We start from the raw sequence: 112,373 nt of genomic DNA on the forward strand, positions 1-112,373 counted from the left end.
GGTGCAAATGGAAACCTTAGAGAGATGACCGTGTTTCCGTTCGTGTGGTTCCCGGCCTTTGCACCCGCTACTATTTTATTTTTACATGCGGCAGTGTTCAGGAAATTAAGCCAGTTAAAAGATATCGAAAATGGTAATAAAAAGTGACGATCTGACCATTTCATCTGGACGGGGGTGAGACGTTTATTGCATATTTTTTACTCTGATAAATTTATCGGGATGTTCGCAAAACCAATTGATTTGCTTATATCAATATCTTCACTTTAAAAAATTTTGAAACATAAAAATTATGTCACATCTTTAGCTAACCCAATTTAAACGTATTTTGAAAAAGCTTATCGCCATTACACTTTTGGTGAGTCACCTGTTCAGCACAGGCGGGTATGTGGCTTTTTATAAATACCTGCAATACCGCTCGGAAGTTTTCTTTAACGAGCAGACCGCACAAAACAAATACAATAAAAACGACCTGGTTGAGGTAAAAATACCAGTAGATATTCCTGGTATAAACGACTGGACGGCCTATGAAAACGTAAGCGGCACGGTTCAGTTTGAGGAGGCCAGCTATAATTACGTTAAAATGAAAATGACGCGGCATGCCATTTACCTGATGTGTGTACCGAACTACGAAACCACTATTTACTCAACCAGTAACGTCATAGTAGCTAAAAATATCAAGGATATACCTGTGCCTAAAAAGAACCATGTGCCTTTTTTGAAACTGAACCTTAATGAAAAAGCGCAATTCTTTTTTCAGCAATTCTCATTCAATATTCCTGTACGGTACCTGAGTATAAATATTTTGCAACGCTCTGACGACCTTTTGTCGGTCCCTCTGCAGATACCCGAACAGCCGCCTAAATTCAGCTGCTAAACTCCCTGTTTTATTGTTAACCCGGAAGGTGCATCGCGTGGTGCTTCTTTCTGATCCATTAATTTGGTTTTTCTGTTATTTATGCGATAGCTTATAACCAAGCGGCAGTACCTCCCGGTTATTATTCCAACTTATTTATTTTAACAATGCCACACATAGCAGTTGAAGAACACCTGCCGGGTATTACCGGCTTATTAGAATACCGTAAGGATACCGCTCAGCCTATACGTGAACTTACACAGATTTTACTGCGCGGCCAGTCGACACTTACAGAAGGCGAACGCGAATTGATTGCCACTGTAACCTCAAACGGTAACCAATGCCGGTTCTGCACCGCTGCACATACTGCCGCTGCAGACATTTTTTTGGATGAAAACAAAACCAGTTCCTGCGTAAAAACCGACATTGAATCAGCGCCTGTCAGCGAAAAAATGAAAGCACTGCTGGTGATAGCCGACAAAGTGCGTGAAAGCGGAAAGTCGGTCAAGCCGGAGCATATTGCACGCGCTAAAGCGGCCGGCGCTACAGACCTGGAAATTCATGACACGGTGCTTATTTCGGCTCTCTTTTGCCTGTATAACCGCTACGTAGACGGACTGGCGACTGCTTTACCCGATAATCCAACCTTTTTCGGCTACCTGGCCGAGCGCTTGAAAAATCATGGTTATATGCGCCTTCCGCAAGGTTACGATCATTTAAAAAAATAACAATAATTGTTAACTCAGTCAAAAATTCACAATGAAAAAACTTCTCCTGATATTATTACTATTGAGCTGCATAAAACTTTACGCGCAGCAAGCCCGAATAACGGGCACCGTAACCGATTCGCTCAGCAATACGCCCGTAAATGGCGCGAGTATTACCGTAAAAGGTAAAATTGCAGGCACCATTACCGATTCGAAAGGCAACTTCAGTCTGAACGCCGGCCAGCTTAAGTTTCCATTGATTTTACAGGTAACCAATGTTGGTTATGCTGATAAATTAGTTACTGTAACCAGCGCCGGCCAAACGGTAAATATAAGCCTGAAGCAGGTAGCTGTAGCGTTGAACGAGGTGGTTACCGCTGCTACAAGGGTAAACCAAAGTATCCTGGCCTCGCCGGTGAGTATCGAAAAAATGAACCAGAAAGCTATTCGCGAAAATCCATCATTTAATTTTTACGATGGCCTGCAATCGCTTAAGGGCATGGAAGCCATTACCAGCAGTATTACCTACAAACAGGTAAATACCCGCGGCTTTAACAATACCGGCAATTCGCGCTTTTTGCAGCTGGTAGATGGCGTCGACAACCAAACTCCCGGCCTCAACTTCGCCGTTGGGAACCTGTTTGGCGCCTCTGATATAGATATAGAAAGTGTGGAAGTTGTCCCCGGTGCAGCATCTGCGCTTTACGGTCCGATGGCATTCAACGGGGCTTTGCTAATGCATACCAAAGATGCTTTTGACTACCAGGGCTTAACATTGGCAGCGAAGTCGGGTGTTAATCACATTGGCGAATCAGGCGTTGGTGCCAAGGGAATTTATGATTTTGCTCTACGTTATGCTAAGGCTTTCAATAATAAATTCGCCTTTAAAATGAATGCGTCGTACCTGCGCGGTACCGACTGGTATGCCAACAACTATACCGATATCAGTGCCTCTACGCCTCCCGCACAGCGCGGCCCTGATAACCCTGGCCGCGACGCTTTGAATATTTATGGCGACGAAGTAAACAAAACCTTGCCCGGCATTGGTTTGGTTTCAAGGACCGGCTACGAGGAAAAAGACCTGATGAACTATGGCGTTTACAGCCTGAAGCTGAACGGTGCTTTGGAGTATAAGTTTAATAATAGCCTGGAAGCCACTTATCAATATAACTACGGCCGCGGAACCGCCAGCTACACCGGTAGCAGCCGTTTTGATCTGAATAACTTTGTGCTGCAAACGCACCGAATTGAATTAAAAGGCAGCAATTTTTTTGTAAGAGGATATTCGGTAGCCGAGAACTCCCACGACTCCTATAACACCCGCTCATTGGCCCAATTCATCAACCGCGACTGGGTGCAGGATATGAACGGCAACGTGGTAAGCCCCGATCAGGCCGACAACATGTGGTTTACTCGTTATCAGAATGCTTACAATGGCACGGTAAACGGAGTAACCGGCCACGATAATGCAGCCGCCCGCGCATTTGCCGACCAGGGGCGTTTTTTGCCGGGAACAGCACAGTTTAACCAGGCCAAGGATGCTTCGGTACACAATTATGGCCTTAGCGGAGCAGGGGTGTTCAGTAATAGTAAGTTTTATCACGCTGAAGGTCAGTACGATTTCAGCAGCGCTATAAAAGTATTCGATTTGCAGGTTGGCGGCAGCTTCCGCGATTACGATATGTTTACGAACGGAAGCTTGTTTGATGATAAAAACAAAAAGATCACCATACAGGAATACGGTACTTATGCCCAGGCCGGAAAAAAACTGATTGATGATCAGCTGAGCCTCTTGGCATCCGTCCGTTATGATAAGAATGAGAACTTTGAGGGCAGCTTTACGCCACGTTTCTCTGCTGTTTACAGTGCCGACAAAAAGAATTACTTCCGTGCATCCTACCAGACAGGCTTCCGAAACCCAACCCCGGTTGACCAGTTTATCCATCTTAACGTAGGACCTATTACTATCCTGGGTGGCGCGCCTGCTAATAGCAAAGACCTGAATGTTTATTCAAATTCGTTTACTGCGGCCTCGGTAAGCAAGTTCGGCGCTGCATTTGGCGCAGCGGTACAGGGAGGTGCATCTTTTCCGCAGGCCGTTGCCCAAAACAAAGATCTGTTGCAAAAGGCAACTGTAGCCTACATCAAGCCTGAAAAACAAAAGGCATTCGAGTTAGGCTATAAAAGCTTTATTGAAGATAAATTGCTGATAGATGTAAACTATTATTACAGCAGCTATACTAACTTTATTCTGAATACGGTAGTCATCAATCCGCAGGATGCCATCTTTGGTGCTGATGGCAAGGTTAATCCGGATGCGGCTGCCGATATTCCGGGTGGCAAAATTCACGCCTATCAGTTGTATACCAACTCAACCGATAAGGTATCTGAACAGGGCGCCGGCGCAGGTTTAACCTACCTGTTCCAACGCGGGTACACGGCCGGCGCCAATGTAACATTATCGGTGTTCAATCTTGGCTCCGCCAACCAAAACAACGTGGCGGCCTTTAACACCCCTAAATGGAGCGGCAACTTCACCTTTGGCAACAGCAACTTTAGCAACGGGTATGGCTTTAACCTTAACTGGCACTGGCAAAGTGCGTTCGATTGGTACGGAACCTTCAATGCCAATAATCCGGGTCGTATAGCTGCTTACTCGATGGTTGATTTGCAGGTAAACAAAAAGCTGCCAAAAATCGGCGCTACAATTAAGCTCGGTGGCAGCAACATCTTTAACAACCGCGTTTACCAGGCTTATGGCTCGCCTGCTGTCGGCGCTATTTATTATTTAGGAATAACCTTCGATAACTTATTGAAATAACATGGAAACACTGACCTTAGAAACGGTACAGCCCAAACAGCTATCCCCGGCAAAGCTGGCCGCATTATTTGTTATTTGTTTTGTAAGCAGTGCATTAGGCGGGGCCATATCGACGCTGATGTCGGTGTATCTGCCTGTGGTTGTAAAAGAATTACAGGGAAACAACAGCCAGCAGGATATTAACTATCTAAGCGGGCTGATCAATTCGCTTTTTATCTTTGGCTGGGCCTTTGGAGGCTTTTTCTGGGGAATTATTAGCGATAAGATCGGCCGTAAAATGGCCCTGGTGTTCGCAGCGGCCAGTTACGGCATTTTTACCATCCTCACCGGTTATATGACCGGTTGGGGTGGTGTTATGGTTTGCCGTTTTATGAGCGGTTTCGGTGTGGGGGGAGATCTGGTAATTGCCTTTACCCTGGTAAGCGAAGTTTGGCCGCAAAAAACCAGGGCCGTTTATACAGGCATACTTTCCATTGCATTCCCGGTAGGCATATTTTCTGCAGGCGTTATCAATGTTATTATGCCATCATGGCGGTTGGGTTTCCTGGTGGGTGTTATACCTGTTGTACTGGCCTTGTTAGCATTAGGCGCCATAGCAGAATCCGATCTTTGGAAAAAGCACCATTCAGAAAAAAAGGCTTCACAGGCGTCCTCCGGCAGCTTGTTGTCACCAGGAAACCGGAAGGCAATGTTAACCGGATCATTGATTTTTGGAGCAATGCTGATAGGCCTGTGGGCCGTATTCTCCTGGCTGCCCACCTGGATACAAAGTATTAGTGTTGGCGATGCCAGTAAAGCCCGCGGCTTGAGTATGATGTGCATGGGTATGGGTGGCCTGGCCGGTGGTTTCTTTTCCGGCTGGCTGGTAAACCTGATGGGTTTAAAGCGCTCCATGATCACCTGCTTCATGGTTTGCACGGTTTTATCGTTTATATTATTTAAAACCAATAACACATTCTCGCCTATAATTTATGCCGAAATCGCATTAATGGCGCTATTTTTTGGTGCAAGCCAGGGGATACTGTCGGTTTATATACCGGCGCTGTTTCCAACAGGGGTGCGTTCGTCAGCTACAGGCATCTGCTTTAACGCAGGCAGATTGTTTACCGGAACGGCAGTGCTGTTTGTTGGCGTACTTGTGACTACATTGGGAGGATACGGCAATTCGCTGTTCATTTTCTCCCTGGTGTTTTTGATAGGCTTACTGATAACTTTGTTTACTAAGGACCTTAAAGTTGCGGCATAAAGTTCAACCTCAAACGGTTTCTGTGAGGAGCGAGACTTTAAAATAGCTTTTGAACCAATAAAAATCTAAATTATAAAAGATGGCACACATAGATTTAAATAACGACTTGCCGGGCATACGCGGGCCAATGGCTTATCGCCCCGAAACGGCAGAGCCCCTCAATGCGTTAGCCGAGATTTTGCTGCGCGATGATAACAATACGCTTACCCGCGGCGAAAGGGAGTTGATAGGCACTTATGTATCTTATCTGAACGATTGCTTTTTTTGCCAGAACGTACACGGGGCATTGGCCGGACATTACCTGCAATGTGATATTTCGCAAATTGATGCAATTAAAGATGATTTCCGTTCAGCAGAGTTATCGCCTAAAATGAAGGCCTTACTATCCATAGCCGCAAGCGTTCAAAAAGGCGGCAAGCACGTTACCGCTGAACAGATTGAAGCAGCAAGGGCGCAGGGCGCGACTGATGTTGAAATCCATGACACTGTTTTGATAGCTGCGTCCTTCTGCATGTTCAATCGGTATGTCGACGGTTTGGGTACCTGGGCGCCGCCGGACAGGCAGTTTTATGTTGACCGGGCGCCCCGCCGTGCAGAAGAGGGCTACCAATCGAGCGTTTAGAATTGAATATATAAAGAAATAAAAACATGCCACACATTAATTTATCAAACGATTATCCGGGCATCCGCAGCCTTTTCGTATACCGGCCCGAAACCGCAAAGCCGTTAAATGATCTGGTACAGGTACTGCTTCACGACCCGCATCCAACGCTGCCGGCCGGTGAGCGTGAACTGATAGCCACCTATGTATCCAACCTGAATACCTGCTACTATTGCACTAATATCCATGGCGCCATAGCCAAACATCAACTCGGCAACGATGCAGAAACTGTGAAAGCTGTTTTGACTGACGCAGATACAGCACCGGTGAGCGATAAGCTGAAAGCGCTGTTGAGGATAGCGGCTAAAGTGCAGTCGGGCGGTAAAAACGTAACAGAACAGGATGTTTCCGCAGCACGTGAGCAGGGCGCTACCGATATAGAGATACATGACACCGTGCTGATTGCTGCCGCGTTTTGCATGTACAACCGCTATGTAGACGGGCTTGCTACCTGGCAGCCACATAACGACGAACTGTATGACAAAATGGGAGAGCAGCGCGCACGTGAGGGCTACGGCACGCCGCCCATTAAAGTAAGCGAGATGAAACTGACATAAACGACTAAAATAACATGGCACACATTAAACTAAATAACGAAGAATTACCAGGCATACGGGGATTGTTAGACTTTCGCCCGGAAACGGCTAAGCCGCTATTGGCGCTTGCCGAAACACTGCTGCGCGGAGAGTCGGGGCTAAGCAGCGGTGAGCGCGAAATTATTGCAGCATCAGTGTCTTTTAAAAACGACTGTCACTTTTGCCATACCTCGCATGCAGCCGCGGCGGCAGCACATTTGCAAACAGGCCTCGGTTTAATTGACGAAATTAAAGCTGGCCTACCGGATACTCCGGTGTCCGATAAACTGCGGGCCTTGCTGAACGTGGCTCACCAGGTACAAAAAGGAGGCAAACATGTAACCGATGACGACGTAGCTGCTGCACGCACGGCAGGAGCAACTGACCAGGAAATACACGATACCGTGCTGATTGCAGCCGCCTTCTGCATGTTTAACCGCTATGTGGATGGGTTGGCTACGTGGGCTCCTCAGCCCAACGAAGCCTATAAGGAAATGGGCGAGCGGATGGCGTTTGTGGGGTATGGTAAATCATGATGAACTGATGTGATAACCTTATCTTCACATCCTTGCCCCAAGAAGAGGAATTGTGTTGCAAAAAAGGTTTAAGCACGCTCTCCTTCGGAGTAGTAGCCTGTTAAACGGCAGGTATGCAATTTTATCGGGCGTTTGAACGAACTGTAAAGAACATACTCTTTTGATGGGCTATTGCTCCTGGAGAGGCCGGAGCGCGGTCATAAAGTTTGTGGAAAACATCGCACATATGTGCCTGTTTGCCCCTATTCCGGTCGCGTTAATTTTGCCGGGATACTTGATAGTCCTCCTCCTTTAAATGCAAGAAAATGAGTATCAGTACCAGGAAGCTAACTATTCTTTCGGCTGCAGCCAGACCGTTCCATATTTTGCTTTGCCACATGGCAAACCACTCGCCGCCGACCACTTCAAAACCTAAAAACCATATTACTATCCCAACTATCAGCCCCGCTACGGCCCAGTTTTTCTTTGAATGGAATACGCTTGCATTGCTTTTCAGGTTTCTGGCAAGCAGCCAGCTTCCTTTCAGACAGCAGAATGCCATGGCGGCTTCCATTAGTATAATTAGTATATAGGCAGCATGGAAAATATAAATGCTGTCGATATTTCTATACCGCAATGCACTGCCGGGAAAAATGGTATCCATTTTCAATACATGCTCAACAAATAAATAGTTGGTAAAGTAATCGGTGGTGTTTCCGATAACAATAAGCAGGGCCATCAGTCCGATAGCAGCTACCGAAATTACTTTGGCAAGCCGGAATAAAAATTGAACAGGGTACATGTGGCGTTGTCTGTTATCAAATATAAAATTTCTCTTTTTATTCCCGCTAAGTAATTCCAATGTCCATCAGAGGTGCAAACGCCTGTGCTGCTAAGCGGGCATATTGTCGGCAATGGGAGATCTGAAAAATTCTAAAAATAAATTTGCGTAGCTAAATAACTACATATATATTTGTAGTCAAATAGCTACATAATGAATTTACGACGAGACGTATTCCAGGCCATTGCCGACCCAACCCGCCGGGCCATACTGTTGCTGCTGGCTTCGCAAACTTTAACTGCCGGGGCTGTAGCCGCCAACTTCAATACTGCCCGGCCGACAGTATCAAAACACCTGGCCATACTTACAGAGTGCGAGTTGCTTAAACAGGAGCAAAGCGGAAGAGAAATTTACTATCACATCAACGCAAAAAAAATGAAGGAAGTAGCAGACTTTATCGAGCCGTTCCGCCAGATGTGGGACGACCGCTTTAACAAGCTGGAGAGCGTTATGAAGGCCTATCAACAAAAAAATAAAGACGATGGAACTAAAAACGAAAATTAAAGCCGAAGACGGCAGGCAGGATCTGCTTATTACCCGTGAGTTTGATCTGCCGGTTGAATTACTTTTTAAAGCCTATGCCGAACCGGAGTTTGTGGAACAGTGGATGGGCACTAAAGTACTGAAACTGGAAAGTAAGAGCCATGGCAGCTACCGGTTTGAAACAAGCGATGCAAAAGGTAATGTTGTGTTTAAGGCTAACGGCGTGATTCATGAATTTAGCCCCGGCAAAAAAATCATCCGCACCTTTGAAATGGAGAATGCACCGTTTGGCATTCAACTGGAGATATATGAGTTTGAAGCGCTGACCGATGATACGAGTAAGCTTACCATGCACGTGATATATGAATCGGCGGACAAACGCGACCAACTGATGCAACTGCCGTTTAAACAAGGCCTTAACATGGCCCATAACCGTTTACAGGATGTGATGGGTAAGCTGAAATAATATGACTAACCGATAAAGCAATTATAACATGGTACAGGAATCAAAGGCAAAAAAAATAACTTATTGGGTGCTCACGCTCTGGCTTGCGCTGGGAATGATCTCAACCGGGGTGGTTCAGTTGATGAAAGCTAAAACCGGCGCCGGTGGCGCGGATAATGTAGCCCGCCTGGGTTACCCCCTGTATATTTTAACCATTATTGGCGTTTGGAAGATATTAGGAGTAATAGCTGTGCTTACACCTAAGTTTCCTTTGCTGAAAGAATGGGCATACGCCGGATTTTTCTTCCTGATGTCGGGGGCGGTAATTTCGCATCTTATGGCCGGCAGCCCGCCGGGGGAGACACTCCCCGCAGTGTTATTGTTAGTCTTGACTGTAATATCATGGTATTTCCGTCCTGCTGACAGAAAAATTATTTCGGTTGGTGCATAGCATTTATAACTTTAAATTAGCATCTATCATGAGTAACGAAACAAATCCCAAAGTTGATTTCTTCTTTAATAAAGCCGGAAAGTGGCAGGATAGCCTGGAGTATCTGCGCAAAATTGCGGTTGACTGCGGACTGGAAGAAGAATTAAAATGGGGCTGTCCATGCTATTCCTGGCAAAAAAATAATATCGTTCTGATACATGTGTTTAAAGAATACTACGCGATGCTATTTTTTAAAGGCGCACTGATGAATGACGTTGAAGGCCTGTTGATACAGCAAACAGAGAATGTGCAGTCGGCGCGCCAAATGCGGTTTACTGAAGATGGGCAGCCAAAAGAGATGGTTGAAACCATAAAGGCTTACATTCATGAAGCTATTGAAATAGAGAAAGCGGGTTTAAAAGTTGAATTTAAAAAAACGGACGAATTTAAAATGGCCGATGAGTTTAAGTATAAGCTCGATCGTATTCCCGCACTTAAAGAAGCTTTTGACGCTTTAACACCCGGGCGCCAGCGAAACTACCTGCTTTATTTTTCATCCGCCAAACAAGCCAAAACCCGGGAAGAGCGGGTAGAAAAATGTATACCGCAGATTTTGGCTGGAAAGGGAATGAATGATTGATAAAAAAACAAATAAATTGAATCGTTGCTGCTTCGTTTTTAGCAATGACGGCGCCTTTTAAACTGATATGTATACTTATGCGACAAAAACTAAACCTGATTACCCTGGGCGTGGACGATTTTGAAAAATCATTAGCCTTTTATGAGCAGGGCCTCGGCTGGAAAAAATCAGACAAGAGCATGCAAAACCTGGCGCTGTTTAATCTGGGCGGATTAGTATTGGCCTTGCACCCCCGCGATGAGCTGGCTGATGACGCCACGTTAACCTATCAGCCAACAGAATTTTCCGGGATGACCATCTCCCATAATACCCGTTCGGAACAAGAAGTGGACGAAGTTATGAAACAGGTTGCCAGTCTTGGCGCTACTATAGTAAAGCCGGCGCAGAAAGTTTATTGGGGCGGTTACAGCGGCTATTTTAAGGACTTAGATGGCTACCTGTTCGAAGTGGCTTATAATCCTTTCTGGGAACTGGATGAGAACGGCGATTTTAAACTCTGACGGTTGTTATGAATGCACTTACGCAGCAGCAACAACAGGAGTTGTTCGATATATTGAAAGCCCGCTTCGAAAAAAACCTGGCCCGTCACGCAGGGCTGGAGTGGCAAGACGTAAGAGCCAGGCTGGAAGAGAATCCCGGCAAATTATCGTCGCTTAATGAAATGGAGCAAACTGGTGGTGAGCCTGATGTTGTTGGTTATGATAAAAGCACCGGCGAATACATCTTTTATGATTGTTCGGCTGAAAGCCCAAAAGGCCGCCGGAGCCTTTGCTATGACAGGGAAGCACTGGACGCGAGAAAAGAATTTAAGCCTGCGGATAGTGCAATTAATATGGCAGCAGCAATGGGTATCGAAATTTTAACAGAAGAACAGTATAGATCGCTCCAGCAATTCGGGAAGTTCGATACCAAAACGTCCAGCTGGGTATTAACTCCGCAGGCTATACGGCAACTTGGCGGCGCGGTCTTTTGCGACCGGCGGTACGACCATGTGTTTACCTACCATAATGGCGCAGAATCCTATTATGCCGCGCGGGGCTTTCGCGGCTCGTTAAGAGTATAATGATATTGCTGTTCGGCGCAGCAAAATTCAAACTAACTAACCTTTGCCGCGTTGAATATAGATATGAAAACGCAATTAGGCCCTGGCATCTTAAAGATCCTCAAACAAACTTATCCTGCAAATGAACTCGTCTCCAGGCAATTCAATGGCCTTGATCTGTCATTCAAAACAGATGCCGGTGGCCGGCCTGTATTGCTATTCCTGGGCAAAGAACAGGAAGATGGCCATATTAAAGGTGAAAGATATGTGCGTGTGATAAATGCCGGAACTGATCACTGGGAATTAAAAGGCAAAGCTCGTTGAATTAGCCAACTTATTAACTGATACATAAATTTTTAAACAAAGTCATTCTGCAAGGGGTTAAATAAATATACCCGGGATGAAATTTGCCCTACCGGCACTCCGGGCGTTATAATAACACGCAGCTATGAATGATATTGCGCGCCGCTTCCCGCAGAACCCGTTATTAATGCCTAAAGACCTGCAGCCAACCGGCGCAGGTTTACAGATCATCAGCCTGCTTAATCCGGGCGCGTTTCGTTTCAATGGAAAAACATGGCTGCTGGTGCGGGTTGCTGAAGGCGCCGCGCAGAAGGAAGGCGTAATTTTTTTTCCGGCTTTAAACGCCACCGGCAATACGGAAATAATAGAGGTGCCCTTAAACGATCCGGAACTGATTGCCGCTGATGCCAGGGTTATCAACTACAAAGGGCTTGATTATCTGACAACGATCTCGCACCTGCGTTTACTGGCAAGCGAAGACGGGATACATTTTACAGAACAGGAGGGTTATCCCCCGATATTCGGCAAAGGGGAACTTGAACGTTTCGGAGCCGAGGATTGCCGTGTAACCCAGATAGACGACACGTACTATCTTACCTATACAGCAGTGTCAGACAGTGGAGTGGGAGTCGGGTTGCAGACCACAAAAGACTGGCAACATTTTGAATATGGCGGCATGATATTCCCCCCGCACAATAAAGACTGCGCAATATTTGAAGAAAGAATAAACGGACGCTATTACTGTTTGCATCGCCCCAGCAGCAAAGAAATTGGCGGAAGCTACATCTGGCTGGCAGAATCAGCCGATGGCCTGCATTGGGGCAATCACCAATGTTTGATTAAGACACGGCCCGGATTGTGGGACAGTGCCCGGGTTGGAGCCGGCGCGGCGCCCATACGCACTGAAAGGGGCTGGCTGGAAATTTATCACGGGGCCAACAGCAAGCATCAATATTGCCTGGGTGCATTTCTGATGGACCTGGATAACCCTGCCCGCGTGATCTCGCGCGCCGTAGAGCCCATTATGGCGCCGCTGGAAACCTATGAGCTTAGCGGATTTTTCGGCTATGTGGTATTTACCAACGGCCACATAGTAGATGGCGACAAACTAACCATATACTACGGGGCCGCTGATGAATTTGTATGTGGTGCGGAGTTTTCAATCAAGGAGATATTGGCTGCGTTACCATAATTTAAAAGTCACCCAACGGTTGGAGATTTAGGTGCTTTACCAACTCAACCTGTATTATTATCATCCTGCAAGTCATCCGAAGGAAAAGTTTCCGTAAAACCACTATCCTGCTTCACAGCAATCCTGACACCAGTGGCGTCTGCCACTTCTCCTTTTCCTTCGGGTGTTATTACGCGCTGTTCCGTTAAATCAGGTGCTCGTCCATGTGCTTTATTTTTCCTCAGCATAGGTGCTCCATTGGGCAACGCCCTCCGGCTCACTGCTGATAACTTCATCGCTTTTTATTTTGCTCATTTCTTTATCCAGCTTGCCGGTTTGCTTTAATTCTTTCGCATAGGCATCTGTTGTTGTGGTAATACCCTGTGTTTCTTTTACGTAAGCAATAGGATCAGCCACATATTCCCATTCTTTGCCCATATTTGGCATTTCACCCTCGTTCCACGGGCCACGGACGGTGGTACCATTAGACATATTGAAGGCCTGCTGCGTAAATCTTGGGTCGGCGGCCAGAACTCCCGGCGGAAAATTTGGCTGAATATCAATCAACGCGGCTTCAAACATCTTGTAGTGCGCTACCTCGCGTGTCATCAGGAAAGACAACGTGTCGTGAACATACGGGTCATCGGTAAACTTCATCAGGTGCTCATAAACCAGCTTAGCCCGTGATTCCGATGCAAGATTACTGCGCAGGTCAACTGTAAGGTCGCCGTTTGAGTGAATGTAGGAAGCACACCATGGAATGCCCTGGCTGTTACGCGGTGTAACTCCGCCGCCGGTAATAATGCCGAATTGAGGATTAGCGGTTAAAGCCTGGTGAATGATGCTTTCTTTTGCAGCTTTGCCATTCATTACCTGCATGATCTCCGATTGGTCCGCAGCGTCTTTCAACTCGCCGTTTACACCTTTTAATAACATTTGGATTGTGGCGCCTACGATCTCCAGGTGGCTAAATTCCTCGGTAGCGATATCCATCAGCATATCGTACTTATCCGGATGCGGCATTTTTGCGCCGAAGGCCTGTGTAAAATATTGCATGGCAGCAGCGAGCTCGCCGTTTTCTCCCCCGAATTGTTCCAATAAAAGATTGGCAAAACGTGGGTCGGGGCGGGATACCCTGGCATTAAATTGTAAGTCTTTAACGTGATGAAACATAGTTGTAGTTTTTAAGTTAGTGATTATATATCTCTACAACTACAGGTGATATAATTATGTTTTTAATTAAAAATATTATTTAATATGAAAATTTAAAACAATGTTTTTTACACGCTGTTAATGTGATACTATTTCTAGCGGCGCCGTCTGCCCGGCGTTCAACTTTAACCGGAGACTATTTACAAAAGGGGACTTTACATGAAAGCGATATCATCGTGGCTATTGAATAGCAATGCGGTGCTTAACCGGGATAACCGTCAGCCGCTGCAAAAAATGCAGGCCGGCGGGTACAGCTTTGAAATCATTCATGCTAACGATTCCCTTTGGACTGTAGTAGATTGGCCAAAAGGCAGCCGGGTAGCTTTCCGCCTGGCTTATTCGCCCGATGATACCCTGGACGTTAAAAAAACTACGGAGAGGCAAGGCCTTATAATCATGAGCGTCGTGTCGCGCATGGGTGACTATGAAATAGCGATAAAATTACCCAATGAGCAACGGCCTGTGCTACGATTGACTACTACGTTAACACCATCTATTCCGTTATTATTCCCGTTCTGGCCCCGCGATATTGTGCCGTTGGGTGCGGATAGCAGCGATGTACTTGCCGAAGGCGAAGTGATTGCCAGTCAGGTTGGGACACGGTCAGGTCAGCTATATTTCAAGATGACAAGGCCGCACGCGGGTTCGGTCTTCTATCTCCAAAACCTTACCGCGCTGGCAGATTATAACCAGGACACAGAAACTTCTGTCGGCGACACGGTAGGCGGTGAATGGCCCGAAATTGGATTTGCGCTGCCGCCAACGCTCAAAAATAAACCCTTGCAGGCCGGAAAAGCTTATGTGCTGAACGATGCATTTATCGTGTTTTCAGAAGAATTACCGGCAGATGAGCAGGCCATGGTGCGGCAATACCTGGATATGCTTGCCCTGATATACCTGGAGTTGCCCAAACCAAAAACCACTTATAAAAACTGGGCGGATATATTGCAACGCGGATTGCATGACCTTATTGACAGCCCCGGCTGCTGGTCGCAGGTTGCCGGAGACCATTATTTTAATGCTTATGTTTCCGACTATGCCACCCCGCCCGAAATAATGGTGCAATTGGCTGTGTTGTTGCCTCTGCTTGACTATGTTGAATGGAATGGCGCAAAGCTGGAGGTAATGAAAGACATTAAAAAAGGTTTACCAGCCTTCTTCGCAGAAAAATACGACACTGTTATGCGCTGGCATCCTAAAATGGCCGATAAGCTGGAGGGTGAGGAAGAACAAAAACAGCCCCTGGTAATGGATTCCTGGTATTTACACCATCCCCTGTTAAACTTATCGCGGCTGGCGCTGAAAGGTGATGATGCGGCAAAAAAATTATTCCTTGATTCACTGGAATTTTCTATCAAAGTAGCCCGGCGTTTCGATTATACATGGCCGGTGTTCTATAAAATTGATACTCTGGAAATTGTTAAGGCCGAAACGCAGCCGGGAAAAGGCGGGGAAAAGGATGTGCCTGGCTTGTATGCCCACGTTATGCTGCAGGCCTGGGAGCTAACAGGGGAAAAGCGTTACCTGGCCGAAGCCGAAAAAGCCGCGCATAGATTGAGCGGGCTCGGATTCGGGCTGTTTTACCAGGCAAACAACACGGCATTCTCGGCTGGCGCGATGTTGCGCCTGTATAAAATTACCCGGAAGGAAATTTATAAAGACCTGAGTTACCTATGCCTGGCTAACATTTTTAAAAACATGCGGCTTTGGGATTGCAATTATGGCTACGGCAGGAATTTCCCGTCTTTCTTTGCTTTATTTCCGTTGGCCGATGCACCGTATACCGCAGTTTATGAGGAGCAGGAGGTGTTTTGCGCATTTCACGATTATCTCCGGCACGCCGAAGGCGAGGATATTTTACCGTCCATTCGCCTGCTGATGGCAGAATATATCCGCTTTTTAGTAGAGCGGGCATCATATTATTATCCAACTATGCTGCCTCAAGAGATGCTGTCGGAAAAAACGAAGATCGGCGAGTTGGACCCCAACCTGTGGATAGCGTTGGAAGACCTGCACGACGGCTGGGAAAAGTCGGGCTCGGTTGGCCAGGAAGTTTATGGTGCAGGTAATGCATTTGGGATTTTGCCCCGGCACTATATGCAGGTTAAAGAAGCAGGCTTGATGGTTTATACGGATTATCCCACTTATGGCTTTTCGCCTGAGAAACATTGCCCGGTAAAATTTAAACTGGGCGGCGACAGCCGCCTAAGCTGCAGGCTGATGCTGGTTAAAACAGGGAAAGCCAAATTACCGGATGTAACAGTAAAGGCTGATAACGAAGAAATAAAAGGAAAAAAAGTAACAGGCGGCAACCTGGAGTTTGAAGTGCCCGGCGACGCCCGGATACATATTGATTGGAAATAATGATCATGAAAAAGAAAAATTTTTTTGAGCGGTTTTCTAACTGGGCGACAGCAGCAACCGGCAGTTCGGCGGCGTTTTTAACAGCGCTTACTATAATTATTATCTGGCTGGTTACGGGCCCGGTGTTTAAATATTCTGACACCTGGCAGCTTATTATCAATACTGGTACTACCATTGTTACTTTCCTGATGGTATTTCTGATCCAGAAGGCGCAGAACAAGGATTCCAAAGCAATACACCTAAAATTAAATGAGTTGGTAGCATCGCATGAGGGCAGCAGCAACCGGATGGTTAACATCGAGGACCTGACTGAGGAAGAACTGGACCATTTGTATAAGTTTTACATCAGCTTGTCTAAACTGGCACAAAAAGAAGACGATCTGACACGTACACACTCTATCGATGCGGCGCAGGAAAATCATCAGCGTAAATCAAGTCGTTATAAAAAGAGAAATGAGCGTTAAATTACAAGATAGGCTACAGCAATTTAGTAATGGACTGCTGCCTGAGATGGTGCAACTGAAATACGATGCCATGGCTGAAAATGCATTTCGTTTTTTTCGCGGCACATGCCATTTGTTTTACGAGGATTTGGCAGCTGCTCAGCCGCTGCCTCTGTCGCCGCTGGCCTGGATCTGCGGCGATTTGCACATTGAAAATTTTGGCAGCTATAAAGGTGATAATAAACTGGTTTATTTTGATTTGAATGACTTTGACGAAGCGGTACTGGCCCCCGCGAGTTACGAGGTTGTCCGTATGGCAACGAGCATATTTATTGCTTTCGACACGTTGAATATCGACCCGGAAAGAGCCTTAAAAATGGCGCAATTGTACCTGAGGACCTATTCCGCTACGCTGGCTAAAGGCAAAGCAATAAGTATTGAACCCAGAACTGCCAAAGGAATAGTATGCGATTTTTTGAATGCCGCAATGAAAGGCAGTTATAAAAAGCTGCTAAAAAAACGCACCGTCAGTAAAAAGAGGAGCATTATGCTCTCGCTTGAGGACGAACGGCACTTTAAGCTGGATAAAAAGCTCCGCGCCGAATTGAAGGCGCACATTAATGAGTGGATAAAAACCAGCAGCGACGGGCCGTATAATTACAAAGTTATCGGGGCCGTCTTCCGCCTGGCCGGTACAGGAAGTATTGGCGTTAAACGCTATTTATTTCTGCTGAAAAGCACGAACACACGGAACAAATACCTGCTGCTTGACATGAAGCAGGCGCGCCCGTCATCTGTGTTGCCTTACATTACGGTACAACAGCTGCAATGGGAGAGTGAGGCCGCCCGCGTGATAGGGGTGCAGCAACGTATGCAAAATGTGCCGGCTGCTTTGCTGAGCAACACAGCTTTTCGTGGTGAAAGCTTTATTATACAGGAGCTGCAGCCAGTAAAGGATACCATTAAATTTAAATTGCTGAAAGATTACCGCGATATGTACCAGGTAATTGATGATATGGCGGCTCTTACGGCATCGGCACAGTTACGAAGCGGCGGGATGCAGGGATCAGGGACGATTGATGAACTGATGGCTTTTGGCGCGAACCAGGGATGGCAGGAAACAGTTATTGCTTATGCGCAGAATTATGCACAAACAACCAAAAAATATTACCAGGAGTTTTTAAACGGATACCAAAGGGCAGGTTATGAAGCAGCCTGAAAAGATAAATGTGATGATTGAATGCCCCAGAGGCAGCCATTATAAGCTTGACTATGATGAAAGGTCAAAAGGCTTTATGCTAAGTAAAGTATTGCCTGCAGGGCTGGTGTTCCCTTTTGATTTTGGTATAATCCCGGGCACTAAAGGGGAGGATGGAGACCCGCTCGACATTATCGTAATATCCGAGTTGAGTACTTTCCCCGGCTGCCTGATGGAGGTACGGATTATAGGAGCGTTACAGGCCGAACAAACTGAACGCGATGGAAGCGTAGTACGTAATGACCGTTTCATCGGGATACCTGAAGTATCGCAGCTATTTCCGGACGTGACGGATATCGATGGCCTGCCGCAAAACATACTTAACCAGTTGGAGTCCTTTTTTAAAAATTATAACGAACAAGCCGGCAAAATATTTAAGGTTGTGAAACGGCTTTCAGCGAAAAAGGCTGCAAAAGTTTTGAGTGATGGGAAATAAAACAGAAAATATCAACCGTATAGCTGACGGAATAGCTGCGTTTAATTTAATCTTCGGTTATGGAACTCATGTTGACCATATTTGGCGAAGGCAAGGACCTTAACGCCTTACAAATGAGCAGCCGCGGTATTGTGATGTTCATTATTGCTTTAATTCTGCTGCGCATATCAGGCCGCCGCTCATTTGGACTTCGGACACCGCTCGACAATATCATTGTAATATTATTGGGCGCGGTAATGAGCCGTGCGGTGGTTGGCGCATCACCGTTTTTCCCGGTTGTAATCAGCTGTCTCGCTATTACGCTGCTGCATCGCTTATTCGGCGCTCTTATCGCTAACAGCAAATGGTTCGGGCGTTTTGTTGAGGGCGAAAAGATCCCGCTTTTTGAGGATGGGCAGTTTCGGCGAGACAAGATGAAAAGGGTTCAGTTGTGTAAAGAAGACATTATGCAGGGAGTGCGAAAATCAGCTTTAACGGAGGATATGGATGATATAGATAAAATCTATATAGAACGTAACGGTGAAATAAGTTCAATAAAAAAGAAACGATAATTGGAATAACAATTGCATTAATACAAATACATTATAAATAACAATTAAAATCTACCATCATGCCTACAAAAACAAACAAAAGTGCGGGAGCAGCAGCTGCCAGCCGCACAAAAGAAACGGAAAGCGCATTAAAAGAATTGCTTGTGGACGAGATTAAAGACATGTACTGGGCAGAAAAGCATTTGGCCCAGTCGCTTCCGAAAATGATTAAAGGTGCGACTTCAGAGGACTTGAAGCAAACCATCACTAATCACCTGGAGGAAACCAAAAACCATGTAACCAGGCTCGAAAGTGTGTTTGAAGCCTTGGGTGAAAAAGCTTCAGCCAAAAAATGCCTGGCAATGGAAGGCCTGCTGAAGGAGGCCGAGGAATTACTGTCGGATACGGACAAAGGCACCGAGGTTCGGGACGTGGCTATCATATCTGCAGCCCAAAAAGTGGAACATTATGAAATTGCGTCCTACGGTACGATGCGAACACTGGCAGGCACCCTTGGCCTGAGCGAAGTACAAAGCTTGCTCGACGAGACTTTGGCAGAAGAAAAGAATGCCGATGTGCTGTTAACAGAAGTAGCTGAAAACTATGTTAACGAGGCGGCCGCCGCTGAGACAGAATAATCCATGATGAGGCCGCCGCGAGCGGCCTCATCATTTTTCATTATAAAGGGGTTATGGAATGGCATATCGGATGTTCAGGCTTCCACTATAAGCATTGGAAAGGCAGCTTTTACCCGGACGGGCTGCCGCAGCGCCGCTGGTTTGAATTTTATGCGGAGCATTTTAGCACCCTGGAACTCAATGTAACATTTTATCGCTTCCCAAGGTTAAGCTTCCTGCAGAACTGGCACAGGATATCGCCGCCGGGGTTTCGCTTTTCGGTAAAGGCCCCGCGGGCAATTACGCACTTCAAGCAGTTTCATAATGTGGCTGACATGATGACGAGTTTTTATGCGACGATAAGCGATGGCCTCGGTGATAAATTAGGGCCGGTATTGTTCCAGTTGCCGCCGCGTCTTAAATATGACGAGACCCGCCTGCAGCGGATTTTGGAAACACTCGACCCCGGCTTCAACAATGTTCTTGAATTCCGGCACCCCAGCTGGTGGCAGGATACAGTCTATAAAAGCCTGGCCAAACGCGGCGTAACCTTTTGTGGCATGAGCCACCCTGAATTGCCCGATTTGGCAGTAAGAAATACACCGGTTGTTTATTACCGCTTTCATGGTGTGCCGGACTTGTACAGTTCGTCTTACTCTGATGAGACTTTGCGCAACGTGGCCTCGCAACTTAAGCAAGACCGCAATTTGCAATCTGCCTGGTTATATTTTAATAATGATGCTGCTATGGCTGCCATTCCCAATGCGAAGACACTTATCCGGCTTGCGGGCAACGACTAATATTATTTTACCTGGTACTTATTAATTTAACATGGTACAAGCATTTAGTATTGAAGATAACGGCATATTTCCAGGCAACAGGCTACCGGCGCTGCTTTATAAAAATGCCATCCATATCCCATTATTGTTTCCTGCAACACATGTTAAGAATATCTTCAGGGAAAACGGGTGGACAAACAGCTGGGACGCGGGCATTTTTACGTATCACCATTACCATAGCATCACCCATGAGGTGCTGGGTATTTACTCAGGAAAAACATCTGTACAATTAGGCGGCGATAATGGCCAGCAATTGGTTTTAGAAAAAGGAGATGTACTAATAATTCCCGCAGGTGTAGCACATAAAAACCTGGGTGACGAAGGCGATGTTGGTGTAATAGGCGCTTATCCTGATGGCCGTGATTACGATATGAACTACGGCAAACCGGGCGAAAGGCCGGCAACTGATATGAATATCGCCCGGATACAACTACCGGCTAAAGACCCGGTTAAAGGCATTTTTGGGGCATTGCTTAAATATTGGCATTAGCACGATTCGCCATTAATTCATCCGTCAGCATCTCCGCAGTCGCTTCTATCGTCTGGTGGATCACTTCTTCGCATGAGCCTTTAAATACTTTTCGAAAACTGGCGGGCCGTCCCTGGATCAATGCATAAACAAACATCGTTCCTACCGGCTTTTCCGGGGTTTCGCTGCCGCCAGGTGTGGTTAGCCCTGTTACAGCCACCTGGATGTCTGAAGGGATCAGTTTAGATAATTGACGGGCCATTTCGCCTGTTACTTCCATTGACTCTGGCGTATATTCATCTATCAACCGTTGCTGTACCCCGAGCAGCGAGATTTTCAAATCTGCATCATAGCAGGTAATACCACCTTTTAAAACTGTACCTGACTCTTCGGTCAGCGCAAATTCAGAGCACAGCCATCCGGCGGTCGCGCTTTCGGCAAAGGCAATGGTGAGCCCCTGTCCGGCCATCAGTTTACTGCATTTACTGATCTTGCTTTCTGCCATCTTCAGTCTCCTTTTTTATCATATTCAGCAACTGGAAACCTATCCCTGCAAACACTGCAAAAACAACATGGGCCGGTACCAATTGCACATAATATTTATTAAAGCTTAAACGCGGCGGCAGCGGATGTAAGCTAAACGTAGTTTTCCAGATAGCTACTGCTATCAGCCCGCTGATGCCACCCACAACTAAATTATTTTTGATAGATGATTTTGGCCGCCTGCGCCTCCAAAGCTCAACATACACCATAGCAAACAGCAGTCCTACACCATAATGGCCCAGCCACCCCAGCGCCTGGCTTTGTTTTTTATCAATTTTGGGAATCAGACGGTGGGCCAGTTGTCCCAGGCGTTCCGGCTCACTGAAATTCTCACCGTCGGCTGCCGAAACCAGGTGGCTGAACAGCGTCATAAATGTTGTTCCGGCTATGCCGGATATTGCTATTTCCTCAGCCTTATTCATTTTTTATTTTTTTTAAATTATGGGTAGCTGGTCCTGTAAGGACATTGCCATCAATGTCATACCGGGCGCCGTGACAGGGGCAGTCCCAGCTTTTTTCTGTTCCATTCCAGTTTACAATACAACCGGCGTGTGTACATACCGGGTTAAGCGCATGAATATTACCCTCATCATCTCGGTAGGCTGCAATCTTTCGGCCGTCCACCTCCACCAGCTTCCCTGTACCGGGCTGCAGGCGGTTCAATGAATCTGTCTCCCTAAAATTAAACCGGTCAGAAACAAAATGATAGGCAGCGTCGGCATTTTCTTTTGCAAACTCAGTAAAACCGTCAATTGGCTTAACGCGGGACGGACTGAAGACGTCTGCATACTTGTTTTCTTTCCCGCATACAAGGTCACTCAATATTTTTCCTGCAATGCTGCCCAGCATCATCCCATTGCCGTTATAGCCGGTAGCGCAATAAATCCCATCGGCAGTAAACGGCATTTGCCCAATATAAGGGAACCCGTCCACCGGTACGTAATACTGGCTCGACCAGCGATATTTTATTGATGAAATATTATAATACTTTCTGGCATACTTTTCCAGCTCAGCAAAAGCCTTTTCAGGATCTTCGTGGCCGGTTTTATGATCGAGGCCACCGATCAGTAACAATGTCTGTCCCTCAACGTTGTGGCTGCGCACATAGTGATAGGGTTCCTGGCAATCGTATATTAAAGCTTCAGGATACTTGCCGCTATGTAGCTTTGCAGCTATCACATAGCTGCGGTAAGGCGCACATTCAAAATTGAACACGTTGATATTAGGCGGCATGTGTGTGGCATAAACAACCGACTTCGCACGGATGTCTCCGGCCAGGTGAACCCCATTTTCCTGCACAATACTTTCGATGAGTTTGTTCTCCAGTACGATCCCGCCCGCTTCAACATAAGCTTGGTGTAATGCCTTAAGATATTTTAAAGGATGAAATTGCGCCTGACCTTCAAAAACCAGTGCCTGCCGGTAAGGCACTGGCGTAGGTACATCCCGGGCATATTGAACCGTTACTCCAACCTTTACCGCGCCCTCATAAATATCGGCCAGTTCTTTTGCTTCATCGTCATTCTCTGCGTACAGGTAACCCGGCTTACTTTCGTAATCGCAGTCAATCTTATAGTTTTCGATATTGGATTTAATAAGCCCCATGCCTTCTTTGATGGCATCCGCAAACAGTTGTGCTCCTTCGGCGCCAAATGCGGCTTCGGCTTCCGCATAAGTTGTATCTGCGAATGTATTAATGTGGGCGCTGGTTCCGCCGGTTGTACCAAAGCCTGGGGTATGTGCGTCAGCAATTACGGTTTGTTTACCCTCCTTTTGTAATAAAAGGGCAGCAGTTAGCCCGGTTATACCACCGCCCACTATCAGGCAATCGTAAACGGTTGCCGGACTATGGCTGTTACTAACTGATTTTACAGATCCTGGTTCTTCTTGCCAGGGACTTTCATTGGCGCCGTCTCTTGAAATTTTATTTGTTATCATAAATCTTACCTAAGCAGGTTTATACTTGATCAGGGCTATTGCTTAAACGTATAGCCATAAGCCGCTCTTCTAAAAACCGCATATCACCAGCAGTTGTTTTATTTATAATGATATTTTATTAATCAATAATTATTAAAATTCGTCCATCCGAAAACATCTTTCCCCTGAAAGCAGTTGTATCTACAGCGATTAATCCACCTACTGTGCCCCTGGGAAATCTGAAAAAAGGAAAACCTGTTCACGGCGGCAGTATCAATATGGATGAGTTTATGGAGATTGCCGACCTGCCCTACTGGGCAGATATCGAAAAAAAGTTTGAAGGTAAATTGATATAAAATGTTTAAACAAAATGGAAACAGGTACTGATAAAAAACCAAAAAAACAAGACAGGCAGCCCGGTATTGAGGCGGAGATGCACCCGGCGCCCGAATATATAAAAGACAGCTATAAACCATCCGGAAAGCTGAATGGTAAGGTTGCGCTCATTACCGGGGGCGACAGCGGCATAGGCCGTTCGGTCAGCGTTCATTTTGCAGCGGAGGGTGCAGATATAGCCATTGTTTACCTGGAGGAGGATGTGGACGCAGAAGAAACGAAAGTGCAGGTAGAAGCGGCAGGCCGCCGTTGTTTGTTAATAAAAGGCGACGTAAAAGACGCAGATTTTTGTAAAGATGCCGTTGAAAAGACAGTAAACGAATATGGTAGACTCAATATCCTGGTGAATAATGCAGGCATGCAATTCCCGCAAAAGGATGTGCAGGATATAACCGAAGAACAACTGAACATAACCTTTAAGACAAACATATTCGCCTATTTTTATTTTGCAGAAGCAGCGGTAAAACATATGCAAAAGGGCGACTGCATTATCAATACCACTTCGGTAACGGCTTACCGCTCGTCGCCTGCGCTGATAGACTATTCATCTACCAAAGGAGCAATAACCACCTTCACGCGGTCGTTGGCAACCAATCTCGCTGAAAAAAACATAAGGGTGAACGGCGTTGCACCCGGCCCTGTCTGGACACCGCTGATCGTATCCACTTTCGACGAAGAAAAAATAGAAAAATTCGGCAGTGAAACGGCCATGAAGCGTGCGGGCCAACCGTCGGAGCTGGGGCCAGCCTATGTGTTCCTGGCGTCTGATGATGCCTCGTTTATAACTGGACAGGTGATACATGTAAATGGCGGCGAAGTAGTAAACGGCTAATAAAATCATCATGGAAACGAAGACAAGTGAGAAAAAGCAGGGCAAGAACTTATCCGCCAGCTATAACCGTTATAAGAAGTTTGGTGACACGCAATACACCGGCATGCAGATTGGCCGCGGGCATCACTGGCATTACGACCAGGGAGACTGGAAAGAGACCAAGATAACACCTGATTTATGGGAAATATCTTACGCCGTAACCAAGCGGCGCGCCGGTCATGCCCCTGAAAATTCAGGCGTGCCTGTAGGTACGGAATACCAATGGTATATTCTATCTCACCAGCATGTAAAAAAACTGAATGCCAACGATTACTCAACCGAGATGAATGGATTGAAATTTAAGCTGGCGCACAAAAGGGCTGATAAAGATAAATGGAGCGCGAAAGCGCCGACGCAGCGCAAGCATCTCATCAGGTTTTTACGTGATATGGCCGATCAGCTGGAGAAAGATCCCATCCACCTGGAATTTGAGTACGATGGAAAAACCTACACCGGCGAGGCCATACCCATATCTGAAACCTGTGGTGACGATATTTGTTATGAAGCGGAGGTGTCATTAAACGACGAGGAGGTTGGCATTATCCGTTGTGCCAAGAGCGGCTGGAAAATGGACCGCATGGAGCAGGGCCTGGTAGACGCCATCGGCAACGAGATATTTTTATATTACGAATAATGGACCGCTATGCCCTCCGCTGTTATTGCTTCATACATTTATGATGCTGCCGCCCAAACGTTAACGGTTAGGTATCAAACCGGCAAAGTCTATCGATATACCGGTGTGCCCGAAAAGGTGTACCGAGCCATGCGCTCGACGATGTACAAGGGTCATTTTCTGAACCGGGAAATCAAGGGGCATTATAGCTATACCGAGCTTCCCGGATAAGTACTTTGTACATTAACCTTCACCTTCTATCTAAATGTCTTATATTGAACCGCTGTTAGCTGTAGTTTCCTTTCTTAAAATAAACCGGTAATTAATTATGAAAAGAATCTGTCTTTACTTGTTAGGAGGCTTGTTATTTACGCTGCCGGCATTTGCTCAAAAAAAGGCGGTTGGTCATAAGCCGGTCCCCGGAAATTCAATTGAGCCGGTCGGAATTGTAAAAAACGTCAGCGATTCGGCTTTGCTGGATATTGTACAGCGGCAAACGTTCAGGTATTTCTGGCATTTTGCACATCCGGTAAGCGGCCTGGCCCGTGAGCGGGATAATACCGTTAAAGCTGAATATTACTGGGATTATATAAACGAGGCTGATGATGAGCCCAACCTTAGCAAACACACATTTGGTCCCGAAGCATGCGCCATTGGCGGCACAGGCATGGGTATTTTGTCGACGGTAGTTGCTGTTAACCGCGGTTGGATCGGTCGCGATACCGCATTAAACCGCCTTATAAAAATTGTCGATTTTTTAATCAAGGCGGATTGTTATCACGGAATTTACCCGCATTTTATGAATGGCACTACCGGCAAAACCATACCGTTCGGCCGCTTGGATGATGGTGCTGATATTGTGGAAACATCATATTTGATGATGGGGCTGCTTACAGCCAAAGCTTATTTTAATGGCAAAACCCTGCCCGAAAGATATTTTCAAAAACGTGTGCAGCAAATGTGGGATGCAGCCGACTGGAACTGGCACAGCGCCGGCGGTAATAAAACACTTTACTGGCACTGGAGCCCGCGCAATGATTTTGATATGAACTTCCCGGTTTTTGGGTATGATGAGGCGCTAATTACCTATATCATTTCTGCATCGTCGCCTGTGCATCCCATATCGAAAGAATTGTATGAAAACAGCTGGGTGAAAAGCACATCATGGAAAAACGGGAAGTCTTATTTCGGCTACAAATTACCTTTGGGTAATTTTGATATGGGCGGCCCACTGTTTTTTGAACAATATACCTATATGGGTATCGATCCTTCGGAATTAAGAGATGACCATGGCATCGATTATGCCGAACAAACTAAAAACCATACGCTTATCAACCGGGCTTATTGTATTGAAAACCCTAAACACTATAAAGGTTACGGCGAGAACTGCTGGGGCCTTACAGCGGGTGATAGCTGGAAAGGGTATGTTGCCCATTGTCCGCAGGATGACCGCGGCGTAATACAACCCACAGCTGCATTATCGTCATTTCCGTACACCCCTGAATATTCCATGAAAGCACTTAAGCATTTTTACTATGATTTGGGTGATAAGATATGGGGGCCGTATGGTTTTGCCGATGGCTTTAGCGAAACGCATAACTGGTACGCCAAAACCCATTTGGCCATAGACCAGGGACCTATTGTAGTAATGATTGAAAACTATCGCAGCGGGCTGATCTGGAAGTTGTTTATGAGCAACCCCGATATCCAAAATGGCTTAAAACGGCTGGGATTTAAAAGTAAATGGATGAAGGATTAGGATTTGAAGCGTGTGAATGTGCAAATAGTAGTACCATGCTTACCCTGTCAGCTTTTATTTGCACATCCGCACATCAGAAATTCGCGTGCTGATTACCCGCGCGCCTACTCCAGCACTTCATAAATAGTAAAAGGCTTCGATTTATTTTTCAATGTTACCTCGCCGATTTTTTCGCACTTAAAGGATTCTTTTACTTTATTGTAAATTTCTTCCGTAATTACAATCTGACCGGCTTTAGCGGCCGATTGCAGCCGTTGGGAAAGGTTAACCGTATCACCGATAACTGTGTAATCCAATCTTTTTAAAGATACAGAGCCGATGTTGCCCGATACCATCTCGCCCGAATTAATACCGATGGAGATGGCAGGCTTATAAGACACCTCGCCCATTTTTATTTCTTGCGCGTCTTTCAGCCGCTCCTTAACCAGCAGTGCCGTATCAATCGCCCGGTCGAGGTGATATTCGCCTTTATAAACGGCCATCACTGCGTCGCCCATAAATTTATCTACGTGCCCGCCCTGGTTAATAATTTCTTTCACAATATCATCAAACAAACCGTTCAGTAAATTAACCACGGTGTTCGCCGGAACTTGTTCTGTAATTGCCGTAAACCCGCACACATCAATAAACATAACGGTAGCGTCAATCAACTCGTTTTTCAGCAGGCTGTTTTCAAATTCCTTATGCGTCATGAAGTTTAGTACGTTTTCATCTACGTACATTTTAAGGATGTTATTTTCCTTAATGGCCTTCATGGTTTCGTGCAGCTGGTTAACATGGGTGATAGTTTTCTCCATCGTCATCTCCAGGTCTTCAAAGTCTACCGGTTTGCACACAAAGTCAAAGGCGCCGCGGTTCATGGCCATGCGTATATTCTGCATATCGCCATAGGCTGAAACAACAACAGCTTTTATTACCGGGTTAGCTTCGGGCAAACGGCTCAACAAAGTAAGCCCGTCCATCACCGGCATATTAATATCGCTTAAAACTATATCCAGGTCAGGGTGTTCTTTTACGCGTTGCAGCGCTTCCTCGCCGTTTTGGGCAAATACAAATTCATAAACGTTTTCACGTATCTTCCGGCGGAACTTTTGTTTAACCAGCAGTTCCAGGTCGGCTTCATCATCAACTACCAATATCTTGGCCATTATTCATTAAACGTTTTAAGTTTTTCTTTTAGTAAATTAAAATCCAATGGTTTTGTTAAAAAATCATCGGCGCCGCGCTCCATAGCCTGCCTGTGGTTTTCCTCATCGCCATACGCAGTTATCATCATTACTACCGGCGGTGGCGGCGTTGGAAAATCCTCACGTATATGCGAAAGTAATTCAAGCCCGCTCATGCCTGGCATATTGATGTCTGATAGTATCAGCACAACTTCGGAAGGCGAGCTGTGCAGGTAATTTAAGGCATCTTCGCCCGATTGAGCAAACGAGAAGTCAAACTCGTTATTTCTTATTTCCTTGCGAAAGCGTTGCAGAAAAAGGGGCTGTACATCTGCTTCATCGTCAACTACGAGTATTTTCATATTTGCGGTTAAAAATAACGATAAGTTTAAATTTTAACAGTAATCAAATGGTAAATTCGGTATTTCCGGGCATTTAACCTGTTTATTTCAGTGGTAGTTTTATTGTGAATTCGGTGTATTCGCCTTCCTTACTGTCTATATCTATTTTACCGCCGTGCGCCTTTACCACAATATCGTAGCTGAGTGACAGGCCGAGGCCTGTGCCTTCACCGGTTGGTTTGGTGGTGAAAAACGGCTGCATTATTTTCTCTTTAATAGCATCAGGTATACCGGTGCCATTGTCACGCACGGTTATCACCATCCAGGTTCCCTGGGCTGTGGTAGTAACTGCAACCGTAGGCTTAAATTCAGCGCCATGTGTTTTTGATTTTTGCTGAACGGCATAAAACGCATTGTTAAACATGTTGAGCAATACACGGCCGATGTCCTGCGGCACGACATCTATCAAGGGCAGGTTTTCGGCTAGGTTCATTTCCAGGTTGGCATTAAACGATTTGTCTTTAGCGCGCAGACCGTGATAGGAAAGGCGCATATATTCATCAGCCAGCTTGTTAATGTCGGTAGGCTCTTTGGTAGTACTGCTGGCGCGGCTGTGTTGCAGCATCCCTTTCACAATACCATCTGCCCGCTGACCATGGTGACGTATCTTTTCCAGGTTTTGTTTGATGTCCGATGCGATGGCAATGGCTTCTTCCTTGTCCCCCTTTTCAAGCTCTTCCGTCATTTCCTCGATCAGTTCCATACTTACCTCACTAAAATTATTCACAAAATTTAGCGGATTTTGTATCTCGTGGGCAATGCCTGCGGTAAGCTCGCCAAGTGATGCCATTTTTTCTGACTGGATCAGCTGGTCTTGTGTCGCTTTAAGTTCCTCTACAATTTCCTGTAGGTTTTCTTTTTGCTTAACCAGCTCTGCGGTCCGGGCGCTAACCAGGGCTTCTAATTCAGCCTTTCGTTCAGCGGCTAACCGCAAGGCTTCTTCCTGTTTATTGGAATTTGCAAACTTGCTGAATATCCACACAAATGCAGCCAGCGTTGCCAGCTGGAAATAGTTACTATATTTTTCGTAAAAGTTTTCAGCCATTAGCTGTGCCAGGCCATTTATAAAACCAATTGCCACTAAAGGATAATTGGCCTGCAGGTAGGGTTTTTGCAAGTCAAAGTCGGGCTCTCTATCTACGTATTGCAGCAGGCCAAGCAATATAGCCGCTCCCAGTATATCAGCAGCCCAATGATCAAGCGTGGTGGAAATCCCGATATAAATAACGATGATCACCCAGGTGGCGGTACTTAACATGCTGGCCCACTTAGGATAAATGAGCGATAGCTTATAGCGTTTTACCAGTCGCCTGATCAACAGAAAGGCCGCAAGAAAGTAAAAGACAGTCATACAAAAAGCAATACGATTAAAAAACTAAGGTAAAAATTAATTGCTGTGCTTGCTAATGTTGATATGCGTACAAAACATTTAAATATATTCGCGGCAAAAGCACTTAATATTAATATATGCGACTGGATGATGCCGGTGAATTTATTATCAATAAACTGAACCAGGAATTGCCGGAGTATCTAAACTATCATAATAGCATGCATACCCTGGATGTGGTGGAATCAGCCTATCGCCTGGGACAGGCCGAAGGCATATCATCCGCAGATATGGAACTGCTTCTTACCGCAGCTTATTACCACGATAGCGGCTTCCTGGTAAAAATGGCAGGGCATGAGGAAGAGTCGTGCCGGATTGCCCGCGAGACATTACCGGGTTTCAATTACAATGCGGGTGAAATTGAAAGGATATGCGGAATGATAATGGCCACGCGTTTACCTCAATCGCCTAAAAACTACCTGGAAGAAATTTTAGCCGATGCAGATTTAGATGATCTTGGCCGGGATGATTTTTTTATCATCGGGGATAAGCTCTTTCTGGAAAATACGATTTATGGAGACGATATTGATCCGCATGCATGGCGCCTGAAACAGCTGGAGTTTATGCAAAAACACCATTATTTCACCAAATCTGCCATTAATTTGCGGCAAGCTAAAAAGGATGCTAACTTAGAGCGCATTAAAGCACAGCTTGAATCTTAGATGAAAAACTTACAATTGCCTCACTGGTTGCAGGATACGCTTTACGTACTGGTTGGTGTTTTATTTTGCGGCTTTGCTTTAAAAAGTTTCCTGGTGCCCAATAGCTTTTTCGACGGAGGGGTAACAGGTATATCCCTGCTGGTACACGAGCTTTATCATCTGAACATAGCCTACGTTATTATTATCGCCAATATTCCGTTTATTATAATGGGTGCTTTCCAGGTTAACAAAACCTTCGCGGTACGCACTTTTGTAGCTATTATTATTTTAGGCCTTTGCCTGCTGTACTTTCCGTATCCCGACAAAATAACTGACGATAAACTTTTGGTTTCGATTTTCGGCGGAGCATTTATGGGCATTGGGGTGGGCTTAGCCATACGCGGCGGCTGTGCGCTGGATGGCATCGAAGTGCTGGCGCTTTATACAGGCAAGCGTATTGCCTTTACCATCAGCGAAATTATTTTAGGGATAAACATCGTTATTTTCCTGATCGCTGCTATTAAGCTGGGGCTGCCCACTTCCCTTTATTCAATATTGACCTACTACACCGCTTCACGAACCATTAGTTTTGTTATCGAAGGTTTGGAAGAGTACACGGGTGTAACTATCATCTCGAGCCAGAGCGAGACGATAAAAAGAGAGCTGGTGATGACGCTTGGCCGCGGTATAACCATATATAAAGGCGAACGCGGATTTTTAAAGGACAGCTTCGACGTTAGCTCCCCAACTGATATTATCTTTACCGTTGTTACACGCCTTGAAGTGCGCCGCTTACGTAACCTTGTTCATGAGATTGACCCCAAAGCATTTATTTTCACCAGCACTATTAAAGAAGCCGCAGGCGGGGTTCTTAAAAAAAGGGCCCGGCATTAAAGAAGCTTTAAATCTATTTTCGCAAGCCGCATCATTTCATCTGTGCTTTTATCTTTTTAATGGCGTCCAGATGTTTTTGAAGTACGGGAAGTGTCTTCTTGTCAAACGCATTTAGATCTTCGTAAGTCAAAATCTTTTGTGCATTCGCAAACTCCTTTACATCTTCGTCGTGGTCCTTTACCATAGCATCTACATAAGCTTTATCAAAATCGGCGCCCGATTTGGCCGATAATTCCGTAATAAGCCGCTTTGCATCTCCGCCTACACTGTCCGGTAATTGAACATAGTGATGGGCTGCTATTGTTTTTAATTCCGCATTAGCTTTCGAATGGTCATCAACCATCATTTTACCAAAATCTTTAACTTGTTGACTTACGCCCTTTTGTTGTGCAAGGCGGCCCAGTTCAACTTCCGCCATCCCGCCATTGGCTGCTGCCACGGCAAATTTAGCATCGGGACCGCTAACCGTACGCCCGTTTGTAGGATAAGCCTTTGCATGAAGCGAGTCGTAAGTTTTGTTATTGGCGTCAGCCGCCTCTTTTGGATCTGTCTTTGGTTTATTATTGTTGCCGCAACTCTGCACCAGCAAGCCCGCAGCAGCCAGTAAAATGATAGAATAGTTTTTCATAGTAACATAGATTGATATAAGCATAACAAGAAATTTTTCATTTTGTTAGAAAAAACGGGCCGTGTATGCGCTTATCAAACCAAACTATAATAGTATAACTTCCTCTTTCCGATATCAACATGCAAAAAGCTCCATTCGGGCCATAAGCAAGAGCTACATTTTTTAGTATTTTAGACCAACCAAATTATTCCTGATTTATGAACCCGGTTAAACCGTTTAAACATCGCGTAGCGTCAATCGACATCCTGCGCGGCCTTATCATGCTGATAATGACGCTGGACCATTGCCGCGACTTTTTGCATTTCCAGGGGCCGCTGCACAATCCTACTAATATGGCCACCACTACCGTGTTGTTGTTCTTTACCCGCTGGATAACCCATTACTGCGCGCCGGTATTTGTGTTTTTAAGTGGGGTCTCGGCCTTCCTGGCGGGACAGCGCCGTACCAAAAGGGAGTTGAGCGTCTTTTTAATCAAACGCGGATTATGGCTTATTTTGGTTGATGCAGTGATCATCACTTTCCTGTTCACATTTAATCCTGCCTTTAATGGAATTGTACTTGAAGTTTTATGGGCGATCGGGGGCAGCATGATTATACTCGGCTTACTGGTACGTGCGCCGCTGCCGGTTACCGGTATTATCGGGGCTGTTATCTTCTTCGGTCATAATATATTAGACGGGGTGCCGATGGCGCCAGCCGGTACGGGCAGTACGCTATTAAAGATATTTCTCACAGCGCCTGCTGTTTTTGTGTTATCGCCCAATCACATGATATTGGAGGCATACGCTTTGCTGCCGTGGACAGGCGTGATGCTGATGGGGTACGTTGTTGGCTCGTTTTATCAATCCGCATTCGATCCCGGCCGCAGAAGAAAGATATTACTGATAACCGGCTTGTCGCTGATTGCCCTTTTTATAGTCTTAAGGTACATCAATGCCTACGGCGACCCGGCCCCATGGTCAGTGCAGCGCAATTTTGCTCATACGCTGCTCTCGTTTTTAAATACAACCAAATACCCTGCATCACTAATATACCTGTGTATGACGCTGGGGCCGGCACTCATCCTGCTTTCAATTACTGAACATATCCAAAACAAGTTCGGCGCATTTTGCATGGTGTATGGCAATGTTCCGTTCTTTTATTTTATCATGCATATTACGCTTATCAGATTCATAAATATTATTTTAATCATGGCATCCGGCATAGACATCTGGCATGTTAAATCACCCGACTTTCCATTTATGTTCGAACCGGTACCATTCGGATATTCGTTATGGGTGGTTTACCTTATTTGGGCACTGGTAATTGCCTTACTGTATTTCCCCTGCCGGTGGTTCGCAAATTACAAGCGGACGCATCAGCAATGGTGGCTGTCGTATTTATAACGGGAGCGGATAGGTGTAAATAATCGCGCAGTTTCTGAGCGAGGCCATCGAGGGGTTATTGGCCGGATTAATTTATCTTTGCAAAAACAGATCCATTGCAGCCAGAAGTCAACACACCAGAAAAACAAAATCTTCATCCCCGCAACCTGCACCGGGAACGCTATAATTTCCGGCAGCTTATTAAGAGTAATCCGGCGTTAAATGCATTTGTATCGCTAAACCAATACGGCGACGAATCGATAGATTTTACCAGCCCGGCTGCAGTTAAAGAACTCAACCGCGCCCTTTTAAAACATTTTTATGGAATAGCGCATTGGGATATCCCCGAAGGTTATCTGTGTCCGCCCATACCCGGCCGCGCTGATTATATCCATTACCTGGCCGATTTACTGGCTGAGAGCAATAATGGCAGTATTCCGACAGGTCACAGCGTTAAGATCCTCGACATCGGCACAGGCGCCAACGCTGTTTACCCTTTGATTGGCAGCAGCGTATACAATTGGAAATTTGTAGGTGCTGAGGTTGACCTGGTAGCCCTGGCATCAGCAAAAAATATAGTGGCATTAAACAAGCCGTTGAAGAATAGGATAGAAATACGCAGGCAGGCGAGCAAAAGCAGCATTTTTGGCGGAATAATTGACAGAAACGAGATTTTTGACGCAAGTATGTGCAATCCGCCCTTTCACTCGTCGGCTTTGGAAGCTAAGGAGGCAACGGCCACCAAGTGGCGAAAGCTGGGCATCAGCCCCAATAAAACTTCTCAGAATTTTGGCGGGCAAAAAACCGAACTCTGGTACCCCGGCGGCGAGGCCGCTTTTATTACCCGCATGATTAATGAGAGTGCGGTTATCCCCGAAAACTGCAAGTGGTTTACAACGCTGGTATCAAAAAAAGAAACGTTACCCGTGGTACAGAAAGCTTTAAACAGCGTCAGGGCGACGGATGTGAGGGTGATAAACATGTCCCAGGGCCAAAAGGTGAGCAGGATTTTGGCTTGGAGATTTTAAAAGCGTTTATTAATCGCCAAAACCGAAACACGTGATAGCCTGTGACAATATTACTTTAATTTGTGAAACGAATACCCTAACTTGGTCTCCATAACCAGCCTGCTTGCAGTTAAAATACCAGACATGTTCGGAATTAAACACATCAAATTCGACTCAATGACTTATGTGCTCCATTTTAAAAATGGGAACATACAAAAAGAGGGCCGTGGCCTATCGTTTTTTTATTTTGCTCCTAATAGTTCAATAGTAGCCATCCCAATGGCCAGTAATGATTTGCCTTTTATCTTTAGCGAAACGACAAATGACTACCAAACTGTAAACATCCAGGGGCAAATCAGTTATAAGATAAGCAAGCCAAAAGAACTTTCTGACGTGCTTGATTTTACCGTGACCGACTATGGCCAATACAAGAAAAACGACATCGAGAAATTAAACCAGCGCATTATCAACGAGGCGCAAACGGCTACGTCTTCTTATATCCACGGTATTAAGCTCAAGGATGCTATACGTTCCGCTAAGGCGATCGAGGAAAGAATAATCAATGGACTAAAAGCTGCGCCGGCAATCGGAATGCTTGGAATCGAAATACTCGGCGCTAACGTGCTTGGCATTTCAGCTACACCCGAAATGGCACGTGCGTTGGAAACAGACACCCGAGAAAAATTACAACAGGAAGCGGATCAGGCCATTTATGAACGACGCAATTTTGCGGTTGAGCAGGAACGCCGGATCAAGGAGAGCGAATTAAATACGGAGATAGCCGTAGAAGAAAAGCAAAAGCAAATAGCGGAGAAGAAAATGGAGTCGGATGTTCAAAAAGCCGAAAACGACCGGAAACTTCGGGAGATGCAATTGGCAGCAGACATAGCTGTTGAGGACCAGCGCAAGCTACTAATAAAGCAAAAAACTGAGAATGACAGAAAAGAGGCCGAAACCCAAGGCTTTGTCATAGAAACCACTTTGAAACCCTATAAGGACATAGACTGGAAAACATTAACAGCCCTAAATAACAATCCCGATCCTAAATTCAGCATTGCGCTGGCATTCCGGCAACTGGCTGAAAACGCTGACAAAATAGGCAATCTGAATGTAAGTCCTGAATTGTTGGAGTCGCTTTTAAATGAAAAGAAATAGGGAATGGCGGTTGAATATGCAATCATAGTAAAAAATAAAACCCGGCTTGAATCTTTAATTGAACGTTTTAATACCAAAGCTCAAGCTAAATTTTATATAGAAAGGCTTGGCGGAGATTTTGATGACTACGAGGCTGAGCATGAAATATTTCATTCCTCACTGAGCACATTGCAGCGGCGTCTATCACGCACCATTAAATACAAGCTGCTTGAACGGAGCTTTATGCCTTCGTTTATTTTTTCAGAGAAAAATGTTATTATCGTTATCGGACAGGATGGCCTGGTGGCAAACACAGCCAAATATTCAAAAGGTATTCCTATTGTTGCTGTGAACCCGGACAAAACACGCAATGATGGCGTATTGTTACCATTTGAGGTTGGCGATTTTATGGCCGGAGTAGAAAGTGTCATCATAAACCGCTACAACGCAAAAACGGTGCGTTTTGCCGAAGCGAGATTAAATGATGGGCAGCGGCTGTTAGCTTTCAACGATTTATTCATAGGCGCATCATCCCATGTGTCGGCAAGATACAAAATAACTTTCGGACCCAAATCTGAAGAACATTCTTCGAGTGGATTGATCATTTCCACTCCGGCCGGTTCAACAGGCTGGCTAAGTTCCATTTTCAACATGGCTTATGGTGTAACGGGTATGTTTGAAAAAAAGCTGATGCCGAAACAGCCGAAGCTTAAAGACGATGAATTGCTATTCGTCGTTAGAGAACCTTTCAGAAGCATCAGGACACAGATAGATATTACTGCCGGGCTAATAAAAAATAAACACTATCTAAAGATAGAATCGCTAATGCCTGCCAATGGTGTGATATTTAGCGACGGCATTGAGGCCGACTTTTTGAAATTTAACAGCGGCTCAATTGCAACAATCGGGCTGGCCAGCGAGCAGGCCACGCTTGTGTTGCGATAATATTGGCTAAATGCCTCCCGCCTCATTTTTACGCTATTTTTTGTATAAAATCTGTCAATTAAGCACTTCACTACTCTTGCTGCATAGCCAAAATCATTAATTTTTCGTTTATTTGTGTCCGGCCAATTTTAAGCTGAGCCGGATTTTATTTCAATTGCTTTTATGGAAGAGATGCTATTACCGGCGGAGAAAATGACTCCCCTTTACAGGCTTCGGCACTCGCTTTCGCATATTTTAGCGCAGGCAGTGCTCACCATCCGGCCGGATGCCAAAATGGGTTTCGGCCCACCGGTGGACAATGGTTTTTATTATGATTTTGACTTCGGCGATAACCCTATATCCGAAAGCGATTTTAAGCAGTTGGAAGAGACGATGCAGCGCATCATTAAGGAAAAGCAACAGTTTGAGCACCTGGATAAACCGGTTGACGTTGCTGTAGCCGAACTGGCCGCCGCCGGGCAAAAATACAAGGCAGAATATGCACAATACCTGGCCGATAATGGTTACGCGCCAAATGGTACCTTAAGCTTTTACCGTAACGGTCCGTTTTTAGATATGTGCGAAGGCCCTCACCTTGGCGCAACCAACGAGGTGCCCAAAGCAACTTTTAAGCTGGATAAGCTTGCCGGCGCTTACTGGAGGGGCAGCGAGAAAAACCCGATGCTGACCCGAATATACGGATTGGCATTCCCAACTCCTGCCGAATTGAAGGATTACATAGAAAAGCGCGAACTTGCCCGCCAGCGCGACCACCGCAAGCTGGGTAAAGAACTCGATCTGTTCGAGTTTGACGAAGAGGTTGGCAGCGGTTTGCCGCTATGGCTGCCAAAGGGCACCGTAATTCGCGAAGAACTGGAAAAATGGGCTAAGGAAACCGAGTTTAAAGCCGGCTATCAAAGGGTATCAACGCCGGCGATAACCCGCGAGCAATTGTATTATACTTCGGGCCACCTGCCTTATTATAAGGAATCGATGTTCCCGCCAATGGAACTGGAGGATGAGGACAGGTATTACCTGCGGCCTATGAACTGCCCGCATCATCACAAAGTATTTGCAACCCGCATGCGCAGCTATCGCGACCTGCCGTTGCGCCTGGCCGAATATGGCAATACTTACAGGTACGAAAAACGCGGTTCCCTGTCGGGCCTGATGCGTGTGCGCGCCATGTGCATGAACGATGCGCATATTTACTGCTCGCCTGCTGACGTGAAACAGGAGCTGAAAAGCGTGATAGAAATGTACAAGGATTACTACAGCCACTTAAGGCTGGGAGATTTCCGGGTACGCCTTTCTCTGCACGCCAAAGACAACGATAAGTTTGTGGATCAGGAAGCAGAATGGCTGCGCAGCGAGGAAATTGTGCGCGAGGTATTGAACGAGATGAATATCGGCTTTGAGGAAGAGGCTGGTGAAGCCGCCTTTTACGGACCCAAAATCGATATTCAGCTGAAGAACGTAATGGGCAAAGAAGAAACCGTTTCTACCTGTCAGCTCGATTTTGTAATGGCCGATCGCTTTGGTTTGGAATTTAACAATGCTGAAGGCGGTACTACCGCGCCTTACATTATACACCGGGCGCCGTTAAGCACCCATGAAAGGATGGTTTCCTTCCTGATTGAGATTTACGGCGGTGCTTTCCCAACCTGGCTGTCGCCAAACCAGGTACAATTGATCCCGGTTAACGAAACCGTTATCGACTACACCAAAGGTATAGAGGAAAAGCTGCGTGCTAATTTAATCAGGGCAGAAGTTGATTTAAGCAGCGACAGCTTTAACAAAAAGGTGCGTAACGCTGTTACATCGAAAAATCCGAACATTTGGGTTATTGGCAGCCGTGAAGCTGAAGAGCAGACCATTACCTGGAGACGATATGCTTCTAAAGACCAGGTAACCCTGCCGCTTTCCACCGCGATTGAAACATTAATAAAAATGCGCGATAGCAGGCTGATGGACAACTTCGCCGACGTGGCGTTACCGGTTACAGCATAGTCTATGCAGATTTATAAATAAATGCCTTTGGTGAAAGCTAAAGGCATTTTTTTTGCTCATATTGATCTGAGCGTACCTTTCAGATTGGTGAATTCCCCATTGCCCGATGTCCAGTTTGAATAAATAGCATTATTCTCGTAATCGTGCACCTGTGTAACGGTGGTGCCGCTGGCTTCCTGCCAGGTAACTAAGAACAGTCTCGGCCTTAATTCCGTCATTTTTATGGCGACGGTTTCTGTGATTTCCTGCGGTTCACCATTCTTCTCGGTTATGGTAAACGTTAGCGATATATCGCTGTTAAAGTGCAGTACGGCCTTCGCCATCCCGAATTGCACCAGGAATTTATTACCGCTTATACTCATAATACTTGCTTTTAAGTCCTATGTCTAAAATACAGCTTTTTAATTATCATCCTTTGAGCCTCAATCCCGAGCGGCAAAACAAATTAATTTTTTTAATTCAAAGTTCTGGTTTTTTTATATTAAAAAAATCAACTAAATTTCCCATTGATTAAACCCTATTCCAATTACCAGATGAAATGTTTTAAATTCGTCCTGCTGGCGCTTACAGTAATCTCTACAGCGTTAAAAGCCCAGCAAATCAAGCTCATAAACTCTGGCGAGCTAATTAACAAAGCAGCAGCACTTTACGACTCAAGTAAATACAAAAATGCCATCGCGTTGCTTAACGAAGTCAACCGCAGCGATACCAATTATGTGTGGTCTGTTTATGAAAAGGCTCTCAGCTGTGAAGCCGACAGCCAATATGCAGAAGCAATTAAATTATGCAAAGAAGGGCTTTCACTAAAGGAACAAAGAGACTACGAACCCGATTTATATAATACTTACGGGAACACATTGAATGATATAGGGCAGCCTGAAAACGCTCTGAAAATTTTCGATGCGGCCATCGCCAAATATCCGGCTTATTCCTTGCTTTATTTCAATAAAGGTGTTTCGTATATGGTATTAAAGCGGTATAACGACGCCGAACAATGGTTTCAGAAGACTTTGCTGATTAACCCATATATGTACAGTGCCCATTATCAATTGGGCTTAGTCGCCCTGATGCAGGGAAAAATAGTACCGGCGATGTTAAGTTTTACCGGGTATTTGTTAGTTACCCCGTCAGGGCGCTATTGGTCAAAGGCTATCAAATTACTCGATGCAATTAGTAAAAGTACCGACGATGTCCTCGATCTGAAAAATAAGCGCAGCCTTAACCCCGACGAAAATTACCAGCAAGTAGAAGATATTGTGCTTTCGAAAATAGCGCTCGATCAATCATACAAGCCGCTGATTTCGCTTGACGATCCGATATCGCGGCAAATACAGGCGGTATTTGAAAAACTGGAGTATAAAGAAACAGATAACGATTTTTGGATACAGTATTACCTGCCCTATTTTAAAAAGGTATATGCCACCGGCAAGTTCGAAGCAATGATTTACCATTCGTTCTCGAACGTGAACATTCCGGTAATCCAGGAGTACAACAAAAAGAATAAAAAAGAACTGGAAACATTTGTGAATGATGCAGCAAGTTACTTCGACCCCATCCGCGAAAGCCGGGAACTGATGTATTCAAAAAGAGCCGGGGTTACCAACCGCTACTATTTTGAAGACGGAAAATTGGCTGGTAAAGGCGTTTTGGGTAACGGTGGTAAAATACTTACCGGACCGTGGGAGTTATATTATGCATCAGGAAACATTAAGGCTCGCGGAAACTATAATGCAGCAGGGCAGCGTGAAGGCGATTGGACTTTTTATTACTTTCCCGGCATAATTAAGGCCAAAGAGCATTTTAAAGCAGGCAAACTGGATGGCCCGCAGGAATTTTATTTTGATAATGGAAACCTGTCTTCGAAAGAGAATGACATAAATGATGAACTTGATGGCTTAAATATCGGGTACTACTATGGCGGTAACATCAAATCTGCAGCCTATTACAAGTTGGGGAAAAAGAACGGTGAAGAGAAAGATTATTACTCCAATGGTGCTCTAGAGTCGGTTGGTCATTACGCTGCCGGCGTTCAGACCGGCACGGCAACCGATTATTATAAAAGCGGGCAGGTTAAAGCCACGGCGCTATATGCCAACGGAAAAGAGGACGGCCCTTACAAGGCCTACTTCGAGAATGGAATTCCTTCAGTAGAAGGCCAGTACGTAAAGGACAATGCCGAGGGTGAGTTTAAATACTATTATGAAAGCGGAAAAATAAAGGAAATCAGGAATTATTTAAATAATACTGAAGACGGCCTTCACCAGGAATATTTTGAAAATGGACAAATCTCAAGCACCTACACGCTAAAGAAAGGCAAGATCGATGGTGAAATCAGCACCTTTTATAAAGATGGGAAACTGCTTTCAAAATATAATTATAACAATGGCATTGTTAAGTCTGCAAAATACTTCGATAAATCCGGCGCTCCACTGTCAAGTTCCGAATTAAAAGGAAATGCGATAGAAGTGATTAGTTTTAGTACGGATGGGCGTAAAAAATCGCGGGCCACATTTAATCAAAAAGGCGACTATATTGGGGCTGACACATTGTATTATCCATCAGGCAAAATAAGCCAGTTGGATATGTATAAGGATGGAGAATCCAACGGCCCCTCGATCAGCTGGTATTTGAATGGCAGGAAGAAATCGGAAACCAATATGGTAGCCGGTAAGGAAGACGGTTATTCTGCCTCGTACTTTAGCAATGGACAATTGCAAGTTGAGGGATGGGTAAAAGACGGCCAAACCCAGGGCGAATGGCGGTATTACGATGAGCAGGGGAAACTGACAGTCAAGTCATATTTTTCAAACGGTGATCTTGACGGATATAAGGAAATATATAATCCGGCCGGAAAAAAAACTGTTGAGGAAAAATACCATAATGGATGGCTGGAAAAGGTAACGCAATTTGACGATGCCGGGAATGTGCTGGCGTTAGACAGCTTTCCGAAGGCCAGTGGCCAATACACCTTATATTATCCTGGTAAGCAAATAATGACGCAGGCCAATTATGTTAATGGCGATTTTGACGGCCCTTACAAAACGTTTTACTTCGACGGGAGCATAGAAACCGAAATGAGTTATAAGGAAGGTGTACTGGATGGTGGTTATGTGAGCTATTACTATGGCGGCAAAAAAGAAACCGAAGGCAAATTTGTAAACGGGGTAAAGACAGGTGAGTGGAAATCGTACGATGAAGACGGCAGGCTATATAGTACCATGACCTATGTAAATGACCAGCTTAACGGAACCAAAACCTATTACTTTGCAGAGACAGGAAAACCTGACTATGCGGCTGAATACAAGGACGGTGTACAGGAAGGGGCCGCTAAAAAATATGACCCGGACGGCACTTTAGCCTACTTTGTGAATTATGAGAATGGCGACGCTAAATCCATTTCGTATTTGGGAAAAGACGGCAAGGAAGTTACACCGGTGGCTGTTCCGTACACCGAAGAAGTGCTTACAGCCTATTTTCCGAATGGGAAACCATCAAGGACATGCAGATATAGCAATGGCGTAAAGAACGGGCTGGAACAATTATTTTATAGCAATGGGCAGCTAAGATCAACAGACACCACCGAGTACGGCGTATCCGGCGGTGTGGCAAAGGAGTATTATCCTAACGGGAAACTAAAATCGATATACAACTATAAGACCGACAATCCGGACGGCATTTGCCAGGAATTTTATGCGAACGGAACATTAAAAAAAGAGATGGTTTATGAAAATGGCGTCAATAACGGCCCGGTTAAATATTACAACGAAAATGGCAGGCTGTATAAAACAATGCTTTATAACTACGGTAAACTTCTATCGGTTAAAAATGAATAAGTACTGTAGTGCACTTGTATTGCTGACGGCATACCTGCTTTTTTTCGTCAAAATTGCCGACGCGCAAAGCTTCGATGAAATACGCAAGCTTTACCCGGATGAAAAGGCCGTTTTTTTAAACCGCATGCTTGAGTACGACATCAGATTGAAAGACGGACAGCCCTATGTAGAAAGCAGCCAGAACCAGCAAATAGAATACCTGTTGGGCAGTGCTACGACATATATGGGTGAATTTAGTTTCACGCACAGTGATTTTCAAAAGCTGCTTTCCTATGAGGCGTATACGCTTACACCTGCTGATAAAAAGTTAAAAGTAACCGACTTTAAAACCAGCATGGATAAGGAAAGCTTTGTTTTTTATGATGACTTTAAACAAACTAAGTTCCGGTTTCCGGCTGTAGAGCCTGGTGCAATAGGTAATCTGCAGGTATCATGGCAGAATAAAGACCCTCATTTGTTGTCGCCGTTTTATTTTACAAGTTATATACCTGCGGTTAACAGCGAACTTAAAATTACGGTATCAAAAGATATATTGTTAAAATATCAACTCTCAGGCCTTGATACAGCAAATATTAAGGTACGCGTGGAGAGCAGGCGCCGCAGTAATATCTACACATTTCAGTACAAAAACTGCCCGGCGGATAAATCGTATGCTGATGCACCCGGATATGCCTGGTATTTACCCCACGTGGTGTTTTACATAGATAGCTATACAGATGGTAAAGGCACTACTGTGCCTTATCTGTCAAATGCCGGCGATTTATACCGGTTAAGTTATAGTTACATTAGCAAAGTAAACACTAATGTAAGTCCGGAGCTTAAACATGTTGTCGATTCGCTTACCGCTAAACTAACTACCGATGAAGCCAGGGCCCGTACTATTTATTCATGGGTGCAGCATAATATAAAATACGTTGCCTTTGAAGACGGAATGGCGGGCTTCGTACCGCGGGACGCCGGCCTGATCTGCAGCAGGCGCTTCGGTGATTGTAAAGATATGGCCAGCATACTTACACAAATGCTGAATATAGCCGGGGTAAAAGCCTATTTTACCTGGATAGGTACCCGCGAGCTTCCTTACAAATTTACTTGTACGCCATTGCCGCTGGTCAGCAACCATATGATTTGCACTGCCAGCATAAACGGCAAATTCATTTTCCTGGATGGAACGGACCCTACGTGTGTGTTTGGCATGCCATCGTCAGGTATCCAGGATAAAGAGGCCATGGTTTCCCTTAGTGAAAAAGACTATAAAATTTTAAAGGTGCCAACGGTGGAAAAAAATCAAAACATGCTGGTTGATACAACGTGGTTGGAATTGACCCCGTCGGGTATTAAAGGAAGAGTAAAACAACAGTTGAAAGGCTACTTTTCCACTGAAATATATGGAAAGCTGATGTATTGGGACCAAAAGGAGATGCATGAGCATATGGAAGGCTTGTTTGAAAGAGGATCGAATAAATTTAAACTCGATACTTTTTACGTAGACCGCAAACCTACCACCGATGAGATTTGCTTATCAGCCGATTTTAGTTTGCCTGACTATGCTAAAAAGGTTGCGGGCGATTACTACCTTAATTTGAATCTTTTTAAGCTTTTTCAGGATGAACATATTGATTACCCTAAACGGAAAGCGCCGGTGGAACGAAATTTTAATTCCATAAAAAAGTTTGTTACGATGCTAAAGGTGCCTGAAGGGTATAAAGTATCGTACCTGCCGGCCGGCAGAGCTTATCATAACAAAGTTTGGAGTTTTAATCTGCAATATGAACAAAAAGCTAATTATGTTGTGCTAACTCAGGAGTTTGATAATGACAGCCTGCTGCTTACCAATAATGACTTTGAACTTTGGAATAAAGCCCTTGAAAACCTTTTCCCTTTATATAAAGAAACGCTAAGCCTTTCGAAAATCTAAACTTAAAATGAAGAAAAAAATCACAATTGGGGCAATAATGGTGCTTTGTGCCACCCAGGGTCTATACGCTCAAAACCCGGGTATTGAGAAAGAAAGCTGGGTAGCGAAACCCGTGATATTTACACCGGATAGTAAATACAGCAAGGAATCGGCGGTAATCATTTACGATAAACGCAGGATGGAATACATCGACATTTCGAAGGACGAAATAACAGCTTATTATACACTGCATAAAATTATCCATATTAATGATGATCGCGGAATTGAAAGCTTTAACAAGATATATCTGGGCATTGGTGAAAGCCAGGACGTAGTTGATGTAAAGGCACGTACAGTGCTGCCGGGTGGCAAAATCATCCAGCTTGACAAAAGCAATATAAAAGATATACAAGACAAGGACGGCAGTACATACAAGATATTTGCAATGGATGGCCTGGAGAAAGGTTGCGATGTTGAATATTTTTACACCTATAAGCGCCCGACCGGTTTTTTCGGGAAAGAAATTGTGCAAACATCTATCCCGGTGCTTGAAGCATCTGTACAGATAGTAGCGCCCAAGCGACTGAAATTCGACACCAAATCGTACAATTGTGAACTGTCGCCTATAGATACGGTTATTAACGACAAACGCATAATCCAATGCAACTTTAAAGAGATACAGGGAATCGGAGAGGAAAAATATGCTTATGACGACGCTAACTTTAAGAGAGTTGAATATAAGCTATCATACAATGAGTCGGTAAATAAAGGCGAACGTTTAAATACCTGGAATGGGCTTGCCAAGCGGATATATGGCGTATACACTTACTATACCGACAGGGAGAAAAAAGCCATTGCCGATATGGTAATTAAAAACGGGTGGGCCACAACGGAAGGTGAAGCCGCAAAAATCATGTCTGTTGAAAACTATATCAAAAAGAACATCTCGTATGATGAGGACGTGAAAAGTGAAGAAGGCAATATGCTTGCAAAAGTTATTCAGACCAAATCAGCAGGGATGGTTGGTATTATGCGGCTTTACAGTGCTATTTTTGAAAACCTGGGCGTAAAGTACCAGTTTGTACTAACCGGCGACCGGGAAAAATACTTTATTGACAGGCAATTCGAAAACTGGAACAATTGCGATTACCCCGTATTTTATTTTCCGGCCGAAAATAAGTTTATGGCGCCTACCCGGCCTGATTACCGCTATCCGTGGATTGTGCCTCAATGGGGCGCCACCAATGCCCTGTTTTGCAAGCCTGCTTCTTTAGGTAATTTTTCCACAGCAATAGCCGAGATAAAAAATATTCCACTGGAGGATTATACCCAGTCAATTGAGAATATTGAAGCAAAACTGCAATTAACCGGTACGCTCGACTCGTTGACCATTGACGAAAAACAAATATTTGCCGGTTATGAAGCGCCTCCTATGCGGGATGCTTTTAATTTTTCAAATGATGAACAAAAGAAAGAATTATTCAAAGCCATTGCCAAGCAGTTTACCGGTTCAGACAATGTCATTTCCTCAGAGGTATTAAACAAAGAGTTTGAGAACGAGAACACGAATCGGCCTTTAATTGTACACACCATAACACGGTCAGGTGAGTTTATTGAAAAAGCGGGGGATAAGTTGCTCGTAAAAATCGGCATGGCTATCGGCCCGCAGGTGGAGATGTACCAGGATAAACCACGGCAACAGCCGGTGAATCTTGATTTCGGCCATGTGGAAGAAAGGAAAATTGAGCTCACTATACCTGACGGCTATACAATAAAGAACCTGAATGATATTAAGATGTCGCAGACGTTTAAAGACGGAGACGATCAAACAATGGGATTTGTATCGGATTACGAATTAAAAGACAATGTGCTAACTGTGCACATTATGGAAGAATACCAAAAGACATTTTACCCCCTTGCACAATTTGATCAGTTCAGGAAAATTATTAACGCGTCATCTGATTTTAACAAAGTAGTATTAGTTCTTGAAAAGAAAACGACATAAAAACAAGTCAGTCAATATTATAAACATTAAAGGGTTAATTTAACTGCCCCTTTGTTTTTTTATACCGGCTTTCTTTTTTTTACTCATAAATCATTCCGGTGAAATCAAATGACTAAACCGGCATTATAGATTACTATTAAAACATTTCATAAACTTGTATTATGAAAATCGCTACCTATAATGTAAACGGGGTAAATGGCCGCCTGCCGGTGCTGCTGCGCTGGCTGGAGGAAACTGCGCCTGATGTTGTTTGTCTGCAGGAGTTGAAAGCTCCGCAGGAAAAATTCCCGGAGCAGGCCATCACCGACGCAGGGTATAACGCCATCTGGCACGGCCAGAAAAGCTGGAACGGTGTAGCCATATTGGCCCGCGACATGCAGATTAACGAAGTAAGACGCGCACTTCCGGGCGATCCGGAGGATGAGCATAGTCGTTATATTGAGGCGGAGGTTAACAACATTACCGTCGGTTGCCTTTACCTGCCAAACGGCAACCCCGCCCCAGGGCCTAAGTTTGATTATAAACTGCGCTGGTTTGAGCGCCTGCAACTGCACGCCGCCGAATTACTGGCGTCTGAAATGCCTGTGGTGCTTACCGGCGACTACAACGTTATGCCAACCGAGATTGATGTTTATAAACCCGAGCGTTGGGTAAATGATGCCTTATTCAGACCTGAAACGCGTACCGCGTTTAAAACGTTGATTGAGCAAGGCTGGACAGATGCCATCCGCAAGCTGTATCCGGATGAAGTTATCTATACGTTTTTCGATTACTTCCGGAATGCTTATGAACGCAACGCAGGCCTGCGCATCGACCATTTTTTACTAAGCCCCCAGTTAGAGAAACGGCTGAAAGCCGGCGCCGTAGACCGCAATGTACGCGGCTGGGAAAAAAGCAGCGACCATTGCCCGGTATGGATCGAGCTGGCTGATGAGTGAACGCCATGAGCAGCGGCCCGCATTTTCACAGAACTCGTATCGCACCGACACCAAGTGGATTTTTGCATTTGGGTAACGTTTTATCATTTAGTATAACAGCGACCCTTGCCAGAAAAACTGGTGCTAAGATTTTGCTTCGGATTGACGACATGGACCAAACTCGGGCTGATGCACGTTATGTACAGGATGTTTTTGATACGCTAAATTTCCTCGGAATCCCCTGGGATGAAGGACCGGCAAACACTGAAGATTTTGAAAGGAATTACTCGCAAATCCACCGGTTAAATTTGTATAACCAGGCGCTCGAAAAACTTTACACCAAAGGGCTGATTTATGGCTGCGGGTGTTCGCGGAAACAATTGGCCACCCGAAACTGCCCTTGCGCCGGCAAACATATGCCTTTTGACACAATGGATGTAAGCTGGAGACTGAAGACGGATACCCAAACCGTTCTGAACATACAGGATTATAAAGGCGGAGTAGTCCAGGCTGTATTGCCGCCAGAAATGGAAAACTTTGTGGTGAAACGCCGGGATGGCTTACCGGCTTACCAGCTTACATCTGTTATAGACGACCTTCATTACGGGATAGACTTTATTGTTCGGGGGCAAGACTTATGGGCGTCTACCGTCGCGCAGGCCTATCTGGCTTCGGTACTTAATGAAAAACAGTTTGCCAGTATTACTTTTTACCATCACCCGTTGTTAATGGAATCGCCCGGTAAAAAGCTTTCCAAATCAGCCGGGGCCACATCCGTAAAACACATGTGCGAACAAGGCAAAGCTGCGGGCGAGATTTTTGAGATTATTTGCAGCATGCTGGGCCTTGCTAAACCTGTAACCAACTGGCAGCAGCTGGCGGACCAAGCGCTGATGATTTGAGAGACAGCCCTTGACTCGTTATAAAGGCAGCGATACGATAAATGAAGTACCATAGCCCGGCGAAGATTTAACGGCAATAGTGCCATTCATCTGCTCTATGGCCTGTTTCACAAAATACAATCCCAGGCCCATGCTTTTTTTGTTTGTACCAGATTTAAAATACTTTTTAAAGATATTATTTCGCTGGGCAGGCTGAATGCCTATGCCGTTATCTTCAACTTCTATCAAACAGTTGTCTCCTTCGCGGTAGGACTTGACTTTTACCCATTGCTCCGGCTTGCTGAAGTCGGCATACTTAATAGCATTTGATACCAGGTTATTAAATATTGTTTTTAAGTCAGTACTGTTGCACCGTACTTCCCATACTTCCAGCTCGCTTAAAAACTTCACCTTTTCACCTCCCGCAAAAAAACTGTTCTGGGCAATTACGTCATGAACAATTTCATTAAGGTTACAAAGCTGCGCATCATATATATTATTTGTACGGATATTATGCAATACTTCCTTGATGTAATTATCCTGTAGCTGAATGCTTTCGCGCATCATCTCTGTATACTCGGGCACTTTATGGATATCCTTTTCTTTCTCCAAAACTGAGACTAACCCTGACAGGGAAGTTAGCGGCGAACGCAGGTCGTGGGTAACGGAGTATACAAATTTGTTAATCCGTTCATTCAGGTTTACCAGGGCCTGGTTCTGATCAATAATTACTTTCTTGGAAGCGTGCAGCTTTTTCAGCATCAATCCGGCCAATAACACTATTGCGCTTATTATAATGATAGAAATAACGATATCAGCAATAAATACGTAATGGTCTACCATGCGGGAAGTAACACCTACCAGGGAAGCAAAATTCTGTTGGTGAATGGTTAGGTTATCGGATATGGTATTGATTTGCAGGATGAGGCTGTCGGCATCAATTGTCTTACCGGCGCTAATGTCAGCATGGGCCTTAGTGCCGGTGGCGTTCAATTGCGCAACCAATACATCTGACTTCTGCCAGCTTTGTATGGCTTTTTTAAAAAAATCTGTATGCTGAAAATGCTCAAAAAACCAACCCAGCTCCAGTAAATCGTCGGGATGATTACCGCCCATTAAAAAACCTATCCGCGCTATTTTAAAATCCAGGCCCCTCAATAACGCTTCGCGGGCAATGCTATCGCCCCTGGGTATAGTAATGTCGTTTTTGAATAGCAGGAAATCGGTTTCTTCGTGGGAATAGATATAACTCAATAAGTGGCGGCTGGCGTCTTTCTCACCTTTTGAGTATTGCGATTCAAAATTAGTGTAAGCCCGGCTGGCGGATAGAATCTTAACAGAATAATAATGTGTTACAGCTATTGCAGCAGTAGCTGCCAATACGATTACGGACAGGGCTATGATAACTTTCTTCATCGGCTAAACCAGGCATGCGGATTTTCGGTAGATAACATTCCGCACCAGAGCCTTTTACGTAAGCGATCAGGAAAGGTTGTGAAAACAATATTTTTAAAATGTGGGTTGCCTGATTTTTGAAGGGGCAATGCCGTACGCCTTTTTAAACGCAAAAGAAAAATGTGAAAAGTCTTTAAAGCCAACCTCCATATAAACGTCGGACGTGCGCCAACCCTTTTCTTTGATAAGATACCAGGCGTCATTTAGCCTTTTTTGCTGCAGCCAGCGATTGGGTGAGGTGTGAAAAACCTTTTCAAAGTCGCGCTTAAAGGTGGCCAGGCTGCGTCCGGTTAGATAAGCGAAGCGGTTAAGATCAACATTGAACCTGTAATGTTCATTCATATAACCTTCGAGATCTATTTTGCCGGGTTCGCTAAAGTCAAATAATGCATCTTTCAGTTCCGGATTGGTTTGAAGCAATATCATTACAGCTTCTTTAACCTTAAGCTTCGTCAGCATTTCACCTGTATCGCCGGCATTGTCTATGTAAGGCGACAGCGAGCTTAAATAGTTTCTAAGCAAACTGGCCGGCTTCAATACCATGGCCGGTTCACCTGTGTACGGCCCGGTAGCTTGCAGTTTCAGATCTTCGGCTACACTGCGAAGTGTATCTCTGTCCATAATAACCGAGATGGTTTTAAATTCACCGCCCTTAGGCGGACGCTTAGCAAATTTTGCCAGTTGGTTTTTTCTGAGAAAGCGGAACTCTCCTTCATGAAACACATAGTTCCTGCCATTCACATAAAGTTCAGAGGCGCCTGAAAAAATGTAACCCAACACGTGATCGGAGATAAACTGCTCACCTTCCTTATTTACGTTTGAATAGCAACTGTAAACTATTCGTGGTCCGGATTTTTTCTTTAAAGCCATATCGTGTTGAGATCGTGATTATAAATTTGTGAATGTGCGGATAAGTGATTAGCTGCACATTCACAAATCTGGATTATTAACTCGAAATTTTACTATCCCGCATATTTGCGCACCGCGCATTATTTACCATACATCTTTTTGCCCATTTCGGTTTCTAGGAAATTAACCGATTCAGAGTGGTCTGTAGACAAGCTTACCGGCAGCCATTTTTCCATTTCAGACTGGCGTTTCGCATCGGCTTGTTTAAGTAAAGTAACAGCATCGCTGCCCAGCACAAGATGCATGGGCGGCTCCGGGCTGTTGGCCAGATCAATTATTGCCCTGGCCGCTTTTTCCGGGTCGCCAACCGGTACAAATTGTCCCGACGAGAAATATTCCGTGCGATGGTTTACTGCGTCATAGCCTTCTATCTTAGGCGCATACGTCATCGAATCGCCTGCCCAGTCGGTACGGAAGCCGCCGGGTTCAACACTTGTAACCCATATGTTTAACGGCGCAACCTCTTTTGCCAGCGCTTCGGTAAATCCGCTCAAACCAAACTTGGCTGCCTGGTAAACAGACAAGCCCGGGTTGCCCACGCGCCCGCCAACCGAGCTGATCTGTAATATGCGGCCCGAGCCTTGTTTCCGCATGTGCGGTAATACTGCTCGTGTAACGACGATCGGCGCATATAAATTTGTTTCCAATTGACTGCGCACCTGCTCTTCAGTAAAAGCTTCTGCCGCTCCTATAATGCCAAAACCGGCATTATTTACCAGCACATCAATGCGGCCGAAATGGACAATTGTACTGTTAATTGCAGCATCTATCTCATCTTTTTTCGTAACATCAAGCTTTAAAAGATATACCTGGCCAGGGTATTTGTTTTCAAGGTCCTTTAAGCTATCTGTATTGCGTGCAGTTGCCGCAACTTTATCGCCGCTCGTTAATACGGCTTCGGTGAGGCTGCGGCCCAATCCGCGGGAGCTGCCTGTTATAAACCAAATTTTACTCATCTTCTTTTAAATTTTGTTAAAACAAAGTTAGCTCATTGTTTCGCTGCCCGTTTTGTTAAAAAGCTCAAATTATTTTGTTAAAAGGCTCAAAAAATAATCGGAAAAAAGTTGAAGAAATATTTGCGTAAGTGATTGCTTACATATAAATTTGTAAGCAATCACTTACATATTGAATCGAATGATGAGAAGAGATGTTTTCCAGGCCATAGCTGATCCGACACGAAGGGATATTATCAACCTGATAGCGGTTAACCCGTTAAACCTAAATGCCATAGCCGATAATTTCGACGTGAGCCGGCCCGCTATTTCGCAGCATATAAAGATTTTGATAGAGTGCGGTCTTATTAATATCAAAAAAAAGGGGAGAGAGCGCTATTGCGAGGTACAGGCTGAACCGCTTAACCAGGTGTCGGACTGGATTGCGCAATTCCATAAGCTGTGGAGCGAACGCTTTGACCGCCTTGACGACATTTTGAAAAAGATGGAAAGCAATACCAATAAATCATAAACTAAAACAATTATTTACCATTAAAAACTACAATTATGACTAAAGAACTTTGGATTAATTTACCGGTAAAGAATCTTAAAAATTCGATGAATTTTTTCACCAGGATAGGCTTCAAATTCAACACTGACAGCCCGGGGCATAATGATACTATGTCGCCAATGATAATAGGCGCCAAGAATATTGTAGTGATGCTTATTGAGGAGAAAGTTTTCACTGTTAACAATTGCGTGCCGGTATCTGATACCAGCAAAGGCAGCGAGGTGCTACTGTCTTTTGACGCCGAAAGCCGTGAAGAAGTTGACGAGATGGCGAAGAAGGTGGTAGCGGCCGGCGGAAAAATGTTTTCGGACCCCGCGGAAGTTCAGGGCTGGATGTATGGCTGCGGATTCTCTGATCCTGACGGTCACCGCTGGAACATGCTTTATATGGACATGAGTAAAATGAATGGTTAAACTTTAAATATTACAGCAATGGCAAGCAACAATCAAACCACCATTACCGCCGAACCAGGCAAACAGGAACTTTTTATAACCCGCGAGTTCGACGCATCACGCGAAAATGTATTTAAGGCGTTTACCACGCCCGAGATAATTGTGCAGTGGCTTGGCCCACGCGAATTGAAAATGCGCATTGACAAATTCGATCCGAAAAGCGGCGGCGGATATCGCTATGTACATATTGACCCCGCCGGAAACGAATACGGTTTTCATGGCGTGATACACGAGGTATTACCGTTGCAACGAGTTATACAGACGTTTGAGTTTGAGGGCCTGCCCGAGGCCGGGCACGTGGCGATGGAGACTGCCCGCTTTGAAGAACTGCCCGGCAACCGTACGCGCGTAACCATACAGTCGGTATTTCAATCTGTTGCCGACAGGGATGGCATGGTACAATCAGGTATGGAACGCGGCGTGGTGGATTCGCACCAGCGGCTGGATGAGTTGTTTGAGAAGGGAATTTGAAAACCCGAAGGATGTAATTTTAAAATTCCTGAAGCGCAAGCGAAGGCCTTTATGTTTTACCGACAGGAGTCAATACGACCGTACCGGACCGGCACTGTTTATGACTTCAACTGTTTCCGTAGAACCTGACGGCCTTCATGTCGCTTTTATTGTACAATGAAATACTGGCCCCCGGCAGGAAGTCATGAGCTTCAGTTGTCCAGTGCTGGCCTGAGCATAATAGCGCGCTTTTAATCTTTTAAATCTCGTCAACTTTTGTCTGCCTGTGCGGTTTCAGCAATGTTTTATAATGAAGGTATAAGGCTTTTTTTATCCCATGCTTTCCCTCTCAACCGGCCCGGTATCCCGGCAGCGGCTTCCGAAAATTTGTCATGTTCGGTCACGTCTAAACTTTCGGGTGTTGCAAAAAAGGCGTCTTTTCCGGCCGGAACATCATCGATCTTTTCAGTGGGCTAAAATGGAAACTTCCAGCCTCAAATAAAAATTCTTAAATTTCCTGTAACTATTTTTTCCTGCCGGAGTATTTAACCCAAAGAATAACACATAATACCGAACCTGATTGAACTCGTTGGCCGACAATACAATCATGCTCAAGGTGAAAGCCGGAGACCTGGATAAAATGGGATTGCTGTTTGAGCGGTACAACCGGCCGTTGTATGGCTTCCTGTTTCACATGACATATCAGCGTGAAACGAGTGAGGATTTAGTGCAGCAGGTATTTTATAAAATGCTGAAATACCGGGATACCTTTACAGCTACCGGCGAGTTTGTACACTGGATGTACTCGATAGCGCGCAACACCCTGAAGGACCAGGGCAAGAGCCTGAAGCAACGGGTGAAGCATGAAAATACGGACGACCACGCCGAACGGCTGCCCGGCGGATTGACGCCCCAAGAGCAGTTAGAAAAAAAGCAGGCCAAACAGCGGCTGTACCAGGCTATGGAAAGATTAAGCGACAGCCACCGTGAAGTGCTTACGCTGAGTAAGTTTCAGGAACTGAAATACCAGGAAATAGCGCAGATACTGGATATTTCGGAAATAGCGGTTAAGACCAGGGCGCATAGGGCAATGCAGGAACTGAAGGGTATTTATGAAAAAATGGAACGCTAAGAGCAGGCTATGAAGAATTGTGAGCAATATGAGGAACTGTTTGCCGGCTGGATAAACAACGAACTAAAACCGGCGGAGAAGGAAAAACTGGAGCAGCATTTGGACGGCTGCCCGGCCTGCCGTGAAGAGCTGGCAGGCATGCAGCAGCTTTGGGCGTTAATGGATGAAGCAGAAGTGCCCGATCCGTCGCCAAAGATGCAAGCCGGTTTTACGGCCATTCTTAATGATTTTAAAACTGCGGAAACACGTAAAAAGCAGGCATCGGCAGGGTTGAAAGTGCAATTGGGTTGGCTGTTGCAATGGCGGCAAAAATGGCCGCTGGCTTACACTTTCGCCATAATTTTGGTAGGCTTTGGCTGCGGATACCTGTTTTTTGATTTAAAAGGAAGCAAGAGGCAAGATCAGCAGATGTCGGCCCTTACAACCCAGGTCCACGAGTTGAAACAAACCATGGCGCTGGCCCTGATGGAAAACCCTTCGGCATCAGAACGTATACGGGGCGTAAGCTACACCGCCGAAATTAAGCACGCTGATAAGGAAGTGATAGAAGCCCTGCTGGCGACATTAAATAATGACCCTAATGTAAACGTGCGCCTGAGTACGCTTGACGCATTAACGCGTCTGGCCAACCACCCGGAAGTGAGGCTCGGTCTTGTCCAATCCATCACCACGCAGGAATCGCCGCTTATGCAATCGGCCATTGCTGATGTCATGCTGAAGCTGCAGGAGAAGAGGTCAGTAAAATCGTTCAGGGAATTATTGAAACAAAAGAACCTTGACAATGGCGTGAGGGACAAAATAAAAGCGACCATAACACAACTGATTTAAACACCACCACAATTATGAAAAAGAATTTTATCCCTGTTTTAACAGGAATCGGGCTCTGCCTTGTCCAGTTTTCGGCGAATGCCCAAAGCTATAAAACGCATGTAAGCAAGGTATTTGATATGCAAAATGGCGTAGTTGGTATTTTTAACCTTGACGGCCCCATCAAAGTGGAAGGATATGCAGGAAATAAGGTAATGATTGAAATTGACGAAACCATTACCGGCGAAAACCAGGCGGCTTTAGAAGAAGGTAAGCGTGATTTCAAGCTTGGCTTCGACCAAAAAGGTGATAGCCTTGCAATTTATACGGCTTACCCCTATGATACCCGGCCACACAGGTACTACAGACATTATGGCGATGATGATGACCGGGACATCCATTATAACATTAGGCTGGCTTATACAGTTAAAGTGCCGAACAATGTTAATCTTTTCGCTACTACGGTAAACAATGGTGATATAGCCATTAAGGATGTTTACGGTTCCCTGAGGATCAACAATGTAAATGGCGGAATTGAAATATTGAATGCCAAAGGCGCCACATGGGCGCACACGGTAAATGGACCGCTTACGGTTACTTACCTGCGTAACCCGCCGGGCGAATCGTCCTATTACACGCTTAACGGAGAATTAAACGCAACGTTTTTACCGGACTTATCGGCAGATGTGGAATTCAAAAGCATGAACGGGCAATTCTTCACAGATTTTGAAGACACGCAGGTGATGCCTTCGAGAGTGTCCAAGACTGTTAATAAAGGTAATAACGGCACCACTTATAAGCTTAACAAAGCTTCTGATGTGCGCTTCGGGGCAGGCGGGAAATTATTCAAATTCGAAACTTTAAACGGAAATATTTATATTAAGAAACAAAAAGCATAACATGAAAACTATAAAAATAATAGGGGCATTGGCAGTAGCGATGCTTATTTATAACGGTCTTTATGCGCAAACTGCTGAGAAGGAACAGCTGGTGGTGCCGCTCAGCCAGCCCGGCAGGCCTTACAAGCTGGACGTGGGAATTGTAGACGGCTCGATAACCGTAATAGGTTATGAGGGTAAAGACATCATCATCGAGACGAAAGAAAAAGACAGGGGAGAAAGGCAACGTAATCAGCATACCCGCGACGGAATGCATAGCCTCTCCACCGGCCGGAGGGCCGATATACAAGCCAACGAAAACAATAATACCGTTACTGTAGAAGGAGAGGCCGGCAGGGAAACCAACCTGGTGCTGAAAGTTCCGCAGGGAGATGCGGCACTGAAACTTCAAACCGTAAATAATGGCGATATTTTGGTAAGCAATATTAATGGTGATTTAGAACTCACTAATACCAATGGCGGGATAAAGGCCACCGGTATCTCGGGTTCGGTAGTAGCAAATACAGTAAACGGCAACGTGATAGTTACTTTTAAAAGCATCGACCCAAAAGCTGCGATGGCCTTTACCACCCTTAACGGCAATGTTGATGTAACCTTCCCGCCGAGCCTGAAAGCGAATGTGAAATTAAAATCAGACAGGGGCGATATATTTACTGATTTTGATGTGGTAGCCGAGGAACATAAGCCGACAGTATCCAACAAAAGCACCCCGAAAGGCAAAATGTACAGTTTAAAGGTTGAGGACTGGGTTTACGGTAAAATAAACGGCGGCGGTCCGCAACTGATGATGAAGAACATGAACGGTAATCTTTATATCCGAAAGGTAAAATAACGGTATATAAATTTAAACATCTCATAAATTTCTGAACTAAGTATATTAAGGAATTTGACAACTCCCTGGGAATTGCCAAATTCCTTAATTGCTGTTATTCTACAACCGGGAATGCAGAGATCCTTAACCTTGCTCCGCCCATAGGTACAAGGGTGAGCTGCTTTTCAGGCTCAGACGTTTTTACAGGGCTTGCAGGAAGTAAACCACACAGGCCATACTGATCAATCTTCCAATCAGGTATTTGTTTGCCGTGTGTTATTAACAAGATTGGCGCATTGGCGTTAGTGAAAGGGTTATTATCCTTTGGCCATGCACGCTTTTCAACGGTAAATGATGCCGCCGGATTTACTTTGTTAAATAACAATCCATAGTTCCATGCCGATTCAGGATATATCTCGAATGTAGGCCATTTGGTTGGGTCGGCGGTTGGTTGCCATTTGGCATCGGCTACAGCAACTTCTTTACTGTTAGTATTCTTAACGTATTTCTCATCAATTTTAAGCGAGAACGTAAGCGGGCCGTAATTTACGCTGATGCTGTTTTTGTTTTTGTCCCACTCGCGCGTTTGTATCTTCATCGGCAGGCGCAGGGTGATCCTGTCGCCGGTTTTCCATTTGTTATCCAGCTTAATGTATTCGCCGTTTTGGGCATCAACGGCTACCATTTTTCCATTCACCTGCAAAATAGGCGCATCGCACCATTTTGGTATACGCAGGTAAATGGGGAATGTGTTAACACCTTTGGTAGTCACTTTCATGTCTATCTCATCATTGAATGGATAGTGGCTGGTGCTTTCAATTGTTACAGGTGTTCCGTTACCTGCTTTGGCGGTAACTTTTCCCTGAATATAAAGCAGCGCGGCAAGACCATTATCGGGTGTAGCCATCCAGCTATTCTCTGAGTAATAAACCCAGCCCGCAGCGTGGTTATGCTGGCAGCACCGGCTGCTGAACGGGTTCATGTTCAGGAACGGACCATCATTATCAATGCCGGGCGCATGGTTCTTGCTGTCGCTTACCACCATGTTTGGCGCTGTTAAATAGCGAAGGCCGCGGTAATCAGGCATAAAAGCAGCAGGGAAAGTGTTAAATGCAACGTCTTCGCAATTGTCAGCCCAAAAAGTATCGCCAGTAAACTGCATAAGAAACTCGTCGGAGGTCATTTGCTCCACCATGCCACAGGTTTCTACAGCCTGGCGCGGGTCGTCATAACCTTTACGGGCATTTTCGTCGGCTCCAAACATGCCGCCGGGCACCTGGCCATAAATATCACGGATCAGCTTAAAATCATTGTAAGATGCCTGCAGATCAGCCGGCACTTTGCTTTGCATATAATAGGTGGCCGGTTCGCGGAAGGATTGCGCCACATTTACGTTATGCCAATTAGGCAAGTTATTAGCCTGACGCCAGTTGGCCGTGTTTTTGTCGATTTTGGTTGCCAGATCCAGCAGCCATTTTTCGCCGGTACGATTGTATAGCCAGTAAACGCTGATCAGGTTGTCGCCACCGCGGCTGTTTTCCCAGTAATCTTTTAAAAACAGGTTGTCCGGCACGCTCATTTCATATTTAAAATAAGCGCTCATCAGCTTCAGCACGCGCGGATCGTTTGAATATTCATAATAGGATTGCAGGCACCATAGCATCGGCATATTGCCCCACAGATCGCGGCGGCCGGGCTTGGTCTCATTCAGCGGACCGAAATCGCCATTAGCGCGCTGGTTGCGGATAACGGCATCAATCCAGAATTTAGTTTCCTTTAGCATTTTCGGGTCTTTAAGCACATAGGCCATATCGCCATATCCCTTCAGCCAGTAAGGCAGCTCTTCCCAGCCATATTTGCCGTGACCGCTTTTGTTCACCCAGGCATTATCGGTTTTTGAAAGCCAAACACTGATTTCTCCGAGGTTGCCGGTAAGGCCGTCGCGCTCCAACTCAAGTTGTTTTTTTAGCCAGCCTCCTGGTTTTATTGCGGTAACCGGCAGTTTAATAAAATACTGTGGTGTTAACGGAGCACGGTTTGATACATAATAGCTGTTGTGCTTGTTGTTATCGATCTGCTTTACAGTGGCAGCTGTTTGAGCATTGGCCTGCATAGCCATTGCCGAAAAGCAAGCCGCCGCAAGCGTTCGATAACTTACTGAAAAGATATTCTTCATTTATAATTGGGTTTGTGAAAACCCAAATTTAGAAAATTAACTGTCAGGCAAACAATATTCTTGAATATTGCTGAGAGTTTAAGGCGCCTTTGAAAAAATGCATAGGCCTGGCCGGGTGGTTTGGCCGCAAAAAAGCCCCGGATTCCGGGGCTAAATCAATTTACAGATCGTTAAGCCATTTTACCAGCTCGTCGCGGCCTTTGCCGGTTTTTTGCTGAAGCTTGCCCAGCAATTCGTCATCTTTTCCTTCCTCGCGCACCAGGTCGTCGTCGGTGAGGTCGCCGTAGGCTTGTTTTACTTTTCCTTTCACTTCGTTCCAGGTTCCTCTTAATTTTAAATCGCTCATGATGTTTTTGTTTAATAGATGTGTTTATTAAACAGACGGAACATCATTTGGTTCTTGAACAAATGTTAAAATCGAGCGGCAATACCCTGGAGATTTAATATAATCCTACAATGCCCCTGCCTTTATCTCGTCAACTACCGCTGGATCGAGCAGTGTCGACGTATCGCCTAAATTGCTGGTATCACCCTCTGCTATCTTCCTTAATATACGGCGCATAATTTTGCCAGACCGTGTTTTGGGCAGGCCGCTTACAAACTGTATTTTATCTGGTTTAGCTATAGCGCCAATGATGCGCTGTACCGTCATCATAATATCTTTGCGGGCAAGCTCTTCATCGCCATGGTGATTAGGGCTGATTACAAAGGCATAAATACCCTGCCCTTTAATATCATGCGGATAGCCCACCACAGCCGACTCAACCACGCTGCTGTGCATATTAATAGCATTTTCTACTTCGGCAGTGCCGATCCGGTGACCTGAAACATTCAGTACGTCGTCCACACGTCCGGTTATACGGTAGTAGCCATCCTTATCGCGCAAACAGCCGTCGCCGGTAAAGTACATGTCGTGGTAAGTAGCGAAATAGGTTGTGCGGCAGCGCTCATGGTCGCCGTATGTAGTGCGCAGCATGCCTGGCCATGGAAATTTAATACACAGGTTTCCGCTTGTGCCGTTGCCTTCTATTTCCTTACCGTTCTCATCAACCAGCACGGGCTGAATTCCCGGTAAAGGTAAAGTAGCATAGCCCGGCTTGGTCGGCGTTAACCCTGCCAGCGGCGATATCATGATACCGCCTGTTTCGGTTTGCCACCAGGTGTCTACAATAGGGCAGCGGCCCTGGCCAATTTTTTCGTCAAACCAGTGCCATGCCTCTTCATTGATAGGCTCGCCTACGGAGCCGAGTTTTTTTAACGAACTAAAATCCTTACCCTGCAATGCCTCGTCGCCAAAGCTCATCAGCGAGCGGATTGCTGTTGGCGCAGTATATAATATATTGACTTTATACTTTTCAACGATATCCCAGAAACGACCGGGTGTCGGCCATGAAGGGATCCCCTCGAACATCACCGTCGTCGCACCCTGGCTGAGCGGGCCATAAGCAATATAGCTATGACCGGTTATCCAGCCAATGTCCGCAGTACAAAAATATACCTCACCCGGATTGTATTGGAACACATTAGTAAAAGTATAGCCCGCGTACACCATGTAACCGCCGCAGGTATGCACCACACCTTTAGGTTTACCGGTTGAGCCCGAAGTATAAAGGATAAACAACATATCTTCAGCGTCCATTTCTTCGGCAGGACAGTCAACACTACCCTGTGTTTCCACTCTTTTTATTTCATCTTCCCACCATAGGTCGCGGCCTTTTATCATTGACACCGGCGTGCGGCTGCGGGTTAGCACAATTACCTTCTCAACCGACGGGCATTGAACCAGGGCATCGTCAATAATTTCCTTTAACTTTATGGGTTTATTTCCACGGAAGCTGCCATCCGCGGTAATAACCAGTTTGCAGGAAGCATCGTTTATCCTGTCGGCGATGGACTGGGCCGAAAACCCGCCAAAAACAACAGAGTGTATAGCGCCAATACGTGCGCAGGCTAAAATAGCGATGGCCAGCTCGGGCACCATGGGCATATAAACACAAATACGGTCGCCTTTTTGCGCGCCATTGTTTTTAAGCACGTTTGCAAACTGGCAAACTTTATCGTGCAGTTGTTTATAGGTAAGTATGCGGTGGTTTTCCTGGGGATCGTTGGGCTCCCAGATAATGGCCGGCTTATCGCCGAGTGTTTCCAGGTGACGGTCGAGACAGTTTTCAGTAATGTTAAGCTTTGCGCCCTGGAACCATTTAACGCGTGGTTCCTTAAAGTTCCATTCCAGCACTTTGTCCCACTTTTTGCGCCAGTAAAAATTTTCGGCAATGCCTTCCCAAAATTGTTCGGGCTGCTCTATACTTTGCTGATAAACTTGCTTGTACTCATCAAATGATGAGATTTTCATTGCGGTCTTCATAGTCTATGGAATTGGTGGTGTAAATTAATAATTTTATAGGAGATGTATAAAGCGAAAAGGAACTTTTTAAATTTTTTTAAAAAGATTACATCTAAGAAATTGTCCAAAAACGGTTGCCAGTAATTATTACAGGGCATTAGCCCCTTCTAAATCTCCCCCGGTTGGGGAGACTTTAGCTTAGGTATATTTTAAGTCCTCCCTTCCGGGGAGGGTTTGAGTGGGGCTAAAACCGGTATATTTATATTTTTAGACAGCTTCTAAGACAATCACATAGTGTTACTAACGCACTTAATGTTCAAAACTATCGCTTCAAATAATTTGAAAAAATAATTTAAAACAGTATTGCCTATTTCACTTTAAATCCTGATATTTGCAAACTCTTTACAAAAGGGGAGAATTAAAAAGATTTGTCATGTCAAGAATTTGTGATCTAACAGGAAAAGGATCTTTAGTTGGCAATAACGTTTCAAACTCAAACGTTAAAACTAAACGCAGATTTCATCCAAACCTAAAACTTAAGAAGTTTTACATTCCTGAAGAAGATAAATGGATTACCTTAAAGGTTTCTACTTCGGCTGTTAAAACCATCAGCAAAAATGGTATAACTGCCTGCATCAATAAATACGTTAAAAAGGGTTATATTTAGCAGATAGCTAATTAAGCTGATTGGGTGAGTGGTTGGATCCACAAAGCCGGATCGCTAGTTCGCTAATTCTCTAATTCAATAAATAAAAAGATGGCTAAGAAAGGCAATAGGGTTCAGGTAATTTTAGAGTGCACCGAGCATAAAACCAGCGGTATGCCTGGTATGTCTCGTTACATTACCACCAAGAACAAAAAGAACACAACTGAAAGACTGGAGTTGAAAAAATTCAACCCTGTTTTACGTAAAGTAACTGTTCATAAAGAAATTAAGTAATTTGTTGATTGGGTTGATTTGTTGATTAAGTTAACGCTGTCCAAATCACTGATTAACTAGCTCGCTAATTCACTAATTAATAAGACATGGCAAAGAAAGTAGTTGCAACCCTGAAAACCGGAAAGGGCAAAGAGTTTTCGAAAGTGATAACAATGGTTAAATCACCACGTACCGGCGCTTACTCATTTAAAGAGCAAATCGTTCCTAACGATAACGTTAAGGACGCGATTAACGGAAAATAACTGTTAATTTAAGCATAAAAATACAAAAGCCATCTTGTTTACACGGGAAGGCTTTTTTTATTTGATGTGCGGACGCGTGATTGTGCGGATAGCGAATTGACATAGAAAAAACTCAATTGCGCTTATAAATCCGCACATTTGCATATCCGCACATTCGTACATTAAAAAACACATGGGATTATTCGATTTTTTTAAAAAAAAGGAAGCTACCCCGCAGGAGCAGGAGGCGCTGGATACAGGGCTCGAAAAAACCAAGGATAACTTTTTTTCAAAAATAACCAAAGCCGTTGCCGGCCGGTCCACCATCGATGATGACGTGCTCGACGACCTGGAGGAAGTACTGGTAACCTCGGACGTTGGCGTTAAAACCACGCTGAAGATAATTGAGCGTATACAGGCCCGCGTTGCCCAGGATAAATATGTAAGCACCGCGGAGTTGAATTCGCTTCTTAAAGACGAAATTCAAAAACTCCTGGCCGAGAATAACAGTAACGATTTCACCAATTTCGAATACGGCGATCATAAGCCTTATGTAATTATGGTGGTGGGCGTAAACGGTGTGGGCAAAACCACTACCATCGGAAAGCTGGCCAATAAATTAAAACAAGCGGGTAATAAAGTAGTATTAGGCGCTGCCGATACTTTCCGCGCTGCCGCCGTTGCCCAGATACAGCTTTGGGGCGAGCGCGTTGGCGTAAAAGTTGTAGCGCAGGCTATGGGTTCTGACCCAGCCTCCGTAGCCTATGATACCCTGCGCTCTGCGGTAGCCAATGGCGACGATGTGGCAATTATTGATACAGCCGGCCGTTTACATAATAAAGTAGGCCTGATGAACGAGCTTACCAAGATCAAAAACGTAATGCAGAAGGTAGTCCCTGGCGCTCCGCACGAAATATTGCTGGTACTGGATGCCTCAACCGGTCAGAATGCCATTGAGCAGTGTAAGCAGTTTACCGAAGCAACCGATGTGAATGCGCTGGCACTAACCAAACTGGATGGTACAGCCAAAGGCGGTGTGGTAATAGGGATAAGCGACCAGTTTAAAATCCCGGTAAAATATATTGGTGTTGGTGAAGGTGTAAATGATTTGCAGCTGTTTGACAGGCAGGGGTTTGTGAATTCATTATTTAAACAATAAAAAACTTTGTCATTGCGAGGAACGAAGCAATCTCGTCGCCTTGCCTTGCGGACTATGCATATTGACGAGGTTGCCGCGCTCGTTCCTCGCTCGCAATGACAAAGCGGGAAGATAAAGTGTGAAAGTACATGAAAACAAAATCAGTAAGCAGGCCAGAAATACAGACTAAACCCCGTGTAAACGTGGTAACACTCGGCTGCTCTAAAAACGTATACGACTCTGAAGTGCTGATGGGCCAGCTGAAAGGCAATAGCTTTGATGTAGTGCATGAGGCCGAAAGGGTTGCCAGCGATGATATTATCGTTATAAATACTTGTGGCTTTATAGATAACGCCAAGCAGGAATCGATCGATACTATTCTGCAATACAGCGAACTGAAAGAGCAGGGCAAAGTGGGGAAAGTAATTGTTACCGGGTGTCTGTCTGAACGCTACAAGCCTGAACTGGAAGCCGAAATTGCCAACGTAGATTCATGGTTCGGTACAAATGACCTGCAAAACCTGTTGAGCTCTGTCGGAGCAAATTATAAGCACGAGCTGATCGGCGAGCGCCTGTTGACCACCCCTAAACATTTCGCTTACTTTAAGATCGCAGAAGGCTGTAACCGCCCGTGCTCGTTTTGCGCTATCCCGCTGATGAGGGGCAAACACCTGAGCACACCAATGGAACAATTGGTGAAAGACGCACAAGCCCTCGCCAAAAACGGCGCCAAAGAACTAATACTTATTGCCCAGGATTTAACCTATTACGGCCTCGACCTGTATGGCAAACGTAACCTGGATGAACTATTGCGGCGCTTAAGCGACGTTAATGGCATCGAGTGGATACGTTTGCAGTATGCCTATCCGTCCGGCTTTCCGATGGAGATCCTGGATGTGATGAACGAGCGCGAAAATATCTGTAAATACATGGATATGCCTTTGCAGCACATTAGCGATAACATGCTTAGATCCATGCGCCGCGGAACCACCAAGCAAAAAACTATCGACCTGGTAAACCAAATCCGCAATAAAGTGCCGGGTATTGCTATGCGCACCACGCTCATCACCGGCTATCCCGGCGAAACTGAGCAGGATTTTGAAGAAATGGCGGAATGGGTTGAAGAAACCAAATTCGACCGTCTGGGATGTTTTACTTATTCCCACGAGGAAAAAACCCACGCCTATTCGTTAGTTGATGATGTTCCGGAGGAAGTGAAGCAGGACCGTGCCGATGCGATAATGGAGATTCAGCAGGGCATTAGCTTCGATAAAAACCAGGAGAAAATCGGCCGGACATTTAAAGTTTTGGTTGATAAAAAGGATGGAGATTATTTTGTCGGCCGTACGGAATTTGATTCGCCGGAGGTTGATAATGAAGTGCTGATTGATGCTTCGCAAGATTATGCAACCATCGGCGGTTATGTAAACGTACAGGTTGATACCGCCGAGGACTTTGACCTTTATGGACATATTGTAAAATAAATCCGTTTCATACACAGGCTGTTGGTTTTAGAAATTTAAAATTTAAATTCGGCTTTGTTTTATCCCGGATTTAAATCCGAAATCGAAAATCCGACATCCGAGATCCATGGACGCAGCCTGTATAAGCTACAAAGAAACCGGGGCTTTCTCCCCAACTGTTATCGATTATCTGGAAGACGCCCCGGCGCTTCGCCCGTTTTATACTTACCGTCCTGATTTTGATGGCTTTGAACAGTTCCTGTGCAAGAAAAAAGTTGTCGCCGACAGAAAAATTTTGGTGGATGTATTGCTTGAACAATATGCAAGATTAAATGGACATAAGACCGATTTTGCCACACCTCTCCAGGCTGTGAAAGACTTGGCGCTTGATAGTACTTATACCGTTACTACAGGCCACCAGCTGAACATTTTTGCAGGTCCGCTTTACTTTATTTATAAAATCGTAACCGCTATAAAGCTGGCCCGCCAGCTCAAAGAAAAATTTCCGGATAAAAATTTCGTGCCCGTTTACTGGATGGCATCGGAAGACCATGATTTTGCCGAGATAAACTACACCAATATCGGCGGCAAGAAAGTGCATTGGTGGTACGAGGCGTCCGGCGCGACCGGCCGTATTAACCCGGAGACCATGCGTGTGGCTATCAATCAATATAAAGGCGCTTTGGGCATAGATAATCACGCCGATGAGCTGGGTGAAATTGTAGAGACGGCCTATACTAAATTTGATAAGCTGGCCGATGCTACACGTTATTTGGTGAATGCGTTGTTTGGGCAGTACGGGCTTGTGATCATTGACGCAGATGACCATCGCTTCAAGCAGTCATTCGCACCCATCATCGCACGTGATATTATCGAACAAAACAGCTTCAAAAACATCGAGGTTACCAATAAAAAGCTACACGAATTAGGCGTACATATACAGGTTAACCCGCGTGAGATAAACTTTTTTTACCTGATGGACGGTCTGCGCGAGCGCCTTGTCTTCGAGCATGACCGCTACCGGGTGATGAATACCGAAATCAGCTTTTCGGAAGAAGAACTGCGTAACGAGATTGATACCTATCCTGAGCGTTTCAGTCCGAATGTGGTCATGCGTCCATTGTACCAGGAATGCATATTACCTAACATCGCCTACATTGGCGGCGGGGCCGAAGTAGTTTACTGGCTGGAGTTAAAATCTAACTTTGATTTTTACCAGGTAGATTTTCCTATTTTGATTTTACGTAACTCCGGCCTTTTAATCGAAAAAGAAACCGCTGCGAAGATCATTCGTATGGAGTTGCAACCGGCCGAGCTCTTTAAGCCCGCCGACGAAATAAAAAACAACTGGATAAAAAAGCATAGCCAACACAACCTTTCGCTTAGCGACGAGTGGGACGAGTTAAACTCGGTTTTTGATAAGCTGAAACAGCGTGCAGCTAAAATTGAGCCTACGCTGGCGCCATCCACCGAAGCCGTAAAAGCGCGCTTGAAGCATGCTATGGATAACCTGGAGAAGAAACTGGTTAAAGCAGAGCGGCGCAATTATCAGACCCGGCTCGAACAGATTGAACACATCAAAGAAGATATTTTCCCGAAAGATAGCCTGCAGGAACGTACCGAAAACTTCGGCTTGTTCTACGTAAAGTGGGGGCAGAGCTTTATAGAGGAGTTGGTTCGGGCGTTCGAGCCACTGGACTTTCAGTTTACAGTGTTAACGGAAGTGTAAAAAATAGCTTGGTCTTTCTGCAGGCTACTAAGCTTTAAAACTTCGTAAATATTAAGATCACTTCTGAGTTATTACAAATACCGTTTCTGTTTTCGCTTCGAGGGCAACCGCATTTATTGTCAACTGTCCTTTACTAACCTCAAATCGATTAGCTTGTTTTCGCTGCCTTGTCTCGGGGTCGAAAGATTCCACGGTTGCAGTTTTACCTTCAACGCTGAATGATATTGGCGTAGTTATTTTCTCGCCTGTATTATTCAGCATGTAGATAAAATATTTATTCCCGCACCTGACACCATAGCTTTCTATCCTGCCGGAGCTTACGGAAAACTGTTCAAAATTACCATTTCCAGCTTTCAGCATCTCATCACTTACCTGCCGGACGCCATTAAAATAAGGCGTCATATTGCGGGTGTCAAAAAGCTCCCACCACCAGGTCATCGGCAGGATAGGCGTTTGGCTGAACAGGCCGTACCATAGTCCGCGCTTGTAATCAAAATCAAAGCTCTCGCCGTATTTTGGATTATCATCTTCCCAGCGATACCCAAACTCGCCAACCACGTATGGTTTTCCGAAAGTTTGAATGTAGTCGGGATAAATAGCCGGTATTTTTTCGGTGTGCTTGTAAATATGTTTCTGGTTAAAATCGATATAAGCGATGGAATTCATACCCATAATATCCCGGTGGGATACACTGGTAGTAACCAGGTGATGATAAGGGTCGATATCTTTAAGGTAGCGGCTCATTTCGTCGTGCCACTGGGTAATTGCCGCATGGGGAATTAATATACTGTCAGCGCTGTTAAATGCAGCATTATCTACCTCGTTAAAAAATTCAAACGCCGCAATGCTGGTACTGTATCCCCAGCGGGCCACTACATAACGAAGCTTGTTTTTATACCTGTCGCGAGCGCTGCGCAGCGTAAAGAATTCTGCCGGGGTTTTGGCCGGACCGCCATTTAAAACATTATATGGGCTGTTCTTCCATCCGCCGTCCTCCATCAGGTGACCATGCCAGTCCATCGTAAGCATAAAATATAAATGCAGCGAATCGGTGAGCTTTACCAGTTCGTCCATGCGTTGAATAGCGCCCGGGTTAAAGTATTCAGTGGTGTTGCTGTAGCGTTTGGTTGAGCTCACCTTTTGCCATTCGAGTGGTATGTTCCAGTAACACATCCATGTACGGAAAAAATTGGCGCCGTTTTTTGCCAGGGTCGGTAACAAATAATCATAGGTCCATTTTGGATTTTCAAATGAGCGCGACTCCCACCCCACATTTTCCCCTATGCCACGAAATAATTGCCCGTTGTCAAATTTGAATGTCCACAAAGTGTTTTTGTGCAGAAAGCCGGGCTTCTGTGTTGCCGCTACTATAAAAGATGCAGACTTTGATTCATCTGAACCGTCTTTATTTTGAAGATGGAAGGTATAACTATACTTCCCCGTTTCCTGAGGCGCGAATCTTGCCTTCCATGTTGATGCGCCTGCGTTCCCGCTTTCATAATAACAAGGCAGCGCTACAGGCTTACCGGAAGGCGAAATCAATACCATGTCGAGCTTGATATCTTTTTGATCGTATGGGTTGGTATAAGAGGCGTTTACGGTGATGTTCCATTCCGCCTTTTCATATTCACTGACGGTTGATTTCAATAGCCGGAAACCATTTATTTTAGGCTGCGCAGCGGCAGAAAAAGTTATTAAAACCAGTAAATAAAAGGGGGATATGATCTTCAATGTTTTCATGAATGTGCTGCTTTATAGCGGTATATTATCCAGCCCACCCCTCCCTGTCCAGGCTTCTGAAATGTATAGCTTCGGCCAGATGCTCCAGCTCGATCTCTTCGCTGCCTGCTAAATCCGCTATGGTGCGTGATACTTTTAATATCCTGTCATAAGCACGGGCTGACAGTCCCAGCTTTTCCATTGCCTTTTTTAGCAGATTCTGCCCGGCTTCGCTTATTTTGCAGATATCGCGCACCATTTGCGGGCTCATCTGCGCATTAGCATGCAGATCGGGCTTATTGCCAAAACGGTGTGATTGTATGTCGCGGGCTTTGATTACGCGGTCGCGGATAAACTCGCTTTTTTCCGCCAGGCGGTCGCTTGCAAGCTCGTTAAAATTCACAGGGGTAACTTCTACATGCAGGTCGATGCGATCCAGCAGCGGGCCGGATATTTTGCTTAGATATTTTTGTACAATGCCGGGCGGGCACACGCATTCCTTTTCGGGATGGTTAAAGTAACCGCAGGGGCATGGGTTCATACTCGCTACCAGCATAAACGAGCTCGGGTAGTCGATGGTAAACTTTGCGCGCGATATGGTTACCCGCCGCTCTTCCAGCGGCTGGCGCATCACTTCGAGGGCCGTCCGTTTAAATTCGGGCAATTCGTCAAGGAAAAGTACGCCGTTATGTGCCAGCGATATTTCGCCCGGCTGCGGGTTGCTGCCGCCGCCCACCAGCGCCACATCGCTAATGGTATGGTGCGGCGACCGGAACGGCCGCGTGGTAACCAGCGCATCTGCCGCCGCCAATTTGCCTGCAACAGAATGTATTTTGGTAGTCTCTAACGATTCATGTAAGCTTAGCGGAGGCAATATAGATGGCAGCCGTCGTGCCAGCATGGTTTTGCCAGCCCCCGGCGGGCCAATCAATATCACATTATGGCCGCCCGCAGCGGCAATTTCCAATGCGCGTTTAATGTTTTCCTGGCCGCGTACTTCGCTAAAGTCGCTGTCATAAGCAGTAAGGCTTTTAAAAAACTCTTCGCGGGTGTTTACTACTTCCGGTTCAATCCGGGTTGTGCCGTCAAAAAAGCCGGATACCTGGGTTAGGCTTTCAACGCCGTATACTTCAAGGTCGTTTACAATAGCAGCTTCGCGGGCATTTTGTTTGGGGAGGATAAATCCTTTAAAGCCCTCCTTTCGGGCCTGGATGGCGATCGGTAAAGCTCCTTTGATGGGTTGCACCGTGCCGTCAAGCGATAGCTCGCCCATAATGAGGTATTTGCCAAGGTTCTCGCCGTCAATCTGTCCCGAGCTGGCTAATATAGCGGTCGCGATAGTAAGGTCATAGGCAGAGCCTTCTTTGCGGATGTCGGCAGGGGCCATGTTTACCACTATTTTCTGCCGTGGCATCCTGAACCCGTTTGTGCTCAGGGCAGCCTCAATACGTTCCATGGATTCGCTCACCGCCTTATCGGGCAGGCCTACAATAGTGTAATAAGGTTTGCCGCCGCCGCTGATATTTACTTCTATGGTGATCGTAATAGCCTCGATACCATACACGGCGCTTCCAAAGGTTTTAACTAACACAACGCTCTTTTATAATTGTGGGTGTAAGATAGAGTTTTTTGAGGAGTTGAGGAAAGATAACGAAAATCCGGTTGCGTTCTGTCTGTATTCGTTTATCATCATATGGAAACAGGTTTTAAAGTTTCTGTTCCCGGGGCATCGCCCGATAATTATGGAAAGCTGACACTGGTTTGTTTGACAAAGATTCACAAAGAACTATCAGTCAGAATATTAGCTACATAACGAAAGCTTCAATCCCAAGGTTTACAGATTTTAGCACCTGTAACCATATAACAATCTGACTATTAGTGTATTAAATGTAGGTTTACAACCGAAAACTGTAAAGTACCTGTAAACCCGGATCCTTCGCTATCGCCGTCAGGAAAATGCATCCCGGAACATCTGCACTTTAAAAATTAATCGTTTTGAAAAAAGCCGGAGTGAAGGTTTATAGCAATTTATCTGTTCAGCATCACCCTTCCTTACTTTTTCTCTTAAAAATTAACTATATTATAATAAATTTGCCGCTTAACTGTTTAGGCGTTGTAAACGTTCTCCGTATACAAAGGCCATGGCTAAAGTTCTACCATTATGCTAAAAACCGTCCCCGGGTTACTCATCTTATTGTTATGCGCCACGCTCAGCGCATCGGCACAAAAAACCGACTCCCTGAAAGTTGACACCAACCAACTGAACAAATATCGGATCGATCCAGGCAAAAATGCCCTGCCACAACGTTTTCGCGAAGTGCAGATACATAGAGAAGAGTTGCCGGTTACCATGTTGGATTACCAGGTAAGTTATTGGCATAAGTCGGTATTGTTTGGTTTAAATTTTAGTCAGTCGGCGTTTAGCAGCAACTACGCCGCGGGGGGCATCAGCGCTATTGCGTTAGGTGGTAATTTTGATTACAAAGTTGAATACAACAAAGCACCGCTAAACTTTGCTTCCGAATTGAACCTGATCTATGGTATATCAAAAAATAAGGGGCAGGGTTCGCGCAAAACCAACGACCGTATTTTCTGGGACAATAAAATTGCGTCGCAATTATCCAAAAAATGGTTCTTTTTCGGGTCGTTAACTTTTGAATCGCAGTTTGATAAGGGCTTTAATTATACCGCCGATTCGCTGGGAAATCCCATCAATCAACTGATTTCGAATTTTATGTCTCCGGGATATTTAACTGAATCGGTAGGTTTTGAGTTTAAACCAAGCAAATTTTTTGACTTGCGACTGGGTACCGGCACCGCCCGGCAAACATTCGTGCTGGATACCACTATCTATCATAACCAGCCTTCCAATTATGGCGTACCGATAGGCAAGCGCGTACATAATGAGCTGGCGTTCCAGGTAGTGGCTGTGTTTGATAAAGACCTGACTAAAATGTCGCACCTTAATGTGCGCTATGCGATGTTTGTACCCTACCAGCAAGCGCTTGACTATACCAGCCACCGTGTGGACCTTGTGTACACCAGCAAGGTAAATAAGCTGATTGCCTTTACCGTAAACGGCACCTTCCTGTATGATAAAAACACCTCGGACCGTGTACAGGGAACGGAAGGCTTAGCGCTGGGAATAGTGTATAAGTTCCCATAAATGTTGTGCGGACGTGCGAATTTTAAGAAGTTAGGGTCATCTTTTATATATTTCTTTCCTATGAAGAAAGCGGATAGGAATAATTTCATTATTGACGTATTCTAAACCAATCCGATAATCGCGGTTTTTACGATCATTGCAACGACTTCAGAAATTCATCGGTATCAATATATTCCCCTGTTTTACCTTCGATGATGGCTTTTGCAATTCTAATATCCTCCAGGTCATCTTTACTCAAAAACTGTGCTTTTATTCCCATTTTTTGAGCAATTGTAAGCAACAGCTGAATGTCTTTTTTTGATTTCCCTGATAAAATTGCTGCTTCCATATAACAAATATAGTATATAAAAAATGCCCATCGCAAACGACGGGCATCCTCTTATCTGATAAATCCTGCAAATCCTAATTCACTGTTGTTTTTATCTTTAACTCATTCATTTGGGCTTCAGCAATGGTGGATGGCGTGTCGATCATCACATCGCGGCCTGAATTGTTTTTAGGGAAAGCAATAACGTCGCGTATCGAATCCAGGCCGGCAAATATTGAACACAGCCTGTCAAACCCGAAGGCAATACCACCATGCGGAGGCGCGCCGTATTCAAAGGCATCCATCAAAAAGCCGAACTGTTTTTGAGCCTCTTCAGGCGAGAAACCAAGGTGCTTGAACATTAGCGACTGCAGTGTACGGTCGTGGATACGAATGGAACCACCGCCAACTTCTGTACCATTAATAACCATATCGTAGGCGTTCGCGCGAACTTCGCCTGGCGCTGTGTCCAGCATAGGGATATCTTCGGGCTTTGGCGAAGTAAACGGATGGTGCATGGCATGGTAGCGGCCGGTTTCTTCGTCCCACTCCAGCAGCGGGAAGTCAAGCACCCAAAGGGCAGCAAAAGTATTTTTATCACGCAAACCCAAACGACTCCCCATTTCCAGGCGAAGCTCATTCAGTTGCTTGCGCACTTTATCTGTTTGCCCTGCTAATACCAGCATAAGGTCGCCGGGCTCTGCATTGAATGCGGCTGCCCAGTTAGTCAGGTCATCTTCGCTGTAAAACTTATCTACCGATGATTTTAAGGTGCTATCGGTATTGTAACGGCAATAAATCATTCCGGTAACACCAATCTGCGGACGCTTCAGCCATTCGGTAAGTTCATCCAGTTGTTTGCGGGTGTAGTCAGCGCAGCCTTTAGCGTTAATGCCTACAACCAATTCCGCATTATCAAACACCCCGAAACCTTTGCCTTTTACCACATCGTTCAGTTCAACAAACTGCATCCCGAAACGGATATCCGGCTTGTCTGATCCATACAGCCGCATCGCATCGGCATATTGCATGCGCGGAACCTCGGGCAGCTCAAAGTTTTTCACTGTTTTGAAGAGGTGACGGATAAGCCCCTCGAATATATTTACAATGTCTTCCTGGGTGATGAAGGCCATCTCGCAGTCGATCTGGGTAAATTCGGGCTGGCGGTCGGCACGCAGATCTTCATCGCGGAAACACTTAACGATCTGGAAGTAACGGTCGAAACCGCTCACCATTAGCAATTGCTTAAATGTTTGCGGAGACTGAGGCAAAGCATAGAATTCGCCCGGGTTCATACGGCTTGGCACCACGAAGTCGCGGGCGCCTTCCGGTGTGGATTTAATCAGCACCGGGGTCTCAACTTCTATAAAATTCAACCCATCCAGATAACGGCGTGTCTCCTGTGCCATTTTGTGGCGCAGCATCAGGTTGTTGCGGATAGGGTTGCGGCGCAAATCCAGGTAGCGGTATTTGGCGCGCAGCTCTTCCCCGCCGTCGGTCTCGTCCTCTATCAGGAATGGAGGGATTTTAGCCTCATTTAATATATTGATTGACGACACCTCGATCTCGATATCGCCGGTAGGCATCTTTGGGTTCTTGCTGGTACGTTCAAGCACTTTGCCGGTAACTTCAATTACGAACTCGCGGCCGAGATTACGGCTCAAATCACGCACACTGGCATCTGTGTCTGTATTAAAAACCAGCTGGGTTAAACCATAACGGTCGCGAACGTCGATAAAAGTCGTTCCGCCCAGGTCGCGTGATTTTTGCACCCAACCACATAAAGTAACCGTTTGGCCAAGGTTACTCATGTTCAATTCGCCGCAAGTATGTGTACGTAGCATAGTTATGTATTATAAAAGTTTGCAAAAGTAGGGTTTTAGTCCGAAAGTCGGAGAGTCCGGAAGTCCGAAAGTGCCCATCTAAATCAAAAAATGCATAAATCTTTCCGACTTTACTGACTTTTCCGACTTTCGGACTATATTTGCCTCCATATTCTCAAGGGGTGCCTTGTTTTGGTTATTAAAATAAACTGCAGGTTATTTTACCAAACTGAAAGACAGGCTGAGATCAAACCCGTTGTGAGGAGTTCTAAGTCTTGAGTCTAAAGTCCTGAGTCCGAAAGAGGCCCGCAGACTAATGCCCACTGACTAATGACCACCCACATACACCTGATCCGGGTAATGCCGGCGTAGGGAGAGGTAAAAAGTTAAGTGTACTTCGTATTCGCCCTGGTGCGAAGATGGTTTAACTACTATTTTTTATTCATCATTTTGAAAAATTTATTTGCGGCATTTATTGCCCTGCTGCTGCCTGTCATAGCTGCGGCACAATTCTCCGTTTCGGGAAAAATTACTGGTAAACAAACGGCCGATGCATTGCCCGGCGCCACAGTTTCCTTAACAACTCCCGCTTTTAACGCTGTAGCCGATGCAGAAGGCAGGTATCATTTTGATAACCTTAAAAGCGGTACGTACACGTTAAAGATTTCCTTTATCGGCTATCAAACCATCACTCAAAATATTGTTGTAAATACCAATGTAACTGCCGATTTTCAATTGGCGCCGGCCACACAGCTTACCGAGGAAGTTACCGTTACCGCTACCCGCGCATCTGCAACATCGCCTACGGCTTACACCAATTTAAAAAAAGAAGATATTGCCAAAAATAATTCCGGGCGCGGGTTTGAATATTTGCTGGAGCAGACGCCATCAACTGTAGTCACTTCGAATGCCGGCGCCGGGGTAGGTTACACGTCCATTCGTGTTCGTGGCTCGGATGCTACGCGCATTAACGTAACGCTTAACGGTATACCGCTGAATGATGCCGAAGACCAGGGCGTTTATTTTGTGGATCTGCCTGATCTGGCTTCATCGGTTGATAATATCCAGGTGCAGCGCGGCGTGGGTACATCCACCAACGGTGCAGGTGCATTTGGGGCAAGCATCAACATACAAACCACCACCCGCCGGGACACCGCTTATACCGAGTTAAACAGTTCGGCGGGTTCTTATGGTACGGTTAAAAATACAATAAGCCTGGGTACCGGACTGCTTGGCGGAAAATTCAGTTTTGATGGCCGCTTATCAAAACAAAGCAGCGACGGCTATATTGAGCGTTCGGGTTCAGATCTGAAGTCCTTCTTTTTAAGCGGTGCATATTACGGTCAAAAAAGTGTGCTGCGCCTTAATGTATTCAGTGGCTATGAAAAAACCCACCAGGCCTGGGATGGCGTGCCTGAAGACAGTGTTAAATACGGAGACCGCCGCTATAACGAACTGGGCTACATCGCCAGCAGTAATTCTTATTATAAAAATCAAACAGACAATTATACTCAAAACTATTACCAGCTGCTTTATAACCAACAGTTAAGCAATAACCTTTCATTTAGCGGGGCGCTGCACTATACACGCGGATATGGTTATTACGAGGAATACCGCAACAGCGACGCCGTTGCAGATTACGGGCTAACACCGGTTATAAAAGGAGCCGATACGCTTGCCACAACCGACCTTGTTCGACGCCTTTGGCTGAGCAATTATTTTTACGGCGCAACTTATAATTTCACGTATCATCCTAAAAATTTCAATCTGATTTTGGGTGGCGCTTACAATGAATACAAGGGCGATCATTATAACAATATTGAATGGACGCAGGAAAGCACGACTATTCCGCCCGATTATGAATATTCGCGTAATAATGCTAAAAAGACTGATTTCAATGTTTTCAGCCGGGCTGAGTATCATTTGGGAAGTTTGATTTTATACGGCGATTTGCAGTACAGGCACATCGGTTATTCCTTCCTTGGGTACGACCAGAACCTGAATAATGTGCAGCAGCAGGTGGCGCTTAACTTTTTTAACCCCAAAGCAGGTATTACCTATGAGTTGAACCAGCAAAGTAATATTTACGCATCGGTCGCGGTTGCTAACCACGAGCCTAACCGGAGCGACTTCGTAAACTCATCACCACTAAGCCGGCCGAAGGCCGAGCATTTAACGGATTTTGAAGCAGGCTACCGTATCAGCCAGCCAACCTTTGGGGCCGGCATTAACGGCTTTTATATGCTCTATAAAAATCAGTTGATATTAACCGGCGCGCTGGATGATGTAGGCGAGGCCATCCGTACCAACATAAAAGACAGTTACCGCGCAGGTGTTGAATTGAATGGATGGGTTAAAATAGCAGAGCCGTTAACATGGTATGCCAACGCTTCGTTAAGCGACAATAAGGTTAAAAATTTCCGCCAATATTTGCAGAATTATGATACCGGCTTGCTGGAAGAGAGGCAGTACGGGCAATCAGATATAGCCTACTCGCCAGGGCTGGTTGGGGCGAGCACTATCAGTTATCACCCAATAAAAAATGCAGAGATTGCATTCATCAGCAAATATGTCGGTAAGCAATACCTGGATAACACCTCGACCGACAGCCGCTCGCTGGATGCTTATTTTGTTAACGATGTTCGCCTGAATTATAATTTTAAGATGAAAGGCATTAAGAATGCAGGCATAGGCTTACTGATCAATAACGTGTTCAGCAAAAAATACCAATCGGACGGTGCAACCTATCCTGACATAGAAGGCGGAAAAACGGTAAACTACAACTATTATTTCCCACAGGCGCCCGTTAATTTTTTAGCATCGCTTAACCTGAGATTCTGATACTATCAGTGGCAGCTGCAAGCAGCAGTCGCAATAATTTTACGGCTACTGCCAGCTGCCACTGCCCCACGATCTTATTCCTATGAATTTAAATCACTGGATCGAGCTTTTTATGGAGCAGGTTAGTTTAACCACAGCCTGGGAGTGGGCTGCTGTGTTACTGGGCGTGGCTGAAGTGTTGCTGGCTAAGGCAAATAACATCTGGCTTTATCCTGCGGGTATTGCCTCCACCTTTATCGGGATATATGTTTTGCTGATGGCCGGGCTATATGCAGAATCCGCATTAAATATTTATTACCTGGTAATGAGCATTTATGGTTGGATACACTGGATCAGACGGCGCGATGCGCCGCCGGTAAAAATCAGCTGGTCGACGCGCCGGGAATGGATCGTTACCCTGGTAATTGTATTTGCCGGGTGGCTGATATTGTACCTGCTGCTTAAAAACTTCACTACGTCTAATGTCCCGCTATGGGATGCCTGGGTATCGTCGACAGCCTGGGCGGGCATGTGGCTGCTGGCAGGGCGCAAGATAGAAAACTGGATATTGCTGAATATCTCCAACCTGTTCGCCATCCCATTATTATGCTATAAGCATTTGGTTATGTTTTCGGCGCTCACCTTATTTTTATTTATCGTTGCCTTTTTTGGTTTTTTTAGCTGGCTTGCCATCCTGAGGAAACAGAAAGGCGCGGAAAGACTCGTTACCGTATGAAAACATTAAACACAGTCCCGCATCCGTCATGCTTTGTCACGCAGCATGATGTAAATATCATTCGCGATACAACTGCTGAGGCCGAGCAGGCCGGCATGCTTCATCCACAGCAAATAGCGCTGATCTATACTAACAAATGGTTCAGGCTGTTAGTCCCTGAAGTTTATGGGGGAGCGCAGACAACCCTGACTGGACTTCTGCAGCAGCAGGAGGCGATAAGCTGGGCTGATGGCAGCATGGGGTGGGTAGTAACCCTGTGCAATGGCGCCGGCTGGTTTGGTGGATTTATTTCTGCGGAAATTGCGCCGAAAATATTCATGGATGAGCGTGTTTGCCTGGCGGGCAGCGGCGCGGCAACGGGTACCGCAGAGATCACTAAAAAAGGCTACCGCGTTAACGGCATGTGGAAGTACGCCAGCGGCATACATCACGCAACGCATATTACGGCAAATTGCGTGATTACGAGCGATGGTGAGCCGGTATTGAAAGATGGAGCGCAGCTGATCCTTCCCTTTATATTCGACAGAAAGGATGTAACCATTGTGCCGACGTGGAAATATATAGGTATGGCAGCCACCGGCAGCGATGCTTTTGAAATTAAAAATCTGGAGGTTACCTCCAACCGTCAGTTTAAAATAGAGCCGGCAGCAGCAATTATAAACGCCCCGATATACCTTTATCCTTTTCATCAGCTGGCCGAAGCCACCATAGCTGTTTGCCTTTCCGGAATGGCGATTCACTTTATCGATTTGTGCAAGGGCCTATTTGCCGAAAAGCAAAAGCAGCCCCGGTTATTGGACTGGCAGAAAGCATTGCTAACGGAAGAGATAGATAAAGCCGAAACAAAAATTGCCAGGCAAAGACAGGTTTTTTATGAAGCAGTAGAACGTTCGTGGGAGGCGATAGGGCAGCGCAATGTCATCCCGGACGAACGATTAAAAGCCGTAAGCGATACCAGCCACATGCTTGCCCGGGTAAGCCGCAAGGTTGTTGATGAGCTTTATCCGTTATGTGGTTTAACTGCCGCACACACAGGCTCAGAAATTAACCGTGTATGGCGGGATTTGCATACGGCAAGCCAGCATTCGCTGCTTACTTTTGGCCCTGCAGAACCTTAATTTTAACTTGTCGTAACGCAAATATCACATTAAGTCTTAATCGCAATGCTGATATTTGCCGTGCTTTATTTAACAATTTCTTAAATTTCCGGATGAAAAGAAGAGTACTCCTTGCGGTATTTGCATTAGCAGTCGTTACCGCGTCGGCACAACGAAAACCTAAAAAGGTAATGGTAATAAACCCTGTAGTGGGCAGGCCCGCTGCTGTGCTGGATACGCCTGTTTCCGCAGATGTACCGCGCCCCAGGCTGATGGTGGGCATCGTAGTAGACCAAATGCGCTGGGATTATCTTTTCAGATATTATAGCCGCTATGGAAACGGAGGGTTCAAGCGGTTATTGAATGAAGGCTTCAGCTGTGACAATACCCAGATTGACTACCTGCCAACCTTCACGGCGCCGGGCCATACCTGTGTTTATACAGGCTCGGTACCTGCAATCCATGGCATTGCCGGTAATGATTTCATTGTACAGGCTACCGGAAAGTCTATGTACTGTGCCGAGGATACCACTGTGCAAACTGTTGGCAGCACATCCGACGCAGGGAAAATGTCGCCGCGTAATATGCTGGTAACTACAGTTACCGATGAGTTGCGCCTGGCTACCAACTTCCGCTCAAAAACAATCGGCATTGCGCTGAAGGATCGTGGAGGCATATTACCGGCCGGGCATACTGCAAACGCGGCCTATTGGTTTGATGATAAAACCGGCAACTGGATAAGCAGCACCTATTATATGAAAGATCTGCCGCAGTGGGTAAAAGATTTAAACGACCAGAAACTACCGGAGACTTATTTGAAGCAGGATTGGACAACATTATATCCCATTGAAACCTATGTGCAGAGCACTGCCGACAGCAACGGTTATGAGGGCAAATTCAGGGGCATGACGGCGCCTACCATGCCGGTTAAGACGTCGGGCATGTATAAAAATAACCTGGGTTTAATCCGCTCTACCCCGTATGGCAATACACTTACCCTGGATATGGCTGTAGCGGCAATAAATGCAGAAAAGCTTGGTCAGCGCGATGTGACTGACTTTTTAACCGTTAGTTTCTCGTCGACAGATTATGTAGGTCACCAGTTTGGCCCGAACGCAATTGAAACAGAAGATACCTACCTGCGCCTTGACAGGGACCTTGCAACTCTCTTTACTTACCTTGATGCTAAAGTTGGAAAAGGCAAGTATGCCGTATTCATTACCGCCGACCATGGCGCAGCACATAACCCCAACTTTCTGAAAGACCATGGCGTGCCTGCGGGAGTTTGGAACGAAGGGCAGGCGCTTAAGGGTCTGAATGCTTACCTGTCATCAAAATATACGATCGACGGACTGGTGCGCAGCCTAACCAATTACCAGGTGAACCTGAATAATTATGCTGTTAACTACGCGCATCTGGACGTGGACAAATTGAAGAAAGATTGCATGGACTTTTTACAAAAAGACCCCGCTATAGCTTTTGTGGTTGATATGCAAAAACCCATGACTGCTGACCTTCCCGAAGTGTTGCGAACCCGCGTAATTAACGGTTACAATGCAGAGCATAGCGGTGTGATACAGATAATGCTGAAACCGGGTTACTTTACCGGAGGCGCCACCGGCACTACACATGGTACCTGGAACCCGTATGACAATCATATTCCGCTTGTATTTATGGGTTGGGGCATCAACCACGGGCGCCTTGACCGTGAAACGCACATGACCGATATTGCTGCAACAGTGGCCGCTTTATTGCATATACAAACGCCGAACGGCTGTATCGGCCATCCGATTACAGAAGCATTGAAGTGAGTCCGGAAGGTAGTAAAATTTAAAAATACGAAGTTGCCTGTAGTTGGCGGAACTAGCCTTAAAAAATAAATATTCCGGGTTTTCCGGACTAAAAAGCATGAAGAAATACATTGCCCGTTTCCATTATCTTACACAGGATTTGCGTAATCGCAGTCACCTGAAACAGGCAACTATCGCCTGCGATGCGGGGGCTAACTGGATACAATACCGATGCCTTACAAAGCCAGATGATGAACTGATCGATGAGATCAACGAAATTGCAGCTGTGTGTGATGAATGGGGCGCTACGCTTATATTGACGAATCATTATCACCTGCTTAACAGGGTTGATGCCCAGGGTGTGCATATCGAAGATCTTGATGCTGATTTTAAGGACATCCGAAGGGTGATCGGTAAGGATAAAACACTGGGCGCCTCAGCCACCAGCATTCGCCGGCTGCAGGCCATACAAAGCAGTGGCGTGGTTGACTACTGCGGTTACGGCCCGTTTTCAACTACCAATACGAAGCCAAACAATTATCCGCTGCTTGGCTTTGAAGGCTACCGAGAGCTGGCAAAACATCCGGACATAACCATCCCGGTAATTGCCGTTGGCGGTGTACAAATAGAAGACGTGGATCCACTTATTAAAACCGGTGTTTATGGTATAGCTGTATCGGCGGCTATTAATCTCGCCATTGATGCAGGCAGGGCGTTTAAAGAATTTCACCGGAAAATATATTGACAGAGTCCGGATTAAAAGATTTCAGGGATTTGATACATTGTTGAAGTAGTTGAAAATCTATATAATTGCAATCATTATAATTATCTTCCAAAGTCAAAACTGCATCTTTAAATTTATAAAATTCGTTAATCCCTTTTCATGTCATCCCACCATGTTGTTCGCGAAAAACAGGAGCCAGCCCTATTGGTGCTGGGGGTGGACAACTTTGATGAAGAGCTTTTAGGCCAGTTGCTTGAATGGAGCCCCACGGTTATCGCCACCCCGCAAACAGCGGAAAAACTCGATAGTCTTGGGATCAAGATCGACTGGATTATCACCGACGATACAAGTCAGGTTGAGCAATCAGATATTAAGATTATGAACTCAAACGGGAAAAGCCTTCCCAATGCCGCGCTGGAATATCTGACGGGCCTGGAATATCCGTCAGTAAATATCATAGCGGATGAATTGACCCTCGACAATTATATGCCTTATGCAGATAAGATAAACCTGGTTATTTTTAACAGAAAAAAGCGCATTTTTCCTGTGGCGCCTGGTTTTAGTAAATGGAAGCCAGCGGGGGAAGTAATAGCGATATTAAGTCACGTTGCTGATCTGCGGTCTGCTGGGTTGAAAAAGATTGATGAGGGCTGCTATGAAACGTCTTATGATGGGATTTTTTGCCTTGATTTTGATGCGCCTTTTATGTTTATCGCTGAAGATTTATGAGCATCCGGTTGGATTTTACTTTCTGCTGTCATTTGGCTGTATCGTAACAGGTACAAATTCCGTATATTTACTTAAATGCCAATGTAAGTTGCCGGAAAAACCCTTTTGTAATAATTCTGCACCAATTAAACTACGGCTTAGTTTTTTGACTATTATTACCATAAAATAATTTACAGCGAATTAAACCGTTAACTGTTTTTTTAGTCTATATAATATAAACCGGCCCAAAAACCGATTTCGGTATTCGTAAATAATATATTTAACATGAAGACTACATATAAAAATCTATTAAACACCGCTTTAGGCGCGCTGGTATGTGCGTTTTTAGCAGTCCCTGCCAGCGCACAGCACAGGCCGTCAACAGGCGGCGGTGGCGGTGGCGGCGGTAGCAGCAGCGGTGGCGGCGGTGGTTCATTTTCAAGGCCAAGCGCTCCCCCGCCATCATTTAGCAGACCACAGAGCAATAACTCAGGCTTTTCAAGGCCAGCGTCTACTGTTGCACCCCGACCTGCCGGCCAGGCGCAGCAGAGCTATGGCCGTCCGGCCACTTCGCCACGGGTTGGCGTTGCACCAAGGAGCACTTACAGCTACGGCGGTTCACGTCCTGCCACTACAGGCGTAAGAGGTAATTATGGTTATGCACCACGTACTTACGATGCAAACCATAGGCCAGCTACAGGTTATTACCGCAGCGCACCGCGGGTAGGTTATGGCCATGGCGGTTATTGGGGCAATCATAATTATTACCACTATAATCGTGGTTATTACAGGTCATATTATTATCCGCGCATCGGATTTTCAATTGGCGTATTGCCTTACGGGTATTATCCGTTCTTTTACGGCGATTACCAGTACTACTACAGCGATGGTTTGTTTTATCAGTATGATAACAATGAATACACCGTAGTTGAGCCGCCAATTGGCGCTGAAGTGAAAGAATTGCCTGATAAAGCACAATCGATAGTGATCAACGGTCAGCAGTATTATGAGCTGAATGGTGTATACTATCAGCCCGTTACCAAAGATGATGGCAGTATGGTTTACCAGGTTGCCGGTAAAGACGGCGAACTGAACACCACTAATGGTTCCGAGGTATATGACGACCAGCCCCAAGGGCCTCAAATGGGTGACATTGTGAGTGAATTGCCTCCCGATTGCAGAAAAATAAAGGTTAACGGCGATAAATTATTTGTATCTCCGGATGGCGTTTATTATAAGGAAATGAAGGATGATAATGGTGATAGAGTTTATAAGGTGGTAGGCTTGCCAAGTGATGAAGATCAGCCTGAGCAGAATTAATATCTTATAATGGAAAAACTTAGAAGGGTGGCCCCGAAAGGCTGCCCTTTTTTATTGGTATAAAATTAAAACTATTCCGCATTAAGCCTTTTGCACTTTTTTCAATCAAAATGTAAAAATAGATTGCGTTTGTAATCATCCTGAATTAATTACGTTTATTAGTACGATGAAAAAGTTTTTGCTGCCCATATTTTTAATTATCATCAGTTCTACTGCGTTCAGATATCTAAACAGTACTGTCACCCGTTCGGCTATTACCTTCAAAACCAAAAACCTCGGCATAGGTGTTAGCGGCACTATTGGTGGTCTGCAAGCCAATGTCCATTTTAACCCGGCCGATCTGGCAACAAGTACAATCGAAGCCAGCGTGGATGCAGCTACGATCAATACTGATAATTCAAGCCGCGACGAACATTTACATGGTGAGGATTTTTTTGATGTTTCGCATTATCCTAAGATTACGCTGAAATCGGTTTCTATCAGGCGCCGCGGTGGCAATAATTATACGGGGCAGTTCAATCTTACTATAAAAAATAGGACCAGGTTAGTTGAAATACCTTTTACGGCCAGCCAGGCAGGTACTACCACTACTTTTAAGGGAAGTTTTAAATTAAACCGTCTTGATTATGGCGTTGGCAGCAGCAGCCTTGTACTGTCGGATGAAGTAACCGTAAATATCGATGCCGAGGTTAAGGATTGATTATTTAGTTGATTAGTGACCAGGTGACAGTAGTTTTCCTGGCTTATCTGCTTTGGCAGGCACTTTTAGCAGTTGTTTTGACATTCCGAAGATGAAGTCTGCATGGCGTATAAAATTAAGGCTGTAGGTTGTAACTACCATTAAAAATTGATTGTATTGTTTACCCATCCCATTGTAAAGACAGTGCAGGATGCGTTATCTTTTTATCCTCGCTTTATAATTCTAATTTAGTCCGGATTGCGGCCGGGGGCAAAAGGTGGCGATTCCAACTAACATGAGCAGATTTATAAAGTATTTTTTCGTACCGGCCTGTTTTTTGGCTTTGGCTGGGGTTGCGGCGTTTAGCCGTAACAGTAACAGACCGGAAAATAAAACACCGGTAAACGATAAACCTAAAATAATCAACATCGTCAACTTTATTCGGTTGCTGGAGCCCCGGGACGCGGCTATTACGGAGGATGTGCTGTACCAAACTGTAGTTAAGCAGGTGGAACTAATGAAGAGATATAAGCTTGGTGGTACATTTTTGCTGCAATATGATGCATTGATTGACCCGCGTTACCAAAAGCTGCTAAAAAGCCTGCCGCGCGACAAATTTGAAATTGGTGCATGGTGGGAAATACCGCAGCCAATGGTGCAGAAAGCCGGCTTAAAGTGGCGCGGCCGCTATCCTTGGGACTGGAGGGCTAATATCGGTTTTTCGACAGGATATACCCTTGCCGAGCGCGATAAACTGGCAGATGTGTATATGCACGAGTTTAAAAAAATATTCGGCTATTATCCCAAGTCGGTGGCCTCATGGTTTATTGATGCACATACCCTGAACTATCTTTACCAGAAATATCATATCATAGCCTCGGCTAACTGTAAAGACCAGTATGGCACCGATGGTTACACCATGTGGGGTGGCTACTGGAACCAGGCTTATTATCCAAGCAAAATCAACTCATACATGCCGGCGCAAAATGCTGCTAACCAAATACCCGTACCAATCTTCCGTATGCTGGGCAGCGACCCGGTAAGGCAGTATGACAACGGTCTGGGTAATTCGCGGCAAGGTGTTACCACGCTGGAGCCGGTTTACAAGCATGCCGGCGGCGATTCTGCCTGGATTAACTGGTTCTTTAAAGAGTTTACAGAGGGCGCCTCGATGGAGTTTGCCTACACACAGGCCGGGCAGGAAAATTCTTTCACCTGGGATGCTATGGCCAAAGGCTTGGAGATACAGTTTCCGCTGATAGCTCAACTGCGTGATGAGGGTAAAGTAAAAGTAGAGACATTGGAACAATCGGGCCGATGGTTCAGCAGTCATTATAAGGTTACGCCCGCGACAGCAGTAACGGTTAACGAGGATTTGCCCGGCAGCAACTGCAAAACCGTATGGTTCGACAGCCGCTTTTACCGCGCTAATCTGTTATGGGAAGACGGCAGCCTCCGCTTCCGCGATATCCACTTGTTTAACGAAAAGCTGCCTTCAGTTTATGAAAAGCAAAAAGCAACCTCAAATGAGTGCAGTTTCTTTACGCTTCCGGTAGTAGATGGTTACTTGTGGAGCAAGCCGGATAACCTGGCTGGGCTGCGGTTTAAAGCAGTAATTGATGGAAAAGAGACAGTGCTTAAAGGCGGCGACCCCGTGATCAGCGATGCAGTAAAAGGAAAGCTCAGCGTCTCATGGCCTTTAAAATCAAGCGCCGGAACCCTCGTAATGACATTTGATGAGCGGCGGGTCAGAATCCATTTAGAGAATGATAAATCACTTAGCTGGCGCCTTGATTTAACAACTGCGGAAGAGGTTAAACTTCCCTTTAAAAATATCTCTGACAAAAAAGTAAATGCCAGTTTTGAAGGGCTGAATTACAGTATAAAAGCAGTTAAAGGTAAATTTTCAAAACCGGGTGACGGTGTGGTTTGGCGATTAAGCCCGGAGGGAGGAGATGTGATTCTTGATATGGCTGGCGGTAATAGCGAATGACAGGGCTACAGGGAATCCGAGGTCTCGTTAACGACGCAATATCTCCTCTAAATAGTTAAATTAGCACACCTAATAATACAGACCGTGCAAAATCAGGATATAACAGCTGGCTTTCAAAGTGCAGATAATTCCGATTCCGCTTACCTCATAAAGTTTCTGGAAGATGTGCATAATTGCGAAACGGTCCGGAATGTATTTAAAGAGCAGCTTGCATGGCTAAAAATACAAAGGGGCGACTATGTTCTTGATATCGGCTGCGGAATTGGAGATCAGGCTTATGAAATGGCTAAACTTGCAGGGTACGCCGGTTTGGTAACCGGTACCGATGCCAGCCATGCTATGATTGATATGGCAAAAAAACGTCACAGCGCATCTGGCTTGAATCTTGATTTCCTGGTCGCACCGGCAAACGCGCAGCCTTTTGATAATTTAAGTTTTGATCATATCCGTACCGAACGTGTGCTGATGTATGTAAAAGATACAGACCCGGTGTTTGCAGAATACCTGCGACTGCTGAAACCGGGCGGCAACCTGCTTGTATATGATGTAGACTGGGATGCCCTGGTGATTTCGCATTCACATACCGTGCTTACCCGGAAAATAGTCGGGTTCATCTCGGATAAATTTCCGTCTGGCCGGATTGGCTGTGATTTATTCAGACATTTCAAGCGGTTCGGATTTAATGATATTAAGGTAAAGGCCTGTGGATACAGTCACCCGCTGGAATTGGTCAAGCGCATTATCGGCGGAATTATTCAAACGGGAGTAAATGAAAATTCGTTTACCGCTAACGAAATTAATGATTGGTGGGCAATATTGGAGCGTGACGACAGGGAAGGCAAATTTTTTGCATCGTTCCAGGGTTTTATGGTGATGGGAAGAAAGCAAAAAATATAACAGCTTAGTATGCTGGCGGATGAATCACTCCTTATTCACTATCCTCATTCTTAATACCGTTCAGTAGCGCATAAATGGCCATAGCATGCCCATGACCGAGAGAAAAATCGTCCTTCAGCCACTTCACTATGTCGCCAGCTTTAACACCGGCCGCTAATTTGCCATCGCTGGTAAAGCCTTTTTGTGCAGCAAGTTCGTGGAAATCAGCCGGGCCTTTGCCGGTTTTCTCTCTTATTGTTTTTAAATACCCCTGGAATGACATAGCGGCAGATTTTTGTCGTGCTAAGATAAATATAAATAAGCTGTAACGCTTTCTTGTGTAAAGTCTGTGTTAATATTTGGTTATCAATAATTGCTTAGGGTAACAGTTTGTAACATGCTAATTACTTTTGCCTTATTATAGCGATAAAAAATTGAGCAAACTGGCCATCATAAAAGTACTGTTAGCTGTTACTGTTTGTTTTCAGCAGATGGTGCCGTGCCTTTCTCTTTTTATCAGCCATAAGAGTTTCGGTCATCACCATCAAACGCATGTTTCTCACCGCCCGGCCCACGCCGGTAAAGCTAAGCAGTATAGCTTTACAAATGCCATTCACCTTAAAATTTGGGTCATAATCACCAAGCATCGCTGCCAGATACCGCCTGTGAACCTTAAGTTGAAAGACGTCTCCTGGATGCCGCTGCTTACAGGTGTACTATTGGTGGTATTGCTGAATATGATGCTGATATCTGCGCGGCAGTGGTTCCGGTTAAATATTTGCTATTCTGTGCTAAAACGCTCCCGGTATATTGTATTGGGCCAGCTAATAATCTGAAAATTCTCCCTTCCTTATTTTAATACCCCATAATGGTTAGCCTGAGCGGCTTTCCATTGCCCGTTGTTTTTCACTGGTTAAATTTTACAAGGACCTGCCGCTGTAAATTCCCTTGCTTACAGGGCGATTTTGCTAAGTTTATTATGAAGTACGGAGAGAATATCAGCCTGCAGATAATGCTGGCTAATAAAACCTACCACCAACAGCTTTTTAAAATATTGGAAGATGTGGACATTCACCACCACTTCCATGTTATATTGCTTTTGACCCGGCAGGGCGGAAGGACAACCCAAAAAGTGTTGTGTGACCAGCTGCAGATTGAGAAATCGAATATGGTTGCCATTGTGGACCTGCTAGAAAAGAAAGGCTACATCACGAGAGAAATAAATTACCGCGATCGCCGCGGGAAAATGGTGGTGTGTACCCAAAAGGCATGGGATATCGTGTCGACTTTTGAAGATGCATTTCATGAACTGGAGGATAACGTGGTACACGATATAAGCTGGCAGGAGATGCATAATTTTTTATATGTGCTTAGAAGAATAAACCACAACCTGGCGCTTTTAGGCAATCCAAAAGGTGTAGCCATTAAATAGATATCGCCCGGTACTTAGCCGGACCTTCTTATTTTCTTCCGGGATAGTTGTGAAATTGAACCAAAATTAACCAGCCCTTAAGCAAATGATATTAGTTTGATAATTGCGATAATTCTTTCGTGCGTTAGCCGCAAAATAGCTTTGCAGCAATAATTAATACGTGAAAAAGATAGCATTATTCCTAATTACTTTTCAGCTTTTATTTTGCAGCTATAGCGCCTGTTACGCCGATGCGACAGGTAAAATTTCCGGAAAAGTTTCGGACGAAAAAACGGGCGAGACACTGATAGGCGCCACTATTTACATACAAAACACCGGAAGGGGCACCGCCACAGACGTTGACGGAAATTATATGTTAAGCGCTCTCGCCCCCGGCAGGTACACGCTGGCAATAAAATATATCGGGTATCAAACCAAAGTAATTAATGATGTTGAGGTTAATCCCGGCGATGTGCTGCATCTTGATATAGTTCTTAACCCTGACGCCAGGCAGGAACTGAAAGGAGTTACCGTGACTTCGACATTCCGGAAAGAAACGGTAGGCTCATTATATGCCGCCCAAAAAAATAATGCAGCAATTACTGATGGCATATCTTCTGAAAGTATTAAGGCAACGCCTGATAAAAACACCTCTGAAGTACTGAAGCGCGTTAGCGGAACAACCATACAGGACAATAAATTTGTGATTATAAGGGGCTTGAGCGACCGTTATAATACTGCCTTGCTCGACAACGCGCCCTTGCCAAGCACCGAGCCGAACCGCAAGGCGTTTTCTTTTGATATCGTTCCGTCGAACCTGGTGGAAAACATTATTATCAATAAAACAGCTACGCCAAACCTGCCGGGTGATTTTGCCGGCGGCGCCGTACAAATAAATACCCGCGATATACCGGACGAAAATTTTACCACGGTAAGCCTGGGCTATACTTATAATACGCAAACCACATTTAAGAACTTTAAGAGCGGGTATCGAAATGCCACCGATTATCTCGGATTTGATAATGGCTCGAGGAAATTACCGGCCAGTTTTCCAACTACGCAACAGGTAGTAAGTTCATCACTGAGCCAGCAGCAAACTATTAACGCAATCAATTCTTTAAATCCTGATTATAACACGTATACACAAAGTGCAATACCGGGACAGAATTATCAGCTATCATTAGGCCGTGTGAAGGAAATAGGTAAAAATGGCAATAAATTTGGCGCTTTAGCTGCCATCACCTACCGTAACTCGCTGCAAAACAGTCCTAACGTGTTCCGCGATTTTTATACATTCAGGTACAACGACCAGCAGTATAAATTTTCAACCAATGTTGGGGCGCTCGCCAATTTTGCCTATACCTACGGCAAAAACAAAATAACATTTAAAAACATATATAACCGGGTTTTCGACGATCAATTTCTTTACCGGCAGGGAGAAAATTCAGCCATATCGAGCGATGTGCGGTTTTATGCGTTTGACCTGATCCAGAAAGCATTATTTAAATCCACACTGGAAGGCGAGCATGGGGTTGGCAGCAAAAATTCAAAGCTGAAATGGACAGCAGGTTATAGCAATATTATTAATGACCAGCCCGACCAGCGCAAAACCAGCTACTCGCGCAATGTAAATGACCGCAACAATCCGGCTGTACCTTATGTTGCAAACGTACAAGGTACTATCGGAAAAGAAAATGCACGGCTGTTTTCATATTTGTCGGAAAATATTTATTCAGGCGATGTAAGCTACTCTGCGCCTTTAACATTATTTAAACAGCCAGCTACCTTTAAGGCAGGCTTGGGTACGCAATACCGTAAACGGAACTTTGACGTGCGGTTTTTAGGCCTGCTTATAAGTGACAAAGTGTTTGATGGGGACGAGCGAAACCAAATAGCCCAACGCCCGCTGGCTACTCTTTTTGGCTCCGATCTTGTCAACGCCGGGAAATACGACCTGAAAGAGATTAACGGCGACGCAGACTCTTACGATGCCAGCAGTTACGTAAACTCGGGTTATTTGATGCTTGACAACAAGTTGAGCGATAAGTTGCGGATGGTGTGGGGCGTGCGCGTGGAGCAGTTTAACCTCAGCCTTACGGCAAATAGCCCATCGATACCCAAAACCAGGCTTGATAATGTTGATGTGTTGCCATCGGCCAATTTTACCTATGCACTTACGCCAAAAGCTAACCTGCGCTTATCGTATTACCGCACCCTTGCGCGGCCCGAATTCAGGGAACTGGCGCGGACGTCGTATTACGATTATGAATTACTTGCCCTGCAGACGGGCAACCCTAACCTGAAGCGTGCGCTTATAGACAACGCAGATTTAAGATATGAATTTTATCCTTCGGCGGGTCAGATAATTTCGGTCTCTGCATTCTACAAAAAATTCAATAATGCTATCGAGTCGAATATAAACGATGTAAATGCCTCCACCCCCGAAATAAGCTACCTGAATGTTAAAAAGGCAACCACTTACGGAGTGGAGCTTGAAGTAAGGAAAAAGCTGGAGTTTATAAGCAGCCAGGATGCGTTTAAAAATACCACCATATATACCAACTTGTCGCTGGTAAAGTCGGAAGTGGAAGATCCTTTACTTATCGGTACAAAGCGGCCGATGGTCGGCCAATCGCCTTATGTCATTAACGCGGGTTTGTTGCATACTGAACTGGAGCAAAAGTTGAGCTTTAATGTACTGTTCAATCGTATTGGTGGCAGGATATTTAAATCAAGGGGAGCAAACTTTCCTAACGTATATGAGAGCCCCCGCAATGTGCTCGACTTCCAGGTGGGTTACAAAACATTTAAAAACCGCGGTGAATTTAAACTTAATGCCGCCGACCTGCTGAATAACAACTACCAGTTCTTCTTGGATTACGATAACAACGGAGAATTTTCGGCAAGCAAAGACCGCATATTCAGCAGGTATAAACAGGGTACCAGCCTTTCTTTATCGTTCACCTATGCATTATAGGTAAAGGCGGCGTATGACATTAAAACACAAAACAACTATAAATAAAAAAGCAAGTATGAAAAAGCACACATTACTATTACTCTTGACGGCGATGTTTTTCGCCGCATGTTCGAAAAAGGATACGACGCCGGTAACGCCGGTTACTCCTGGCAATGTGGTTGAAGTGAGCGGTGATATTAAAGTTGCCACTACATGGACATCAGACAAAATTTACCTGTTAAAGGGATTTGTATACGTAACCGACGGCGCTACGCTAACTATTCAGCCAGGCACAATTATCAAAGGAGATAAAGCCACTAAAGGCACTTTGATAATTACACGCGGAGCTAAAATTGAGGCTGCCGGCTCTGCCGAAAAGCCGATTGTGTTTACTTCAAATCTTCCGGCCGGCGGCCGCTCAAGCGGAGATTGGGGCGGAGTAATCCTGTTAGGCAAAGCGCCTGTTAACCCCACCTCAACACCAAATATTGAAGGCGGCCTTGATCCTAAAGGCGACGCGGCAAAATACATACAATACGGCGGTACCGATGCTAATGATAATTCAGGTACGCTAAAATATGTACGCATAGAATACGCAGGCATTCCTTTCTCTCCGGATAATGAGATCAATGGCTTAACCATGGGCGGCGTAGGAGCAGGAACAACCCTTGATTATATAGAAGTTTACCGCTCAGGTGATGACTCGTTCGAGTGGTTTGGGGGAACTGTTACTGCTAAACACCTGCTTTCAATAGGTGCGCAGGATGACGATTTTGATACCGACTTTGGTTTCTCAGGTAAAGTTCAGTTCGGTTTGGCCCAACGCGCGCAGGTTGTTGCAGATTATTCCGGGTCAAATGGCTTTGAATCGGACAACGATGCTGTAGGTTCAAATAACACGCCTCAAACCGGTGTAATATTCTCAAACATGACAATTGTCGGCCCGCTGCTTTCGCCAACAGGAACGTCTGGTATTAACGCCAACTTCCAGCATGCTGCTCAAATTCGCCGTAATTCATCACTAAGCCTGTTCAATTCGTTGTTATTGAATTACACCGAAGGCGTTTATATAGACGACGGCCTGCCTGCCGGTCCTCAAAATTCATCTTCAAATTTTGTCGCCGGTAAACTGGTTGTAGCCAATAACCTGGTTTATGCGTGCAACTCAAAAGGAAACGAAGTGAAAGGTCAAAATAAAACTCTGTTCGAAACCATCCTAAGAGGAACAAACGTTTTTGACAATACAAAAGGTGCGGCTGACGTAATGATGGATCCATTAAAATATGGATCTGATTTCAAAGCCTCGGGCGGCACAAATTCAGGTACGCCGAACTTCACTGTAAAAGATGGCAGCGCCGCCGCTACGACAGCGTCGGTATTTACAAGCGCTAAATTTACCGGGGATACATTTTTTGACAAAACACCAACCTATTTAGGTGCGTTCGGATCAACAGACTGGTCAGCAGGCTGGGCAAGCTACGATCCGCAAAAGTTACCATACACTACTCCGGGTGCGGTAAAATAATATATACGGGGATTAATTAAATTTTTAAAAGGTTCGCTATTTATTAGCGGGCCTTTTTTGCATTGTAGGGTTTTTGTAGGGTTTTGTTGCTTTATAATTAACCCCGGTTTGGTGCGAATCAAGCGTATCGCCTAAAACTACTTTTTCGCTTGTTTTTTATTCCTCATCGCTGAAAACGGCGGTTTGCGTCGCCACCGCGCTTGCGGTTCACCCGTATTAAAATCAATACAAATTACTAATAATCAGATATTTATATTTTAATATATAAATTTATCCCTATCAAATAGCGTAATATTTAATGATTTAAAGCCCCTGATTACCCTATTTGATGCGCTGGCGGGCTTGGCAGCTACAATATACAGGCCCGTTCCTCAGAGCTTAACCGAAAACTAACAAACCAATAATTATTAACCTTTAATTACTATTTTATGAAAGCAAAACTTAACGCTTATCTGCTCGCTGTAGTTGCGATAGTGCTTTTCGCGCTGTCGTCCTGCCGTAAAGAAAACACGGCTGACTTCGCACCCCAATCGCCCGGCTTATCCTCCAAAAGCATGACCGCCCCTGAACCGGTGACTGCGGCTACCTTTAAAGTGATAGGCTATATGCCCAGCTGGGAGGGGGATGTAAACGCTGTACAATACAGCAAACTCACCCACATCAATTATGCGTTTTTAATACCTAATACCAACGGCAGTTTGCAGGCGCTGGATAACGCTTCCAAATTCCAAAGCCTGGTAACCACCGCCCACAACAATGGCGTTAAGGTAATGATATCCGTCGGCGGGGGCGGAGGAGGTGATGCATTTCATACCATTGTGGCCAGTTCGGGCACCCGCACGGCGTTTGTGAACAACATGGTTAGCTTTTGTAATCAATACAATTGCGATGGCGTAGATGTTGACTGGGAGTTCCCTTCGGCCGGTACGGAAGCAAGTAACTTCCTCACCATGATGCAGCAGCTCGCTACTGCCATGCATAATAGCGGAAGACTGTGCACCATCGCGGTTATATCAACCGGCGCAACCTATATCACCAGCGGCATGTTTACTGCCCTTGACTGGCTTAACATTATGGATTATGATGATAACAACTTTCAGCACTCCACTTATCAATCGGCTGTAGATTGCCTGGACTATTGGAGCGGCCGCGGCCTGCCGGTTGAAAAAACCATACTCGGCGTTCCCTTTTATGCGCGTGATAGCCGTTACGATTACTCAACCGCCAATTATAATGTTATACTTTCAATGGGCGGTAGCCCGAATTCGGATACTTTTCAAACTTATGGCTATAATGGCATTCCTACTATTACCGCAAAAACTAACCTCGCATTTTCCCGCGGCATTGGGGGCATGATGATATGGGAGCTGGCCGGCGACGCTACTGGCGCTAATTCACTTTTATCGGCCATACACAACGCAATAATTTCGCAGGGTAACGGCGGCAACGGCGGGGGTGCGCCAATTGGCCAGGTAATTACATTGAAAGGGTTTAATGGGGAATATGTAAGCGGTGAGAACGGCACCCAGGCCATGAACTGTAACCGCGCAACTGCACAAGACTGGGAGAAGTTTACTGTTGTTGATGCCGGGGGCGGCAAAATTTCGCTCCGCAGCATGGGTAAGTATGTATCGTCTGAGAACGGCACGCAGGCCATAACCTGTAACCGCACGGCTATAGGGGACTGGGAGAAATTCGACTGGATAACCACTGCCGACGGTAAAGTAACCCTGCGTGGAAACAATGGCAAGTTTATTTCCAGCGAAAACGGTACACAGCCGATGACTTGCAACCGTACCACAGCATCGGGGTGGGAAGCATTTGGAGTGAACCAGTGATCAGAGATTATGCCTGCGCTAAAAATAGGGCAAAGCACTCCTGAATGTTAACTAACAGAAGCAAAGGGCCGGCATATGGCAGGCCCTTTGTATCATAACCATTAAACAACCGCTATATCCTTATTGTACCTGTTTCTATATTCGGCAGGAGATAAACCGGTTATTTTTTTAAAAACTTGCCTGAAAGCCCGGCCGTCGGTATAACCAACATCATACATTATCTCATCCAGATTTTTTCGGGAAGTTTCAAGGCTCTTTTTTGCAGCCTCTATTTTTATGCGCTGCAAGTATTCTGCCGGGGTGTTGGCGGTCGCTTTTTTAAATCGGCGGTCAAAATTGCGGCGGTCGATGGCCAGGGAGGAAGCCAGTTTTTCGATATTAATTTTCTTCTGCAGGTTATTTTCCATGTAATCTTGTGCCTTTTTTATCCCGTCGTCGTCGTGGTTTTTCTGGTCGGTAAAAATGGTGAACGGCGATTGGCTGTTTCTCCCTAAATCAACCTGAAACAATTTGGCGCAAAATATGGCAGTTTCGCGGCTGTAGTATTTCTCAACCAGGTATAATACCAGGTTCATAGATGATAAAGCGCCGCCGGTAGTATACACCCCTTTTTCGTCGGTAATTATCTTGTCGGGCTGCAAATCGAGGTGGGGAAACATCTTTTTAAATACGCCTGCCGCAGCCCAGTGAGTTGAGCATTGCTTGCCGCTTAAAATGCCGGCGGCCGCCAGCAGGAACGCCCCGGTGCAAAGGCTGGCTACTTCGGCTCCAAGCTTGTACTGCTGGACAACCCAATTGATCAATGCTCCGCTATTTTGTAAGGTATGCGATAAATGCTCGTCAAGCGTGGGTATAATTATCAGGTCGGCTTTGGGGTTATCAGCTAAATTTATGTCAGAATTTATGGTAAAACGCCCATTATACAGCGAAGTTTTTTCAGTACATCCTACCAGCCAAATTTTAAATACAGCATTTCTTCCTGTATTTATATGATATTCATTAGCCTTTGCAAATACTTCGTAAGCCAATACGATGCTGGCGGCATTTGAATTACTTTCCGGAATTACGATACACAGGTTTTTCATGGCCGTTGTTTTTACAAGATTAGCTGAAAAAAATGTCCAAATCAACAACGCCGAATGTCGATATTGCAGCATTCAGATGCGGCATACCGGCAATATCTTTGTGCTGACCCGATCAAAACAATCCTACATGAAAACCATATTTGATAATGCCATTAGCGAAGAATTGGTAACAAGAATCAACCAAATTAATGCAGACAGCAAGCCATTCTGGGGCAAAATGAATGCCTATCAGATGGTAAAGCATTGCCGTCTATGGGAGGATATGATCACAGGCGAGTTGCCAACCAAACGGGTATTTATAGGCCGTATATTCGGTCGCATGGGTTTGAAGGCGGTAACGAAAGACGATACGCCCCTTGCGCATAGCACGCCGACAGCGCCTGAATTATTTATAAAGGAAACAAGTGGTAATATTGATGAAGAGAAAGCAAAGTGGATAGCGCTCATTCGTGAGCATAAAAATTTTTCGAATTCAAATTTTGTGCACCCGTTTTTTGGTCCGATGACGAAGGAGCAAATTGGTATAATGGCCTACAAGCACATCGACCATCATTTACGGCAATTTGGGGCATAAAAAACCCTGCCGGTTTAACGCGAAACTTGCGCGGGGTTTGAAAATGTCGATCTAAATGCCAAGTTTTGATGAATTAAACCACAATATTTATGAAAATTACGGTATTGATCAGCCGTGTATTGCTTGGCGTTATTTACCTCATATTCGGCCTCGACTATTTTTTACATTTTATACCGTACCAGCCTTTACACACCGGTGCGCCCGGCGCTCTTGTCGCTGGTCTGAAAGGCACAGGGTATATCTATCCCATGATGAAAACTATACAGATAGCCGGAGGCCTGTCGCTTATGTTTAACCGCTACGCGCCATTTGCTGCGGTAGTTCTTTTTCCTACAAGTTTGAACGTGCTGCTGTTTCACACTATCCTTGTTCCGTCCGGCTGGTATATGGGCGTTATCCTGATGGCGCCTAATTTACTGCTCGGATGGGGTTACCGGCATTATTATGCAGGAATGTTTACAAGGGTGGCGAAAGTGAATTGACCGTAAATTGGGCCTTAATGAATACCAGGTGCAATTGCATATTTTACCTGAAATTTACTGCTGAAATTTTACCTTTGAGATTGCCATGAAAGCAGCATTTGAAAGCTATCTGCGCCAGCAAACCCAGCTTGACGAAGCCGGCGTCCGTCGCGTAAGCAGCTTAGCCATTTCCCGTAAACTTCGCCGGAACGAGTTTTTGCTGCGTGAAGGAGAAGTGTGCAGGCACAAAACATTTATCGTGAACGGGTTGCTGCGTACTTACAGTGTTACCCCGGATGGTAACGAGCATATCCTGTCATTCTCCCCCGAAAATACCTGGACGCTGGAAGTAGAAAGCTACGACCGGCAAGCACCTTCCCGTTCCCATATAGATGCCATAGAACCGGGTGAGGTTCTGCAATGGCTTAAAGCCGATTTTAACGGCTTACTGGAAGAAATACCTCAGTTGAAAATACTTGCAGAGCAAATGGTTTCGCGCAGTATACATAGCAGCCGCCAGCGTATTATTACCACACTTAGCGCTACGCCCGAGCAGAAATATGAAGACTTTGTACAAACCTATCCCGGCTTACTTCCCCGCCTGCCGCTGCGCATGATTGCCGGTTATCTTGGCGTATCGCTTAAAACACTTACACGCCTCCGGCACGCGCAAATGCTCCGTTGATTTTCAAATATGGTCAAATGACCATGTTTTTAAGCGGCCTGGACGCCAATTTTGTGCTTTATTAATCATTATCCTATGCAAGTATTTGTTACAGGGGCCTCAGGTTTTGTAGGCTCTGCCATTCTAAAAGAATTAATAGCCGCCGGTCATAGCGTTTTGGGGCTGGTGCGGTCAGACAAAGGCGCCGAAGAGGTTGCAGCAGCCGGTGCGCAGGTATTGCGGGGCGATGTGAATGACCCTGAGATATTAAAACAGGGCGCCATCACATGCGATGCAGTTATTCATACTGCCTTTAACCACGACTTTTCCCGTTTTAAACAAAATTGCGAAGACGACCGCAAAGTTATTGAAATTTTAGGCGATGCCCTGGCCGGCGCCGGAAAGCCGCTGGTAGTAACTTCGGGTGTCGGTCTGCTTAATTATGGGCGGCCCGCTACTGAGGATGACGTTCCGCCGGGTTCGGATGTGATTCCAAGAGCCGCATCGGAAGAGGCGGCAAGGGCCGCCATGGCAAAAGGTGTTGACGCCTATATTGTGCGCCTGCCGCCCAGCACACACGGCGCAGGAGATCATGGCTTTGTGCCGGTGATAATCGATATTGCAAAAGAAAAAGGTGAATCAGCCTATGCCGGCGAAGGTCATAACGTTTGGCCGGCCGTTCACCGAAATGATGCTGCCAGGCTTTATCGTTTGGCTATAGAAAAACGCCCTGCGCTGAAAGTATTTCACGCGATTGGTGAAAGCGGTGTTTTGTTTAAAGAAATTGCTGAAGTAATCGGAGGTGGCTTGAAAATGCCCGCCGTAAGCAAAACAGGTGATGATATTGCCGCTCATTTCGGATGGTTCGCACACTTCGCAACGATGGGTTGCCCAGCTTCCGCCGAAAAAACCAAGGCCACGCTAGGCTGGGAACCAAGAGGTAAAAGGTTGATTGAGGACATGAAAGCCAATTATTTCAATTGAAATGAACCAAGTCTACCTAAATCCTTTCCATTTACGAGGGACTTAGGTAATCGCTGTGTGATTACCGGGCTCCTTACTTTTCGCAGAGGTTTTAGAGCTCCTGTTTACGCCGATGGGATAAACTAATTCTCACGTCTCTTCGTTTCTATTTAATGAGCACTACCTCAGAAGCTACCAAACGTTTTACGGAACGCGTAGAAAACTACGTAAAATATCGCCCGGGATATCCGGCTGAAGTACTTGAACTGCTCGAAAATGAAGGCGGGCTAAGCCAGGGCGCTGCTGTTGCCGATATTGGTTCAGGTACAGGTATATTTACCAGGTTGCTGCTGCAGCGTGGTTATAAGGTTTATGCTGTTGAGCCTAACCAGGCCATGCAGCAAGCCGCCTGCATGTGGTTAGGGGATGACCAAAACTTCACACCGGTTGATGCAGTAGCCGAGGCCACCACACTTGATACACACAGTATTGATATGGTGGTTTGCGCGCAGGCTTTCCATTGGTTTAACGATGCCCGCACACGGTGGGAGTTTAACAGAATTTTAAAAGATGAAGGCCTGGCGGCACTAATCTGGAATAACCGGCTGGCTGATACCGACGACTTTTCAATGGCTTATGAAAACCTGCTGAAAACTAAATCTGTCGATTATAATAAGGTTAACCATCGTAATATAAACGATATCGACTTCAAGGCCTTTTTTAAAAACGGCGTTTATAAACAGGTAAATTATCCCAACGCGCAGCTGTTTAACCTGGAGGGCTTAATGGGGCGGGCGTTTTCATCATCCTACGTTCCGGCCGAAAATAGTATCGACGGTATGAGATTCCGGGGGTTGTTAGAGGATATATTTGCCAAATACAATACAAAAGGAACCGTAACCTTTACTTACCAGACAGAGGTGTACCTGGGTAAAGTATGACGCCTGGCCCTCGTAATATGCATGAACAGTTATTCTTTAATCACCTCATTCAATACCGGATGATCCAGCGCTGAAATCTTTGTATGCCCGCTTTTCAGTTCATCAAAAACTACAATTTGGTTTAAACCCTTTTTAAGCCAGGAAGCAGGGATATACAGTGTTTGTTGCGGGCCGATATTCCAGTATTTGCCTATATTGATGCCATTTAAAAACACAAATCCCTTACCAAAGCCATGCATGTCTAAATAGGTGTCGCCTACATTGCTCAGATTAAAGGAGCCTTGGTATAACGCGGGCTGCAAGTCAGCGTCATTATTCTGACTAAATTTAAATCCGGCGGTATTGCCAAACGGGAATTTATACATTTTCCAGCCGGTAAGCTCTTTATCGCCCAGGGTAACCTTTTCGGTTATGCCCTGTCGGTTATCGGTTAAATACGGGCCGTAATTAATGCGGCCGTTGTTTTCGACCAGGATGTCAAGTACATCGCCTTTCTTAGCATCGTCTAACTTCAGGGAATCCTGGCTCAGGCGGCGGTCGAGCACGCTGATTCGTTTACCATTTAAATAAACGGTGGCATAATCACGCATCTGCTTAACTCTCAGCAAGCCGGATGCAGCCTCTTTTAGCGTGGTGCGATAAAGTACAAAGCCATATCCCTGGCCCAGGTCTTCAAAGCATAGAGGTTTATCAGCTGCAATGGGTTTTCCAAGGTTACTGAATAAATCACCACGGCCCGTTAATTTGATATTTGGAATAGCGACAGTTTTATTTTTTGCAGGCACAGGCGGCAATTTTACGCCCCGGGGCAGGTGTTTCTGTATAATCTCGCGGAACTTATAGAATTTAGCCGTGGGGTTGCCGGATTCATCCAGTGGTGCGTCATAATCATAGCTGGAGGTTTGCGGCGAATATGGGTCGTGTTTGCCCATGTTAGCGCCATTCATAAAACCTCGCGTAGTTCCGCCATGGAACATGTATAAGTTAATAGAGATGCCTGCCGAGAGAACCGTATCGAGTTTTTTGGCATCTTCGTCGGCATTGCTGCCCTGGTGCGGCTTGCCCCAGCTGTCAAACCAGCCGGGATACCATTCCGCGATATAATAAGGCCCTTTGCCGTCATGGTATTTATTGATGAGCGCTTTTACTTCCTTTGGATTATCCAATCCGTTAACAGCTGGCAGGTAACCAGGTAAGTAACCGGCCGGCATTTGCGAAGGTCCGTCGCAGGTAAACAGCAGGCCGGTAAAGCCGCCTTCTCGGAAAATTTTGCGGTTGATGTCGAGATATTCTTTATCGTTACTGTACGATCCGTATTCGTTTTCAATCTGCACCATCAAAATATTACCCCCATTCGTTATCAATAACGGAGAAAGCTGCTTGCCCAATTGCATGATGTAATCCCGGTAATATTTTAAAAATTTAGGGTCTTTGCTGCGCACTTTCAGGTTCTTGTCTTTAAGCAGCCAATACGGGTATCCGCCGAATTCCCACTCCGCACAAGCATACGGACTTGGCCGCAGTACCACCCACATGCCTTCTTCTTTGGCTATACGCACAAATTCGGCAATGTCGTTGTTCCCGGTAAAATCAAACTTTCCTTCCTCGGGCTCCTGGGCGTTCCAGAAAACGTAAGTGCCGATGGTGTTCAAACCCATAGCCTTGGCCATTTTAATGCGCTGCCGCCAATAAGCACGCGGTAAACGTGTACAATGCATTTCGCCCGAAATTAATTGCATCGGCTTTTTATCCAGCAAAAACACGGAATCGCCAAGGGCGAAAGTGTGTTTTACTTTTTGAGCGATAGAAAAGTTTGATAACAATGCGCTGAACAGTAGCAGTGCGGCGAGCTTTTTCATAGTCGGGCTAATTAATAGGCAGGCAAGTTATTCATTTTTGGAAGAAATATAATGCGACAACGGTGCGCATACGTTTGCGTAAAATAATTTTGTGTAATTAAACAGAGCGATCAAATAAAATGTAGCGAGTGCTGAAAATGGATTGATGACATTTGGATTTAAATGGTCAGTTATCCTTCCTTAAACATGCGCATATTTCATACACCAGAAATCCGCACATCATTCATACATTTGCACATCTGCATATCCGCACACAAACAATACCATGCTTCAGATACAGGAAAACGTTTCTCTAAAAAATTTCAACACATTTGGCGTGGATGCCAAAGCCCGCTATTTTGTAGAGATCAGCAACCGGGACGAACTCGTTGAACTGTTTATGGATCCTCAATGGCTGGAGACAGACCGTTTAGTTATGGGCGGTGGCAGTAACATGTTGCTGTTAAAGGATTACCATGGATTGGTAATTCGAATCAATATTCGGGGAATAGAGCACAGGATCAGCCACGAGGATGTTTTCGTAGAAGCCGGCGGCGGGGAGGTATGGAACGACCTGGTGAATTATTGTGTGACGCGCGGGTATGCCGGTCTGGAGAATCTGAGCCTGATACCTGGTTCAGTAGGGGCGTCGCCCATACAAAACATAGGTGCATATGGGGTGGAATTGAAAGATGTTTTTCAAAGCTGCTGCGCCTTCGAAATTGCAAGCCGCACTTTCAAAACCTTCAGCAAAGAAGATTGTAAGTTTGGATACAGGGAGAGTGTTTTTAAAAATGAGTTGAAAGGCCAATATATTATTGTATCGGTAAAGTTCCATCTGTCGCTGGCGCCGCATTTCAATTTAAAGTACGGAGCTATCGAGCAGGAACTGGCAAATCGCGGAATTACCTCGCCGACGTTGAAAGATGTATCGCAAGTGGTATCGCATATCAGGGTATCCAAGTTGCCCGACCCCTCCACCATTGGCAATGCGGGAAGTTTTTTTAAAAATCCGGTCGTCACTGTTGACGAATTCGAGGCTGTTTACACTAAGTTCCCTGATGTAGTGCACTACCCTGCTGGTGACGGATTGATAAAACTGGCTGCCGGCTGGCTAATAGAGCAGTGCGGCTGGAAAGGTAAAGTGGTTGGAAATACCGGAACCTGGAAGAACCAGGCCCTGGTTTTGGTGAACCATGGCGGTGCAACAGGCAACGAGGTGTACAACTTTTCGTCGCAAATCATAGACAGTGTGTACACTAAATTTGGCGTTAGACTACAACGCGAGGTAAATATTATTAGTTAAATATTTATCTTTAAATTAAATTTTCCATTTTAATTCCTGCTGTTTATAATAACATTCCTGTTACCGACTGGTTTTAAATTTTTGTTTTAGGTTTTGATAATATCAGTTTAAATAGTTGATTAATAGTATTTTGATAATTTAAATAGTGTTAATATTACACTAGTTGATTTTGTCCTGTTAAATACCTGCTTTACAATTTATGGTTCTTTCGGTTCAGACCGAGTGGCACTATGCTTGCCTAAGTAGGGATACAAAACTTTAACAGTATGACAAAGATTGAGTTTAACACCCTAGTACTACGTCAGGCAACCTCGCTAAGGTCTTACGCCTTACACTTTACCCACGACGCAGATGATGCTAACGACCTTGTCCAGGATACAATGTTGAAGGCTATAACTTATTACAATAAGTTTAAGGAAGGAACAAATTTAAAAGGGTGGTTATACACAATTATGAAGAATACATTCATTAACAACTATCGCCGGTTTGTTAAAATGAATACGTTTGTAACCAAAAGCGATGAGATCAGCTCTCCTAACCTGGTGTTCAGCTCTACCAAGAACCAGGGCGAAGCCAAGTTTGTGATGGACGACCTGAAAAAAGCTTTAGACAGACTACCCGCTGATTACTATGTGCCTTTTACTATGTACTTTGAAGGCCACAAATACCACGAAATTGCCGACCATTTGGAAATTCCTATCGGTACTGTAAAAACCCGCATCCACGTTGCCCGAAAGCTGCTTAAAAAGAGCTTGAAAGCTTACGATAATGGTATAACCAAACCGGTTTACGCGGAAAATTAACATTTTAGTTACATCTGCATATAAAGAGCTCTGGTTTACCGGGGCTTTTTTTACGCCCTTATCACCTTATTTCGACGTGGAGAAACCTTTGAACTATATATAGCCGGGCTTTTGTAGTTCAACAGGAATAGCAGGATAAGTTGTTTCGCTGTAGCTCTAAATGCCATATATTTGGGAGTAAATTTTATATGCCCGATACCACTCCAACATACACCAAATCACAGCTTGCCTTACGCAACGGGCAGGATAAACCTGAAATATGGGTGGCATACAAAGGAGTGATCTATGATGTATCCCGCAGCCGCCTTTGGCGTAACGGCAAGCACTATGAGCATTGGGCCGGACAGGACCTTACCGCCGAACTCCCCGACGCGCCGCACGACGAATGGGTTTTTCAAAACCTAGATGTGGTTGGCAAACTTGTGTAGTGCCGCACCATCCCGGTCTGTCCTGTTTTGCCTCTCCTTTTTAAATATATTGAGTTAATTTGTCGTCAAACGTTTGCTTATGCTGATTAGAAAATTAACTGTGCTGCTCGCAATTGTCCTTTGTTCAACTGCTGTTTGGGCAAATCCTGTCGGTAAAAATCCGGGAAAAATAACCATCAGTAATCCGAAACTTAAACTGGTGCTTGATTTGGACGGCCGGGTAGCCATAACCGCACTGGTAGTTAACGGTCAAACAGTTATAGATAATAATGAAGGTGTATTTACATCAGTTACAGCAGGCGGTGTTACTTACTCTTCGCTGCATATAAAAGAAAATCCATCCTTAATTAAAACCGGAAATATATATCGTGTTAATGGCATCCGTTATGGCGATACTAAATTCGTTGTTTCAGAGAGCTGGACTTTTACCGTATCAGGCAGAAATATCAAATGGACGATAGAACGCAGTACTTCAAAGCCGGTAAAGTTGGATGAAGCCAATATGCCGGTGTTCAATTTCGATAGCATCAATACCTGGGAAGGCGCTTACCAGGGTTACGGAGGCCTCGCCTGGTTTTATCTGTTTAATGAAAAGCTGAACACTTACGGTGTGCACACCCGTTCATCGAGCTTCTGGAACACCAAAACCAATAATGGCCTGCAGGTAACTATAAACGCGCCCGGTAAAAAAGTAGCTATGCGCTATACCCGCACCAATAACGATAAGCTGGCTTATGCCGTTACCGTATCGGATAAAGAAATGGGCTTCAGAACTGATAGCGGCACATGGCGCAGAAGATTCATCCCCAATAACGAGCATGTTTTTGCACCATTTTCTGTAAAGGCCGGCAAAACAACGCAAAGCCTTACCCTTGCCTATTTTAACGTGGATGAAAAATATGGCCGGGGTAAGCTGAACGGCATCAACGGCGAACAGGTAAGCGCGGTGTTGAATACCATTGCCAGGATTGGGGTTATCGATTCGCTGCACTATGGCGGCAATAGCTGGCATACACCTTATGGGCCTATTTGTCTGCACGAGCAATATATTGCTCAGATTGGTTTAGGGGTTGATGACCCGGCCTATATCAATGGTTATAAAAGCTGCCTTGATTATTATCGCGACCATGCTATACAACCAGACGGTCGTGTTTACCCGCGGTGGGCCTACACCGATGAGGACATGATGCCGGGAAAAGGCAACAAGGAAGGTTTTTACGAGGCGCAATGGGGCTACCTGCTGGACTCAAACCCCGACTTTGTGGCAAATGTATCTGATTTATATAACCTTACCGGCGACAAAGCATGGGTAAAGAAGCACCAGCAAGGCTGCGAAAAGGCGCTCGACTGGATACTTAACCGCGATAGTAACCATAATGGCCTGGTTGAAATGATGACCGGTCTGCAAAGCCAAAAACGCAGTAGCGACTGGATTGATATTATCTGGGCCTCGTATGAAAATGCATTTGTAAACGCTAAGCTTTATCATGCATTGGTGGAGTGGGCAGATATTGAACGCCAGTTGGGCAACACTGTTAAATCACGGTATTATGCCGGTTTCGCTGCTAAGTTGAAAGCCAGCTTTAACAAGCCTGTAGGCGAGGGCGGCTTTTGGGACGCAGAGAATAATTGTTACATCCACTGGATAGATAAGGACAAATCTATCCATGGCAGGAATACGGTTACGCCGGTAAACTTTATGGCTATTGCTTACGGTATCTGCGATGACAAGGCCCGCCGGAAAATTATTCTGGATGCCATTGAGACGCAGATGGAAAAAGAGAAGCTGTTCTTTTGGCCGCTGTGTATGTATAGCTACGCTCCAGGTGAAGGCAAGCAGTCGCAATACCCGTTCCCGGAGTATGAGAACGGCGACATTTTCTTATCCTGGGGTTCTATCGCGGTAAAAGCCTACGCGGATTATAAGCCTGAACTTGCAGTAAAATATGTAAAAAACGTGCTGGAGCAATACAGTAAAGATGGCCTTGCCTTTCAGCGTTACGGTCGCCAAAAGCAAGATGGCCGGGGCGATGATATCCTTTCGGGCAATAGCCTTTCCATCGTTGGGTTATACGAGGGGATTTATGGCATCAACCCAATGTATAACCGCCTGTATCTTGAGCCGCATATAACACCGGAGCTGGCAGGAACAGAATTACGCTATAAATACCAGGGTAAAAACCTGCTCATTAAGCTGGACAATAACCATTATTCGATAGACTGCGATGGATATAAGGTAACGTCGAAAGAGCGTTTTGGCTTTAATTCGGCTCCTGGTCAATTAACCTATTTTAACCGTCACAATGCAAACGCGGCCTTGCAGGTTAAGTCGGCGCAGCCCGTTGAACTTACCATTAAACAATGGGAAGATGGCAAACTGGAATGGGAACAATCGGTGAGTAAGGTAACCGGAGCTTTGCTCGCCTATACTATTCACCAGTTAAAGCCCAATACTGACTATTGGCTAAGCATAAACCAAAAATCGTCTGAGAAACTTACCAGCAATTCGAACGGAGATTTGGTTATCAGCATGGGCGCTATAGCGCCTGTTGAAACAATGATGCTGAGCAGAAAATAAGTGGTCTTTAAATATCTTCAAAGATCAAGTTTCTTGAGCAACAATAATAAGTTCTGCCTTATAAAAGCATATTCAGTTTCGGTATTTCAACTGAATGACAAAAACGGGCGATAAATCCGTCCAGGTAATAAAATTAGCCTTTGCGCCATCAAGGCTCTGTTTTATTATAGTTTTTTGAGTAATTTTGTAATTACGATGCCGACTGAAACACAGGAAGAAACCTTTACCCTGGAGGAACTATTGGTGGGGCTTAAAGAGCTTCACCGCCTTATATTATGGAACGATGACCACAACACGTTCGACCATGTGATTTTTTGTATGATGAAATACCTGGACTATTCTGAAGCGCAGGCTGAAAAAATAGCCTGGAAAGTTCATAATGAAGGCAAATGCGCCATATTGGAAGGTTCGTTTACCGAAGTGGAAGTTTATCGCAAAATCCTTCAGCAGGAAGGTTTGACGGTGAGCGTGGAGTAATGTTACGTTGCTTGCTGATAGTTAACCAAGTTAATCTGCGCTGATAATACAAAACAGCCCTTTTCAAACTAAATTGAAAAGGGCTGTTCGTTTACGTAATATTTTTCAACTAAAATTAAGAAACCATATAGTTCCAGCCGTGAACGTCGGCTACGCGACCGTATTTAATGGCGTCAAGCTCAGTTAGTACTCGTTGAGAGAATTCCCGGGTTTTCGGGTCGCTCAGGAAATATTCTTCGCCGTTATGGCTGATTGAACCTACCGGCGCGATAGTAGCAGCGGTGCCTGCACCAAATGCATCCTGCAGTTTGCCGTTTTTAGCGCCTTCAATAATTTCTGCAACTGATACCCGGCGCTCTTCAACAGTCATTCCCCATTCACGGGCCAGTGTAATAACAGTGTCGCGGGTAACGCCATCCAGAATTGTATCGCGGGTTGACGGGGTGATCAGTTTACCGTCCAGCACAAACATAACGTTCGCTGCGCCCATCTCTTCAATGTACTCGTGGTTTTTTGCGTCAGTCCATATCAGCTGGTCAAAGCCTTCCTCGGTTGCCTTTTTTGCGGGCAGCATACTGCCGCCATAATTGCCTGCTGACTTAGCATAGCCCATGCCACCTTCGGCAGCGCGGGTGTATTTGGTTTCTATTTTAACGCGCAGTGTTTTTGAAAAATATGGACCGGTCGGGCCTATCAGTACCATGTATTTATAAGTTTTTGACGGCGCTACGCCCAGGTAGGGATCGGTAGCAAACATAAATGGCCGTATATACATAGCATGGTGCGGCTTTGCCGGAATCCACTCGCGGTCGATATCTACAACAGCTGCGATGCTTTGGATAAAAATCTCTTCGGGCAAGGCCGGCATACATAAACGCTCGGCCGACTTATTAAAACGGATAGCATTTTTGTCGGGACGAAAAACAGACACCTGGCCGTCATCATGCTTGTACGCTTTAAGGCCTTCAAAAAATGCCTGGCCATAATGCAGGGCCGAAATCGCCGGGCTCAAACCAATTTCGCCATACGGCAGAATTTCAAAATTTGTCCATTCGCCATCAATGTAATCCGCAGAAAACATGTGGTCGGAAAAATTTCTGCCAAAAGGCAGGTTGCTAAAATCCGTTTCCTGTAAACGGGAATGTTGTGTTTTAGTGATTTTGATTTCGAGCGTCTCGGTCATAACCTTAGTGTATTAAATCGGAAAACCGCAAGGTAGGCAAAATTTTGCTTATTACGGTTGGATTATGGCTGATTCGCAGTTTTTTACAATAAAATCAGGAAACTGTAAAGGCGTAAATAGTACACTATCAGATTTACTTTTTTATCAAGACCAGATGTCCTCAGCCTAGCGGCTAACTGGTTCGGTTCAATGTGCAGACTACGAGCTGCGAACTTCTTTCAATACCTTTTCTACCCATGCCTTTCCCCAGTTTTCCAGTTCCTGTTCGCTCCATATCGATGGGTAAAAAATGCGTTTCTGAAAACGGGGCGGCAGGTATTTCTGCCAGTTGGTGCCACCGGTTGCCCTGATTTCTTCGGGCTCGCGGTTCAGGTAGCGTACCGCCGATTTATAATGTACCAGCGGCCAGTTAACATTTACATTTACATCCAGTTGCTTTAATTCCGCTTCTAATTCCTCGATGGCAAGTCCGTTTGCCTTTAGCTGATGATAAAGAGCGTAAAAGTTATTGCTGGCACAAGCTTTTGCCAGACTGATAAAAGTACCGGCATATTTTTTTTCGAATTGTTTAAGCGTAAGTGTTTTTTTGCCGGTAGAAAGTTCTGTAGCACCGAATTTCCAATAGATATATTCGAACTGGTCCTCTACCGAAGCGCCGGCCAGTTCCTGCCGCTTATCTTTCGCCACCAGGTTGATAAAGTCTGTCGCATAAATCTCTATCAGTCGGTATTGTCCGGATTGGAACCCGCTCGCAGGCAATAACGACATTCTGAACTTTAAAAATTGCTCTTTCTCCATGCCATCAACCATAATTCCGAACGAAGTCGTTAAGGCTTCAAAATATTGATTGATGCGTCTTAAGCGGGCAGTGAAGAATTCAGCGGTAAGTGACTGTGCCGACGAGATCTGTTTACATTCATGCAGCGCCAGTTTAAAATACAGCTCGGTTATCTGGTGGTACATGATGAAGATCTCTTCATCGGGGAACGGGGTCTTTGGGCTTTGCAGGCTTAATAGGGTATCCAGATGGATATAGTCCCAATAGGTTAAAAAATCAGCATAAAGCAAACCATCAAGATACGATACCATATCCTGGCCCATCGCCTCATACTTTTCCTGCAGCTGCGCCAGCCGCTCTTCAATCTCCGGAGAAAAATGCATGGACAAATGTAGAAAGAAAACCTTTACGTGATAAACCTGGTACTGTTACTTCAAACAAATGTTTATCTTTATAGTACGCAAAACATAACGGCGTCCGTTTGTTATAATCCATACCAAAACACTTGCAGCCATGAAAATCAATAAAATACTGATAGGCATTGATGACAGTAAATATGCAGAACATGCCGCCGAATACGGTTTTGACATCGCACAAAAGTTTAAGGCTTCGGTGGGCGTGGTAAATATTATCGAGCCGGTAGTGATTCCCGAAACCGGCGCAGGTGTCGATCCGTTGATGGGCGCAGGTACGGCCGGCAATATTGCACAGGAAATGGAGATCCTCGACATTCAAAAAAATAATTCGGAAAATATTGTTGATGCCATTATCAAAAGATTTGCAGGCGATACGAATGTGACCCACTTTACCGAATATGGCTCAACAGCCGACGGCATTATCAATTGCGGGAAAGAATTTGGCGCCGACCTTATCGTTATTGGCACCCACAGCCGCAGCGGCCTCGACAGGTTGTTAATGGGCAGCGTAGCTGAACATGTTATCCGCCATTCCGAAATACCGGTACTCGTGGTTCCCTTCAATTCCTGACTTATGGCTATTGCAAGCACTGCAAGCCATAAACCTTAGTACAGCAGCCTGAACTTTATGGTGTGTTCGATGGTCTTCAGTTCGTTCAATACTTCCGGGTCGTAACCTTTATTTACGTCGGTAATTACGTAGCCTATCTGCGGATTGGTTACCAGGAATTCGCCTACTATATTGATGTTGTGCCGGGCAAACACATCGTTAATTTTAGCCAGTATACCAGGTACGTTTTTATGGATATGTATCAGCCGGTGTGCATTGCTAACCCGGGGTGGCTGCAAGTCGGGGAAATTACAACTTGTATGTGTTTTACCTTCATTCATAAATGCCATTACACGTTTTGGGATAAAATCGTCGTTACGCGGATTATGCTTGGGGTCGTCAAAGATTATGATGCCATTTTCGCAGGCGGTCTCTGCCAGCTTCCTGCTGCTTATCTTTCCGAAAATACCTATCACCTTTAACCTGCCTGCATTTTGCAACTGTTCGGGAGTTGGCTGGTGGGTTTCATCGCAAAATAGTACGCCTGCCTCCTGCAGATATATTTCGTCTATGCTATCCCGGTGCCGGATATTATAGCCCTCTTTCTTCATTTGTGCCAGTGCGTCGTCTTCTACGTCGCCCACAACCAAACATTTAATTCGGTTTTTAGGGTAAGATATGGCGCGGGGCAGTTTGTTCAGGTATAAAAACTCATCAAAGCTAGGCGTAATATGGTCTGCCTTTTCTGCTACAGATTTGCGTTCGATATTCTCTGTAAAGGCAAAAAATTTCTTAATTATCCCCGATTCTTTTAGCTGAAAATCTGAATAGCCGTCGCCGATTCCGTAAATATCGCCTTCCAGGTCTAATTCTCTCAATAGTTTCACCTTGCCGCCTTCCTGGCTTAATGGGTTTTCACGGTCGTATCCTATTATATTTCCATCGTCGCCAAATACGAACGTATTTGCGTAGATATTTTCTTTTTTGATATGATACTCCGTAACTACCGGCGTAATGAACTCTTTAAAGCCACCTGACACGATCAATACCTCGTCCGCGTGTTTTTTAAAGAATTCGGTATTGCGTGAAAACGAGATGGATACCTTCTTTTTTAAATGGGTAATAAGCTGTTTTAAATGCTCCCGGTTCGCCTGTAATAATTTCACCCTGTTCTCCAGGCTCTGCGTGAACGACAGGCGGCCCTCCATGCTGGCATTGGTGAGATCTTCTATCTGTTTATAAATGCTTTCCCGGTCGGGATGATGACGCAGCGAAATGCGCGCCAGCTCGTCTAATGCTTCAACCTGTGTGAATGTGCTGTCGAAATCTATAATAAAGTATTGGCTCATTTTTGATGTGCAGATATACGGATTTGCAAATGTGCGGATTTTTTAAATTGATTTTAAATAAGTTTATAAAGTTGATAGGATGAGTAGTATATAACAAATAAGATATACATCAATTTGAAGATAGTATCCTTAATTCTTTCGGAAAATAATTATTGATGCGATTTGGCAGCAACTTGGCCCACCCTAATGGATGTCCGTCAAAATTCATAAGGCTCCAGCCTTTATCATTTGTATTCAGGTTAATGTTATCTCTGCGAAGATATTGGATGGCCTGTTCATAATTCAATTCGGTTTGTAATATGTTTTCCTTATTTACATATATACTAAGTGCCAGCTCATGATCGGGCACCAGGTCGTTACCTATGAGTTTGCCAATCCGCACACCGGACTTTTTCAGGTAGAGGAATTTTTGCAGCAATTCAAGGCTTTCCTTGTGCTGATGATCTACTGCCAGCCATTCTTCATTCACCCTAAATAAATAAAAGTCATCGGGGCTGATAAGGTAAGCTTTTACGGCATCGATTTCTTTGGCTGGTAGTTTTTGATTGCCTTTATTTTTAAAAACGGGCGGCTCTCCGGATGCATCTTTTTTTTGCAGGCAAGCGGCAAACAGCCCTTCACCTTGTACCAGGCCGGGGTAAAAGCGATATCCCCAGGCTTTATGCTTCGGAGATTCCGTTTCAACAATACCCCACTCCTTATATATAGGTATACGGACAGTTTCCATATCGAATTCGCCGCACAGCCAATCCAGTATATCCTCGTTTTCCTGGTGCGAGTACGAACAGGTGCTGTATATAAGGTAACCATCCTGTTTAAGCGCTGGGTAAATATCGGCCAGTATACGCTCCTGTCGCTGATGGCACAGGCTTACATTTGCTTCTGACCATTCGTTCATTGCCCCCGGGTCTTTGCGGAACATGCCTGAACCGGAACATGGTGCGTCAACCAGTATGACATCGAAAAAACCCGGCAGGCGACTAAAGTCGCGCGGGTCGTTATTGGTGACGATGGTATTGGCGGTACCCCAGCGGTTAAGATTGTCGTATAAAATAGGTACCCGGGTTTTGATGATTTCGTTTGATACCAGCAGATCGCTGATTTTCATTGTTGAATTAAGCAGCGTGCTTTTGCCGCCCGGCGCAGCGCAAAGGTCGAGTACGTTTACTGTTTCGTTATTATTTTGGTTGATGCACTTATATATATGATCGATAAACATCGACGATGCTTCCTGTACATAATAACAGCCGGCATGAAAAAGCGGGTCGAAAGTAAACGAGGGACGTTCGTCCAGATAATGGCCATTGGCACACCAGGGCACTTGCCCATCGGTTTTAATTTGCGATTTTTTAAATGGATTTATCCTTATAGATGTAGGAGGTGAGTTATTTTGATGTGCCTCAATGAATTTTTTTTTGTCGAAGCCCGGCTCATTTTTTAAAGAGTCCAGAAAATTTTCAGGAAAAATCTGCTCGTTCATTGACGGCAAAATTACAAAATCTGGCGGTGGCATCAGGTATGTATGTTTTTCTTTAAGTAATGATGTAAAGACTATGCTTTAGTTTACAGGTAGTTACCAAATTGTTTTAATTATTTTAAAAAATGTTTTTGCAGGTCGGTAAAATCTCCCTACATTTGTGGCCCGCTTCAGAGGAATGCGGGTTGTTTTTTGAAGGATTAGCGAATAAAAATAATCTGAAAAAAAAGTGAAAATAACACTTGACAGGAATTAAAAATAGTCGCATCTTTGCAGCCGCTTCTACAACGAAGCAAAACAGTTAAAAAGTTAGAAACCGCGAAGGTTTTAAACATAAGTTCTCTGCGACAGAGAACACAAACGTTCTTATAAGAAATAGATAATCATGTAGCGAAACGGTCGTGAGACTGTTAAGTTAAAAAGAAGTTCAACCGAGCCTGGTTGAATGGAAAGAGTCAAGAGAGTAGGATATTGTATAAAGATAATAATACAGATTCTA

At 45.2% G+C, this 112,373-nt stretch carries 109 protein-coding genes (1 of these 109 only partly in view); 81 read left to right on the forward strand and 28 right to left on the reverse strand.

The features are described from left to right. The 8 genes from Q3W13_RS14315 to Q3W13_RS14350 all read left to right on the forward strand — a co-directional run. Positions 1–147, forward strand: the end of a protein-coding gene (locus Q3W13_RS14315; protein ID WP_302864865.1) for a hypothetical protein. The gene continues 585 nt to the left of window position 1, outside the view; only the last 147 of its 732 coding nucleotides appear in the window; the start codon falls outside the window, past its left edge; the stop codon is at positions 145–147. 178 nt (positions 148–325) lie between these two features. Continuing rightward, positions 326–874 carry a hypothetical protein gene (locus Q3W13_RS14320; protein ID WP_302864867.1) on the forward strand — a complete coding sequence of 183 codons (549 nt, stop codon included), beginning with the start codon at positions 326–328 and terminating at the stop codon, positions 872–874. 146 nt (positions 875–1,020) lie between these two features. After that, positions 1,021–1,581, forward strand: a complete 561-nt coding sequence (locus tag Q3W13_RS14325; protein ID WP_302864869.1) for a carboxymuconolactone decarboxylase family protein — start codon at positions 1,021–1,023, stop codon at positions 1,579–1,581. A 31-nt stretch (positions 1,582–1,612) separates the two neighbouring features. Then, on the forward strand, positions 1,613–4,381 hold the full coding sequence (locus Q3W13_RS14330) for a TonB-dependent receptor (protein ID WP_302864871.1): 2,769 nt from the start codon (positions 1,613–1,615) through the stop codon (positions 4,379–4,381). A gap of 1 nt (position 4,382) precedes the next feature. Next, a complete protein-coding gene (locus tag Q3W13_RS14335) occupies positions 4,383–5,627 on the forward strand; it encodes an MFS transporter (protein ID WP_302864872.1) in 1,245 nt (414 codons plus the stop codon). A gap of 79 nt (positions 5,628–5,706) precedes the next feature. Continuing rightward, positions 5,707–6,249, forward strand: coding sequence for a carboxymuconolactone decarboxylase family protein (locus Q3W13_RS14340; RefSeq protein ID WP_302864874.1), 543 nt, complete (start codon positions 5,707–5,709; stop codon positions 6,247–6,249). Positions 6,250–6,275: 26 nt separating this feature from the next. Then, complete coding sequence (locus Q3W13_RS14345) at positions 6,276–6,845, forward strand: carboxymuconolactone decarboxylase family protein (protein WP_302864876.1); 570 nt, start codon at positions 6,276–6,278, stop codon at positions 6,843–6,845. Positions 6,846–6,859: 14 nt separating this feature from the next. Then, positions 6,860–7,399: a carboxymuconolactone decarboxylase family protein gene (locus tag Q3W13_RS14350; protein WP_302864878.1), complete on the forward strand. Its 540-nt coding sequence runs from the start codon at positions 6,860–6,862 to the stop codon at positions 7,397–7,399. A 256-nt stretch (positions 7,400–7,655) separates the two neighbouring features. Here the strand turns inward: Q3W13_RS14350 and Q3W13_RS14355 are convergent, their stop codons facing one another. Then, entirely contained in the window at positions 7,656–8,180 is a 525-nt protein-coding gene (locus Q3W13_RS14355; RefSeq protein WP_302864881.1) for a DUF2165 family protein, read from the reverse strand. A gap of 192 nt (positions 8,181–8,372) precedes the next feature. Here Q3W13_RS14355 and Q3W13_RS14360 point away from each other — a divergent pair, with 192 nt between their 5' ends. The 8 genes from Q3W13_RS14360 (at position 8,373) to Q3W13_RS14395 (ending at position 12,754) form a co-directional block, all read left to right on the forward strand. Next, positions 8,373–8,723: a helix-turn-helix transcriptional regulator gene (locus Q3W13_RS14360; RefSeq protein ID WP_302864883.1), complete on the forward strand. Its 351-nt coding sequence runs from the start codon at positions 8,373–8,375 to the stop codon at positions 8,721–8,723. Next, complete coding sequence (locus Q3W13_RS14365; protein WP_302864885.1) at positions 8,701–9,168, forward strand: SRPBCC domain-containing protein; 468 nt, start codon at positions 8,701–8,703, stop codon at positions 9,166–9,168. Before Q3W13_RS14360 ends, Q3W13_RS14365 begins: the two co-directional genes overlap by 23 nt. A gap of 28 nt (positions 9,169–9,196) precedes the next feature. Further along, positions 9,197–9,598, forward strand: coding sequence for a DoxX family protein (locus tag Q3W13_RS14370; protein ID WP_302864886.1), 402 nt, complete (start codon positions 9,197–9,199; stop codon positions 9,596–9,598). 28 nt (positions 9,599–9,626) lie between these two features. Continuing rightward, positions 9,627–10,217 carry a YdeI family protein gene (locus tag Q3W13_RS14375; RefSeq protein ID WP_302864887.1) on the forward strand — a complete coding sequence of 197 codons (591 nt, stop codon included), beginning with the start codon at positions 9,627–9,629 and terminating at the stop codon, positions 10,215–10,217. Positions 10,218–10,294: 77 nt separating this feature from the next. Next, positions 10,295–10,717 carry a VOC family protein gene (locus Q3W13_RS14380; protein WP_302864888.1) on the forward strand — a complete coding sequence of 141 codons (423 nt, stop codon included), beginning with the start codon at positions 10,295–10,297 and terminating at the stop codon, positions 10,715–10,717. A gap of 8 nt (positions 10,718–10,725) precedes the next feature. Then, complete coding sequence (locus tag Q3W13_RS14385; RefSeq protein WP_302864890.1) at positions 10,726–11,280, forward strand: DUF4256 domain-containing protein; 555 nt, start codon at positions 10,726–10,728, stop codon at positions 11,278–11,280. A 63-nt stretch (positions 11,281–11,343) separates the two neighbouring features. Further along, positions 11,344–11,583: a hypothetical protein gene (locus tag Q3W13_RS14390; RefSeq protein ID WP_302864892.1), complete on the forward strand. Its 240-nt coding sequence runs from the start codon at positions 11,344–11,346 to the stop codon at positions 11,581–11,583. 124 nt (positions 11,584–11,707) lie between these two features. Then, on the forward strand, positions 11,708–12,754 hold the full coding sequence (locus tag Q3W13_RS14395; RefSeq protein ID WP_302864894.1) for a glycoside hydrolase family 130 protein: 1,047 nt from the start codon (positions 11,708–11,710) through the stop codon (positions 12,752–12,754). Between the two features lie 44 nt (positions 12,755–12,798). On the opposite strand, the gene Q3W13_RS14400 is transcribed toward Q3W13_RS14395, so the two are convergent. Then, positions 12,799–12,981 (reverse strand): hypothetical protein, encoded by a 183-nt coding sequence (locus Q3W13_RS14400; RefSeq protein ID WP_302864896.1) that lies wholly within the window; start codon positions 12,979–12,981, stop codon positions 12,799–12,801. Further along, positions 12,965–13,906: a manganese catalase family protein gene (locus Q3W13_RS14405; RefSeq protein WP_302864898.1), complete on the reverse strand. Its 942-nt coding sequence runs from the start codon at positions 13,904–13,906 to the stop codon at positions 12,965–12,967. Before Q3W13_RS14405 ends, Q3W13_RS14400 begins: the two co-directional genes overlap by 17 nt. Positions 13,907–14,104: 198 nt before the next feature. Here Q3W13_RS14405 and Q3W13_RS14410 point away from each other — a divergent pair, with 198 nt between their 5' ends. Genes Q3W13_RS14410 through Q3W13_RS14445 form a run of 8 tightly spaced genes read left to right on the forward strand, consistent with a single transcriptional unit; the run spans position 14,105 to position 20,922 of the window. Then, entirely contained in the window at positions 14,105–16,309 is a 2,205-nt protein-coding gene (locus Q3W13_RS14410; RefSeq protein ID WP_302864900.1) for a hypothetical protein, read from the forward strand. A 5-nt stretch (positions 16,310–16,314) separates the two neighbouring features. Then, positions 16,315–16,773 carry a low affinity iron permease family protein gene (locus tag Q3W13_RS14415; protein ID WP_317567143.1) on the forward strand — a complete coding sequence of 153 codons (459 nt, stop codon included), beginning with the start codon at positions 16,315–16,317 and terminating at the stop codon, positions 16,771–16,773. Next, positions 16,763–17,971 carry a DUF2252 domain-containing protein gene (locus Q3W13_RS14420; RefSeq protein WP_302864903.1) on the forward strand — a complete coding sequence of 403 codons (1,209 nt, stop codon included), beginning with the start codon at positions 16,763–16,765 and terminating at the stop codon, positions 17,969–17,971. Before Q3W13_RS14415 ends, Q3W13_RS14420 begins: the two co-directional genes overlap by 11 nt. Beyond that, positions 17,958–18,446, forward strand: a complete 489-nt coding sequence (locus Q3W13_RS14425) for an inorganic diphosphatase (protein ID WP_302864904.1) — start codon at positions 17,958–17,960, stop codon at positions 18,444–18,446. The genes Q3W13_RS14420 and Q3W13_RS14425 overlap by 14 nt, the downstream gene beginning before the upstream one ends. Before the next feature lie 59 nt (positions 18,447–18,505). Further along, positions 18,506–18,997 carry a DUF421 domain-containing protein gene (locus Q3W13_RS14430; RefSeq protein ID WP_302864906.1) on the forward strand — a complete coding sequence of 164 codons (492 nt, stop codon included), beginning with the start codon at positions 18,506–18,508 and terminating at the stop codon, positions 18,995–18,997. A gap of 59 nt (positions 18,998–19,056) precedes the next feature. Further along, positions 19,057–19,614: a ferritin-like domain-containing protein gene (locus Q3W13_RS14435; RefSeq protein ID WP_302864909.1), complete on the forward strand. Its 558-nt coding sequence runs from the start codon at positions 19,057–19,059 to the stop codon at positions 19,612–19,614. Positions 19,615–19,667: 53 nt separating this feature from the next. Further along, positions 19,668–20,393, forward strand: a complete 726-nt coding sequence (locus tag Q3W13_RS14440) for a DUF72 domain-containing protein (protein ID WP_302864910.1) — start codon at positions 19,668–19,670, stop codon at positions 20,391–20,393. Positions 20,394–20,424: 31 nt separating this feature from the next. Next, a complete protein-coding gene (locus Q3W13_RS14445; protein WP_302864912.1) occupies positions 20,425–20,922 on the forward strand; it encodes a hypothetical protein in 498 nt (165 codons plus the stop codon). On the opposite strand, the gene Q3W13_RS14450 is transcribed toward Q3W13_RS14445, so the two are convergent. From Q3W13_RS14450 to Q3W13_RS14460, 3 genes are read right to left on the reverse strand one after another with little or no spacing between them, the layout of a single operon-like run. After that, positions 20,906–21,406: a CinA family protein gene (locus Q3W13_RS14450; protein WP_302864914.1), complete on the reverse strand. Its 501-nt coding sequence runs from the start codon at positions 21,404–21,406 to the stop codon at positions 20,906–20,908. The two genes, Q3W13_RS14445 and Q3W13_RS14450, sit on opposite strands and share 17 nt — an antisense overlap. After that, positions 21,384–21,866 (reverse strand): hypothetical protein, encoded by a 483-nt coding sequence (locus Q3W13_RS14455; RefSeq protein ID WP_302864915.1) that lies wholly within the window; start codon positions 21,864–21,866, stop codon positions 21,384–21,386. The genes Q3W13_RS14450 and Q3W13_RS14455 overlap by 23 nt, the downstream gene beginning before the upstream one ends. After that, entirely contained in the window at positions 21,859–23,382 is a 1,524-nt protein-coding gene (locus tag Q3W13_RS14460) for an FAD-dependent oxidoreductase (protein ID WP_302864917.1), read from the reverse strand. The genes Q3W13_RS14455 and Q3W13_RS14460 overlap by 8 nt, the downstream gene beginning before the upstream one ends. A 203-nt stretch (positions 23,383–23,585) precedes the next feature. Between Q3W13_RS14460 and Q3W13_RS14465 the strand changes: the two genes are divergently transcribed. The 5 genes from Q3W13_RS14465 (at position 23,586) to Q3W13_RS14485 (ending at position 27,000) form a co-directional block, all read left to right on the forward strand. Beyond that, positions 23,586–23,717, forward strand: coding sequence for a hypothetical protein (locus Q3W13_RS14465; protein ID WP_302864919.1), 132 nt, complete (start codon positions 23,586–23,588; stop codon positions 23,715–23,717). A 14-nt stretch (positions 23,718–23,731) separates the two neighbouring features. Next, positions 23,732–24,589 (forward strand): SDR family oxidoreductase, encoded by an 858-nt coding sequence (locus Q3W13_RS14470; RefSeq protein WP_302864921.1) that lies wholly within the window; start codon positions 23,732–23,734, stop codon positions 24,587–24,589. A 10-nt stretch (positions 24,590–24,599) separates the two neighbouring features. Next, the gene (locus Q3W13_RS14475; protein WP_302864923.1) at positions 24,600–25,262 is read left to right on the forward strand and encodes a hypothetical protein; all 663 of its coding nucleotides are present in this window, start codon (positions 24,600–24,602) and stop codon (positions 25,260–25,262) included. Positions 25,263–25,271: 9 nt separating this feature from the next. Then, positions 25,272–25,472: a KTSC domain-containing protein gene (locus tag Q3W13_RS14480; protein WP_302864924.1), complete on the forward strand. Its 201-nt coding sequence runs from the start codon at positions 25,272–25,274 to the stop codon at positions 25,470–25,472. Positions 25,473–25,569: 97 nt separating this feature from the next. Beyond that, positions 25,570–27,000, forward strand: a complete 1,431-nt coding sequence (locus Q3W13_RS14485; protein WP_302864926.1) for a glucoamylase family protein — start codon at positions 25,570–25,572, stop codon at positions 26,998–27,000. A gap of 104 nt (positions 27,001–27,104) precedes the next feature. Here Q3W13_RS14485 and Q3W13_RS14490 read toward each other — a convergent pair whose 3' ends face one another. From Q3W13_RS14490 to Q3W13_RS14500, 3 genes are all read right to left on the reverse strand, one after another. After that, complete coding sequence (locus Q3W13_RS14490; RefSeq protein WP_302864928.1) at positions 27,105–28,148, reverse strand: adenylate/guanylate cyclase domain-containing protein; 1,044 nt, start codon at positions 28,146–28,148, stop codon at positions 27,105–27,107. After that, positions 28,148–28,528: a response regulator gene (locus Q3W13_RS14495; protein ID WP_302864929.1), complete on the reverse strand. Its 381-nt coding sequence runs from the start codon at positions 28,526–28,528 to the stop codon at positions 28,148–28,150. Before Q3W13_RS14495 ends, Q3W13_RS14490 begins: the two co-directional genes overlap by 1 nt. 82 nt (positions 28,529–28,610) lie before the next feature. Continuing rightward, positions 28,611–29,918, reverse strand: coding sequence for a sensor histidine kinase (locus tag Q3W13_RS14500; protein ID WP_302864931.1), 1,308 nt, complete (start codon positions 29,916–29,918; stop codon positions 28,611–28,613). 116 nt (positions 29,919–30,034) lie between these two features. On the opposite strand from Q3W13_RS14500, the gene Q3W13_RS14505 reads away from it, so the two are divergent. Both Q3W13_RS14505 and Q3W13_RS14510 read left to right on the forward strand, forming a co-directional pair. Further along, complete coding sequence (locus Q3W13_RS14505) at positions 30,035–30,616, forward strand: HD domain-containing protein (protein WP_302864934.1); 582 nt, start codon at positions 30,035–30,037, stop codon at positions 30,614–30,616. Beyond that, on the forward strand, positions 30,617–31,489 hold the full coding sequence (locus tag Q3W13_RS14510) for a YitT family protein (protein WP_302864936.1): 873 nt from the start codon (positions 30,617–30,619) through the stop codon (positions 31,487–31,489). Between the two features lie 31 nt (positions 31,490–31,520). Here Q3W13_RS14510 and Q3W13_RS14515 read toward each other — a convergent pair whose 3' ends face one another. Continuing rightward, entirely contained in the window at positions 31,521–32,117 is a 597-nt protein-coding gene (locus Q3W13_RS14515; RefSeq protein WP_302864937.1) for a DUF4142 domain-containing protein, read from the reverse strand. 197 nt (positions 32,118–32,314) lie between these two features. Here Q3W13_RS14515 and Q3W13_RS14520 point away from each other — a divergent pair, with 197 nt between their 5' ends. From Q3W13_RS14520 to thrS, 5 genes are all read left to right on the forward strand, one after another. Then, positions 32,315–33,502, forward strand: coding sequence for a DUF1624 domain-containing protein (locus Q3W13_RS14520; RefSeq protein ID WP_302864939.1), 1,188 nt, complete (start codon positions 32,315–32,317; stop codon positions 33,500–33,502). Between the two features lie 95 nt (positions 33,503–33,597). Further along, the gene (rlmF, locus tag Q3W13_RS14525) at positions 33,598–34,509 is read left to right on the forward strand and encodes a 23S rRNA (adenine(1618)-N(6))-methyltransferase RlmF (RefSeq protein WP_302864940.1); all 912 of its coding nucleotides are present in this window, start codon (positions 33,598–33,600) and stop codon (positions 34,507–34,509) included. A 123-nt stretch (positions 34,510–34,632) separates the two neighbouring features. Further along, positions 34,633–35,643, forward strand: coding sequence for an SPFH domain-containing protein (locus Q3W13_RS14530; protein WP_302864941.1), 1,011 nt, complete (start codon positions 34,633–34,635; stop codon positions 35,641–35,643). Positions 35,644–35,646: 3 nt separating this feature from the next. Further along, a complete protein-coding gene (locus tag Q3W13_RS14535) occupies positions 35,647–36,567 on the forward strand; it encodes a hypothetical protein (protein ID WP_302864943.1) in 921 nt (306 codons plus the stop codon). A gap of 192 nt (positions 36,568–36,759) precedes the next feature. Beyond that, a complete protein-coding gene (gene thrS, locus Q3W13_RS14540) occupies positions 36,760–38,556 on the forward strand; it encodes a threonine--tRNA ligase (RefSeq protein ID WP_302864945.1) in 1,797 nt (598 codons plus the stop codon). Between the two features lie 56 nt (positions 38,557–38,612). Here the strand turns inward: thrS and Q3W13_RS14545 are convergent, their stop codons facing one another. Beyond that, the gene (locus Q3W13_RS14545; RefSeq protein WP_302864946.1) at positions 38,613–38,918 is read right to left on the reverse strand and encodes a hypothetical protein; all 306 of its coding nucleotides are present in this window, start codon (positions 38,916–38,918) and stop codon (positions 38,613–38,615) included. Positions 38,919–39,089: 171 nt separating this feature from the next. Here Q3W13_RS14545 and Q3W13_RS14550 point away from each other — a divergent pair, with 171 nt between their 5' ends. From Q3W13_RS14550 to Q3W13_RS14570, 5 genes are all read left to right on the forward strand, one after another. Next, positions 39,090–42,389, forward strand: coding sequence for a tetratricopeptide repeat protein (locus Q3W13_RS14550; protein ID WP_302864947.1), 3,300 nt, complete (start codon positions 39,090–39,092; stop codon positions 42,387–42,389). Then, positions 42,382–44,304 carry a DUF3857 domain-containing protein gene (locus Q3W13_RS14555; protein WP_302864949.1) on the forward strand — a complete coding sequence of 641 codons (1,923 nt, stop codon included), beginning with the start codon at positions 42,382–42,384 and terminating at the stop codon, positions 44,302–44,304. Before Q3W13_RS14550 ends, Q3W13_RS14555 begins: the two co-directional genes overlap by 8 nt. A gap of 7 nt (positions 44,305–44,311) precedes the next feature. Next, positions 44,312–46,288 carry a DUF3857 domain-containing protein gene (locus tag Q3W13_RS14560; RefSeq protein ID WP_302864951.1) on the forward strand — a complete coding sequence of 659 codons (1,977 nt, stop codon included), beginning with the start codon at positions 44,312–44,314 and terminating at the stop codon, positions 46,286–46,288. 161 nt (positions 46,289–46,449) lie between these two features. Further along, the gene (gene xth / locus Q3W13_RS14565) at positions 46,450–47,226 is read left to right on the forward strand and encodes an exodeoxyribonuclease III (RefSeq protein WP_302864952.1); all 777 of its coding nucleotides are present in this window, start codon (positions 46,450–46,452) and stop codon (positions 47,224–47,226) included. 5 nt (positions 47,227–47,231) lie between these two features. Then, positions 47,232–48,107: a glutamate--tRNA ligase family protein gene (locus Q3W13_RS14570; RefSeq protein WP_302864953.1), complete on the forward strand. Its 876-nt coding sequence runs from the start codon at positions 47,232–47,234 to the stop codon at positions 48,105–48,107. Positions 48,108–48,125: 18 nt separating this feature from the next. Here the strand turns inward: Q3W13_RS14570 and Q3W13_RS14575 are convergent, their stop codons facing one another. From Q3W13_RS14575 to Q3W13_RS14585, 3 genes are all read right to left on the reverse strand, one after another. After that, the gene (locus Q3W13_RS14575) at positions 48,126–49,502 is read right to left on the reverse strand and encodes a HAMP domain-containing sensor histidine kinase (protein WP_302864955.1); all 1,377 of its coding nucleotides are present in this window, start codon (positions 49,500–49,502) and stop codon (positions 48,126–48,128) included. 93 nt (positions 49,503–49,595) lie between these two features. Beyond that, the gene (locus Q3W13_RS14580; RefSeq protein WP_302864957.1) at positions 49,596–50,411 is read right to left on the reverse strand and encodes an AraC family transcriptional regulator; all 816 of its coding nucleotides are present in this window, start codon (positions 50,409–50,411) and stop codon (positions 49,596–49,598) included. 119 nt (positions 50,412–50,530) lie between these two features. Further along, positions 50,531–51,406, reverse strand: a complete 876-nt coding sequence (locus Q3W13_RS14585) for an oxidoreductase (RefSeq protein WP_302864959.1) — start codon at positions 51,404–51,406, stop codon at positions 50,531–50,533. A 178-nt stretch (positions 51,407–51,584) separates the two neighbouring features. On the opposite strand from Q3W13_RS14585, the gene Q3W13_RS14590 reads away from it, so the two are divergent. The 7 genes from Q3W13_RS14590 (at position 51,585) to Q3W13_RS14620 (ending at position 56,525) form a co-directional block, all read left to right on the forward strand. Next, positions 51,585–51,914 carry a helix-turn-helix transcriptional regulator gene (locus tag Q3W13_RS14590; RefSeq protein WP_302864962.1) on the forward strand — a complete coding sequence of 110 codons (330 nt, stop codon included), beginning with the start codon at positions 51,585–51,587 and terminating at the stop codon, positions 51,912–51,914. 35 nt (positions 51,915–51,949) lie between these two features. Then, the gene (locus Q3W13_RS14595; RefSeq protein ID WP_302864964.1) at positions 51,950–52,366 is read left to right on the forward strand and encodes a VOC family protein; all 417 of its coding nucleotides are present in this window, start codon (positions 51,950–51,952) and stop codon (positions 52,364–52,366) included. Positions 52,367–52,384: 18 nt separating this feature from the next. After that, positions 52,385–52,876, forward strand: a complete 492-nt coding sequence (locus Q3W13_RS14600) for an SRPBCC family protein (RefSeq protein ID WP_302864967.1) — start codon at positions 52,385–52,387, stop codon at positions 52,874–52,876. Positions 52,877–53,462: 586 nt separating this feature from the next. Next, positions 53,463–53,987 (forward strand): RNA polymerase sigma factor, encoded by a 525-nt coding sequence (locus Q3W13_RS14605; protein ID WP_302864968.1) that lies wholly within the window; start codon positions 53,463–53,465, stop codon positions 53,985–53,987. A 9-nt stretch (positions 53,988–53,996) separates the two neighbouring features. Further along, complete coding sequence (locus tag Q3W13_RS14610; RefSeq protein ID WP_302864969.1) at positions 53,997–54,815, forward strand: zf-HC2 domain-containing protein; 819 nt, start codon at positions 53,997–53,999, stop codon at positions 54,813–54,815. 14 nt (positions 54,816–54,829) lie between these two features. Beyond that, positions 54,830–55,693: a hypothetical protein gene (locus Q3W13_RS14615; RefSeq protein WP_302864970.1), complete on the forward strand. Its 864-nt coding sequence runs from the start codon at positions 54,830–54,832 to the stop codon at positions 55,691–55,693. A gap of 1 nt (position 55,694) precedes the next feature. Beyond that, on the forward strand, positions 55,695–56,525 hold the full coding sequence (locus tag Q3W13_RS14620; RefSeq protein WP_302864972.1) for a DUF4097 family beta strand repeat-containing protein: 831 nt from the start codon (positions 55,695–55,697) through the stop codon (positions 56,523–56,525). 94 nt (positions 56,526–56,619) lie between these two features. Here Q3W13_RS14620 and Q3W13_RS14625 read toward each other — a convergent pair whose 3' ends face one another. The 3 genes from Q3W13_RS14625 to acs form a co-directional block, all read right to left on the reverse strand. Then, entirely contained in the window at positions 56,620–58,680 is a 2,061-nt protein-coding gene (locus Q3W13_RS14625; protein ID WP_302864973.1) for a beta-L-arabinofuranosidase domain-containing protein, read from the reverse strand. Between the two features lie 160 nt (positions 58,681–58,840). Then, positions 58,841–59,026, reverse strand: coding sequence for a CsbD family protein (locus tag Q3W13_RS14630; RefSeq protein WP_302864974.1), 186 nt, complete (start codon positions 59,024–59,026; stop codon positions 58,841–58,843). A 105-nt stretch (positions 59,027–59,131) separates the two neighbouring features. Then, entirely contained in the window at positions 59,132–61,033 is a 1,902-nt protein-coding gene (gene acs, locus Q3W13_RS14635; RefSeq protein ID WP_302865057.1) for an acetate--CoA ligase, read from the reverse strand. Positions 61,034–61,457: 424 nt separating this feature from the next. On the opposite strand from acs, the gene rpmB reads away from it, so the two are divergent. The 6 genes from rpmB (at position 61,458) to bshC (ending at position 66,515) form a co-directional block, all read left to right on the forward strand. Further along, on the forward strand, positions 61,458–61,691 hold the full coding sequence (gene rpmB, locus Q3W13_RS14640) for a 50S ribosomal protein L28 (protein WP_302864976.1): 234 nt from the start codon (positions 61,458–61,460) through the stop codon (positions 61,689–61,691). A gap of 90 nt (positions 61,692–61,781) precedes the next feature. Then, on the forward strand, positions 61,782–61,964 hold the full coding sequence (rpmG, locus tag Q3W13_RS14645) for a 50S ribosomal protein L33 (RefSeq protein ID WP_022830075.1): 183 nt from the start codon (positions 61,782–61,784) through the stop codon (positions 61,962–61,964). A gap of 86 nt (positions 61,965–62,050) precedes the next feature. Beyond that, a complete protein-coding gene (locus Q3W13_RS14650) occupies positions 62,051–62,206 on the forward strand; it encodes a DUF4295 domain-containing protein (protein WP_302864996.1) in 156 nt (51 codons plus the stop codon). A gap of 172 nt (positions 62,207–62,378) precedes the next feature. Further along, on the forward strand, positions 62,379–63,344 hold the full coding sequence (ftsY, locus tag Q3W13_RS14655; protein WP_302864997.1) for a signal recognition particle-docking protein FtsY: 966 nt from the start codon (positions 62,379–62,381) through the stop codon (positions 63,342–63,344). 128 nt (positions 63,345–63,472) lie between these two features. After that, a complete protein-coding gene (gene rimO / locus Q3W13_RS14660) occupies positions 63,473–64,807 on the forward strand; it encodes a 30S ribosomal protein S12 methylthiotransferase RimO (RefSeq protein ID WP_302864998.1) in 1,335 nt (444 codons plus the stop codon). Between the two features lie 106 nt (positions 64,808–64,913). Then, a complete protein-coding gene (gene bshC / locus Q3W13_RS14665) occupies positions 64,914–66,515 on the forward strand; it encodes a bacillithiol biosynthesis cysteine-adding enzyme BshC (protein WP_302864999.1) in 1,602 nt (533 codons plus the stop codon). A gap of 57 nt (positions 66,516–66,572) precedes the next feature. On the opposite strand, the gene Q3W13_RS14670 is transcribed toward bshC, so the two are convergent. Continuing rightward, positions 66,573–68,255, reverse strand: coding sequence for a DUF5060 domain-containing protein (locus Q3W13_RS14670; RefSeq protein ID WP_302865000.1), 1,683 nt, complete (start codon positions 68,253–68,255; stop codon positions 66,573–66,575). A gap of 25 nt (positions 68,256–68,280) precedes the next feature. Beyond that, positions 68,281–69,825 carry a YifB family Mg chelatase-like AAA ATPase gene (locus Q3W13_RS14675; protein WP_302865001.1) on the reverse strand — a complete coding sequence of 515 codons (1,545 nt, stop codon included), beginning with the start codon at positions 69,823–69,825 and terminating at the stop codon, positions 68,281–68,283. Positions 69,826–70,395: 570 nt separating this feature from the next. On the opposite strand from Q3W13_RS14675, the gene Q3W13_RS14680 reads away from it, so the two are divergent. Beyond that, positions 70,396–71,400, forward strand: coding sequence for a DUF3078 domain-containing protein (locus tag Q3W13_RS14680; RefSeq protein WP_302865002.1), 1,005 nt, complete (start codon positions 70,396–70,398; stop codon positions 71,398–71,400). A 133-nt stretch (positions 71,401–71,533) separates the two neighbouring features. Here the strand turns inward: Q3W13_RS14680 and Q3W13_RS14685 are convergent, their stop codons facing one another. Then, positions 71,534–71,728 carry a hypothetical protein gene (locus Q3W13_RS14685; protein ID WP_302865003.1) on the reverse strand — a complete coding sequence of 65 codons (195 nt, stop codon included), beginning with the start codon at positions 71,726–71,728 and terminating at the stop codon, positions 71,534–71,536. A gap of 74 nt (positions 71,729–71,802) precedes the next feature. Further along, the gene (aspS, locus tag Q3W13_RS14690) at positions 71,803–73,551 is read right to left on the reverse strand and encodes an aspartate--tRNA ligase (protein ID WP_302865005.1); all 1,749 of its coding nucleotides are present in this window, start codon (positions 73,549–73,551) and stop codon (positions 71,803–71,805) included. Between the two features lie 429 nt (positions 73,552–73,980). Here aspS and Q3W13_RS14695 point away from each other — a divergent pair, with 429 nt between their 5' ends. From Q3W13_RS14695 to Q3W13_RS14740, 10 genes are all read left to right on the forward strand, one after another. Further along, positions 73,981–76,371: a TonB-dependent receptor gene (locus Q3W13_RS14695; RefSeq protein ID WP_302865006.1), complete on the forward strand. Its 2,391-nt coding sequence runs from the start codon at positions 73,981–73,983 to the stop codon at positions 76,369–76,371. An 82-nt stretch (positions 76,372–76,453) separates the two neighbouring features. Further along, positions 76,454–77,086, forward strand: coding sequence for a nicotinamide riboside transporter PnuC (gene pnuC, locus Q3W13_RS14700; RefSeq protein WP_302865008.1), 633 nt, complete (start codon positions 76,454–76,456; stop codon positions 77,084–77,086). Next, a complete protein-coding gene (locus Q3W13_RS14705) occupies positions 77,083–78,204 on the forward strand; it encodes an acyl-CoA dehydrogenase (RefSeq protein ID WP_302865010.1) in 1,122 nt (373 codons plus the stop codon). The genes pnuC and Q3W13_RS14705 overlap by 4 nt, the downstream gene beginning before the upstream one ends. Before the next feature lie 92 nt (positions 78,205–78,296). Continuing rightward, a complete protein-coding gene (pafA, locus tag Q3W13_RS14710; RefSeq protein WP_302865012.1) occupies positions 78,297–79,994 on the forward strand; it encodes an alkaline phosphatase PafA in 1,698 nt (565 codons plus the stop codon). Positions 79,995–80,091: 97 nt separating this feature from the next. After that, complete coding sequence (locus Q3W13_RS14715; RefSeq protein ID WP_302865014.1) at positions 80,092–80,718, forward strand: thiamine phosphate synthase; 627 nt, start codon at positions 80,092–80,094, stop codon at positions 80,716–80,718. A gap of 138 nt (positions 80,719–80,856) precedes the next feature. Beyond that, the gene (locus tag Q3W13_RS14720) at positions 80,857–81,426 is read left to right on the forward strand and encodes a thiamine pyrophosphokinase (RefSeq protein WP_302865016.1); all 570 of its coding nucleotides are present in this window, start codon (positions 80,857–80,859) and stop codon (positions 81,424–81,426) included. Positions 81,427–81,690: 264 nt separating this feature from the next. After that, complete coding sequence (locus Q3W13_RS14725; protein WP_302865017.1) at positions 81,691–82,725, forward strand: DUF6515 family protein; 1,035 nt, start codon at positions 81,691–81,693, stop codon at positions 82,723–82,725. 166 nt (positions 82,726–82,891) lie between these two features. Further along, entirely contained in the window at positions 82,892–83,425 is a 534-nt protein-coding gene (locus tag Q3W13_RS14730; protein ID WP_302865019.1) for a YceI family protein, read from the forward strand. Between the two features lie 274 nt (positions 83,426–83,699). After that, complete coding sequence (locus Q3W13_RS14735) at positions 83,700–85,397, forward strand: hypothetical protein (protein ID WP_302865020.1); 1,698 nt, start codon at positions 83,700–83,702, stop codon at positions 85,395–85,397. Between the two features lie 84 nt (positions 85,398–85,481). Continuing rightward, a complete protein-coding gene (locus Q3W13_RS14740) occupies positions 85,482–86,294 on the forward strand; it encodes a methyltransferase domain-containing protein (protein ID WP_302865021.1) in 813 nt (270 codons plus the stop codon). A gap of 31 nt (positions 86,295–86,325) precedes the next feature. On the opposite strand, the gene Q3W13_RS14745 is transcribed toward Q3W13_RS14740, so the two are convergent. Next, positions 86,326–86,556, reverse strand: a complete 231-nt coding sequence (locus Q3W13_RS14745) for a DUF4287 domain-containing protein (protein WP_302865024.1) — start codon at positions 86,554–86,556, stop codon at positions 86,326–86,328. Positions 86,557–86,707: 151 nt separating this feature from the next. Between Q3W13_RS14745 and Q3W13_RS14750 the strand changes: the two genes are divergently transcribed. The 5 genes from Q3W13_RS14750 to Q3W13_RS14770 all read left to right on the forward strand — a co-directional run bounded on the left by Q3W13_RS14750 (position 86,708) and on the right by Q3W13_RS14770 (position 94,003). Then, complete coding sequence (locus tag Q3W13_RS14750) at positions 86,708–87,109, forward strand: hypothetical protein (RefSeq protein ID WP_302865025.1); 402 nt, start codon at positions 86,708–86,710, stop codon at positions 87,107–87,109. A gap of 143 nt (positions 87,110–87,252) precedes the next feature. Beyond that, on the forward strand, positions 87,253–87,705 hold the full coding sequence (locus tag Q3W13_RS14755) for a MarR family winged helix-turn-helix transcriptional regulator (RefSeq protein WP_302865026.1): 453 nt from the start codon (positions 87,253–87,255) through the stop codon (positions 87,703–87,705). Between the two features lie 160 nt (positions 87,706–87,865). After that, the gene (locus tag Q3W13_RS14760) at positions 87,866–90,661 is read left to right on the forward strand and encodes a TonB-dependent receptor (protein ID WP_302865027.1); all 2,796 of its coding nucleotides are present in this window, start codon (positions 87,866–87,868) and stop codon (positions 90,659–90,661) included. A gap of 55 nt (positions 90,662–90,716) precedes the next feature. Beyond that, positions 90,717–92,165 carry a hypothetical protein gene (locus tag Q3W13_RS14765; RefSeq protein ID WP_302865028.1) on the forward strand — a complete coding sequence of 483 codons (1,449 nt, stop codon included), beginning with the start codon at positions 90,717–90,719 and terminating at the stop codon, positions 92,163–92,165. 428 nt (positions 92,166–92,593) lie between these two features. After that, entirely contained in the window at positions 92,594–94,003 is a 1,410-nt protein-coding gene (locus Q3W13_RS14770; protein WP_302865029.1) for a glycosyl hydrolase family 18 protein, read from the forward strand. 101 nt (positions 94,004–94,104) lie between these two features. On the opposite strand, the gene Q3W13_RS14775 is transcribed toward Q3W13_RS14770, so the two are convergent. Then, a complete protein-coding gene (locus Q3W13_RS14775; protein ID WP_302865030.1) occupies positions 94,105–95,088 on the reverse strand; it encodes a GlxA family transcriptional regulator in 984 nt (327 codons plus the stop codon). Between the two features lie 127 nt (positions 95,089–95,215). On the opposite strand from Q3W13_RS14775, the gene Q3W13_RS14780 reads away from it, so the two are divergent. The 5 genes from Q3W13_RS14780 to Q3W13_RS14800 all read left to right on the forward strand — a co-directional run bounded on the left by Q3W13_RS14780 (position 95,216) and on the right by Q3W13_RS14800 (position 98,691). Further along, positions 95,216–95,662, forward strand: coding sequence for a DUF1569 domain-containing protein (locus Q3W13_RS14780; protein ID WP_302865032.1), 447 nt, complete (start codon positions 95,216–95,218; stop codon positions 95,660–95,662). An 89-nt stretch (positions 95,663–95,751) separates the two neighbouring features. Then, a complete protein-coding gene (locus Q3W13_RS14785) occupies positions 95,752–96,144 on the forward strand; it encodes a hypothetical protein (RefSeq protein WP_302865034.1) in 393 nt (130 codons plus the stop codon). 85 nt (positions 96,145–96,229) lie between these two features. Further along, the gene (locus Q3W13_RS14790) at positions 96,230–96,808 is read left to right on the forward strand and encodes a Crp/Fnr family transcriptional regulator (RefSeq protein WP_302865036.1); all 579 of its coding nucleotides are present in this window, start codon (positions 96,230–96,232) and stop codon (positions 96,806–96,808) included. A gap of 75 nt (positions 96,809–96,883) precedes the next feature. Next, positions 96,884–97,771: an SDR family oxidoreductase gene (locus Q3W13_RS14795; RefSeq protein ID WP_302865037.1), complete on the forward strand. Its 888-nt coding sequence runs from the start codon at positions 96,884–96,886 to the stop codon at positions 97,769–97,771. A 152-nt stretch (positions 97,772–97,923) separates the two neighbouring features. Then, entirely contained in the window at positions 97,924–98,691 is a 768-nt protein-coding gene (locus tag Q3W13_RS14800) for a class I SAM-dependent methyltransferase (RefSeq protein WP_302865039.1), read from the forward strand. A 29-nt stretch (positions 98,692–98,720) separates the two neighbouring features. On the opposite strand, the gene Q3W13_RS14805 is transcribed toward Q3W13_RS14800, so the two are convergent. Further along, a complete protein-coding gene (locus Q3W13_RS14805) occupies positions 98,721–100,550 on the reverse strand; it encodes a beta-galactosidase family protein (RefSeq protein ID WP_302865041.1) in 1,830 nt (609 codons plus the stop codon). Between the two features lie 265 nt (positions 100,551–100,815). Here Q3W13_RS14805 and murB point away from each other — a divergent pair, with 265 nt between their 5' ends. The 5 genes from murB to Q3W13_RS14830 all read left to right on the forward strand — a co-directional run bounded on the left by murB (position 100,816) and on the right by Q3W13_RS14830 (position 106,121). Next, positions 100,816–101,835 carry a UDP-N-acetylmuramate dehydrogenase gene (gene murB / locus Q3W13_RS14810; protein WP_302865042.1) on the forward strand — a complete coding sequence of 340 codons (1,020 nt, stop codon included), beginning with the start codon at positions 100,816–100,818 and terminating at the stop codon, positions 101,833–101,835. A gap of 266 nt (positions 101,836–102,101) precedes the next feature. Further along, positions 102,102–102,638: an RNA polymerase sigma factor gene (locus tag Q3W13_RS14815; protein ID WP_302865043.1), complete on the forward strand. Its 537-nt coding sequence runs from the start codon at positions 102,102–102,104 to the stop codon at positions 102,636–102,638. A 188-nt stretch (positions 102,639–102,826) separates the two neighbouring features. Further along, positions 102,827–103,066: a cytochrome b5 domain-containing protein gene (locus tag Q3W13_RS14820; RefSeq protein ID WP_302865044.1), complete on the forward strand. Its 240-nt coding sequence runs from the start codon at positions 102,827–102,829 to the stop codon at positions 103,064–103,066. Positions 103,067–103,145: 79 nt separating this feature from the next. Next, positions 103,146–105,644 carry a hypothetical protein gene (locus Q3W13_RS14825; protein ID WP_302865045.1) on the forward strand — a complete coding sequence of 833 codons (2,499 nt, stop codon included), beginning with the start codon at positions 103,146–103,148 and terminating at the stop codon, positions 105,642–105,644. Positions 105,645–105,839: 195 nt separating this feature from the next. Beyond that, positions 105,840–106,121 carry an ATP-dependent Clp protease adaptor ClpS gene (locus Q3W13_RS14830; protein WP_302865046.1) on the forward strand — a complete coding sequence of 94 codons (282 nt, stop codon included), beginning with the start codon at positions 105,840–105,842 and terminating at the stop codon, positions 106,119–106,121. A gap of 115 nt (positions 106,122–106,236) precedes the next feature. On the opposite strand, the gene Q3W13_RS14835 is transcribed toward Q3W13_RS14830, so the two are convergent. Further along, on the reverse strand, positions 106,237–107,304 hold the full coding sequence (locus Q3W13_RS14835; RefSeq protein WP_302865048.1) for a branched-chain amino acid aminotransferase: 1,068 nt from the start codon (positions 107,302–107,304) through the stop codon (positions 106,237–106,239). Positions 107,305–107,502: 198 nt separating this feature from the next. Next, positions 107,503–108,465 (reverse strand): tryptophan 2,3-dioxygenase family protein, encoded by a 963-nt coding sequence (locus Q3W13_RS14840; protein WP_302865050.1) that lies wholly within the window; start codon positions 108,463–108,465, stop codon positions 107,503–107,505. Between the two features lie 130 nt (positions 108,466–108,595). On the opposite strand from Q3W13_RS14840, the gene Q3W13_RS14845 reads away from it, so the two are divergent. Beyond that, positions 108,596–109,069: a universal stress protein gene (locus Q3W13_RS14845; protein WP_302865052.1), complete on the forward strand. Its 474-nt coding sequence runs from the start codon at positions 108,596–108,598 to the stop codon at positions 109,067–109,069. Between the two features lie 35 nt (positions 109,070–109,104). Here Q3W13_RS14845 and Q3W13_RS14850 read toward each other — a convergent pair whose 3' ends face one another. Further along, positions 109,105–110,397, reverse strand: a complete 1,293-nt coding sequence (locus Q3W13_RS14850; protein WP_302865054.1) for an HAD-IB family phosphatase — start codon at positions 110,395–110,397, stop codon at positions 109,105–109,107. Between the two features lie 109 nt (positions 110,398–110,506). Further along, positions 110,507–111,877: an RNA methyltransferase gene (locus Q3W13_RS14855; RefSeq protein ID WP_302865055.1), complete on the reverse strand. Its 1,371-nt coding sequence runs from the start codon at positions 111,875–111,877 to the stop codon at positions 110,507–110,509. Positions 111,878–112,373: the final 496 nt, after the last annotated feature.

This window comes from Mucilaginibacter sp. L3T2-6, assembly GCF_030519355.1.
Classification (GTDB): Bacteria; Bacteroidota; Bacteroidia; order Sphingobacteriales; family Sphingobacteriaceae; genus Mucilaginibacter.

What these genes read in the sequence shown, in the direction of transcription:
- Q3W13_RS14395 (WP_302864894.1), top strand. Translation starts at nt 11,708, where the DNA reads ATGAATGATATTGCGCGCCGCTTCCCGCAGAACCCGTTATTAATGCCT.
- Q3W13_RS14415 (WP_317567143.1), top strand. Translation starts at nt 16,315, where the DNA reads ATGAAAAAGAAAAATTTTTTTGAGCGGTTTTCTAACTGGGCGACAGCA.
- Q3W13_RS14490 (WP_302864928.1), bottom strand. Translation starts at nt 28,148, where the DNA reads ATGGCCAAGATATTGGTAGTTGATGATGAAGCCGACCTGGAACTGCTG.
- Q3W13_RS14405 (WP_302864898.1), bottom strand. Translation starts at nt 13,906, where the DNA reads ATGTTTCATCACGTTAAAGACTTACAATTTAATGCCAGGGTATCCCGC.
- Q3W13_RS14480 (WP_302864924.1), top strand. Translation starts at nt 25,272, where the DNA reads ATGCCCTCCGCTGTTATTGCTTCATACATTTATGATGCTGCCGCCCAA.
- Q3W13_RS14785 (WP_302865034.1), top strand. Translation starts at nt 95,752, where the DNA reads ATGAAAATTACGGTATTGATCAGCCGTGTATTGCTTGGCGTTATTTAC.
- Q3W13_RS14775 (WP_302865030.1), bottom strand. Translation starts at nt 95,088, where the DNA reads ATGAAAAACCTGTGTATCGTAATTCCGGAAAGTAATTCAAATGCCGCC.
- Q3W13_RS14455 (WP_302864915.1), bottom strand. Translation starts at nt 21,866, where the DNA reads ATGAATAAGGCTGAGGAAATAGCAATATCCGGCATAGCCGGAACAACA.
- Q3W13_RS14370 (WP_302864886.1), top strand. Translation starts at nt 9,197, where the DNA reads ATGGTACAGGAATCAAAGGCAAAAAAAATAACTTATTGGGTGCTCACG.
- Q3W13_RS14375 (WP_302864887.1), top strand. Translation starts at nt 9,627, where the DNA reads ATGAGTAACGAAACAAATCCCAAAGTTGATTTCTTCTTTAATAAAGCC.
- Q3W13_RS14630 (WP_302864974.1), bottom strand. Translation starts at nt 59,026, where the DNA reads ATGAGCGATTTAAAATTAAGAGGAACCTGGAACGAAGTGAAAGGAAAA.
- Q3W13_RS14680 (WP_302865002.1), top strand. Translation starts at nt 70,396, where the DNA reads ATGCTAAAAACCGTCCCCGGGTTACTCATCTTATTGTTATGCGCCACG.
- Q3W13_RS14380 (WP_302864888.1), top strand. Translation starts at nt 10,295, where the DNA reads ATGCGACAAAAACTAAACCTGATTACCCTGGGCGTGGACGATTTTGAA.
- Q3W13_RS14460 (WP_302864917.1), bottom strand. Translation starts at nt 23,382, where the DNA reads ATGATAACAAATAAAATTTCAAGAGACGGCGCCAATGAAAGTCCCTGG.
- Q3W13_RS14845 (WP_302865052.1), top strand. Translation starts at nt 108,596, where the DNA reads ATGAAAATCAATAAAATACTGATAGGCATTGATGACAGTAAATATGCA.
- Q3W13_RS14730 (WP_302865019.1), top strand. Translation starts at nt 82,892, where the DNA reads ATGAAAAAGTTTTTGCTGCCCATATTTTTAATTATCATCAGTTCTACT.
- Q3W13_RS14590 (WP_302864962.1), top strand. Translation starts at nt 51,585, where the DNA reads ATGATGAGAAGAGATGTTTTCCAGGCCATAGCTGATCCGACACGAAGG.
- Q3W13_RS14800 (WP_302865039.1), top strand. Translation starts at nt 97,924, where the DNA reads ATGAGCACTACCTCAGAAGCTACCAAACGTTTTACGGAACGCGTAGAA.
- Q3W13_RS14790 (WP_302865036.1), top strand. Translation starts at nt 96,230, where the DNA reads ATGAAAGCAGCATTTGAAAGCTATCTGCGCCAGCAAACCCAGCTTGAC.
- Q3W13_RS14625 (WP_302864973.1), bottom strand. Translation starts at nt 58,680, where the DNA reads ATGAAGAATATCTTTTCAGTAAGTTATCGAACGCTTGCGGCGGCTTGC.
- Q3W13_RS14330 (WP_302864871.1), top strand. Translation starts at nt 1,613, where the DNA reads ATGAAAAAACTTCTCCTGATATTATTACTATTGAGCTGCATAAAACTT.
- Q3W13_RS14610 (WP_302864969.1), top strand. Translation starts at nt 53,997, where the DNA reads ATGAAGAATTGTGAGCAATATGAGGAACTGTTTGCCGGCTGGATAAAC.
- Q3W13_RS14570 (WP_302864953.1), top strand. Translation starts at nt 47,232, where the DNA reads ATGAGCAGCGGCCCGCATTTTCACAGAACTCGTATCGCACCGACACCA.
- Q3W13_RS14755 (WP_302865026.1), top strand. Translation starts at nt 87,253, where the DNA reads ATGAAGTACGGAGAGAATATCAGCCTGCAGATAATGCTGGCTAATAAA.
- Q3W13_RS14365 (WP_302864885.1), top strand. Translation starts at nt 8,701, where the DNA reads ATGGAACTAAAAACGAAAATTAAAGCCGAAGACGGCAGGCAGGATCTG.
- Q3W13_RS14600 (WP_302864967.1), top strand. Translation starts at nt 52,385, where the DNA reads ATGGCAAGCAACAATCAAACCACCATTACCGCCGAACCAGGCAAACAG.
- Q3W13_RS14735 (WP_302865020.1), top strand. Translation starts at nt 83,700, where the DNA reads ATGAGCAGATTTATAAAGTATTTTTTCGTACCGGCCTGTTTTTTGGCT.
- Q3W13_RS14795 (WP_302865037.1), top strand. Translation starts at nt 96,884, where the DNA reads ATGCAAGTATTTGTTACAGGGGCCTCAGGTTTTGTAGGCTCTGCCATT.
- rimO (WP_302864998.1), top strand. Translation starts at nt 63,473, where the DNA reads ATGAAAACAAAATCAGTAAGCAGGCCAGAAATACAGACTAAACCCCGT.
- Q3W13_RS14470 (WP_302864921.1), top strand. Translation starts at nt 23,732, where the DNA reads ATGGAAACAGGTACTGATAAAAAACCAAAAAAACAAGACAGGCAGCCC.
- Q3W13_RS14765 (WP_302865028.1), top strand. Translation starts at nt 90,717, where the DNA reads ATGAAAAAGCACACATTACTATTACTCTTGACGGCGATGTTTTTCGCC.
- Q3W13_RS14545 (WP_302864946.1), bottom strand. Translation starts at nt 38,918, where the DNA reads ATGAGTATAAGCGGTAATAAATTCCTGGTGCAATTCGGGATGGCGAAG.
- Q3W13_RS14535 (WP_302864943.1), top strand. Translation starts at nt 35,647, where the DNA reads ATGGCGGTTGAATATGCAATCATAGTAAAAAATAAAACCCGGCTTGAA.
- Q3W13_RS14340 (WP_302864874.1), top strand. Translation starts at nt 5,707, where the DNA reads ATGGCACACATAGATTTAAATAACGACTTGCCGGGCATACGCGGGCCA.
- Q3W13_RS14560 (WP_302864951.1), top strand. Translation starts at nt 44,312, where the DNA reads ATGAAGAAAAAAATCACAATTGGGGCAATAATGGTGCTTTGTGCCACC.
- Q3W13_RS14770 (WP_302865029.1), top strand. Translation starts at nt 92,594, where the DNA reads ATGAAAGCAAAACTTAACGCTTATCTGCTCGCTGTAGTTGCGATAGTG.
- Q3W13_RS14520 (WP_302864939.1), top strand. Translation starts at nt 32,315, where the DNA reads ATGAACCCGGTTAAACCGTTTAAACATCGCGTAGCGTCAATCGACATC.
- Q3W13_RS14505 (WP_302864934.1), top strand. Translation starts at nt 30,035, where the DNA reads ATGCGACTGGATGATGCCGGTGAATTTATTATCAATAAACTGAACCAG.
- Q3W13_RS14425 (WP_302864904.1), top strand. Translation starts at nt 17,958, where the DNA reads ATGAAGCAGCCTGAAAAGATAAATGTGATGATTGAATGCCCCAGAGGC.
- murB (WP_302865042.1), top strand. Translation starts at nt 100,816, where the DNA reads ATGCTTCAGATACAGGAAAACGTTTCTCTAAAAAATTTCAACACATTT.
- Q3W13_RS14420 (WP_302864903.1), top strand. Translation starts at nt 16,763, where the DNA reads ATGAGCGTTAAATTACAAGATAGGCTACAGCAATTTAGTAATGGACTG.
- aspS (WP_302865005.1), bottom strand. Translation starts at nt 73,551, where the DNA reads ATGCTACGTACACATACTTGCGGCGAATTGAACATGAGTAACCTTGGC.
- thrS (WP_302864945.1), top strand. Translation starts at nt 36,760, where the DNA reads ATGACTCCCCTTTACAGGCTTCGGCACTCGCTTTCGCATATTTTAGCG.
- xth (WP_302864952.1), top strand. Translation starts at nt 46,450, where the DNA reads ATGAAAATCGCTACCTATAATGTAAACGGGGTAAATGGCCGCCTGCCG.
- Q3W13_RS14450 (WP_302864914.1), bottom strand. Translation starts at nt 21,406, where the DNA reads ATGGCAGAAAGCAAGATCAGTAAATGCAGTAAACTGATGGCCGGACAG.
- Q3W13_RS14445 (WP_302864912.1), top strand. Translation starts at nt 20,425, where the DNA reads ATGGTACAAGCATTTAGTATTGAAGATAACGGCATATTTCCAGGCAAC.
- Q3W13_RS14605 (WP_302864968.1), top strand. Translation starts at nt 53,463, where the DNA reads ATGCTCAAGGTGAAAGCCGGAGACCTGGATAAAATGGGATTGCTGTTT.
- ftsY (WP_302864997.1), top strand. Translation starts at nt 62,379, where the DNA reads ATGGGATTATTCGATTTTTTTAAAAAAAAGGAAGCTACCCCGCAGGAG.
- Q3W13_RS14840 (WP_302865050.1), bottom strand. Translation starts at nt 108,465, where the DNA reads ATGCATTTTTCTCCGGAGATTGAAGAGCGGCTGGCGCAGCTGCAGGAA.
- Q3W13_RS14725 (WP_302865017.1), top strand. Translation starts at nt 81,691, where the DNA reads ATGAAGACTACATATAAAAATCTATTAAACACCGCTTTAGGCGCGCTG.
- Q3W13_RS14720 (WP_302865016.1), top strand. Translation starts at nt 80,857, where the DNA reads ATGTCATCCCACCATGTTGTTCGCGAAAAACAGGAGCCAGCCCTATTG.
- Q3W13_RS14650 (WP_302864996.1), top strand. Translation starts at nt 62,051, where the DNA reads ATGGCAAAGAAAGTAGTTGCAACCCTGAAAACCGGAAAGGGCAAAGAG.
- Q3W13_RS14485 (WP_302864926.1), top strand. Translation starts at nt 25,570, where the DNA reads ATGAAAAGAATCTGTCTTTACTTGTTAGGAGGCTTGTTATTTACGCTG.
- Q3W13_RS14555 (WP_302864949.1), top strand. Translation starts at nt 42,382, where the DNA reads ATGAATAAGTACTGTAGTGCACTTGTATTGCTGACGGCATACCTGCTT.
- Q3W13_RS14435 (WP_302864909.1), top strand. Translation starts at nt 19,057, where the DNA reads ATGCCTACAAAAACAAACAAAAGTGCGGGAGCAGCAGCTGCCAGCCGC.
- Q3W13_RS14390 (WP_302864892.1), top strand. Translation starts at nt 11,344, where the DNA reads ATGAAAACGCAATTAGGCCCTGGCATCTTAAAGATCCTCAAACAAACT.
- Q3W13_RS14515 (WP_302864937.1), bottom strand. Translation starts at nt 32,117, where the DNA reads ATGAAAAACTATTCTATCATTTTACTGGCTGCTGCGGGCTTGCTGGTG.
- Q3W13_RS14620 (WP_302864972.1), top strand. Translation starts at nt 55,695, where the DNA reads ATGAAAACTATAAAAATAATAGGGGCATTGGCAGTAGCGATGCTTATT.
- rpmB (WP_302864976.1), top strand. Translation starts at nt 61,458, where the DNA reads ATGTCAAGAATTTGTGATCTAACAGGAAAAGGATCTTTAGTTGGCAAT.
- Q3W13_RS14440 (WP_302864910.1), top strand. Translation starts at nt 19,668, where the DNA reads ATGGAATGGCATATCGGATGTTCAGGCTTCCACTATAAGCATTGGAAA.
- Q3W13_RS14475 (WP_302864923.1), top strand. Translation starts at nt 24,600, where the DNA reads ATGGAAACGAAGACAAGTGAGAAAAAGCAGGGCAAGAACTTATCCGCC.
- Q3W13_RS14670 (WP_302865000.1), bottom strand. Translation starts at nt 68,255, where the DNA reads ATGAAAACATTGAAGATCATATCCCCCTTTTATTTACTGGTTTTAATA.
- Q3W13_RS14820 (WP_302865044.1), top strand. Translation starts at nt 102,827, where the DNA reads ATGCCCGATACCACTCCAACATACACCAAATCACAGCTTGCCTTACGC.
- rpmG (WP_022830075.1), top strand. Translation starts at nt 61,782, where the DNA reads ATGGCTAAGAAAGGCAATAGGGTTCAGGTAATTTTAGAGTGCACCGAG.
- Q3W13_RS14830 (WP_302865046.1), top strand. Translation starts at nt 105,840, where the DNA reads ATGCCGACTGAAACACAGGAAGAAACCTTTACCCTGGAGGAACTATTG.
- Q3W13_RS14360 (WP_302864883.1), top strand. Translation starts at nt 8,373, where the DNA reads ATGAATTTACGACGAGACGTATTCCAGGCCATTGCCGACCCAACCCGC.
- Q3W13_RS14530 (WP_302864941.1), top strand. Translation starts at nt 34,633, where the DNA reads ATGTTCGGAATTAAACACATCAAATTCGACTCAATGACTTATGTGCTC.
- acs (WP_302865057.1), bottom strand. Translation starts at nt 61,033, where the DNA reads ATGAAAATCTCATCATTTGATGAGTACAAGCAAGTTTATCAGCAAAGT.
- Q3W13_RS14325 (WP_302864869.1), top strand. Translation starts at nt 1,021, where the DNA reads ATGCCACACATAGCAGTTGAAGAACACCTGCCGGGTATTACCGGCTTA.
- Q3W13_RS14685 (WP_302865003.1), bottom strand. Translation starts at nt 71,728, where the DNA reads ATGGAAGCAGCAATTTTATCAGGGAAATCAAAAAAAGACATTCAGCTG.
- Q3W13_RS14580 (WP_302864957.1), bottom strand. Translation starts at nt 50,411, where the DNA reads ATGGCTTTAAAGAAAAAATCCGGACCACGAATAGTTTACAGTTGCTAT.
- pafA (WP_302865012.1), top strand. Translation starts at nt 78,297, where the DNA reads ATGAAAAGAAGAGTACTCCTTGCGGTATTTGCATTAGCAGTCGTTACC.
- Q3W13_RS14430 (WP_302864906.1), top strand. Translation starts at nt 18,506, where the DNA reads ATGGAACTCATGTTGACCATATTTGGCGAAGGCAAGGACCTTAACGCC.
- Q3W13_RS14355 (WP_302864881.1), bottom strand. Translation starts at nt 8,180, where the DNA reads ATGTACCCTGTTCAATTTTTATTCCGGCTTGCCAAAGTAATTTCGGTA.
- Q3W13_RS14500 (WP_302864931.1), bottom strand. Translation starts at nt 29,918, where the DNA reads ATGACTGTCTTTTACTTTCTTGCGGCCTTTCTGTTGATCAGGCGACTG.
- Q3W13_RS14780 (WP_302865032.1), top strand. Translation starts at nt 95,216, where the DNA reads ATGAAAACCATATTTGATAATGCCATTAGCGAAGAATTGGTAACAAGA.
- Q3W13_RS14815 (WP_302865043.1), top strand. Translation starts at nt 102,102, where the DNA reads ATGACAAAGATTGAGTTTAACACCCTAGTACTACGTCAGGCAACCTCG.
- Q3W13_RS14350 (WP_302864878.1), top strand. Translation starts at nt 6,860, where the DNA reads ATGGCACACATTAAACTAAATAACGAAGAATTACCAGGCATACGGGGA.
- Q3W13_RS14595 (WP_302864964.1), top strand. Translation starts at nt 51,950, where the DNA reads ATGACTAAAGAACTTTGGATTAATTTACCGGTAAAGAATCTTAAAAAT.
- Q3W13_RS14835 (WP_302865048.1), bottom strand. Translation starts at nt 107,304, where the DNA reads ATGACCGAGACGCTCGAAATCAAAATCACTAAAACACAACATTCCCGT.
- Q3W13_RS14335 (WP_302864872.1), top strand. Translation starts at nt 4,383, where the DNA reads ATGGAAACACTGACCTTAGAAACGGTACAGCCCAAACAGCTATCCCCG.
- pnuC (WP_302865008.1), top strand. Translation starts at nt 76,454, where the DNA reads ATGAATTTAAATCACTGGATCGAGCTTTTTATGGAGCAGGTTAGTTTA.
- Q3W13_RS14510 (WP_302864936.1), top strand. Translation starts at nt 30,617, where the DNA reads ATGAAAAACTTACAATTGCCTCACTGGTTGCAGGATACGCTTTACGTA.
- Q3W13_RS14345 (WP_302864876.1), top strand. Translation starts at nt 6,276, where the DNA reads ATGCCACACATTAATTTATCAAACGATTATCCGGGCATCCGCAGCCTT.
- Q3W13_RS14410 (WP_302864900.1), top strand. Translation starts at nt 14,105, where the DNA reads ATGAAAGCGATATCATCGTGGCTATTGAATAGCAATGCGGTGCTTAAC.
- Q3W13_RS14715 (WP_302865014.1), top strand. Translation starts at nt 80,092, where the DNA reads ATGAAGAAATACATTGCCCGTTTCCATTATCTTACACAGGATTTGCGT.
- Q3W13_RS14805 (WP_302865041.1), bottom strand. Translation starts at nt 100,550, where the DNA reads ATGAAAAAGCTCGCCGCACTGCTACTGTTCAGCGCATTGTTATCAAAC.
- Q3W13_RS14585 (WP_302864959.1), bottom strand. Translation starts at nt 51,406, where the DNA reads ATGAGTAAAATTTGGTTTATAACAGGCAGCTCCCGCGGATTGGGCCGC.
- Q3W13_RS14400 (WP_302864896.1), bottom strand. Translation starts at nt 12,981, where the DNA reads ATGCTGAGGAAAAATAAAGCACATGGACGAGCACCTGATTTAACGGAA.
- Q3W13_RS14495 (WP_302864929.1), bottom strand. Translation starts at nt 28,528, where the DNA reads ATGAAAATACTCGTAGTTGACGATGAAGCAGATGTACAGCCCCTTTTT.
- Q3W13_RS14385 (WP_302864890.1), top strand. Translation starts at nt 10,726, where the DNA reads ATGAATGCACTTACGCAGCAGCAACAACAGGAGTTGTTCGATATATTG.
- Q3W13_RS14855 (WP_302865055.1), bottom strand. Translation starts at nt 111,877, where the DNA reads ATGAACGAGCAGATTTTTCCTGAAAATTTTCTGGACTCTTTAAAAAAT.
- Q3W13_RS14825 (WP_302865045.1), top strand. Translation starts at nt 103,146, where the DNA reads ATGCTGATTAGAAAATTAACTGTGCTGCTCGCAATTGTCCTTTGTTCA.
- Q3W13_RS14615 (WP_302864970.1), top strand. Translation starts at nt 54,830, where the DNA reads ATGAAAAAGAATTTTATCCCTGTTTTAACAGGAATCGGGCTCTGCCTT.
- Q3W13_RS14850 (WP_302865054.1), bottom strand. Translation starts at nt 110,397, where the DNA reads ATGAGCCAATACTTTATTATAGATTTCGACAGCACATTCACACAGGTT.
- Q3W13_RS14550 (WP_302864947.1), top strand. Translation starts at nt 39,090, where the DNA reads ATGAAATGTTTTAAATTCGTCCTGCTGGCGCTTACAGTAATCTCTACA.
- Q3W13_RS14745 (WP_302865024.1), bottom strand. Translation starts at nt 86,556, where the DNA reads ATGTCATTCCAGGGGTATTTAAAAACAATAAGAGAGAAAACCGGCAAA.
- Q3W13_RS14705 (WP_302865010.1), top strand. Translation starts at nt 77,083, where the DNA reads ATGAAAACATTAAACACAGTCCCGCATCCGTCATGCTTTGTCACGCAG.
- Q3W13_RS14575 (WP_302864955.1), bottom strand. Translation starts at nt 49,502, where the DNA reads ATGAAGAAAGTTATCATAGCCCTGTCCGTAATCGTATTGGCAGCTACT.
- bshC (WP_302864999.1), top strand. Translation starts at nt 64,914, where the DNA reads ATGGACGCAGCCTGTATAAGCTACAAAGAAACCGGGGCTTTCTCCCCA.